The organism is Rhodococcus sp. 14-2470-1b (assembly GCF_002259415.1).
In the GTDB taxonomy this organism is placed as follows: domain Bacteria; phylum Actinomycetota; class Actinomycetes; order Mycobacteriales; family Mycobacteriaceae; genus Rhodococcoides.
Map to the genome: position 1 here is coordinate 1 of NZ_NPFY01000003.1, position 82,764 is coordinate 82,764.

81 protein-coding genes and 1 pseudogene are annotated in these 82,764 nt (G+C 65.2%); 18 read left to right on the forward strand and 64 right to left on the reverse strand.

Translation table 11 applies throughout. From position 1 onward, the window contains the following. Positions 1–202: pseudogene (locus CH293_RS01225) on the forward strand (cytochrome ubiquinol oxidase subunit I); the annotation flags it as partial. A gap of 29 nt (positions 203–231) precedes the next feature. Here CH293_RS01225 and CH293_RS01230 read toward each other — a convergent pair. Beyond that, entirely contained in the window at positions 232–1,533 is a 1,302-nt protein-coding gene (locus tag CH293_RS01230) for an ATP-binding protein (RefSeq protein WP_255122651.1), read from the reverse strand. A 170-nt stretch (positions 1,534–1,703) separates the two neighbouring features. Between CH293_RS01230 and CH293_RS01235 the strand changes: the two genes are divergently transcribed. Further along, positions 1,704–2,657 carry a HAMP domain-containing protein gene (locus CH293_RS01235; RefSeq protein WP_094719126.1) on the forward strand — a complete coding sequence of 318 codons (954 nt, stop codon included), beginning with the start codon at positions 1,704–1,706 and terminating at the stop codon, positions 2,655–2,657. Between the two features lie 9 nt (positions 2,658–2,666). Here the strand turns inward: CH293_RS01235 and CH293_RS01240 are convergent, their stop codons facing one another. Together CH293_RS01240 and CH293_RS01245 are read right to left on the reverse strand one after the other, a co-directional pair. After that, positions 2,667–3,164: a metallophosphoesterase gene (locus CH293_RS01240; RefSeq protein WP_094719127.1), complete on the reverse strand. Its 498-nt coding sequence runs from the start codon at positions 3,162–3,164 to the stop codon at positions 2,667–2,669. 67 nt (positions 3,165–3,231) lie between these two features. Further along, complete coding sequence (locus CH293_RS01245) at positions 3,232–6,519, reverse strand: error-prone DNA polymerase (protein WP_217900734.1); 3,288 nt, start codon at positions 6,517–6,519, stop codon at positions 3,232–3,234. Between the two features lie 171 nt (positions 6,520–6,690). Between CH293_RS01245 and CH293_RS01250 the strand changes: the two genes are divergently transcribed. Continuing rightward, entirely contained in the window at positions 6,691–8,820 is a 2,130-nt protein-coding gene (locus CH293_RS01250) for an MMPL family transporter (RefSeq protein ID WP_037108861.1), read from the forward strand. 93 nt (positions 8,821–8,913) lie between these two features. Further along, positions 8,914–10,914, forward strand: coding sequence for an SDR family oxidoreductase (locus CH293_RS01255; RefSeq protein WP_094719129.1), 2,001 nt, complete (start codon positions 8,914–8,916; stop codon positions 10,912–10,914). Positions 10,915–10,929: 15 nt separating this feature from the next. Here the strand turns inward: CH293_RS01255 and CH293_RS01260 are convergent, their stop codons facing one another. Genes CH293_RS01260 through CH293_RS01270 form a run of 3 tightly spaced genes read right to left on the reverse strand, consistent with a single transcriptional unit; the run spans position 10,930 to position 13,871 of the window. Then, a complete protein-coding gene (locus CH293_RS01260) occupies positions 10,930–11,439 on the reverse strand; it encodes a hypothetical protein (RefSeq protein WP_037108866.1) in 510 nt (169 codons plus the stop codon). Positions 11,440–11,466: 27 nt separating this feature from the next. Further along, complete coding sequence (locus tag CH293_RS01265) at positions 11,467–13,020, reverse strand: DNA polymerase Y family protein (RefSeq protein ID WP_037108869.1); 1,554 nt, start codon at positions 13,018–13,020, stop codon at positions 11,467–11,469. Between the two features lie 47 nt (positions 13,021–13,067). Continuing rightward, positions 13,068–13,871: a hypothetical protein gene (locus CH293_RS01270; protein WP_255122660.1), complete on the reverse strand. Its 804-nt coding sequence runs from the start codon at positions 13,869–13,871 to the stop codon at positions 13,068–13,070. Between the two features lie 332 nt (positions 13,872–14,203). Here CH293_RS01270 and CH293_RS01280 point away from each other — a divergent pair, with 332 nt between their 5' ends. Continuing rightward, positions 14,204–15,418 (forward strand): serine/threonine-protein kinase, encoded by a 1,215-nt coding sequence (locus CH293_RS01280; RefSeq protein WP_241483720.1) that lies wholly within the window; start codon positions 14,204–14,206, stop codon positions 15,416–15,418. 63 nt (positions 15,419–15,481) lie between these two features. Here CH293_RS01280 and CH293_RS28440 read toward each other — a convergent pair whose 3' ends face one another. From CH293_RS28440 to CH293_RS01305, 5 genes are all read right to left on the reverse strand, one after another. Continuing rightward, positions 15,482–15,934 (reverse strand): helix-turn-helix transcriptional regulator, encoded by a 453-nt coding sequence (locus tag CH293_RS28440; RefSeq protein WP_094719131.1) that lies wholly within the window; start codon positions 15,932–15,934, stop codon positions 15,482–15,484. Beyond that, positions 15,931–16,617, reverse strand: coding sequence for a hypothetical protein (locus CH293_RS01290; protein ID WP_094719132.1), 687 nt, complete (start codon positions 16,615–16,617; stop codon positions 15,931–15,933). The genes CH293_RS28440 and CH293_RS01290 overlap by 4 nt, the downstream gene beginning before the upstream one ends. A 68-nt stretch (positions 16,618–16,685) precedes the next feature. Further along, a complete protein-coding gene (locus CH293_RS01295; protein ID WP_019663621.1) occupies positions 16,686–17,333 on the reverse strand; it encodes a response regulator transcription factor in 648 nt (215 codons plus the stop codon). Continuing rightward, a complete protein-coding gene (locus tag CH293_RS01300) occupies positions 17,330–18,649 on the reverse strand; it encodes an ATP-binding protein (RefSeq protein ID WP_037108880.1) in 1,320 nt (439 codons plus the stop codon). Before CH293_RS01300 ends, CH293_RS01295 begins: the two co-directional genes overlap by 4 nt. Positions 18,650–18,720: 71 nt before the next feature. After that, positions 18,721–19,512 (reverse strand): NADPH-dependent F420 reductase, encoded by a 792-nt coding sequence (locus CH293_RS01305; protein WP_255122652.1) that lies wholly within the window; start codon positions 19,510–19,512, stop codon positions 18,721–18,723. 14 nt (positions 19,513–19,526) lie between these two features. Here CH293_RS01305 and CH293_RS01310 point away from each other — a divergent pair, with 14 nt between their 5' ends. Continuing rightward, a complete protein-coding gene (locus CH293_RS01310) occupies positions 19,527–20,963 on the forward strand; it encodes a PspC domain-containing protein (RefSeq protein WP_094719133.1) in 1,437 nt (478 codons plus the stop codon). Beyond that, positions 20,956–21,204, forward strand: a complete 249-nt coding sequence (locus CH293_RS01315) for a hypothetical protein (RefSeq protein WP_019663617.1) — start codon at positions 20,956–20,958, stop codon at positions 21,202–21,204. The genes CH293_RS01310 and CH293_RS01315 overlap by 8 nt, the downstream gene beginning before the upstream one ends. A 7-nt stretch (positions 21,205–21,211) precedes the next feature. Here CH293_RS01315 and guaA read toward each other — a convergent pair whose 3' ends face one another. From guaA to guaB, 4 genes are all read right to left on the reverse strand, one after another. Further along, positions 21,212–22,801, reverse strand: a complete 1,590-nt coding sequence (gene guaA, locus CH293_RS01320) for a glutamine-hydrolyzing GMP synthase (RefSeq protein ID WP_020111133.1) — start codon at positions 22,799–22,801, stop codon at positions 21,212–21,214. Positions 22,802–22,849: 48 nt separating this feature from the next. Beyond that, positions 22,850–24,607 carry a GMC oxidoreductase gene (locus CH293_RS01325; RefSeq protein WP_037108889.1) on the reverse strand — a complete coding sequence of 586 codons (1,758 nt, stop codon included), beginning with the start codon at positions 24,605–24,607 and terminating at the stop codon, positions 22,850–22,852. A 409-nt stretch (positions 24,608–25,016) separates the two neighbouring features. Further along, a complete protein-coding gene (locus tag CH293_RS01330; RefSeq protein ID WP_019663614.1) occupies positions 25,017–26,156 on the reverse strand; it encodes a GuaB3 family IMP dehydrogenase-related protein in 1,140 nt (379 codons plus the stop codon). A 53-nt stretch (positions 26,157–26,209) separates the two neighbouring features. Then, positions 26,210–27,733, reverse strand: coding sequence for an IMP dehydrogenase (guaB, locus tag CH293_RS01335; RefSeq protein WP_170945130.1), 1,524 nt, complete (start codon positions 27,731–27,733; stop codon positions 26,210–26,212). 337 nt (positions 27,734–28,070) lie between these two features. On the opposite strand from guaB, the gene CH293_RS01340 reads away from it, so the two are divergent. Beyond that, positions 28,071–28,475 (forward strand): DUF5319 domain-containing protein, encoded by a 405-nt coding sequence (locus CH293_RS01340; protein ID WP_026347520.1) that lies wholly within the window; start codon positions 28,071–28,073, stop codon positions 28,473–28,475. A 79-nt stretch (positions 28,476–28,554) separates the two neighbouring features. Here CH293_RS01340 and CH293_RS01345 read toward each other — a convergent pair whose 3' ends face one another. The 3 genes from CH293_RS01345 to CH293_RS01355 all read right to left on the reverse strand — a co-directional run bounded on the left by CH293_RS01345 (position 28,555) and on the right by CH293_RS01355 (position 31,071). Next, positions 28,555–29,547 (reverse strand): anti-sigma-D factor RsdA, encoded by a 993-nt coding sequence (locus CH293_RS01345; RefSeq protein ID WP_037110376.1) that lies wholly within the window; start codon positions 29,545–29,547, stop codon positions 28,555–28,557. Beyond that, positions 29,540–30,118 (reverse strand): sigma-70 family RNA polymerase sigma factor, encoded by a 579-nt coding sequence (locus tag CH293_RS01350; RefSeq protein WP_019663610.1) that lies wholly within the window; start codon positions 30,116–30,118, stop codon positions 29,540–29,542. Before CH293_RS01350 ends, CH293_RS01345 begins: the two co-directional genes overlap by 8 nt. 122 nt (positions 30,119–30,240) lie before the next feature. Then, a complete protein-coding gene (locus CH293_RS01355) occupies positions 30,241–31,071 on the reverse strand; it encodes a hypothetical protein (RefSeq protein ID WP_094719134.1) in 831 nt (276 codons plus the stop codon). 682 nt (positions 31,072–31,753) lie between these two features. On the opposite strand from CH293_RS01355, the gene CH293_RS01360 reads away from it, so the two are divergent. Further along, entirely contained in the window at positions 31,754–32,047 is a 294-nt protein-coding gene (locus tag CH293_RS01360; RefSeq protein ID WP_026347518.1) for a WhiB family transcriptional regulator, read from the forward strand. A 73-nt stretch (positions 32,048–32,120) separates the two neighbouring features. Here CH293_RS01360 and groL read toward each other — a convergent pair whose 3' ends face one another. Together groL and groES are read right to left on the reverse strand one after the other, a co-directional pair. Further along, entirely contained in the window at positions 32,121–33,734 is a 1,614-nt protein-coding gene (gene groL, locus CH293_RS01365; protein WP_094653295.1) for a chaperonin GroEL, read from the reverse strand. Between the two features lie 98 nt (positions 33,735–33,832). Continuing rightward, positions 33,833–34,132, reverse strand: a complete 300-nt coding sequence (groES, locus tag CH293_RS01370; protein WP_008718149.1) for a co-chaperone GroES — start codon at positions 34,130–34,132, stop codon at positions 33,833–33,835. Between the two features lie 441 nt (positions 34,133–34,573). Between groES and CH293_RS01375 the strand changes: the two genes are divergently transcribed. Further along, complete coding sequence (locus CH293_RS01375; protein ID WP_094719135.1) at positions 34,574–36,163, forward strand: Hsp70 family protein; 1,590 nt, start codon at positions 34,574–34,576, stop codon at positions 36,161–36,163. A gap of 12 nt (positions 36,164–36,175) precedes the next feature. Here CH293_RS01375 and tsaD read toward each other — a convergent pair whose 3' ends face one another. The 8 genes from tsaD to glmS are packed head-to-tail and all read right to left on the reverse strand — an operon-like array spanning position 36,176 to position 44,538. Further along, positions 36,176–37,219, reverse strand: coding sequence for a tRNA (adenosine(37)-N6)-threonylcarbamoyltransferase complex transferase subunit TsaD (gene tsaD / locus CH293_RS01380; protein ID WP_037110385.1), 1,044 nt, complete (start codon positions 37,217–37,219; stop codon positions 36,176–36,178). Further along, a complete protein-coding gene (gene rimI / locus CH293_RS01385) occupies positions 37,216–37,692 on the reverse strand; it encodes a ribosomal protein S18-alanine N-acetyltransferase (protein WP_094653296.1) in 477 nt (158 codons plus the stop codon). The genes tsaD and rimI overlap by 4 nt, the downstream gene beginning before the upstream one ends. Continuing rightward, positions 37,689–38,351 carry a tRNA (adenosine(37)-N6)-threonylcarbamoyltransferase complex dimerization subunit type 1 TsaB gene (gene tsaB / locus CH293_RS01390; RefSeq protein WP_037106822.1) on the reverse strand — a complete coding sequence of 221 codons (663 nt, stop codon included), beginning with the start codon at positions 38,349–38,351 and terminating at the stop codon, positions 37,689–37,691. The genes rimI and tsaB overlap by 4 nt, the downstream gene beginning before the upstream one ends. Before the next feature lie 33 nt (positions 38,352–38,384). After that, positions 38,385–38,858 carry a tRNA (adenosine(37)-N6)-threonylcarbamoyltransferase complex ATPase subunit type 1 TsaE gene (tsaE, locus tag CH293_RS01395; protein WP_176459868.1) on the reverse strand — a complete coding sequence of 158 codons (474 nt, stop codon included), beginning with the start codon at positions 38,856–38,858 and terminating at the stop codon, positions 38,385–38,387. Positions 38,859–38,892: 34 nt separating this feature from the next. Continuing rightward, positions 38,893–39,873, reverse strand: coding sequence for an alpha/beta fold hydrolase (locus CH293_RS01400; RefSeq protein ID WP_241483660.1), 981 nt, complete (start codon positions 39,871–39,873; stop codon positions 38,893–38,895). A 56-nt stretch (positions 39,874–39,929) separates the two neighbouring features. Next, the gene (gene alr / locus CH293_RS01405) at positions 39,930–41,225 is read right to left on the reverse strand and encodes an alanine racemase (protein ID WP_094719137.1); all 1,296 of its coding nucleotides are present in this window, start codon (positions 41,223–41,225) and stop codon (positions 39,930–39,932) included. Beyond that, entirely contained in the window at positions 41,218–42,657 is a 1,440-nt protein-coding gene (locus tag CH293_RS01410) for an NAD(P)H-hydrate dehydratase (protein WP_094719138.1), read from the reverse strand. Before CH293_RS01410 ends, alr begins: the two co-directional genes overlap by 8 nt. An 18-nt stretch (positions 42,658–42,675) precedes the next feature. Next, positions 42,676–44,538: a glutamine--fructose-6-phosphate transaminase (isomerizing) gene (gene glmS / locus CH293_RS01415; protein WP_094719139.1), complete on the reverse strand. Its 1,863-nt coding sequence runs from the start codon at positions 44,536–44,538 to the stop codon at positions 42,676–42,678. Positions 44,539–44,642: 104 nt separating this feature from the next. Here glmS and CH293_RS01420 point away from each other — a divergent pair, with 104 nt between their 5' ends. Next, positions 44,643–45,497 (forward strand): dienelactone hydrolase family protein, encoded by an 855-nt coding sequence (locus tag CH293_RS01420; RefSeq protein ID WP_094719140.1) that lies wholly within the window; start codon positions 44,643–44,645, stop codon positions 45,495–45,497. 24 nt (positions 45,498–45,521) lie between these two features. Here the strand turns inward: CH293_RS01420 and CH293_RS01425 are convergent, their stop codons facing one another. The 3 genes from CH293_RS01425 to CH293_RS01435 form a co-directional block, all read right to left on the reverse strand. Then, positions 45,522–45,869 (reverse strand): hypothetical protein, encoded by a 348-nt coding sequence (locus tag CH293_RS01425; RefSeq protein ID WP_094719141.1) that lies wholly within the window; start codon positions 45,867–45,869, stop codon positions 45,522–45,524. A gap of 61 nt (positions 45,870–45,930) precedes the next feature. Then, positions 45,931–47,790 carry a hypothetical protein gene (locus CH293_RS01430; RefSeq protein ID WP_255122653.1) on the reverse strand — a complete coding sequence of 620 codons (1,860 nt, stop codon included), beginning with the start codon at positions 47,788–47,790 and terminating at the stop codon, positions 45,931–45,933. Next, the gene (locus CH293_RS01435; protein WP_255122654.1) at positions 47,787–48,089 is read right to left on the reverse strand and encodes a hypothetical protein; all 303 of its coding nucleotides are present in this window, start codon (positions 48,087–48,089) and stop codon (positions 47,787–47,789) included. Before CH293_RS01435 ends, CH293_RS01430 begins: the two co-directional genes overlap by 4 nt. Before the next feature lie 186 nt (positions 48,090–48,275). Between CH293_RS01435 and CH293_RS01440 the strand changes: the two genes are divergently transcribed. Beyond that, a complete protein-coding gene (locus CH293_RS01440) occupies positions 48,276–49,316 on the forward strand; it encodes an LLM class F420-dependent oxidoreductase (protein WP_020111143.1) in 1,041 nt (346 codons plus the stop codon). A 7-nt stretch (positions 49,317–49,323) separates the two neighbouring features. On the opposite strand, the gene glmM is transcribed toward CH293_RS01440, so the two are convergent. From glmM to eccCa, 8 genes are all read right to left on the reverse strand, one after another. After that, positions 49,324–50,661 (reverse strand): phosphoglucosamine mutase, encoded by a 1,338-nt coding sequence (gene glmM / locus CH293_RS01445; protein WP_094719144.1) that lies wholly within the window; start codon positions 50,659–50,661, stop codon positions 49,324–49,326. Between the two features lie 144 nt (positions 50,662–50,805). After that, positions 50,806–51,342, reverse strand: coding sequence for a 30S ribosomal protein S9 (gene rpsI / locus CH293_RS01450; protein ID WP_094719145.1), 537 nt, complete (start codon positions 51,340–51,342; stop codon positions 50,806–50,808). Next, positions 51,339–51,782, reverse strand: a complete 444-nt coding sequence (gene rplM / locus CH293_RS01455) for a 50S ribosomal protein L13 (RefSeq protein ID WP_019663590.1) — start codon at positions 51,780–51,782, stop codon at positions 51,339–51,341. Before rplM ends, rpsI begins: the two co-directional genes overlap by 4 nt. A 192-nt stretch (positions 51,783–51,974) precedes the next feature. Further along, complete coding sequence (locus tag CH293_RS01460; protein WP_094719146.1) at positions 51,975–52,319, reverse strand: TraR/DksA C4-type zinc finger protein; 345 nt, start codon at positions 52,317–52,319, stop codon at positions 51,975–51,977. Between the two features lie 118 nt (positions 52,320–52,437). After that, positions 52,438–52,731 (reverse strand): WXG100 family type VII secretion target, encoded by a 294-nt coding sequence (locus CH293_RS01465; RefSeq protein ID WP_019663588.1) that lies wholly within the window; start codon positions 52,729–52,731, stop codon positions 52,438–52,440. Positions 52,732–52,810: 79 nt separating this feature from the next. Next, complete coding sequence (locus CH293_RS01470; protein WP_255122655.1) at positions 52,811–53,119, reverse strand: WXG100 family type VII secretion target; 309 nt, start codon at positions 53,117–53,119, stop codon at positions 52,811–52,813. Positions 53,120–53,283: 164 nt separating this feature from the next. After that, positions 53,284–55,104 (reverse strand): type VII secretion-associated protein, encoded by a 1,821-nt coding sequence (locus tag CH293_RS01475; protein ID WP_255122656.1) that lies wholly within the window; start codon positions 55,102–55,104, stop codon positions 53,284–53,286. Continuing rightward, entirely contained in the window at positions 55,101–59,120 is a 4,020-nt protein-coding gene (eccCa, locus tag CH293_RS01480; RefSeq protein WP_176459866.1) for a type VII secretion protein EccCa, read from the reverse strand. The genes CH293_RS01475 and eccCa overlap by 4 nt, the downstream gene beginning before the upstream one ends. Before the next feature lie 218 nt (positions 59,121–59,338). Between eccCa and CH293_RS01485 the strand changes: the two genes are divergently transcribed. From CH293_RS01485 to mycP, 3 genes are all read left to right on the forward strand, one after another. Continuing rightward, on the forward strand, positions 59,339–60,373 hold the full coding sequence (locus CH293_RS01485) for an LLM class flavin-dependent oxidoreductase (protein ID WP_037108901.1): 1,035 nt from the start codon (positions 59,339–59,341) through the stop codon (positions 60,371–60,373). Between the two features lie 125 nt (positions 60,374–60,498). Continuing rightward, the gene (eccD, locus tag CH293_RS01490) at positions 60,499–62,046 is read left to right on the forward strand and encodes a type VII secretion integral membrane protein EccD (protein WP_255122657.1); all 1,548 of its coding nucleotides are present in this window, start codon (positions 60,499–60,501) and stop codon (positions 62,044–62,046) included. Beyond that, on the forward strand, positions 62,004–63,500 hold the full coding sequence (gene mycP, locus CH293_RS01495) for a type VII secretion-associated serine protease mycosin (protein ID WP_094719150.1): 1,497 nt from the start codon (positions 62,004–62,006) through the stop codon (positions 63,498–63,500). The genes eccD and mycP overlap by 43 nt, the downstream gene beginning before the upstream one ends. Here the strand turns inward: mycP and eccB are convergent. Next, positions 63,449–64,900, reverse strand: a complete 1,452-nt coding sequence (gene eccB, locus CH293_RS01500; RefSeq protein WP_094719151.1) for a type VII secretion protein EccB — start codon at positions 64,898–64,900, stop codon at positions 63,449–63,451. The genes mycP and eccB overlap by 52 nt on opposite strands. A 212-nt stretch (positions 64,901–65,112) precedes the next feature. On the opposite strand from eccB, the gene eccE reads away from it, so the two are divergent. Continuing rightward, positions 65,113–66,789 (forward strand): type VII secretion protein EccE, encoded by a 1,677-nt coding sequence (eccE, locus tag CH293_RS01505; RefSeq protein WP_255122658.1) that lies wholly within the window; start codon positions 65,113–65,115, stop codon positions 66,787–66,789. Positions 66,790–66,796: 7 nt separating this feature from the next. Here eccE and CH293_RS01510 read toward each other — a convergent pair whose 3' ends face one another. The 9 genes from CH293_RS01510 to infA all read right to left on the reverse strand — a co-directional run bounded on the left by CH293_RS01510 (position 66,797) and on the right by infA (position 72,128). Further along, positions 66,797–67,363: an NADPH-dependent FMN reductase gene (locus CH293_RS01510; protein WP_094719153.1), complete on the reverse strand. Its 567-nt coding sequence runs from the start codon at positions 67,361–67,363 to the stop codon at positions 66,797–66,799. A 23-nt stretch (positions 67,364–67,386) separates the two neighbouring features. Then, complete coding sequence (truA, locus tag CH293_RS01515; protein ID WP_094719154.1) at positions 67,387–68,274, reverse strand: tRNA pseudouridine(38-40) synthase TruA; 888 nt, start codon at positions 68,272–68,274, stop codon at positions 67,387–67,389. A 6-nt stretch (positions 68,275–68,280) separates the two neighbouring features. Continuing rightward, complete coding sequence (gene rplQ / locus CH293_RS01520) at positions 68,281–68,889, reverse strand: 50S ribosomal protein L17 (RefSeq protein WP_094719155.1); 609 nt, start codon at positions 68,887–68,889, stop codon at positions 68,281–68,283. Positions 68,890–68,924: 35 nt separating this feature from the next. After that, a complete protein-coding gene (locus CH293_RS01525; RefSeq protein WP_019663576.1) occupies positions 68,925–69,989 on the reverse strand; it encodes a DNA-directed RNA polymerase subunit alpha in 1,065 nt (354 codons plus the stop codon). Positions 69,990–70,086: 97 nt separating this feature from the next. Further along, positions 70,087–70,692, reverse strand: coding sequence for a 30S ribosomal protein S4 (gene rpsD, locus CH293_RS01530; RefSeq protein ID WP_019663575.1), 606 nt, complete (start codon positions 70,690–70,692; stop codon positions 70,087–70,089). 20 nt (positions 70,693–70,712) lie between these two features. Beyond that, a complete protein-coding gene (gene rpsK / locus CH293_RS01535; RefSeq protein WP_019663574.1) occupies positions 70,713–71,126 on the reverse strand; it encodes a 30S ribosomal protein S11 in 414 nt (137 codons plus the stop codon). Next, on the reverse strand, positions 71,126–71,500 hold the full coding sequence (gene rpsM / locus CH293_RS01540; protein ID WP_019663573.1) for a 30S ribosomal protein S13: 375 nt from the start codon (positions 71,498–71,500) through the stop codon (positions 71,126–71,128). The genes rpsK and rpsM overlap by 1 nt, the downstream gene beginning before the upstream one ends. A gap of 200 nt (positions 71,501–71,700) precedes the next feature. Continuing rightward, positions 71,701–71,814, reverse strand: a complete 114-nt coding sequence (rpmJ, locus tag CH293_RS01545; protein ID WP_025347279.1) for a 50S ribosomal protein L36 — start codon at positions 71,812–71,814, stop codon at positions 71,701–71,703. Between the two features lie 92 nt (positions 71,815–71,906). Next, entirely contained in the window at positions 71,907–72,128 is a 222-nt protein-coding gene (infA, locus tag CH293_RS01550) for a translation initiation factor IF-1 (protein WP_005140011.1), read from the reverse strand. Between the two features lie 221 nt (positions 72,129–72,349). Here infA and dtd point away from each other — a divergent pair, with 221 nt between their 5' ends. Next, positions 72,350–72,787 (forward strand): D-aminoacyl-tRNA deacylase, encoded by a 438-nt coding sequence (gene dtd / locus CH293_RS01555; RefSeq protein ID WP_037108925.1) that lies wholly within the window; start codon positions 72,350–72,352, stop codon positions 72,785–72,787. A gap of 49 nt (positions 72,788–72,836) precedes the next feature. On the opposite strand, the gene map is transcribed toward dtd, so the two are convergent. The 15 genes from map to rplN all read right to left on the reverse strand — a co-directional run bounded on the left by map (position 72,837) and on the right by rplN (position 81,963). After that, positions 72,837–73,634, reverse strand: a complete 798-nt coding sequence (gene map / locus CH293_RS01560; protein ID WP_037108927.1) for a type I methionyl aminopeptidase — start codon at positions 73,632–73,634, stop codon at positions 72,837–72,839. Beyond that, positions 73,634–74,188, reverse strand: a complete 555-nt coding sequence (locus CH293_RS01565) for an adenylate kinase (RefSeq protein WP_037108929.1) — start codon at positions 74,186–74,188, stop codon at positions 73,634–73,636. The genes map and CH293_RS01565 overlap by 1 nt, the downstream gene beginning before the upstream one ends. Next, positions 74,185–75,507 (reverse strand): preprotein translocase subunit SecY, encoded by a 1,323-nt coding sequence (secY, locus tag CH293_RS01570; RefSeq protein ID WP_094719156.1) that lies wholly within the window; start codon positions 75,505–75,507, stop codon positions 74,185–74,187. The genes CH293_RS01565 and secY overlap by 4 nt, the downstream gene beginning before the upstream one ends. A gap of 130 nt (positions 75,508–75,637) precedes the next feature. Continuing rightward, positions 75,638–75,763: a hypothetical protein gene (locus tag CH293_RS28445; RefSeq protein ID WP_255032762.1), complete on the reverse strand. Its 126-nt coding sequence runs from the start codon at positions 75,761–75,763 to the stop codon at positions 75,638–75,640. A 41-nt stretch (positions 75,764–75,804) separates the two neighbouring features. After that, positions 75,805–76,248: a 50S ribosomal protein L15 gene (gene rplO, locus CH293_RS01575; RefSeq protein WP_019663566.1), complete on the reverse strand. Its 444-nt coding sequence runs from the start codon at positions 76,246–76,248 to the stop codon at positions 75,805–75,807. Positions 76,249–76,250: 2 nt separating this feature from the next. Next, positions 76,251–76,430: a 50S ribosomal protein L30 gene (gene rpmD, locus CH293_RS01580; RefSeq protein WP_019663565.1), complete on the reverse strand. Its 180-nt coding sequence runs from the start codon at positions 76,428–76,430 to the stop codon at positions 76,251–76,253. Continuing rightward, a complete protein-coding gene (gene rpsE / locus CH293_RS01585; protein WP_037108938.1) occupies positions 76,430–77,092 on the reverse strand; it encodes a 30S ribosomal protein S5 in 663 nt (220 codons plus the stop codon). The genes rpmD and rpsE overlap by 1 nt, the downstream gene beginning before the upstream one ends. Before the next feature lie 34 nt (positions 77,093–77,126). After that, positions 77,127–77,540, reverse strand: a complete 414-nt coding sequence (rplR, locus tag CH293_RS01590; RefSeq protein ID WP_020111156.1) for a 50S ribosomal protein L18 — start codon at positions 77,538–77,540, stop codon at positions 77,127–77,129. Position 77,541: 1 nt separating this feature from the next. Further along, a complete protein-coding gene (rplF, locus tag CH293_RS01595) occupies positions 77,542–78,081 on the reverse strand; it encodes a 50S ribosomal protein L6 (RefSeq protein ID WP_037108941.1) in 540 nt (179 codons plus the stop codon). Between the two features lie 14 nt (positions 78,082–78,095). Further along, the gene (rpsH, locus tag CH293_RS01600; protein WP_019663561.1) at positions 78,096–78,494 is read right to left on the reverse strand and encodes a 30S ribosomal protein S8; all 399 of its coding nucleotides are present in this window, start codon (positions 78,492–78,494) and stop codon (positions 78,096–78,098) included. Between the two features lie 330 nt (positions 78,495–78,824). Further along, entirely contained in the window at positions 78,825–80,291 is a 1,467-nt protein-coding gene (locus tag CH293_RS01605; protein WP_094719157.1) for an APC family permease, read from the reverse strand. 230 nt (positions 80,292–80,521) lie between these two features. Further along, a complete protein-coding gene (locus CH293_RS01610) occupies positions 80,522–80,707 on the reverse strand; it encodes a type Z 30S ribosomal protein S14 (RefSeq protein ID WP_019663559.1) in 186 nt (61 codons plus the stop codon). Positions 80,708–80,711: 4 nt separating this feature from the next. Then, positions 80,712–81,275: a 50S ribosomal protein L5 gene (gene rplE / locus CH293_RS01615; RefSeq protein WP_019663558.1), complete on the reverse strand. Its 564-nt coding sequence runs from the start codon at positions 81,273–81,275 to the stop codon at positions 80,712–80,714. Position 81,276: 1 nt separating this feature from the next. After that, positions 81,277–81,594, reverse strand: a complete 318-nt coding sequence (gene rplX / locus CH293_RS01620) for a 50S ribosomal protein L24 (RefSeq protein ID WP_019663557.1) — start codon at positions 81,592–81,594, stop codon at positions 81,277–81,279. Next, positions 81,595–81,963: a 50S ribosomal protein L14 gene (gene rplN, locus CH293_RS01625; protein ID WP_008718280.1), complete on the reverse strand. Its 369-nt coding sequence runs from the start codon at positions 81,961–81,963 to the stop codon at positions 81,595–81,597. Between the two features lie 248 nt (positions 81,964–82,211). On the opposite strand from rplN, the gene CH293_RS01630 reads away from it, so the two are divergent. Next, on the forward strand, positions 82,212–82,764 hold a 553-nt coding region (locus CH293_RS01630; RefSeq protein WP_255122659.1), incomplete at its 3' end, for a TerD family protein.

An 82,764-nucleotide genomic window follows, 5' to 3' on the forward strand; every position in this document is an offset into this window, starting at 1 on the left:
GCCGCGGCACAACTTCACCGAACTGCCCCGGATCCGTTCGGAGCGTCCCGCGTTCGAACTGCACTACCCGCACATGGTCGAACGCCTCCGCGCCGAAGCCCACGTCGGACCAGGTGCCCACGGCGGACACACCACCGAAGTCCTCGAGAAGGCGCGTCGAGAACCACTGGCCACCGGCGACGACGAGCATTCGGGCGACTGAACCGGCAGCGCCGAATCACAGGTGCCGAATCACAGGTACTGCCCCGTCAATTCGGCTGCGCGCCAGCGTCCGTCGGCGATAGTGCGGAGCAGTACCTGTGTCGTCACTGCAGTTCCGTGCTCCAACACTGCGCGTCGCACCGTTTCTCGCACGTCCGCCCCGGAGACCGCAGAAGCGAAGGACCGCGCCACGGTATGGCAGTCCACAGCGTCGGCGCCGGGTATCGACGTCAGTATCCGACGCAGGATCTCGGCTGTCGCGGCGGTGTCCGGGTAGTCGATCTCGATGATCGCATCGAACCGAGCCGATCGCGTTGCGGCGGAATCGAGAGGCTTCGGATCGTTGGTCGACGCGATGGTCAGAACGTCGTCGTACTGCCGGGTGCCGTCGAGGACGGTCAGAAATTCCGCCAACAGCTCGTTCCGACCGCCGCTTCCCCTCGTGCCGATGATCAGATCGAGATCCTCGAGGATGACGACGGTGCGTCCGAGATATCTGGTCTCCTCGTAGATGGACCTCAGCGCACGAGATCCAGCGAGGGCGTCGACGATGATGACGGTGGCGTCTCCCATCAGCTCCCCGGCCACGACACGGCTGACGGCACTCTTGCCCACACCGGGAGGACCGGTCAGAAGCACTCCTCGGCTGGTTCCCAGGCCGAGCTGACGCATCAGGTCGGCGCGAGTGGTCACTGCCGCGATATTGGTGTCCAGTTCGTTCCACACTTCAGCAGGCAACACCAGATTCGAGCGGTCCTGACGGGGTAGGTCGACGATCGCCAGGCCGAGTACAGGTTTCGCGGTCGCCTGAAGAACACGTCCTCGGAAAAAGTTTCGAGGACCGCGCGCTGCGGTCATCGTCTGCGCGAGCAGTGCCCTGCCCGCCTCGGCGTCGACCGTGCGGGTGTAGATGCGAAGCTCGAATTGGTCGTTCATGAACGACGCTTCCCTCAGGCACACCACGACGTCGATCGGTGCGAACGAGCCACCGACGAAGAACACGGCAAGTTCCTTGGGCAGCGAAACCGACGTGCCGTCGATTTCCGTTCGCTCCCACGTCGGAGGACACGAATCCTCTGCGGGACCGACCGGAGGATTCCATGTCGACATGTCGTCCGCGAGGATCGCAGCCACTGCCGGACGCGTGGAGACCGTGAGGAGTTCGGTGGCGCAGACGACGTCGCCGCTCGACACTCCCAGTGAGGTCGAGACGAATGCGTCTGCCGTAGTAGCCGAGCGCGAGGCGCCGAGGAGCAGGTGTGCAATCGCGGCGACGGTGCGACGGACGGATTCCGGTTCACCGGACAGGCTTTCGTGCACTTCTGATGTCATGTGGGAGTCACGATTCTTTCACCACGCCGAGTACGTGGACTACTCCGCGTGCGCGAAGATCGCCAGAGTACTACATCGACAACACGGTCGCCCAGCCCATTTCCACGCGTCACCGACCGAGTAATCCCGTTTCTCAGAACGCTCTCAGCAGTCACGGTCATACTCGTGCAGTGATCCCCCGCGCAGCCCATCGCCCCACAGCGTTGACGCTGCACGGCCGTATCCGTGTTCTCACGATCAGTGTTGCGGCTCTCGCCGTCGCGGTCAGTGCGCTCGCCATCTACGTCGTCGCGGACCAGGCTCTTCGTGATCAGCTCGGTGACCGAGTGTCTCGCAACGCCAAAGCACTCATCACCGGAGCACAGTTGGGCGTCCCGCCGAACGCGTACGGTTTCGGCGTCAGCAGCCCCGACGGTCCGGCGATCAAAGTAGCTCTGGTCTCGTCGACCGGGGAACTCGTCACGTTCAACACCGAGTCCAAGCCGTTCACGAACTCGGCGGGTGTGCTCGACGCCCAGGAGCAGGCTGTCGTCGACGGGACGGCGCCTGATTCCCTCCGCGAGGTGCGCGGATACATGGTCGCGGCCGAGCGGACGACCACCGGCGAAACCGTCATGGTCGCCGAGTCACTCGAGTCCAACGATCCGCTGCTGGGGAAGTTGACGCTCGCTCTCGTGATGATCGGAGCATTCTTGGTCGCCCTGGCCGGAATCGCCGGTTCTGCTGTGGCTCGAACAGGGCTGAGACCGGTCAAACGTCTGCGCAACGCCACCGAGCAGGTGGCGCGCACCGGCGACTTGGAACCCATCGTCGTCAGCGGAGACGACGAACTCGCGTCGCTGGCCACCAGCTACAACGAGATGCTCGCCGCGCTCACCGTCTCCGGCCGCCGGCAGAACAAGCTCGTCACCGACGCCGGCGAGGAGTTGATGGAACCGTTGCAGACATTGCGAGCGAAGATCGACACCGTGATGGCACTGGACTCGGACGACCCGCCCGCGCTGTCCCCCGAGGAGCAGGACGAGCTTCGCGCGGGTGTCATGACCGACATGGACGTGATCATTCGGCTGGTCCACGATCTGGTCGATCAGGCCCGCGTCCAGTCGGAGGCGTCGCACTCCTGATCGACGCCGCTACCGTTCGATTCGATGCAGTCGAACGTTTCCGAGCGTCGAATCCTCGATGTCGGCGGTCATGTACGTACAGAACGGTTGCCGACGGCGGTCCGTGGGAGATCCTGGATTGAGCAGGCGCAGCCCGTTGTCGGCCGTGGTGTCCCATGGAATGTGACTGTGCCCGAACACGAGTACATCCGTGTCGGGATAGGCCGCCGCCATGCGTTTCTCACGTCCAGCGGCCTGACCTGTCTCGTGGACGACGGTGAGTCGGACGCCGTCGAATGTGACGTCTGCCCGCTCGGGCATGCGTGCGCGTAGGTCTTCGCCGTCGTTGTTCCCCCAGCATGCGATCAGCCGTGTCGACGCGGCCTTCAGCGCGTCGAACAGGTCGACCTCGACCCAGTCGCCGGCGTGGACGACGACATCCGCATCTCGGACGGCATCCCAGACTTGCTGGGGCAGAGCCCTCGCCCGCTTCGGCACATGAGTGTCTGCCAGCAACAGAAGTTTCACGCACTCCAGTGTGCACGCTCGGCGGTCGCGGGCGGGGAATCGTTATCGGACGATGCACGGTGGGTGTTCACCGGAAGTCCCTCGACTTGGATTGCACCCGCAGATCCAGAAGCTGCAGATGATCCGCCACCACGGTGGCTGCCCCTTCGGCGTTCTGTACCTTGCCTCGGATCAGCAATGCAGGAGCGGTGAGCGCAAGCTTTCGATACTTCGCCCACAGTCCGACCGAACACACGACATTGACCATTCCGGTCTCGTCCTCCAGATTGACGAACGTGACTCCACCCGCTGTCGCAGGCCGTTGCCGATGCGTCACCGCTCCCCCGACGAGTACCCGGTCCCCATCGGGAATTGCCAACAGCCGATGCGCCGGAACCACCCCGAGGCGGTCGAGTCGATCTCGAAAGAACTGAGTGGGATACGAATTCGGCGATACCCCCGTTGCCCATACGTCCGCGGACGCCAGATCGAGATCGCTCATACCGGGAAGCACTGGCGCGTGGGTCGATGCCCCGAGACCGGGAAGCAGATGCGGACGCTCCCCTGCCGCAGCGCCGGCAGCCCACAATGCTTGACGACGAGTGGTCCCGAAACAGCCGAGAGCGCCTGCTGTCGCCAATGATTCGGCCTGGGCGGTGGACAGCTCCACCCGTCCGGTCAGATCGAGGAACGAGGTGTACGGGCCACCCAGTACCCGAGCTTCGACGATCTTCTCCGCGAGCGCCTGACCGATGTGGCGAACATCGGCCAGACCCATACGAATTTCGAGTCCACCACCGCACAAGTCCGCGTACCAGGAACTGGCGTTGACATCCGGTCCGTGCACCTGGACACCGTGACGCCGTGCATCGGCGACCAACGATTGAGGGGAGTAGAAGCCCATCGGCTGTGCCCGCAGCAGTCCCGCGCAGAACGCTGCCGGATGGTGCAGTTTGAACCACGACGAATAGAACACGAGCGATGCGAAACTCTGCGAATGACTCTCGGGAAAACCGAAGTTGGCGAAGGCGGACAGTTTCTCGTAGATACGATCGGCAGCATCCCCGACGATTCCGTGCAGCTCACGCATACCGTCGTAGAACTTTCCGCGCAGTTCGTTCATGCGTTCCGGGGACCGTTTGGAACCCATGGCTCGGCGGAGTTGATCGGCATCCGCAGCACTGAAACCCGCGACATCGATCGCCATCTGCATGAGCTGTTCCTGGAACAGCGGAACTCCGAGCGTCCGATCCAGAGCCTTCTTCAACGACGGATGATCGAACGTGACCGGTTCGAGCCCGTTGCGGCGCTTGATGTACGGGTGAACGGATCCACCCTGAATGGGCCCCGGCCTGATCAGTGCCACTTCCACGACCAAGTCGTAGAACTCACTCGGCTTCAGGCGAGGCAACGTCGCCATCTGCGCGCGCGACTCCACCTGGAACACGCCGATGGAATCCGCTCGCTGCAGCATGTCGTAGACAGCCTTCTCGCTCAGGTCGATGTCCGCGAGGTCGATCCGGATGCCTTTGTGCTCGTCGATCAGATCGATCATGTAATGCAAGGCCGACAACATCCCGAGTCCCAGCATGTCGAACTTGACCAAACCCACCGCAGCGCAATCGTCCTTGTCCCACTGGAGAACACTGCGGTCGGCCATCGTCGCCCATTCCACCGGACACACGTCCGCAATGGGGCGATCGCAGATCACCATGCCGCCCGAGTGAATACCGAGATGACGCGGAAATCCTTCGATCTGCCGCGCCAGATCCAGTACCGGAGCAGGTATGTCGCTTCCCTCCTGATCACCGATGTTGGACCAACGGGTGACCTGCTTGCTCCACGCATCCTGTTGCCCCTGAGAGAATCCCAGCGCGCGAGCCATGTCACGCACCGAGGATTTACCTCGGTAGGTGATCACGTTCGCGACCTGCGCGGCGTACGTGCGCCCGTACTTGGAGTAGACATGCTGAATCGCTTCCTCACGCCTGTCCGATTCGATGTCGACGTCGATATCCGGCGGCCCGTCCCGCTCGGGTGCGAGGAATCGCTCGAAGAGCAGCTTGTTGGCAACAGGGTCCACGTTGGTGATGCCGATGGCATAACAGACAGCGGAGTTGGCTGCCGAACCTCGCCCCTGGCACAGAATGTCGTTGTCCTTGCAGAATTTCACGATGTCATGGACGACGAGAAAGTACCCGGGAAAACCCAACCGCTCGATGATGTCCAGTTCGTACTCGATCTGAGCGTGCGCCGCAGGATGTTCCGTCGGCGAGCCGTACCTGAGGCGCGCACCACGCAGCGCGAGATCACGCAGGTGACTGATCTCGGTATGTCCGGGAGGCACGTCGAACGGCGGAAGCTTCGGCGCGATCAAGTGAAGATCGAACGCGCACTCGCGACCGAGCCGGGCTGCGGCGTCGACCACACCGGGATGATGACGGAACAGCGCAGCCATCTCCGCACCGGACCGAAGATGGGTACCACCGGTCGGTGCAAGCCATCCCGACGCCTCGTCCAAGCTGCTTCTGGCGCGCACCGCAGCCATCGCCATGGCAAGACGACGGTTCTCCGGCGTCGCGTAATGGGCCGCTGTCGTGGCGATCACCGGAAGGCGAAAGCGGGCGGCGGCGTCGAACAGCGCGTCGTTGCGCTCGTCGTCCTCCGGCAATCCGTGATGAGTGAGCTCGACGGTGACACGGTCGGCACCGAATCTGTCGACCAGGTCCCGCACGGCAACATCCATCGCGTCCCGCCCGCCGTCGTGCAGGGCGCGCCGCACGTGCCCCTTTCTGCACCCGGTGAGGATCTGCCAATGCCCACCCGCGGCATCGGACAACGCGTCGAAGTCGTATCGAGGCTTTCCCTTGACGCCACCGGCCAGATGCGCCGCCGCGATCTCCCTCGACAATCTGCGATACCCCTCCTGGCCGCGAGCGAGCACCAGAAGATGCGTACCGTCCGGGTCGAGCTCACCTGCCCGCGACTTGTCCGTTCCCAACGACAGTTCGGCACCGAAGACAGTCCCCACACCCAGCGCCTTGGCGGCCTCGGCGAACCTCACGACCCCGTAGAGACCGTCGTGATCGGTGAGGGCGATCGACTCCAGCCCGAGCCTCGCGGCCTCCTCCACCATCGTTTCCGGCTGGCTCGCCCCGTCGAGGAAACTGAACGCGGAATGCGCATGCAACTCCGCATACGGAGTTCCAGTCACGGGTGCCGAAGTGACCGACCCTTCGTACGCCGCACGTTTACGCGACCAGGCAGGGCTGTCACCGCCGTCGCCGACGATCTCGGGCTTGTCCGGCCGCGCAGGACGCCCCGACAGCACCCTCTCCATCTCCGACCACGTCGGTGGACCATCGTTCCAGCCCATGACCATCCCCTCGTTCATCGAGAACTCGAACAGCACGTCCGAACAGAGGGGAAGACACCGTTCGAACGTGTGTTCTATTAGAGCGCACGACACCGACAGAAATCAACGTGTCGTCTCCAGCCACTAGGCTCGCTCTGCGATCGCATGTAACTAGAGAGCTGGAGTGAGAACGTGACACGTTGGGCTTCGTTCGTCGTTTCCCGTAAACGCTGGGTGCTCACCATCGCCATCGTGGCGGTGGCCCTCAGCGGGGTATGGGGAATCGGCGTGTTCTCCAAGCTCAGCGAAGGCGGCTTCATCGACCCGGGAAGCGAGGCCGCCGAAGTCAGCACACTCGTCGCCGGTCTCGGGCAACCGACACCGGACATCGTCGCCATCTACACCGCACCCGAAGGCAAGACGATCGACGACATCGCACCCGACGTCACAGCCGTGCTCGACGAGTTCCAGAACGAATACTCCGTCGAGAACGTCACGTCCTATTGGACGGCGAACGCCGCAGCCAAGCAGTTCCTTCTGTCGAACGACGGCACCAAGGCGCTCGCCACCGTCACTCTCGGCCCCGACTCGGGCGTCACGTTCTCGACGTTCGGTGACCTGCCGCCGAAGCTCGTCGTTCCCGGTGTGACTTCGCAATTCGCCGGCGGATCGGTGGTGGGAGTATCTTTCAGCACCACGCTGCAGAGCGACCTCGTGCGATCCGAGGCGATCGCGATCCCCATCACCCTGGTGCTGTTGATCTTCATCTTCGGTGGCGTGGTCGCGGCCGCGGTGCCGGTGTTCGTGGGCATCCTCAGCGTCATCAGCGCTTTGGCAATTCTGCGTGTACTGACGGTGGTCACCGAGGTCAGCTCGTTCTCCATCAACGTCGCCTCACTTCTCGGACTCGGCCTGGCCATCGACTACGGACTGTTCATCGTCAGTAGATTTCGAGAGGAGATGCGCGCAGGCGTCGACCCGCAGAACGCCGCAGTTCGCACCGTGCTGACCGCAGGCCGAACCATCGTCTTCTCGGGGCTGCTGCTGATCTGCGCATTCGCGGGAATGCTGGTGTTTCCGCAACCGGTCGTCAAATCACTCGGATTCGGGGCCATGGCCGCCGTCGCCAGCGCGGCAATCCTGTCGCTGACGGCTGTTCCCGCCCTGCTCGCGATACTCGGTCATCGCATCAACTCGCTCACCTGGAGCCGAAGCGCATCCGACCGCGGCGACGCGCGCGCACAGAAATTCTGGGGAGCCGTCGTCACCCGGGTGATGCGCACCCCCGGAATCGTCGCCGTCGTCATCGTCGCCGCACTACTCGTACTGTCCGCACCGATCCTCAAGGTCACGCTGGGAGAAGTCGACTACACCGCACTGCCTCAGAACGATCCGGCCCGCGTCGCCGTCGAGACACTGAACTCGGAATTCCCCACCACAGGCGAAGGCGCGACAGTAGTTCTCCGCGGCACCGATGGACAGAAACCCCAGGGCGCCCCGATCGCGGACATCACCCGCCAAGCAGAAGCCGTCGACGGAATTGCCCGGGTCCAGTTCACCGGCTCCGCGGACGACTTCGTCGTCGTCCAAGCAACATTCAGCGAACCCAGCGAAGGCAAGAGCGAAGTCGAATCGACCAGTGACGCCGTCGCTTCCCTACGTCAGATGACACCGCCGGACGGCACCGAGATCCTCGTCGGAGGCTCGAGAGCTCTCGTCGACGACGGCAACGCAGCGATCGCCAAGTGGCTGCCGGCGATGATCGCGATCATGGTCATCTCGACGCTCATCCTGTTGTTCCTCGCCTTCGGCTCGATCGTCCTCCCCATCAAAGCGGTCCTGATGGCAGGGCTGAGCCTCGGAGCCACCTTCGGTGTGCTGACCTGGGTCTTCCAGGAAGGACACGGCGCCGAACTGCTCGGCGTCACCCCGGCACCACTCGAAGCGACATTCGTCGTCCTCATCCTCGCCGTCGTCTTCGGCCTGTCCACCGACTACGAGGTCTTCCTGATGTCCCGAATGGTAGAAGCCAGAGCCGGCGGCGCCACAACGGAAGAAGCAGTGACCGTCGGCGCACAACGAACAGGACGCATCGTCACCGCCGCTGCCCTCATCCTCATCGTCGTCACCGGAGCATTCACCATCTCCGATCTGTCGATCATGAGATTCCTCGGCGTCGGAATGATCCTCGCCTTGATCGTCGACGCCACCATCATCAGAATGCTGCTCGTCCCGTCGCTGGTGAAACTGATGGGGGAAGTCAACTGGTGGGCGCCGGCATGGATGAAGAAAGTGCACGACAAAGTCGGTATCGGTCACTGACCTCGCCCGCATCCCTGTCTTCGTGGACCGAACGTGACGTTCGGTCCGAAAGCAAGGGTGGCCGAGGAACTTACTATGAAGTAAGTTCGGGGGATGGCGAAGTACATCGTTACCGGCGGTACGGGTTTTCTCGGGCAGAATGTGCTGCCCCTGATACTGAAGCGCGACGTGTCTGCGGAGGTGCATGTTCTGGTTCGGCAACAGTCGGTTGCCAAGCTCGAACAGCAGGTGGCCGGGCTGCCCGGTAACGACAGGGTTCATCCGCTCGTGGGAGACCTCACCGAACCGGGACTCGGGGTGAAGGAGGTGCCGTCGGATGTCGATCACATCGTTCATCTCGGCGCTGTCTACGACCTGACCGCCGGCGACGAGCAGTCCGGGGCGAATGTGGACGGCACTCGGGCCGTGGTCGATCTGGCGATGGCGACGGGGGCGAGGCTGCACCACGTGTCGTCCATCGCCATTGCCGGTGACCATGTGGGGACGTTCAGCGAGAACGATTTCGACAAGGGACAGGGATTCCCGACGGCGTATCACCGGACCAAGTTCGAGGCGGAGGCGATCGTCCGCGATTCGGCTACCGATTGGCGCGTGTACAGGCCGTCCGCGGTTGTCGGCCATTCCGAGACCGGCGCGATCGACAAGATCGACGGGCCGTACTTCTTCTTTCCGTTCTTCGCCGAACTTGCCAAGTTGCCGTCGATCCTGCCTGTCACGGTGCCTGATATCGGTGCGACCAATCTGGTACCGGTGGACTACGTTGCCACTGCCATCGTCGACCTGATCGTGCGGAACCCTCTGGGTCAGAGGGTGTTCCACCTCGTCAACCCCGAGCCTCAGTCGATGGTCGAGGTGTATTCCGCGTTCGGCGCGGCCGCGGGTTCGACGGCCAAGGTCGTGGGGATACCGGGGGCGGTTGCTGCTCCTGTCGTCTCGCCGCGGACGAAGATGGTCAAGAACGGTCGCGACGCCGTGCTCACACGGTTCGGTGTTCCACCCGTCATGCTCGATCATCTGACGCTGCCGACGGTGTTCACGTCCACTGCCACCCAGGCTGCGTTGAACGGACTCGTTCCGCCGCCGTTGAAGTCCTATGCCGACAAGCTGTGGACGCATTGGCAGAGCAACCTCGACCCGGACCGCGCGCGCAAGCAGGATCCGCGCGGACCGCTGGTCGGCCGTCACATCGTCATCACCGGGGGTTCCTCCGGAATCGGACAGGCGAGTGCCGTGTCCGCAGCCCGCAAGGGCGCAACGGTTCTTCTACTGGCGCGCGGCGCCGAGCAGCTGGAAAGCGTTGTCGCGGACATCCGTTCCTCCGGCGGGGATGCGTACGGGTATCCCTGCGACGTCACGGACACCGAGTCGGTGGAGCAGACGGTCAAGGCCATTCTCGGTGAGCACGGGCACGTGGACATGCTCGTCAACAACGCCGGGCGATCCATCCGGCGTTCGCTCTACCGATCGACGGACAGGCTGCACGATTACGAAAGAACGATGGCCGTCAACTACTTCGGCGCCGTCCGACTCGTGTTGGCGCTACTTCCGCACATGCGTGAGCGCCGCTTCGGTCATGTCGTGAACGTCAGTAGCGCAGCAGTGCAGGGCCACACACCACGTTTCTCCGCGTACGTGGCGAGCAAGGCCGCTCTCGACGCGTTCTCCGACGTCGCTGCGGCCGAAACGCTGTCCGACGGAATAACGTTCACGACCATTCATATGCCGCTCGTCGCGACGCCGATGATCACACCCACCGGCGACAAGAACGTCGGCCCGGTGGTATCACCGGAGAAAGCCGCGGCAATGGTGATCAGGGCGTTGACCGACAAGCCGAAGCGCATCGACACCCCTCTCGGCACTCTCGGCCAGTTCGGCAGCATCTTCACGCCGAAGGGCAAGGACCGGACGATGCATCAGTTCTACCGGCGGTTCCCCGATTCGGCTGCTGCCAAAGGTGAAGTGACGGAGGGCAAGGGCGAATCTCAGCCGACCCCCATACCTCCGACCTCGACATACGACGCGTCCAGCGCATCGGCGCGGGTCGGCAAGCTGGCGAGGCGACTCGGGAGGCTGGTCCCCGGAGCCAACTGGTGACGAAGCCGGTGCCGATCACCTGCGTATCGAGCGCACCAGCACCGAACCGAAGCCGGCGGTCAGATACCCCAGAGAGCCCAGCGCCAGAGTCCATTTGGCGATACTGACGGCTGAGGTGGCTCGCACGACCGAATCGGTGATGTGCTCGGGCCGATCCAGCAGGTGCAGGCCGACGATGTTCTCGACGTAGTCTCCTGCTGCCGAGAGAACAGGAGCGAGCGCAAGCGCACGTGCGGTGGCGGGTGGTATCGGCGTCAGCTCACCCAACCGCTCGGCACCGGCACGAAGGGCGACGGCGTAGATCGCAGGATGGACGAAATCCGGGTAATAGTGGCTTCGAAAACGCGCGGTCTCTCGAACGTCCATTTTCTCGAGAATCGCTCGATATCGTCGTGCCGACCACGCCGTCTGCACTTCGAGGACGCGGGGCCCGGCCGGACCGAGCAGCCGAACGATATTCGCTTGCGAGACAACGAAAAGCGCTGCACTGGCAATCAAGGGAACATCTCGTTTCGACAGTCTCATGCACTGATGGTAGATCCTCATGCAGGATCATTCGTAGATCCCTTCCACTCGCCACCCGTCGTCGCCGTAGAGAAGCAGCAGGGCACGGGTCTCCTCGAACAGCACCTGAACGCGCGCGCCCTGTGTACCTACGGTGGGATCCCACCAGCGTTCGTCGATCGGCCATGGTCCGGCCCACCCTCGTAGTGGCCACGCCTTGCTCCCCCACCGCAGTGTGACCGGGCGGGTGTCGAAACTTCCGCGCAGGCCGACGTGCACGTCGTTGCCGTTCGCGTCCTCCAGCGTCACCCGAGGAGACGTGTCCATCACTGCTGCCGGTGCGGGCGCGGGGAGCCTGCCGGGCCACGGAGCAGCCGGATCCGACAGGGGGACCAACTCGTCGCCCAGACTGCGCAGAGTCACTCGGTCGCCGGGGCCACGCCCCCCGCTCAGCACGCCGATCTTCACCGAGTCGCCGCCGAGAAGTCCCTGCACACGGACCAAGGCACGTCTGGCGCGTTCCTCCTCGTCGCCGACGCTTCCCCAGAGGCCGAGTTGGAGCTCACCGGCCGCGACCACCTCGACCGGTTCCAATCGCAGCATCGTGATGCCCGACGTCGGTTTGGCGACGCTACGCCCGGTGAGCCAGCCGTCGAGTTGCCACCGCACGCGGTCTGCGGTTCCTTCCGGGGTCAGCGGCTCGGCGCATCGCCATGTTCGCGAGAGGTTCTCGCCGTTGCCGGTCGATGCATGGACGAGGAGCCGAGTGCAGGCAACGGCAGCGGCCGCCAATTTCGTGTGCAGTTTCTCCGCCATTCCCCTGCCCGCGAAGGCCGCTGCGTCCACGCGATCGATCGGCGGATCGCACTGGTATTCCACGTTCAGGTCCGGTGGCAGGGCGCGAGCCGACGGTGGACGCTCCGCCTCACCCCTCGCGCTCCGATGGGCGAGCACGGCGTCGGTCCCGAAACGGGACGCCACATCACCGGGAGTGAGGGCTGCGAAATCACCGACGGTGCGCAGACCCAGACGTCGGAGGAGATCGATCAGGTCTTCCCTGCCCGCCGCGGCCAGACTGGGTTCTGCCGCCAGTTCCGATACCGGCAGCGGCGCGAGATAACGAGCCCCACCGCCCCGGGGAACGATCACGGCATGCCTGGCTGCGATAACCGCCGTCGACAACTCGTCGGCGATCCCTATCTGACATTCGACGCCGGCCGCGGCCGCCTGATCGATCAACCGCTCGGCTGCGTTGTGCTCGGATCCGAAGTACCTGCTGACGCCTCGGGCGCCGAGGATCAGCAACCCCGGCCGCAGTACCTCCACACCCGGCGCAACCATGTCGACGGCTGCGGCAACCGGCTCGAACATCCGGCCGTCTCGATCCGAATCAGCCGTCACCACATGCACATCGGGACAGCGAGCCTGGGCCTCACGTTTGCGCAGGCCCCGCCGTACACCGTGTGCGCGGGCAGGTGCCGAACATGCGATCACACGATTGGCGGACACCACCGCCACCGGGCTGGTCGCCGGAAGATCGGCGACGGCAGCAGCCGCGACCGCGGGCCAGTCCGGGCACCACAGCGCCAGCACCCGGCTCATGCCTGTGCCCGATTCATGTCTGCGCCCGATTCATGTCTGCGCCCGATTCATGCCAGCACCGCCACTCTGTCGGCACCGACGGACGCAACGGACGGGACCTCGAACCACTCGACGCGTCCGCGCTCGGAACGTAGGTCGAATCGAGTGGAACGAGTGCGCATCGCCTTCCCCTGCGCGCGTACTTCCAGCCGGAGACCACGAAGCCGCCCACGGCCTGCACCGTCTCCGGTTCCGACACCGTCGACGCCGGCCACGGACGCATCGAGCCTCAGGTCCACCCCGTCCCAGTGCCCGTCCGTCACCAGAAGCGAAGCACCCTTGCTTCGAGCGCGTGCAACGACGGCACGTGCTCGCGACGGCGGCACCGACCTACCACCGAGACCGAGCACGACCAGGTCCACTCCGTCGAGCAGGATCGCGGCCACTTCCACCGGGTCCTCTCCCGGATCGGGAACCATGGCCAGTCTGTGCAACTGCGCTCCCATCTCGGACGCTGCGAGCAACCCGAAGCGCGGTTGACCGACCACTGCCACGTGACCGCCTGCAGCCGTGACCGACGCGACCATGCCGAGCATCAGAGAACCCGCGCCGGACACTGCGGTCACCGACCCTCGAACCAGGCCTCCGTGAGGGAGGACAGCCGCAAGCGCCTCCGGGACACTCAACACCTCTTTTGCAGGTGCGCGTGTGCTTTTCTGCTGTTCGAGGCGGTTGTCGGGCGCCGATGGCTCGGCCGACACAGGGGCACTCGACCGTGAAACCGAGGGACGGGCGACCGAGCGTGTTTCGCCCTTGGACGGCACAGCGGCCATGCGGCGCCGAAGATGTTCCACCCTCTCCGGCAACGACATGCTCTCCAGCGCAACACTGCCGTCATGAACAACACTGCCGTCATGAACAACACCGCCGTCATGAGCAACACTGTTGTCGCGGGAGATATCGTGCCGAGAGTCGGCGGAAACAGACATGCTTACCTCCCCATGGGTGATGGAATCGTGGAACTCGGCCCGCTTCCGAAGACGATGGGGAAGTCCCGTCTTCGAACAGACTTTCGAACACCCTCAAGTTAAGCCGTTCCGGCGACCTCCGTCAAGGCAGCGCCGAACCGGCTGGTGACGGCCGGGGCGGCGCGTCACGCCGGACGTCGCGGGCAGCGATGCTCGCTGTCAACTAACCTGTGGGCGTGACCGAGCAGCAACGCACCGCACGGGTCGTCGGACCCGATTATCTCCTCGCCGGCAGATACCGCCTCGCCTACAAGCTCGGCGGTGGCGGAATGGGTGCCGTGTGGCTTGCGCAGGACACGCTGATGGGAAGAAAAGTTGCCGTCAAACAGGTCACCTCGACGATCGATCTGAGCGAGAAGGCCGCGCGCGAAGTCCGCAATCGCGCCATGCGTGAGGGCCGGATCGCCGCGCGGCTGTCCAGCCCACATGCCATCGCCATGCACGACGTCGCGATCGAGGACGGAGAACCGTGGCTCGTCATGGAGTACATGCCGTCACGGTCGCTGGCGCAGGCACTGAACATCGCCGAGACGCTGCCACCGTACGAGGTAGCGCAGGTGGGCGCCCAAGTTGCCGACGCGCTCACCGAGGCACACGAGGCGGGTATCGTCCACCGCGACATCAAACCGGGCAACATCCTCATCGCTGACCGTGGCCGGACGCTCGGGATCGTCAAGATCAGCGACTTCGGGATCTCGCGTGCGAAAGGTGATGTGGAGGAGTCGGATTCGAGCGTCATCACCGGCACTCCCGCCTACTTCGCTCCCGAGGTCGCACGCGGACAGGATCCGACCGAGGCAAGCGACGTCTTCTCCCTCGGCGCGACGCTGTACACCGCGATCGAGGGCAGACCGCCGTTCGACATCGACGAGGACTCCATCGCACTGCTGCACCGAGTCGCTCGCGGCCAGATCATCTCGCCCAGCAGATCAGGAGATCTCACTCCGGCGTTGCTGCACATGCTCGAGCCGGACCCGTCTCGCAGGCCGACCATGGCACAGGCCAGAGACGAGATCATCCGGAGCGCGGTCAGCAGCAAAGGATCCATTGCGTCGCTTCGCGGTGTTCCACTCACCACATCGGACGGCGTCGTACCGGGGTGGGCACACCGATCCACGCCCGTCGCGGAAACCCGTCGCCCCTCACGCGAATTCGGCAACACCGTCGCGGGGCTTCCCGCAGTGCGCTCGACCGGCCTGTCGGACACCACACCCAAGCCCTACTCCCCGCCCCCGTTCGACGTGCCCAAGAAGAAGAATTCGTTGGACAAGGTGCTCGATGCAGTCGACGACGCCGTGGGAGACAAGGTCGACATCCCACCTGCGGTGATTCTGGGTGTGGGAGTGGCTGTCGTCCTACTGTTTGTCGTGCTGCTGATCGCCCTCCTCTGAATCTCCGTCCAGGAATACGAAGAACTGCGCAAGAACGCTCGGCGAATGACCGAGGCCGGAGAGCTATCGGCTCTCGAACACGGCAATGGCGATCTGCACTCGGTTGGTGCATCCGAGCTTGGCCAGCACTCTCGACACGTAGGTCTTGACGGTGGCGACGCTCATGAAGAGCGTTCCACTGATCTCGGCATTCGACAGTCCCTGCGCCACCGCGATTGCCACTTCACGTTCCCGATCGGTCAGCACCGATGCCACGGTGTAGATCGCCACCAACTCCGCGCCGCCCGCAGCGTCGGAGAACACCGTCAAGGCTGCGAGAACGAGCGCGATACCGACCGGCCGGCGCTGACGCCACCACAGCAAAGCAGTCGCGACGGCTCCGATCGCAATCGCGGTCGCCACACGCAAGTCCGAGAAATCGGCGGCGGTCACCCCGTCGAAGACAACCATTGCTGCGATGAACAGCGAGAACGTCATTGCGCCGAGATCGCCGGTACGCCGACGCGACACGGTCATCCGCGCACCAGCGGTCGCCAGTACTGCGTGCTCTTGCGTTCACGAACAACGATTCCCAACCGGTCCAGCGCCTCACGTAGCTCGGACGCATCCTCGCGAGACTTCTTCTGCAACGCCATTTCTCGGGCGCGCATCACGGCGTCGACCTCGGCGGGAAGCGTCGGCGATCCCGGAATCCAACGCTGATACAGGCTTTCGTACGGATCGCCCTCCACGAAGGAGTAGCCGTGTTCGACGAACGCACGCTCCACCGCGGGTTCCTTCTCCTCGATCGGTGCGCGAACGACCTGACGCGACGCCGCGTCGAGGACGACGAGTTCCTTGCCGTCGACGAACACCGTCGACGCATCGGCCCGAGCGACCGACGTCGTCCTGCCCTCCTCGGTCAGACGCAAGCCCGACGCGGAGACGACGACGCGGAGACTGTCGTGAAATGCGAAGGCGACGAACACAGCTCCCAGTGCGACACCGATCCCGGTGGTCAGATACTGCACCCACCAGTGCGACCACGAAGCAACGAACTCGAACACCCCCTGGAACGGGATCCACTTCTGCGACGCTGCCCACGGCGCCCAGCGTGGGAGAAAGAATCCCACGGCGCCACCGACTGCGGGCGCGACCACCGCCAGAAACACTCGGTCGGCGGCGGGAAGCCACAGCACCGATTCGCTCTCGTCCTTCATGCCTGCGACGCTAATGGCACCGACGGTCGATCCGACAGTCTCCGAAAGTCTATTCGTGCACCCAGCCGTCAATCGATCCGACGCTTGTGTGCCCACCTGGTCAGGGCATTGCGGTTGGATTGCTGAGTCTTCCGCAGCACGTTCGACGCGTGGGTCTCGACGGTCTTGACAGAGATGAACAGATCCTCCGCGATCTCTCGATACGTGTAACCGCGCGCCAACAACCTCAACACTTCGAGTTCGCGCGGTGTCAGCGAATCCAGCTCCGGATCCAGCGGCGGCTCCGGAACGGCCGAATTGCCGGTGAAGGAGTCGAGAACGAACCCGGCGAGTCGAGGCGAGAACACCGCGTCCCCGCCTGCCACCCGCCGCACGCCGTCGGCCAGTTCGGCTCCTGAAATGGTCTTGGTGACGTAGCCGCGTGCGCCGGCTCGGATCACGGCGATGACGTCCTCGGCGGCGTCGGACACCGACAACGCCAGACACACCGGACCGGACGATATCCGTCCCAGTACCGCCACACCACCGCCGTCGGGCATGTGTACGTCCAACAGGACCACGTCGGGCTTGGTCGAGTCGATTCCCGCTACCGCGTCGGCAACCCCGCCTGCCTCGCCGACCACCTCGATATCGCCTTCGCGCGCCAGTTCGGCTCTGACTCCGGAGCGGAACACTGCATGGTCGTCGACGAGAAAGACACGGAAGGTGTCGGTCACCGGGGCTGCTCCTGCGGTAGTGGTTGTTCGGACGTCTGTGACTCGGGGGATGGGATGTTGTCGGCAACGTGAATCTGCCTGTCGGGAGCCCAGTCCTGCCGGGGCATCAGGATGCGCACTTCGGTTCCTCTGCCCACGGTGGAGCGTACCGACACCTGACCACCTCGACGTTCGATTCTGCCGTGGATGGATTTGGCGAGTCCTTGCCGATCCGTCGGCACCAGGTTCTCGTCGAAACCGCTGCCGCGATCGCGCACGAAGACCGTCACCTTGTCCGCCTCGGTCTCGGCGAAGAGGTCGATGTTGGTCTCGCCGGAGTGCTTGGCAGCGTTGACGAGCGCTTCCCGCGTCGCGCCGAGCAGCGCGGTGAAGTGCTCACGAGGAAGACCGGAGTCGGAGTTCTCGGCCGAGAGCTGCACGTCCCCGACGGTGATCGGCCGAACCGTGACGCCGTGCTGATCCTCGACCTCGCCTGCGATGGTCTTCAGTGCCTCGGACAGGGACGAATGATCGGTGTCCCCGCCCTCGAACAGCCACTTCCGCAGCTCTCGCTCCTGCCCACGGGCCAGACGCATCACTTCCTGCGGCTGATCCGACTGCTTCTGGATGAGCGCCAGCGTCTGAAGCACGGAATCGTGCAGATGGGAGGCGATCTCCTCGCGCTCGTCGTTACGAATCCGAGCCGACCGCTCGGCGTTCAAGGTGCGCCACAGACGCAACCAGACCGGGACCGTCAGCAGACCGGCCCCGACCAGCGTCACGATGACCGCGAGCAACGAGGACCTGATCGACGCGATGTCCACCCTGGCCAGCACGACGACGCAGAGTCCGAGGATGATCAACGTCGCGCCGCCGACGACGCGAGCCCAGCTGAGGACGGTCGGCTTCTTCGGCATCCCGAGCAGAGACCGCGGACCTTCGGAATCGAACTCCCGCCAGACGAGCGCCGCACCGACGATCACCACGACGATGGGAACGAGCACGGACGCCGCAGTGCCGTTCAGCAACCATGCCAGACCGGCGGCGAGCCCGAGACCGAGCGCCGCGAGACCCAGTGCTCGCTGGCGCTCGGCCGAACTCGGCCGTTCCATGTCATCGCCTGCCGGGGTGAACACCCACAGCAACCCATAGGCGAAGATTCCGGCGCCCGCCATGACTGCGAGCAACGCAAAAGCGACTCGGACCTTGAAGACGTCGACGCCCAGATGATCGGAGAGTCCACCTGCGACGCCGCCCACGATCCGCCCGCCGCCGCGCCGGTAGTACTTCACCGGCTCGGCGCCCGGGGACGAGGACGCAGTATCGACAGGGAGCACGTCATCGATCCTGGCACGAATCGAGCCGCACCCGCATCAGGGAGTCCCCTGATTTCCGCATCGGACCGATGTCAGGACGGAATCGCGCGCCACTCCTCGGTTCTGTCGGTGGTCGCCTCGGCAAGAGCCTTCTTCGTGGCGTCGGCGTCGTAGTCCTTGCCGTACACCGGCGTGCCAGGCTGCTGACGCCACGATTCTTCGAGCGTCCCGGCGTCCACCGGCTCGAATCCCAGAGCGTCGACGATGTCGAAGACGAGCTTCTTGCCCGGCCCGTCGGCACCCGCGACGGGAAGCGCAATTCTCGTCCGGGTCGATGCAACGTCGGTTCCAGCGGAAACGCCCTTCTCGAGCAGATGCTTCCACCAGATCCCGTTGAACACCTTGAACACATCCGACGATCGGTCACCGAAATGCTCGGCAACCCAGACGCTTTCGGGCTTGCCGTTCTCGATGTCGGCGATCAGGCCGTCGCGCTGCTGCGGGTAGTAGTTGTTGGTCTCGATGATCGGCGCGCCCGGCTTGGCCGCATCGAGGATGTCCGACGCCAGATCCGGGGTGTTCTTCTGCGGGATGCTCACGATGACGAGATCGGCGTCGGTGGCTGCGTCCTTGCTCCAGACTGCCTGGGCGCCGGTGTCGGCAGCCAACTCGGCCAACGTCTCCGGTGCACGCGAATTCGACACGCGTACCTCGTGTCCGAGTTCGGCCAGCTTGCGGGTCAGAGTGCCGCCGATGAGCCCGGCCCCGATGATTCCGATCTTCACGCGTTTCTCCTTCGTGATTCGAATGGTCGTTCTCGAAGTAGCAAGCCATGGGGTCCCGAGAACATTCCTGCAACTCGCGTGTGGAGGTAGGGAAAACATCAGGGCGATCCCCGATGGTCTCCGTGCACCCGACGGGCCACGATGGTTTCATGAGCAACTTGGCCGTCTCCGAACAGCTACAGCAGATGTGGCGTACGCGCCCGTATCGGTTGCCACAGCGTGGCCATGTCGCGGGTGTCGCCGCCGGCATCGGCTACCGCTACGGCGTCGATCCCGTCCTCGTTCGTGTCGCGCTCGTCGTCGGCACCATCTTCGGCGGAGCAGGGATTGTCCTGTACCTCGCCGCCTGGCTGCTCTTCAGCAAGGCAGGAGATGCAGCCTCTCCCGCCGAGTCGCTGATGGGCAGAGGCACCAGCTCGGAGTCCAACACCAAGATCGTCGTCCTGATCGTGGCGCTGATCATCGCGGTCTCCACCCTGGGTCCCGTCGGTGTCGGATTGGGCGGATCCGGCGCCATCAGCATGGTTGCGCTGCTCGCCGGACTGTGGCTACTGCACCAGAGGCAGCCGCAACCACCCGAGTTCCTGCCCGGCGGTGCACAGGTCTACGCGCAACAGGATTTCCCGATCTCGTTCAACACGCCGTACACCCCGGCGCCGTGGGCAGGTGCCAACTACCGCCCGCCCAACTATCGACCCGCGGGCTACACACCACCCGCGTACTCGCCGTACACGACACTGCCCACGACTTACATTCCGTCCACACCCCCACCCACCGACCGGTCGACGGGTTCCGAGGTGAACCTGAACAAATCCGAGTCCGCCGCAGCGGTGCCGGCCCAGCCGACGACGGACACGACCACCGGCCCGACACCACCGTCGTGGGATCCGTTGGGCGTCGCCCCCTTCGCCTGGGACCTACCCGAACCGACGACTGTTCACCGTCCGGCGTCGACCACTCCGAAGAAGCGGCGCTCACGGTGGACGTCGAGTTTCATCGGGTTGGCCCTGCTCGCCGCAGCCGTCACCGGCGGCATCGCGGCGGCAACGGGGTCGGAGTGGCTCTCCCCCGCACGCATCGGGGCCGTAGCTCTCGGTGTCCTCGCCGTCGGACTGATCCTCGGCGCATTCCTACGCAAGGGGTACGGCCTGCTGGTCGTCGCATTCCCTGTACTCGGTTTCGTGATCCTCGCATCCATCGTGGGACCGGTGAACTTCGACGACGCAACCAGCGGGTCGGTCGATGCACGGCCGACGACGGTCGCGCAACTCCAACCGTCGTACAGCATCGCCGGCGGTGACCTCCAACTCGACTTGCGCGGCCTCGCCCTCACCGACAACCGAACTGTCGCAATCGATGTCACCGGAGGAAACGCGACCATCTGGGTACCGTCGACGATGACCATCGACCCGACCTGCGTGGCAGTCATGGGATCGGCTGCCTGCGGATCCGGTGGCCTGCAGCGCGGCACCGACGCGGCCGAGGACGCCCCTTTTCTCACCATCGACGGAGACGTCCGTCTCGGAAACTTGGAGATCATCCATGAATAGCAGCGAGTACGGAGACAGTGACACCGACACGGCCGAAGAACGAAACGCGCGCACCCGACCCTCGGCGTTGCTGTTTCTCTCCGGACTCGTGGCCCTGCTGGTCAGCGTCAGCGCTCTGATAGGGCCGTCGGCCCTCGAGTCCCTCGGCAACGTTCAGTTCCGCTGGGTGTTCGTCGTCGCGGCGATCGTCGTCGGACTGGCTCTTCTCCTCGCCCCAGGCCGGGGCGGGAAGAAGAACTAGAGAATTCTCACTCCCACTCGATGGTGCCCGGCGGCTTGCTCGTCACGTCGAGAACGACTCGGTTGACCTCCGGAACCTCGTTGGTCACCCGGGTCGAAATGGTTTCCAACACCTCGTACGGCAACCTCGTCCAGTCCGCCGTCATCGCATCCTCGCTCGATACCGGGCGCAAGACGATGGGATGGCCGTACGTCCGGCCGTCACCCTGAACGCCGACGCTGCGCACATCCGCGAGCAGGACCACGGGGCACTGCCAGATCTGCTGATCCAAGCCCGCCGCGGTCAGTTCCTCACGGACGATCGAATCGGCCTGACGCAACGTGGCCAATCGGTCTCGCGTGATCTCGCCGACGATGCGAATGGCCAGACCGGGCCCGGGGAAGGGCTGGCGGCCGACGATTTCCTCGGGGAGACCCAACTCGCGGCCCACTGCCCGGACCTCGTCCTTGAACAGGGTACGGAGAGGCTCGACGAGGTCGAACTGCAAATCGTCCGGCAGACCGCCGACGTTGTGGTGGCTCTTGATGTTGGCGGTACCGGATCCCCCGCCGGACTCGACCACGTCCGGGTACAGCGTGCCCTGCACCAGGAACTGAACCTCCGCACCCTGAGCAGCGTTGTCACCCAACACCTCAGCGACAGCACCCTCGAAGCTACGAATGAACTCGCGGCCGATGATCTTGCGCTTCTCCTCGGGGTCGGAGACGCCGTCGAGGGCACCGAGGAACGTGTCGACCGCATCGACGGTGACCAGCTTGGCGCCGGTCGACGCGACGAAGTCCTGCTGGACCTGCTCACGCTCGCCCTCTCGCAGCAGACCGTGGTCGACGAACACACACGTCAGACGGTCACCGATCGCACGCTGCACCAAGGTTGCCGCAACCGCGGAATCCACACCCCCGGACAGTCCGCAGATGGCGTGACCGTCCGGCCCGACCTGCTCCTGGATCTGCTCGATCAACGCGTCAGCGATGTTGGCCGCCGTCCACTCCGCCTTGATGCCGGCTGTCTCGTGCAGGAACCGACCGAGGACCTGCTGACCGTGAGGCGAATGCAGAACCTCGGGGTGGTACTGGACGCCGGCGAGCCTGCGCTCGGCGTTCTCGAACGCAGCCACGGGAGCACCAGCGCTCGTCGCCGTAACCGTGAACCCTTCCGGAGCCTCCGTCACGGCATCACCGTGACTCATCCACACCGGCTGCGTCGCAGGAAGACCGTCGTGCAGCACACCGCCGTCGACGGACAGCTGCGTACGGCCGTACTCACGCGTTCCCGTGTGTGCAACGGTCCCGCCGAGGGCCTGCGCCATCGCCTGGAACCCGTAGCAGATACCGAAGACCGGAAGGTCGAGATCGAACACCTTCGCGTCGAGAGCAGGTGCGCCCTCGGCGTACACACTCGACGGCCCCCCGGACAGAACGAGTGCAACCGGGTTCTTGGCGGCGATCTCCTCGACGGTCGCGGTATGCGAGATCACCTCGGAATACACGTTCGCCTCACGCACACGACGCGCGATGAGCTGGGCGTACTGGGCACCGAAGTCGACTACGAGAACGGGCCGAGGCAAGGCGGGATCAGGCTGCTGCGATGCGGTCACCGGGTCAGTCTAGTGGCGCGCGACAGGCCGGTTCCACGCAGCATCTTCTTACGCGGCACCCGTGGTGGCGGGCTTCGGAGAGCGGATCTCGACGATGGGCAGACGCAACGCTGCGGGCGCCGACACCGGAACCACAGGAGCATTGGGAGCGATCGGCTCGATCCGCTCGTAGGCGAGACCCTGACGCGGCCGCAGATCCTGCTCACCCTTGTTGGGCCACAGCGCCGCTGCACGCTCTGCCTGAGCACTGATGGTCAGCGACGGGTTCACGCCGAGGTTGGCCGACACGGACGACCCGTCGACGACGAACATCGTCGGGTACCCGTGGACGCGGTGATACGGGTCGATGACGCCGTGCTCGGCGTCGGATGCGATGGCGCAGCCACCGAGGAAGTGAGCGGTCAACGGGATGTTGAACAGCTCACCCCACGTTCCACCTGCGACCCCCCCGATCTTCTTCGCGATACGCCGGGTCGCGTCGTTGCCCTCGGGGATCCACGTCGGGTTCGGTTCGCCGTGTCCCTGCTTGCTGGACACCTTGCGACCGAACAGCCCACGCTTGGTGAAGGTGGTGATCGAGTTGTCGAGGTTCTGCATCACGAGCGCGATGATGGTGCGCTCGCTCCAGTTCTTGGTGTTCACCACACGCAGGAAGTCGAGCGGATGAGCCAGCAGCGCGAAGACGAACTTGAGCCATCGAGGAATGCGCCCACCCCCGTCGGTCATCAGCGTCTGCAACAGGCCCATCGCGTTGGAACCCTTGCCGTAGCGGCACGGTTCGATGTGGGTGTTCGACGACGGGTGGAACGAGGACGTGATCGCCACTCCCCTGGTCAGATCCATTTCCGGGTCGACCTTCAACTTGGCGGCACCGACGATGGATTCGGAGTTGGTACGCGTCAATTCACCGAGCTTGTCCGACAGACGCGGCAATGCGCCGGTGTCCTTCATCTTGTGCAGCAGATTCTGCGTACCCCACGTGCCTGCGGCCAGAACGACGTGCGACGCGGTGTAGGTCTTGGGGTGCTTGCGAACCCACGCGCCGGTTCGCTCGGTGGCGACGTCCCACGTGCCGTCGGGCAGAGCACGAAGATTTGTCACCGTCGTCATCGGGACGATCTCGGCTCCGGCGCGCTCGGCAAGGGCGAGGTAGTTCTTCAGCAGTGTGTTCTTGGCGCCGTGTCGACACCCGGTCATGCACTCACCGCATTCGATGCACCCGGTGCGCTCGGGTCCGACGCCGCCGAAATACGGGTCGCCGACCTTCTTGCCCGGCTCGTCGCCGAAGAACACGCCGACAGGAGTCTGAATGAACGTGTCTCCGACGCCCATGTCCTCGGCGACGGACTTCATGACCTCGTCGGCGGGAGTCATGTGCGGGTTACGAACGACCCCGAGCATGCGCGTCGCCTGGTCGTAGAACGGACCGAGCTCGCTACTCCAGTCGGTGATGTGCGCCCACTGCTTGTCCTTGAAGAACGGCTCCGGCGGCTGGTACAGCGTGTTCGCGTAGTTCAGCGAACCGCCGCCCACGCCTGCACCGGCCAGAATGAGGCAGTCACGCAGCAGGTGGACACGCTGGATGCCGTAGCACCCGAGCTTGGGCGCCCACAGGAACCGCTTCAGGTCCCAGCTCGTCTTGGCGAAATCCTTGTCCTCGTAGCGCCGTCCGGCCTCAAGGATGCCGACCTTGTAGCCCTTCTCCACCAAGCGCAGCGCCGTGACGCTTCCGCCGAAACCGGACCCGACGATCAGAACGTCGTAATCGGTCGTGCGAGCCTGTGTCCCAGCTGTCCGTGTCTCCACTGTTGACCTCCGCGCCTCGTGCGTTTACTCAGCCAGCTCCGCGCCCCGTGCACCCACTCGATGTGACTGCGAACACACTGTAGATGACAACAGCGGCGAACTGACAACAACCCTGTGACAGTTGACACAAGCCACTGTAGCTGTAACTCCAAGTATCACCAACTGAGGTAAGGCTCACCCCGCGCTGCCCCAGGTGACCGAACGTCACGTTCGCTCGCTCTCGGCCCCCGAACGCGCGGCTTTCAGCCCACGCGCGCACTGCAACCCGCGCACTCGCTGCAACCCGCGCTCCCGGCCCCAGGTGACCGAACGTCACGTTCGCTCCCCACCCGGCACTCGTTGCCCCTGCGAACGACGAAGCGCGCACCCCGATTCGGGGTGCGCGCTGTCGAACGTGGGACAGGGAGGGTCAGGCGCGGACGTTCAGGCCGACTTTCTGGAATTCCTTGAGATCCGAGTAACCCGACTTCGCCATGGACCTCCGCAGACCTCCGACGAGGTTGATCGAACCGTAGGGCTCGCTCGACGGCCCGTGCAGAACCTGGTCGAGGCTCGGGCGCTCACCGGCTGCGACGGGCAGGAGCGCGCCGCGCGGCATCGACGGGTGCGCCGCCGCGGAGGGCCAGTACCAACCGCCACCGGGCGCCTCGGCTGCCGCCGCGAGAGGAGCACCGAGCACGGCGGCGTCCGCACCGCACGCGATTGCCTTGGCCAGGCCGCCGGACGTGGTGATGTCGCCGTCGGCGATGACGTGAACATAGCGGCCGCCGGTCTCGTCGAGGTAGTCCCGACGAGCTGCCGCGGCGTCCGCGATGGCCGTTGCCATGGGTACACCGATGCCGAGAACTTCACCGGTGGTGGTGCCTCCCTCGACCGACCCGTAGCCGACGATGACTCCGGCAGCGCCGGTGCGCATCAGATGCAACGCGGTGCGGTGATCGCTGACGCCACCGGCGATGACCGGTACGTCGAGCTCGGCGATGAACGTCTTGAGGTTCAGCGGCTCCTCGTCACCGTGCGCCACGTGCTCCGCGGAGATGATGGTGCCCTGGATGACAAGCAGATCGATACCGGCTGCGACCAGCGCGGGCGTCAGGTTCTTCGCACTCTGCGGGCTGACGCGGACCGCGACGGTGACGCCGGCCGCGCGGACCTGCGCGACAGCGGCTGCGAGGAGATCCGGTTGCAGCGGTGCTGCGTGCAGCTTCTGCAGGAAGGCGACGGGAGCGTCGGCGTCGAAGTCGTTCTCGGCGATCGCGACCAGCTCGTCGAGCTTGGCCTGGACGTCCGTGTGGCGAGCCCACAACCCCTCGCCGTTGATGACCCCGAGGCCACCCTGCTTGCCGAGCTCGATCGCGAATTCCGGCGACACCAAAGCGTCGGTCGGATGAGCCAGGACCGGAATGTCGAATCGGTAGGCGTCGAGCTGCCAGGCCGTGGACACCTCCTTCGACGACCGAGTACGGCGCGAGGGCACGATGTCGATGTCGTCGAGCTGGTAGGTGCGACGGGCTTCTCTGCCCATGCCGATTTCAACGAGGTCGCGCACGCGCGCCCCTTTCCCTAGGAGTTCGTCTTGAGTTCAGGCCGATGCGAGCGAAGTCAGCGCACGGTGTAGTTGGGCGCTTCCGCGGTCATCGTGATGTCGTGCGGGTGGCTTTCCTTCAGTCCGGCAGCGGTGATCTGCACGAACTGCGCCTCCTGCAGTTCCTCGATGGAGTTGGACCCGGTGTAACCCATCGCGGCACGGAGACCACCGGTCAGCTGATGGATGACCTGAGACAACGGTCCGCGGTACGGGACCCGGCCTTCGATGCCTTCGGGGACGAGCTTGTCCTCGGCGAGGACGTCGTCCTGGAAGTAGCGGTCCTTGGAGAACGACTTGGCCGCTCCGCGTCCCTGCATCGCCCCGAGCGAACCCATGCCGCGGTAGCTCTTGAACTGCTTGCCACCGACGAGAATCAACTCGCCCGGCGACTCGGCCGTACCGGCCAGCAACGAGCCGAGCATGGCCGTCGACGCGCCCGCAGCCAACGCCTTGGCGATGTCGCCGGAGAACTGGAGACCACCGTCGGCGATGACCGGAACACCGTGCGCCTTGCACGCGGCGACCGCCTCGAGGATCGCGGTGATCTGCGGGGCGCCGACGCCTGCGACGACGCGGGTGGTGCAGATCGAGCCTGGACCGACGCCGACCTTGACCGCGTCCGCGCCTGCCTCGACGAGTGCCAATGCGCCCGCGCGGGTCGCGATGTTGCCGCCGACGACCTGGACGCGTTCTCCTACTTCGGCTTTCAGCTTGCTGACCATCTCGAGCACCGACGAGTTGTGTCCGTGCGCGGTGTCGACGATGAGCACGTCGACACCGGCGTCGGTGAGCGCCATGGAACGCGACCACGCGTCCTGCCCGACGCCTACTGCTGCTCCGACCAGCAGGCGGCCGTCCCTGTCCTTGGTGGCGAGGGGGTGCTGCTCCGTCTTGACGAAGTCCTTGACCGTGATCAGACCGGTGAGAGCGCCCTGTCCGTCGACGATGGGGAGTTTCTCGATCTTGTGCCGACGGAGGAGACCCAGGGCCGCCTCGGCGGTGACGCCTTCGCGGGCGGTGATGAGCGGTGCCTTGGTCATGACGTCGGCGACGCGGCGGTTCTGGTCGACCTCGAACCGCATGTCACGGTTGGTGATGATGCCGACGAGGGCACCCGTCTCGTCCGTCACCGGTAGACCCGAGATGCGGAACCGTGCGCACATCGCGTCGACCTCGGCGAGTGTGTCGGTGGGCTTGCAGGTGACCGGGTCGGTGACCATGCCTGCCTCGGACCGCTTGACGGTTTCCACCTGGGACGCCTGATCCTGCAGGGACAGGTTGCGATGCAGGACGCCCATGCCACCCGCACGGGCCATGGCGATGGCCATGCGCGCCTCGGTGACGGTGTCCATCGCGGAACTGACCAGTGGGACGCGCAGACGGATCTCGCGGGTGAGTTGACTGGAGGTGTCCACGGCGCTGGGAATCAGGTCCGACGCAGCGGGCAACAGCAGAACATCGTCGAAGGTCAAACCGAGCATGGCGACCTTGTTGGGGTCGTCGCCACCGGTACGGACGTGGGCTCCGGAACTACTCATGCGGATCTGGCCCTCCCTAGAGCCTGTGTGCCCTTCTCGCAGCGCGCGGGCGGTGCACCGGAGAAGACGGCGTGTTCGAAAGCGGATGGAGACAGTGCGGACGAAAAGACATGGAGACAGTGCGGACGAAATGACATCGACGCGTACGCTCGCTCAGCGCCTGCACACATGGTATCGGCTCCGCCGTTCGCTCGTGAACGCGCACCGGACGGCGCCGTTCGAGCAGGTCGACCACACCCCGGCAGCGGCCGAGCGGCCGCCCGGTGGACCTCGTCGTGCGTCGACACGAAGCGTGAACGGCTGGCGCAGACCCACCAGTCCTGCGTACCGTGGAGGCGTGCGCGATCAACTGCCTCCAGGTTTACCGCCGGATCCCTTCGCCGGTGACCCCGCCGACCCCTCGGCCGCCCTCGATGCAATCGAGCCCGGCCAGCCTCTGGACCCCCAGGAGCGGCTCGCCGTCGAGGAAGACCTCGCCGATCTCGCGGTGTACGAGGCACTCCTCGGACACCGCGGTATTCGCGGACTCGTGGTCTGCTGCGAGGACTGCCAGCAGGATCACTACCACGACTGGGACATGCTGCGAGCCAACCTTCTCCAACTCCTGGTCGACGGCACTGTTCGTCCCCACGAGCCTGCGTACGACCCTGTTCCCGATGCGTACGTCACATGGGACTACTGCCGCGGATACGCGGACGCGTCCATGAACGACGCTCTACACGGCGACGGTTTCGAGAACTAGTCACCCGAACATACGACTGATGCCCTACACGATTTTCGTGTAGGGCATCAGTCGTATGCGGTGCAGGGCCGGAGGGCGATCAGCCTCCGTTGGTGTCCAGCGTGTCGATCCGGGGAGCAGATGTACCGTCACTCGAACCGCTTGCCGTAGCCGTCGTCTCACCGGTCTGATTCAGAATCGTCGGCCCGGGAGGCGTCGTGGTGACTGCAGGCGGCTCGGTCGTCGGGAGAACCGGATCGCTGGTAGTAGGAACCTGCGACGGATCGACCGTGCCGGAGACCGGCGGCGGCAGCGGATCGGTGGTGACCGGAACCGTGCCCAACTCGGGTGCACTCTCCACCGGCGCCGGCAACGTCGGATCGACCGGTAGCGGTACCAGCGGAGGAATCGTCGGGATGATCGTCTGCAGTTGCTCGATCAACCGCTGCAGCCAGATCTCCAGATCCGTGCGCTGCGCATCGTCGGTGACAGCACCGGCTGCACCCGACGCACCGTCGAGCAGCGCCTGCGCACCTTCGACGTCGCCTGCCGCGATCAGTTGTTCTGCCTGCTCCAGCTTCGACGTCGTGTCGATCTGCGCGACGGTCGAATCTGCTTGCTGCGAGAACACCACGGACTTGACGCTCCACAACGCGTCGCCCGGGGAAGAGTTGTAGGAGAAGACGACCAGGCCGCCCATCACCAGCGCGATCGCGGCCGCGGCGCCCGCTACCGGGCGGAGCAGACGTTGGCGTCCGCGGCTCGACGCCTTCCGGCGTAGCCCCGTCGCGGCAATCTCTTGATCGACGGCTGCCGCCACTTCGTCGAGGTCGGGACCTGCCGGGAGCGCGGGGTGGACGATTTCTGCTCGCCAGTTGGCAAGGAGCAGAGCGAGCTGGTACTCGTCCGCGTCGTCCGTCGCGATCGGTCCGTCACCACGGATCGCCTCGATGAATTCCTCGTCTCGGCGTACCGCTGCGATGTCCACCGGACTCGAACCCACGAGGGTGCTGTCGAGAGAATCCTCGGACGGCGTGACACCGTCCGGGCGGCCGATACGGGGAATGCCATCACGGCCGTTGTTCCTAGCCATACATTTCACCCGCTTTCACAACTTCGTTCTTCAGTTTCGCGATGGCTCGGTGTTGAGCCACGCGGATGGCACCTGCGGTACTACCCACTGCCGCTGCTGTCTCCTCGGCCGACAGTCCGACGACGAGTCGGAGCACCAGAATCTCTCGGTGCTTGGCGGGCAAGGTGTCCAGCAGGGCGGTCATCTGTCTACTCGACTCGGAATCCAGAGCACGCTGCTCCGGTCCGTGTTCCGTGGACACGACATCTGGTACTTCGGCGGCCGGGTCCGATTTGTTACGGGAGGCGCTTCGATGTGCGTCGGCGACCTTGTGGGCGGCAATGCCGTAGACGAATGCCATGAACGGTCGGCCCTGGTCCTGATAACGCGGCAGGGCGGTCATGACTGCCAAGCAGACCTCCTGAGCCACGTCGTCCGCCGAGAGCTGACCACGCTCGGCGGAGCCCACACGTGCGCGGCAATACCGCACCACGAGCGGACGGATGATTTCCAGAACTCGGGAGAGTGCGGCTCGCTCGCCCTGCGCTGCGGCAGCGACGAAGGAGTCCAACTCCTCACCCGTGTTGTTCATCGCTCAAGGATTCCCCGCGTTACAGTGACGCCGCCGCATCTCGACAGCGCTTCCACCCGAAGTGGAACCTAGTAAGGATAGCGACCTACACCCCGCTCTATCGAACCACTCGGTCCGTGACTTCACACTGACGTGAACCGACCACCGCGCCGAGCCAGCTCCATCTCGCACTCCCGCGCGACCGACCGCGCGGGAGCTCCTCCCCCGACGCCGCTCCACAACATCGCTGCCGCCCAGCGCAACGGTAGGAGTCCGTGCACCTCGCAGGCATCGAGCACACGCTGCGCGCCGTCACCACTTCGTGACAGATCTCCCACGGAGCTGTAGGCGGCCGCCAACACGAGGTCGGTCTTGACGGTGTGGCGTAACGAATCGATCTCGTCGGCACGCCCGCGCGCGTCGAGCGCGTATCGGACCGCGTCGGGCCCTCTTCCCGAGAACATTGCGAGTTCCGCGCGGACCCACCCGAGCCTCAGGTGTTGACGCCACAGCACGTCCTTGCGCCCATCTCGCGCCATCATGTGCTCGCATCGAGCCAGCAGCGCGTCCGCGGTGCCGAATCTGCCTACGCCGAGGGCGTCCGCGGCGAGGCCGACGAGAGCATCCGCTCGCGCCCGAACGACAGCGGGATCATCGCCGGTCTCACCCGACGGAGATCTGCGCTCGTCGAGCCCGACCGCGGCGATCGCCGTCCCGTCCACCCGCGCTGCTGCACCGTGCGCTCCCATCTGTCGTATCCAGGATGCGCGAGTCGAGTGCATCTGCGACCGCAGAGAAGGAGGAACAGGGCCGGACATCACGGCCGCATCGAGCTCGGCCGACGCGGCGAGGTACCTACCCTGTCCACCGAGCGCGACGGCGCGGTTCCATCGCCCGCGGACGGTCGATGCCGCGGGCAACGGCCACATACCGGGTTCGGTGCCCCAGGCAGCGCGGTGAAGCCGATCGTCCATGGTGTCGACGCTACGACCGGTAGTGGAGACTGCGAGCGCCAGGCTCGGCCTTTCGTCGGTTCTCCGTCGAACGGATGGTTACTCGGGGCCGACCCGTGCCCTTCGCCGACTATCTTCGAAATAGCCGAGACACATTCTCGTTTGTTTCACGGAATTAACATGCGCTCTGAGGGTGCAATTGATGAGCAATTTCTGACGAGAATGTAGCCGCGAGGTTAATCGCGGGATTCGGAGCGCGCGGACGGCGGTTGCTCGCGACATGATCGGGTCGTTCGAATCCAGCAGAGGAATCCCGGGATCCTCCTGTCGATACGACCACGGACCTGCTGGCCGGCGTCCTGCACTTGCGTCCGACACCGAATCCGTTCGCTTGCCGTTCATCCCGCGATCGAGGTCTTTGCAACGAATCGACCCATGCAATTGTGTCGAAGTAAATGTCGCCCGCGTTAACTTCTCGAGATACGAGTATGCACCTCGCCACGACGGTGGCCTATTGACTCGATTTCATTGCCCCGAATAACGTTGGCGTTGTTCACGACATCCGCGATTGGAGTATCTCGCGGAACGAGTTCACCACAAGTTCGGCGCCGCCGCCGGACGAAACCACGAATTCGCATTTCTTCTGTCTTCCACAGGAGCGTCGCCGCATCCGTTGCGGCGAGCAGACACCCTAGGAGTTCTCATGCCGCAGCCGAATCACCTCCCTGGGCCCAATGCAGATATCTGGGATTGGCAGATGCACGGTTTGTGCCGTGGCGTCGACTCGTCGATGTTCTTCCATCCGGACGGCGAACGCGGCCGAGCACGTGCTCAGCGTGAGATGCGTGCCAAGGAGATGTGCCGAACCTGCCCGGTTCTCGCACAGTGCAGGTCCCACGCGCTCAGCGTCTCGGAACCCTATGGAATCTGGGGCGGAATGTCCGAGACCGAGCGGGAGATGTACGCACGCCACAACCGTCGTCGAATCGCGGTTTAGCAGGACCGACACGAGAAGCGGGGCCTTTCCTTGGAAGGAAAGGCCCCGCTTCTCGTCCTGCGAGTTACCGAAATCAGTGACTGTGGCCGTGTCCGGCCGCAGGCTCCTCCTCGTCGGCAGGCTTCTCGACGACGGCGCTCTCCGTCGTGAGAATCATCCGCGCAACGGACGCCGCGTTGACGACCGCAGAACGCGTCACCTTGACCGGATCCACGACACCGTCGGCGAGCAGGTCGCCGTAGGTCAGAGTCGCGGCGTTGAAGCCGTGGCCCTTGTCGAGTGCCGCGACCTTGCTGACCACGACGGATCCGTCGATGCCCGCGTTGGTGGCGATCCAGAACAGCGGCGCGTTCAGTGCAGTACGTACGACTGCGACACCGGTTGCTTCGTCGCCCGTCAGGCCCAGGTTGTCCTCGAGCGACAATGCGGCCTGTGTCAGTGCCGAACCGCCTCCGGGGACGATGCCCTCTTCGACAGCAGCCTTGGCTGCGTTCACGGCATCGTCGACGCGGAACTTGCGTTCCTTGAGCTCGGTCTCGGTTGCCGCTCCGACCTTGATGACAGCAACTCCGCCGGACAGCTTCGCCAGACGCTCTTCGAGCTTCTCGCGGTCCCACTCGGAATCGGTCGCTTCGATTTCGCGACGCAACTGGGCGACGCGGGTGTCGATGTCCGCCTGCGTGCCTGCGCCGTCGACGATCGTCGTGTCGTCCTTGGTGACGACCACTCGGCGAGCAGATCCGAGCAATTCGAGGCCGGCTTCCTTCAGGCTGAGGCCGACATCGGCGGTGATGACCGTACCTGCCGTCACGACGGCCAGGTCGTCGAGGAACGCCTTGCGGCGGTCACCGAAGAACGGCGCCTTGACTGCCACTGCCTTGATTGTCTTGCGGATCGAGTTCACGACGAGTGTGGACAGAACTTCGCCCTCGGTGTCCTCGGCGATGATCAGCAACGGCTTGCCGCTCTCGGCAACCTTCTCCAGCAGAGGTAGGAAGTCGGGGAGCGACGTGATCTTCTCACGGTGCAGCAGCACGTAGGCGTCCTCCAGCACTGCCTGCTGCGCATCGACGTCGGTGACGAAATACGGCGACAGGTAGCCCTTGTCGAAGCGGACACCTTCGGTGACCGACAGCTCGGTGTCCAGCGTCGAGGACTCCTCGACGGTGACGACGCCGTCGGCGCCGACGCGGGTGAGTGCCTCACCCACGAGCTCGCCGATCTCCGGGTCACGCGAGGACACCGTGGCGACCTGCGCGATGGCTTCCTTGCCCTCGACGGGTGTAGCCGCCGCGAGCAGTGCCTCGGCAACCTTGTCGGCAGCCTTGGCGATACCGGAACCGAGTGCGATCGGGTTGGCGCCTGCCGCGATGTTCTTCAGGCCTCCGCGCACGAGTGCCTGCGCCAACACGGTGGCCGTGGTGGTGCCGTCGCCCGCAACGTCGTTGGTCTTGGTGGCGACACTCTTGACGAGCTGCGCACCCAGGTTCTCGAACGGATCTTCCAGATCGATCTCGCGTGCGATGGAGACGCCGTCGTTGGTGACCGTGGGGCCACCGAATGCCTTGGCGAGCACCACGTGTCGTCCGCGCGGTCCGAGCGTCACCTTGACGGCGTCGGCCAACTTGTCGACGCCACGCTCGAGAGCCCGGCGGGCTTCCTCGTTGAATTGGATTTGCTTTGCCATGTTTCGGTATTACTCCTTCGAGTCAGTGAACTCGATTGAACGCACTCCGCCCCGGGACCGAATCGAAATCGGGTACCGGGGCGGGAAGCGTTTACGGCCTACTTGGCGATGACAGCCAGCACGTCACGTGCCGACAGGATCAGGTACTCCTCGCCGGCGTACTTGATCTCGGTGCCGCCGTACTTGCTGTAGATGACGGTGTCGCCTTCTTTGACGTCGACCGGGATCCGGTTGCCCTTCTCGGTGACACGGCCTTCGCCGACAGCGACGACGGTGCCTTCCTGAGGCTTCTCCTTGGCTGTGTCGGGGATGACCAGACCGGAGGCGGTCGTCGTCTCGGCCTCGTTGGCCTGGACGAGGATCTTGTCCTCGAGCGGCTTGATTTTCACGCTCGCCACGTTGAGCCCTCCATTGTTATGGGGTACGCGTCCGGGGTCGGATCCCCGGACTGCTGTGTTTGTACTGCACGTTCACTGCTCTGCACTTGATCCCGTCGTCGCGGGTTCCGGGACTTCGCGCATCGCTGTCTAGCACTCTATACACGCGAGTGCCAGCACTCAACCCCTATGGGTGCAAGGCCGTCAGCGAGCCGTACGCCTGCAGCGAAACCCCCGTCGACCACGGCACTTACCCGCCCCTGTGAGCGGAAATGCAGGCCGTGGCAAACATTTGTACGCACGTGCGGGGCCCAGCAGCGCACCCGACGCCCAGGCGGTGCCGCGTTTCACATTCGCACGGGAGCTTCTGTAACGTTAAGATAACGAGACTCCGATATGTCCACCGGACGTACGAAGCGAACGCGGGGTACAGCACAGGACCGACAGGGCGGGAGGTGGACGGTGAGAACTGCCATCGGCGTATCCACCGGCACCGAGGTCGTCTGCGCCGCTCTGATCATCGAAGAGGACAACGGTTCCCGCACGGTCGAGTACCGCACCGTATCCGCCGACAGTGAGGTCAACACCGATGTCGGTGACCTCGTCGCGTCGGCCATCGATGTCGTCCTGGCCCTTGCTCCGCCGCCCGACGGCGTCGGGGCTCACGCGGGTGAGCGGGTTCGTCCGGAGGTCATCGCGGTCACCCATCGCACCGAGGACCACGCCGCATCCATCAGGTCGGCGTGCGGACGCTCCACCCACGCCATCGTTCTCGTACCCGAGACTGCCGCCGCGCATGCATTTCTCGACGATGCGGGCTCGATCGCGCGTTACCGGACGGTGACCGTCGTCGATGTCGGCGCCACCGGGACCACCGTGTCGGTCATCGACACAGCTTCCGGTGAGGTCCGCCATGCAGAACGCACGTCGCAATTCGGTGGTGACCTCGCGGATCGGCTGGAGTGGGATCTGCTCGAGCGCGGTGGAAGCGACGACGGCCGGGACGAGTACGAGACCGCGCTGCGCCCGCACGTGGTGAAAGTCGGGCACTTCGCACGCCGAGTCGCGGCGTCGGCGGGTTTCGATGCGGAGGCAGTGGTACTCATCGGCGGAGGGGCCCGCATCCCGTCCATCCGCGCCGTTCTCGGTTCGGTACTGGATCTTCCGGTGATCCTTCCGTCCGATCCGGACACCGTCCTCGCGCAGGGCGCGGCCTTGCTTGCATTGCACGGGGCCCCCGGGCGTTTTCCTACCGTCGCCGACGGCAGAGGTTCGGGCGCGCGCTCGTTCGGCCGCTACGGCAGTGCGCTCGCTGGGGCCTTGCTCGTCGGCGGAATCGTGTTGGCGTACGGCATCCAGACTCTCACCCCCAGCAACGATTCCGGAGTTTCACCCGCGGGTTCGGCCGGAACGACGTCCGAGGACGTCGAGGCCGTGAACGTTCCCGCCGGAGACGACAACCCGATCGGCGCGCCGTCGACCAGCACCCGCGGCTCCTCGGCCGCGCCCAGCACCGGTTTTCCTCGACCGCCTGTCGTCGACTCGACGGAGTACACGTCGGGCAGCACCACCCGACCATCGACGACGCCGTCGTTGCGTCCGGCTCCCGATCTCCCGGTCATTCCGTGGCCGGCCAGCCCACCGGAGCAGCCGACGACCCGGCCCGCGCCGCAGTCTCCTACATCACCGCCCGGCGGCGGAGTGGACTCACCTCCGACCGACGACCCGGGCGAGACGGTGACCACCCCGCCGGTGACGACCCCTCCGGTGACGACCCCGCCGGTGACGTCGCCGGAGCCGCCCACCTCGGCACCGGGCGGGTCCACCGAGCTCAGCCCTCCTCCGTCGACTCCGGGGAGTATCCCGACCACCGACGTCAACGGAACACCGACGACCCCAGGGTTGAGCCCTCCCACGACGGTATGGTCGCCTCCGCCGAGCGCAGGAGCTTCGGACGTGGACACGGTGCAACCGACGCCGTCGAACGCGCCGACCACGTCGTCGACCACACCATCGGAACCGGCAGGCGGAGCGACCACGCCGACTGCGTGACCGAACAGTTCGCTACCGGGCAGCGGTGATCTGGCTGGTGGACACCGGCAGTCCCGGATCGGTGGCTGCTCGCAGATCCGACGGCTCGGCTCCTCTCGCGATCAGGTGGGCTCCGAGCGCCGCGATCATGACACCGTTGTCGGTGCACAGCCGCGGTCGTGGAATCCTGAGCGTCAAACCTGCTTGCTCACATCGTGATTCGATGAGCGATCGAATACGAGAGTTGGCCGTGGCGCCACCGCCGAGGACGATGGTGTCGACACCGACGTCGGTCGCTGCGCGCACGGCCTTCATCGTCAACACATCGGCGACCGACTCCTGGAACGAGGCGGCGACATCGGCGACGGGAACGACGTCTCCCGCTCGCTGCCTGGCTTCGACGAACCGTGCCACGGCCGTCTTGACTCCGGAGAACGAGAAGTCGTAGCGGGCATCGCGTGGTCCGGTCATGCCCCGAGGGAACGCAATGGCGGTTGGGTCCCCTTGTCGCGCAGCATCGTCCAGCGCCGGACCACCCGGGTAGCCCAGTCCCAACAGTCTGGCCACCTTGTCGAACGCCTCCCCTGCCGCGTCGTCGACCGTCGTCCCCAACTCGACGATGGGCTCGCCCAGATCGTTCACGTGCAAAAGATGTGTGTGGCCACCGGAGACCAGAAGCGCCACGCAGGACGGCATCGGCCCGTGTTCGAGCGTGTCGACGGCGACATGTCCACCGAGATGATTCACCGCGTAGAACGGCACACCCCAGGCAGCCGCATACGCTTTCGCTGCGGCGACTCCCACCAGAAGCGCTCCGGCGAGGCCGGGTCCGATGGTCACGGCCACCGCGTCCGGTCGATCCAGGTCCGCCGCGGCGAGCGCGCGCCGCATCGTCGGAACGATTGCTTCCAGATGGGCGCGGGACGCCACCTCTGGGACGACGCCGCCGTAGCGTGCGTGCTCGTCGACACTGGAGGCGACCTCGTCGGCGAGCAGCTCGCACACTCCCGAGTCTCGCCAGCGAACGATGCCGACTCCCGTTTCGTCACACGAGCTTTCGATACCCATCACGTTCATGCGGTTGCACCTGCCCTCGGATCGGGCCGTTGCATCGTGTAAGCATCTGCGCCACTCGGTTGGTAATAGTTGCGGCGGGTGCCGACCACCACGAAGCCTTCTCGGACGTACAGTTCGATCGCGGGCGTATTGTCGGTGCGCACCTCGAGGAACACCGAACCGCCGTGAGCGTTCGCTTCGCTCAGCAGTCGGTCCATGAGCGCGCCTCCGATTCCGCGGCGGTGCGCAATCGGGTCGACACCGATGGTGTGAACCTCGGACTCGGCCGAGGTACCGTGCCCGAGCAACGCGATTCCGGCGTATCCCAGAAGCTCTCCGTCTTCTCGCGCCGCGAAGTAACGATTGTGCGGCGCAGCGAGTTCGGAAAGAAACGCTTGTTCGGTCCACGGATCGTCGCCCGGAAACAGGATGCCCTCGAGCTCAGCGCACCGCGGCGCATCCGCCGGGTCCATCGGGGTGATGTCGACGCTCATCGGCCTGCTGCCTTGGCGGCCTCGCGCTCGGCGATCGTCTTGGCATCAGGCCTGCGCAAGTACAGCGGGATCAACGACTCGGGGGTGATTCCCGACGTCAAACCGTCGGCCGCCGTCATGACCAGACCCGCGGGTGTGGGCGACTCGGCTTCTGCCGCAGGGAGATCGAACAATCCGACGTGCCCCGCAGACCCGGCGATCATGGTCGCGTCACCGGGGTCGACCAGGGCAGGGGCACCCACGTCCGGGCCCGACACTCGCACGCCGGCTCGGTACCGCGCCGAATAGACTTCGCGGCGGCGTGCGTCGGTGACCACGAGCAACTCGGCTACGGTGTCGACCTGCACCGCGATGGCATCGAGACTGCACACTCCGTGCACCGGGACGCCGAGTGCGTCACCGAATGCCGCGCCGGTTGCCATTCCGACGCGCAGGCCGGTGAACGGACCAGGACCGACGCCCACGACGACGGCATCGAGATCTGCAGGCGTCAGGTCGGCCTCGGCGAGGCATTCGAGGATGTTGGGCGTCAACACCTCCGCGTGCAATCTGGCATCGACGACGACTCGGGCTGCGAGGGTGTGCGCGACACCGCCCTCGAATCGGACGACACCGGAGGTCACAGCGGGCGTGGAGGTATCGACGGCGAGAACGAGCACGGTATCTCAGAGTACCCGCACGAGCACGGCCGGTCAGTGCTGGGCGATCCGTCGCACCTGTACACGACGAGTGTCGGACTCCGGATCACGACGGATGCGCACGGAGATGTGGGAATCGACCAACTTCTCCACCAACCCCTCGCCCCACTCGACGACGACCACGGCGTCCGCGAGGTCGGAATCGAGGTCGAGCGCATCCAACTCGTCGAGCGCGGATTCGCCCGTCATCCCCAGTCGATACGCGTCGACGTGAACCAACGTCACCGGATCGAGGCCCTCGCCCCGCCGGCCCGGTCGATGCTCGCGAGCGATGACGAACGTCGGTGAGCTGACACGTCCCTGGACGCCGAGACCCGCCGCGATGCCGCGTGTCATCGCGGTCTTGCCCGCACCGAGGGGGCCGTCGAGCACAACGAGGTCACCGGCCGTCAGGTGCCGGGCGAGTTGCTGCCCGAACGCTTCGGTGTCGGTTGCCGTCTCGAGAAGTCGCTCGGTGCCGTCGAACATGTCCGTGCCGGTGTCCGCTCTCGGGTCCGTGAGGTCAGACAATGCCCCTCCTGCCGGATCGACGCTGGGCCCTCAGCTCCATGGCGCGGGTACCGAGCCGCACCAGCGCGGCGTTCACCTTGTCCGGGAATTCCAGCTGAACGAGGTGGCCGGCCTGACGAATCCGCACCATCTCGGCTTCCGGAAGTGCATCGGCGAGCGCAACCGAACTGTCGAACGGAATGATCCAATCGTCGTCGCCGCACACGACCGTCGTCGGAACGCGCAGAAGCTCGGCGAGTGCATCGCTCTCGTCGTGCAATTCCAGCGTCTCGAGAAAGTTCACGATGGTCACGACGGAGGTGTCGTCGATCATCTTCTGCGAGAACTCGACCAGCCGCGGACTCACCCGCGTTCCGTAGGACGCCGCACGCAGTACCGGTGCGATGAGCGTCTTCGCCGCGCCGCGGCCGAACTGGACAACACCGGGAGAGGTGCGTACGGCCAGTCGGAACGCGTCGACCACCGGGTTGTCGAGGCTGCGACCGAGCCCTGTCTCCGCCAGGCCTGCCGCCGTCGTCGAGATCAATCCGACCCCGACGACCCGCTCTCGTACCAATTCGGGTCTCTGCCTGGTCATGGACAGGACGGTCATTCCACCCATCGAATGCCCGATCAGCATCAGGTGTCCTCGCGGCGCGACGGCGCGGATGACCGCGTCGAGATCGAGGCCGAGCTGGGCGATCGTGCAGCTCTCCGGCGTCGGGATCCCGGACTTACCGTGTCCTCGCTGGTCGTAGAACACCATGCGCACCTTCGAGCCCCACTCCTGCTCGAGCGCCTGACGCTGGAAGTGCCACGACGCCATCCGCAGGCAGTACCCGTGCACGAACACTGCGGTGATGGGCGCGTCGGTGGGCCCGACTTCCCGCACGGCCAGCGGAACCCCGTCGTCGGCGATGACGATCGACCCTCGGTCGGCGTCCATCAGCTCGAGGTTCTCGCCTGCGAGCGGGTCCTTGTTGGACCTCAGCAAGGTTTCGCGTAACGCGATCCCGACACTGCCGAAGATCCCGAAGCTCTCGGCCAGTTTCACCGAGCAACCTCCTCGGTCGTGTCTGCGTCGCGTCGATCGGTCGACGCCGATTCGGACTCGACATAGCGTCTGCGTGCCCGTCCACCGATCCCGGTGACCACCTCGTAGTGAATCGTGTCCAGTACGTCGGCCCACTCCTGCGCGACGGGGCCGTCGTTGTCGCCGGAGCCGAACAGCACCGCCGTGTCGCCCTCGACGACGGATCCGCCGTCGGGTCCGAGATTCACGACGAACTGGTCCATACAGACTCGACCGACCGACGGATACCGTCTGCCGTTTATGGTGACGTCGAATCGACCGCTGAGTGAGCGTCGTACACCGTCCGCATAGCCCATCGGTATCAGGGCGACGACGGTGTCCTCGGGTGACGTCCATGTGTGACCGTAGGACACGCTGTCTCCGGCACGCACCTTCTTGATCAGCGCTACCTGCGCGGACACTGTCATCGCGGGGATCAGGCCGAACTGGCCCAGTTCGGGGATCGGCGAGAGTCCGTACATCGCAATTCCCGGCCTGACCATGTCGAAGCGGAGATCGTGCCTGGTCACGGTTGCGGCGGAGTTCGCCAGGTGCACGATCTCGGGTCGCACACCGGCCGCTGCAGCCCTGACGACGCTTTCCTGCAGCACCATCGCCTGCTGGTCGTTCAACGGATGCCCGGGCTCGTCGGCGCACGCCAGGTGCGAGAACATGCCGCGAAAGTGGACGGACCCCTCGGCGACCGCGCCGCCGAGGACGGTGAATACCTCGTCGAGCCCCTGGGGTTCGATCCCGTTGCGGTTGAGTCCGGTGTCCACCTTGAGCGTGACTGCCGCCGTGGTACCGACACGGCGTGCGGCGTCGACGACCGAGTCGAGCTGAGCGCGCGAGGACACTCCGATGCCGATCCCGGCCGTCAGCGCGGGCGCGAAATCGGTGTCCGAACGGTGCAGCCAGGACAGGATGGGCGCCGTGATTCCGGCATCACGCAGTGCGATGCCCTCTCCCACCGTCGTGACGCCCAGCTCGGAGGCACCCGCCGCGAGTGCGGTTCGAGCCACCTGCACGGCACCGTGGTTGTATCCGTCGGCCTTCACCACAACCATCGTTGCGGCGTTCTCTGCGTGTTCGCGAAGCACACGGACGTTGTGTGTGATTGCTGCGAGGTCGATCGTCACCGACCCGCCCGCGCCGGTGTCCGCTCCCTCGGCATCCACCGTTGACGCACTCACGTTGTCCACAGCACCCGATAGTGCCACCACTGCGCGGCGATCGTGCATCGGGTCCGTGGAGATCTGTGAACGATCACGCACGTCCTGTGACCGAACGAACAGTTCGGATTGCGTCCGACACTGCCCCCAGCAGCGGACTCGCGGAGATCGGAGCGGCGAACTCGCCGCCGCGGCCGTGCGCCGCCGTCGCGGCGGCCAAAGCATGGACTCGCGCCGCGCATGCTGCCGCGGTGACCGTGTCCAGTCCGGATGCCATGAGGGCACCCAGAATCCCGGCCAGCACGTCACCCGAGCCCGCCGTCGACGCGGCCGATCCTCCGGCGTCACTCACTACAACCGCACCGTCGGGCCCCGCGATCACGGTTGCGCGACCTTTGAGGAGAACACTCACACCCCACGTCGCCGCGAGTTCCCGCACGGCAGAGACCCGATCGGAGCCGGGAGCCGCACCGGTCAGACGCTCGAACTCACCGGCATGCGGGGTCAGCAGCGTCGGCGCGGCGCGTCCGCGGACCAGCTCCGGCGACGACGACAGGATCGTGAGAGCGTCGGCATCGACGACGACGGGCAGTTCGGACGCGAGGACGTGCGACAGTACGTCACGGGACGAGGTATCGGTGCCGAATCCTGGGCCGACTACCCAGCACTGAACACGCCCAGCCTCCTCCACCCCGGTTGCCGCGACGACTTCCGGATAATGCGACACCACCTCCGCCGCAGCGCTTCCGACGTATCTGACCATCCCGGACGTCGCAGCGACCGCGGCACCGGAGCACAGGATCGCAGCGCCCGGATACTGCGCACTTCCCGCGATGACCCCGACGACTCCCTGCGTGTACTTGTCGTCGGTCGCGGTGGGAATCGGCCATCGAGCACCGACGTCGGCCGGCTCGAATGCCCGAAGGTACGGTGGCCCGAGTTTCAGGCCCAGTTCGACGACGTCGACTCTGCCGCAGTACGGGGCGGCCAACACGTGAACCGGCTTGCGCGCACCGAACGCCACCGTCACGTCGGCTCGGACGGCCGGGCCGTCCACAGCACCGGTCGTCGGATCGACTCCGCTCGGAATGTCGGCCGCCACTATCGGTGCCGACACGCGCGAGACCACGTCGGCGGCCTCGGGCCGCAGCGGTCCACGACCGGAGATCCCCACCACGGCGTCGACGACGATGTCCGGCCGACCGGGGGAATCCACGATCCGCCCGCCCGCGCGGCGGAACGCGGCGAGACCGGCTTCGTGCGTGCGCTCCGGGCTGAGCAGCACAGCGCTGACAGCCACGCCCCGACGTCGCAGCATCGCACCCGCCCAGAGCCCGTCGCCGCCGTTGTCCCCCGATCCGACGAGCACACACACGTCACGCCCGACTATCCCGGAAGTCCTGCTGCGCAGTTCCGCAGCGACTACCCCGGCCAGTCCGTGCGCGGCGCGCCGCATGAGTGCGCCGTCGGGCAGTGATTGCATCAGCGGACGCTCGGCGTCACGAACCTGGTCGGGTGTGTAGTAGCTGCGCACGATGGCTTCCTGCCGGATCTATTCGACGGTCACGGACTTCGCGAGGTTCCGAGGTTTGTCGACGTCGTATCCGCGAGCCTGCGCCACCTCGGCTGCGAACACCTGCAGCGGAACCGTCGAGAGCAACGGTTGCAGCAGAGTCGGAGCGGCGGGGATCTCGATGAGATGGTCTGCAAAGGGCCTGACTGCCTCGTCCCCTTCCTCTGCGATGACAACGGTGAGCGCACCGCGAGCCTGGACCTCGCGGATGTTGGACAGCAGTTTCGAGTGCAGCACCGCCCGGCCTTTCGGCGACGGCATCACGACGATGACCGGCACGCCGTCCTCGATCAGTGCAATGGGTCCGTGCTTGAGTTCACCCGCGGCGAATCCCTCTGCGTGCATGTAGGCCAGCTCTTTGAGCTTCAGCGCACCCTCGAGTGCCACGGGATATCCGACGTGACGACCGAGGAACAGGATCGTCGGTGTGTGGGCGAGCTCGCGCGCGAGCACCCGTATGGGCTCCACGGTGTCGAGCACTCGCTGCACCAGCTCCGGCATCGATTCGAGGTCGGCGTACTCGCGAGCGACCTCGTCGGGGTACTTGGTCCCGCGGGCCTGGGCGAGCGCGAGTCCGACGACGTAGTTCGCGGTGATCTGCGCGAGGAAGGCCTTGGTCGAGGCCACTCCGATCTCGGGTCCGGTCCGGGTGTAGACGACCGCGTCGGCCTCGCGAGGAATCTGCGATCCGTTCGTGTTGCAGACAGCCAGCACCCTGGCGTTCTGCTCCTTCGCGTGCCGGACCGCTTCCAACGTGTCCGCAGTCTCGCCGGACTGGGAGATGGCCACCACCAGCGTCGACCTGTCCAGAACCGGATCGCGGTACCGGAACTCGCTCGCCAGTTCCACCTCGACCGGCAACCTCGTCCAATGCTCGATCGCGTATTTGGCCAACAGGCCGGAGTGGTACGAGCTTCCGCAGGCGACCACGAACACCTTGTCGACGTCGCGCAGCTCCTGATCGGACAATCGCTGCTCGTCGAGCACGATCCGACGATTCTCGAAATGACCGAGCAACGTGTCCGCGACAGCAGCGGGCTGCTCCTGGATCTCCTTGAGCATGAAGTAGTCGTAGCCGCCCTTCTCGGCGGCTGCGAGATCCCAGTCGATGTGGAAGGGCCGACCCTCTGCAGGGCTTCCGTCGAAATCGGTGATCGTGTAGCCCTCGGCGGTGATGACGACCACCTGGTCCTGACCGAGCTCCACCGCGTCACGCGTGTGCTCGATGAACGCCGCGACATCCGATCCGAGGAACGTCTCACCCTTGCCGACACCGACGACGAGAGGAGTGGAACGGCGAGCAGCGACGATGGTGTCCGGGTGGTCGGAATGCGTGAAGACCAAGGTGAAGGCACCTTCGAGCCGACGCAGGACCGTCTTGGCGCTCTCGACGAAGTCACCCGCCGTGGGGCCACTTGCGTATGCCGCCGCGACGAGGTGCACCGCCACCTCGGTATCGGTGTCACTGGAGAACTCGACGCCGCTGGACTCCAACTCGGCCCGCAGGGGACCGAAGTTCTCGATGATGCCGTTGTGCACGACCGACACCGAGCCGCTCACGTCGCGGTGCGGATGCGCGTTCCGGTCCGTCGGTCGCCCGTGCGTTGCCCATCGCGTGTGGCCCATGCCCGTCGTTCCGACGAACTTCTCCGCACCGACCTCGTCGAGCTCCGCTTCGAGGTTGGCGAGACGACCGGCCTTGCGTTCGACTGCGGTGTTGCCGTTTCCGTCCAGAATGGCGATGCCTGCAGAGTCGTAGCCCCGGTACTCCATGCGCCTGAGCGCCTCGACGACAACACCCAACGCCGGGCGGTGGCCGACATATCCCACGATTCCACACATGGTGGTTCAGGGTACCCGCCGCCGGAGCCCGATCAGCGTGGCGCGTCGCTCCTTCTCTGCCCCATAGCCACGCCGTTCCGCTCCGATCCGATAGCGTTGCCGCTGTGCCGACATCGAAGAAGCTCGCCGCCCAGCTCGGGAAACGTGGTCCCCACCCAGTGCTCCGCGGCAACCTCGCCTTGGCGGGCCAGCCCGGCGTCGTGTTCACCCCGGCCACGGGCTACAACCTGCCTGCGGTGGCGTTCGGCCACGGCTGGCTGTTGAGTGCCGAACGGTACGCGGACACACTGAAGCACCTGGCGTCGTGGGGCATCGTCGCCGCCGCTCCGGACACCGAGCGCGGACCGGTTCCGTCACACCGCGGACTGGCTGCCGACCTCGCCACAACCCTCGACATCGTCACCGGAGTGCGGCTCGGAACCGGAGACATCAGCGTCCACCCGGACAAACTCGCCGTGGCCGGCCACGGCATGGGCGCCAGTATCGCGGTACTCACCGCTGCGGCGCGATCGGACGTCAAGGCCGTCGCTGCTCTGTACCCGGCGCCGTCGGCACCGAGCGCCGAGGACGCCGCCGCGACGCTCGACATCCCGAGCATCGTCCTCGGTGACGCAGCCCTGGCCGACTCGTTGAACGACAACACCGTGTCCCTCGCGGGCGCACTGCGCGCCCCCACGACGTTCCGGCGTCTGGACAAGGCGTCGTCCGACGGAATCGTCGAGGGCCGGCGACTGCTGAGCCCCCTCGGAGTCGGCGGGACGGAGAAGTCGACCGTCCGAACCACCCGCGCTCTCCTGACCGCGTTCCTGTTGTTCCACCTCACCGGCGAAGAGAAGTACGCCGAACTCGCCGGAGCTGGTGAGCTGAAAGGAACGCGAGTCATCGATCCGCACGCACCGGTTCAGGATCAGCCGAAGCCCAACCCCTTGACCGCAATTCGCGGCGTGATCGGCCGCTGAACTCGCTGCCGAACCGCGGCCGGGTCAGACCAACCAGCTCTTGGTCTCCGCCTGGTGCGGATCTTCCTGGCCGTCCTGGCCGTCCTGGCCGTCGCTGCGGTCCTGCTCGATCACCGGCCGGACGGTTCGGTCGTGCTGGGCTGGTGTCAGGAACGACGCTGTGCGGTACTCGTCCTCCTCCCACGACGCGGGCCGATGTACGTCCGACCACGGCGCGGGCCGATGCACGTCGGACCACGGCGAGCGCTCTGTATCCGCCGCCGAGACGGGACCCGACTCTGCGTCACGCGTCAGGACACGTCTGACGAGGTCCTCGTATCCTCGGCCCGCGGCCTCGATCGATTCCGCACATTCCAGCGATGCGCGGTCCATTCGTTCCCTCCACCACCGACCCGAATCCCCGGAGGGCTGATTCATGACGGATCCGCCTGGCTCATAGCGGGCCCGCCTGGGTCAGACGAGCACCGGAACCGGCCGGTGCGGGTGCGGGCATGTCCGGCTCAGGAACAGCCGGTGGTTCGGCGGTCGGCGGTTCTGCTGTCGGTAGCTCTGCCGTCGGTAGCTCTGCCGTCGGTAGCTCTGCCGCGGGAACCTCCGGTTCAGGCGCCTGCTCGGGTCCGGACGCGATGGGTTCCGTTGGGAGCGCAGGGGACTCCGGTGCGGGAGCTGGGGGCGACGGTGCGGGAGCGGGGGGCTCCGGACTTGTCGTGCACTCGACGATCGGAAGGCCGAACGGTCCTGGCTTCAGTTCGAATCGACGATTCTCCCCGTCGGGAGTCCCGAGCTGCAATGCCACATTCCCATTGTGTGCCAACGACAATCGGGCACTGTGCCCGTCGAACGCAGCCTCGACATGTCCGCGTTCGGCGTCGCCGTCTGCAACGGGTGGCGGCGTGACGAACGGTCCGGGAACGGATGGGGAGACCGGATGATTCTGTGCGACGGCTTGGTCCGGCCGTTCGTCGGGCCGATTCCGCTCTGTAGTGTCGGCTGGGTCGCCCGCATCGGACGGCCCCGGACTGCGCGGTGCGTCGTTCGATTCCGCTGGCGGCACCAGGTTTTCACCGACGCCGTCAGGTGAGCTCAGACGATCGAGGAGAGCCTCGATTGCCGCTTCGGTATGTTCGACCATCTCGGCGCCGGAGCGCTCGATGGCGGCGATGATGTCCTTGCCGCTCGGAACCTCACCGAGCAGCGACTCGAGTCCTGCGCGTATCTCCGACGGGTCGATGCGGCGCTCACCGAGGGTGGCGGGATCGCCAAGAAATGCTGAGTTGCCGGGGATGACCGGAGCCGATTGCGGTTGGGTATCGACGACGTTCGGCCCGAACTCCGGCACCCGTGCCGGTGGGACCATCCCGTCGCGCCCAGAATAGGCAGGGTTCTGTGGGGCAGGAGGCAGTATGTCCGTGCCCCCTCCCCCGCCTGCTCGTCGGTTCGTGCCGTCGGAACCCCACGTGGGCTGCGGGGCAGACGGGAACGGCTCGAACCGAACGGCCTCGGCGACCAGCGCCACGGTCGTCAGGTGATCCCGCACTGCCTGATCGATGGATGAGCAGATGTCCGTGAAGGTTCGGCACGCAGCGGACACGATGGGAACGAGAACCGTGCGCAGCCACTCGTCGCACACGTCCCGAGCGTTCTGCATCAGCTTCCGTGGTGCGGAGTCGGCAGACAGAGGTCCGTTGGTTGCAGGCCACTCGAACACCGGGAGCGTGTCCGCCAGGGCATCCGCTGCCTGTTTCGCGCGATCCAGCGACGTCGGGTCTGCCAGGTCCACCGTCGCGACGGTCTCGATACGCTCGACGGTCTCCACCAGCTTGCCGTCGATCGCTCCCCACTCGGACGCGACGGTCGGATCGAACCGGGCCGTCTCCGACGCCTTCTGCTCCACCGCTCCGCGAATCCTCTCGGCGGCCTGACCGAGCACCTGCGCCAGCTGTTCGGTCGCGAGCACACGCTGGTCGGCCAACGTGGTGTCCGAAGCGATGTCGGCCACCGCGGACTCGGCAGCGGAGCCGACCCAGGCCTGCACGAGGTCGTCGGCGAGTGCCCCTTGCTTGTCGAGCTCTCGCCGAGCCGACACGACGCCGTCGCCGAGCAGCCGCGCGTCCTCGGACAGCACTGCCAGGTCGAGCCCACGTTGTTCGTCGTACCGCGCACACAGGGCCGGGTACGTCCACGCTGAGTCGGGAGTGAGCCGGTGCAGGATCGGCAGGTATCTCTCGAAATAGAGCAGGCCAACGGCTCCCGCGTCGAGGATTTCGTCGACACTGCGTCCGGTGGGGCTCACCGCGAGCCTTCCGGGGTCGCGATCGCCCACGACGTGCGGGCGTCCGCGGCCTGGTAGGCGGCGAGGACGGCACGCAGGGACACCGCGTTGTCCTTGACGGCTTCACCCCACCGCCGGATCCCCGCCTCCACGCCGTCGTAGCCTGCGGCGATTCGCAGCCCGACGTCGCCGTAGTTGCGACCGGCCGCCGCTGGCCCCAACCCTAGTTTCGCCGCCACCAGAGCGACATCCGCCACCGCCTGCGAGGACGCGTCCAACTCCGCCGCCACCCGACCGACCTTCTCGATGTCGATTTCCATACTCGGACGTTCCCCCATGTCGACGACCCGCTCGGCACCAGTTCGGTGCTCCTTCTCTGTTCGACGCAGCCCGAGAACATTCGGTTCCACCGTGCCCAGGTATCGTCCGATAACAAGAACCCGCCGGGTCACAACGAGCCAGCGGAAAGACTCGACATCGGATAGCACCTACCTGCGAGGAGTCCCATGCACATCGGAACCATGTTGAATTATTCGGGCGGGTTCAACGAGACCGTCGCGGAGGTCGCGGAGCTCGAGAAGGCCGGAGTCGACATCATCTTCGTCCCCGAGGCGTACTCGTTCGACGCCGTCAGCCAACTCGGGTTCCTCGCCGCCAAGACATCGACAATCAAGATCGCGTCGGGCATCTTCCAGATCTACACTCGCACGCCGTCGCTGACGGCCATGACCGCAGCCGGCTTGGACTACGTCTCCGACGGCCGGTTCGTGCTCGGCCTCGGTGCCTCCGGACCTCAGGTGGTCGAGGGATTCCACGGCGTCAAATACGACGCGCCAATCGCTCGGACCAGGGAAGTGATCGACATCTGCCGCCAGGTGTGGCGCCGCGAGAAGGTCGAACATCAGGGCAAGTACTACCAGATCCCCCTTCCCGCCGAGAAGGGCACCGGTCTCGGAAAGCCACTCAAGCTGATCAATCACCCTGTGCGCGAACGCATCCCCGTGGTCATTGCCGCATTGGGACCCAAGAACGTGGAGTTGACGGCCGAAATCGCCGAAGGCTGGCAGCCGATTTTCTACTTCCCCGAGAAGGCAGAGCAGGTCTGGGGTGACGCCCTGGCCGCAGGCAAGGCCAAGCGCGATCCGTCGCTCGGCGACCTGCAGGTGTTCGCGAGCCCGACGCTCGCCATCGGTGACGACGCCGAAAAGTTCCTGCCCTGGGTGAAGCCGCATCTCGCCCTCTACATCGGCGGAATGGGCGCGAAGGGCAAGAACTTCTACAACGACTTGGCGCAGCGATACGGCTACGAGGCCGAGGCCGAGAAGATCCAGGACCTCTACCTCGCGGGAAAGAAGGAGGAGGCCGCGGCGGCCGTGCCCGACGAGCTGGTCCGCGCCGTCAACCTGATCGGTCCCGAAAGCTACGTCAAGGAGCGTGTCGCGGCGTTCGCCGAAGCCGGGGTCACCACGCTGAACGTGGCGCCACTTGCCGAGAACACCGCCGGCCGCGTCGCGCAACTGACGAAGCTACGGGAACTGACGGCCTGACCACCGGTCAGACCTGGCCGACCCGGCTCGCCAGATCCTCGGCGAGCCGGTTCGCCAGATCCACCTCGGCAGCTTCCACCATCACCCGCACCAGCTGCTCGGTTCCACTGGGGCGCAGCAGGACTCGCCCGGAATCACCCAGGATCCGTTCCGCCTCGGACACCGCATCCAGAACAGCCGGGGCCGACGCGACAGCGCGCTTGTCCGACACCTTCACGTTGATCAGCACCTGAGGAAGCGTCGTCATCACCGACGCCAGGTCGGCCAAGGAACGTCCGGTCTCGGCCATCCGCCCCATCACCAGCAATGCCGTCAGAACTCCGTCGCCGGTGGTACCGAACGACGGAATCACCACGTGGCCGCTCTGTTCGCCACCGAGCGAGAATCCGCCCGATCGCAGCTCCTCGAGAACGTACCGGTCACCGACCGCGGTGGTACGGACCGAGATCCCTGCCTCGCGCATCGCGATGTGCAGGCCCAGGTTGCTCATCACGGTGGCGACCAGCGTGTCGTCGGTGAGGACGCCCGCGTCCTTGAGGCCGACGGCAAGGACGGCCATGATCGCGTCGCCGTCGACGATCGCACCCGACGAGTCGACGGCGAGGCACCGATCGGCGTCGCCGTCGTGTGCGATTCCCAGGTCGGCGCCGTGCTCCACGACAGCCTTCTGCAGGTCCTCCATGTGAGTCGATCCGCACCCGTCGTTGATGTTCAGACCGTCGGGGTCGGCGTTGATGGCGATCACGTCGGCACCTGCCTGCGCATAGATCGCGGGTGCAACCACCGAGGCCGCCCCGTGCGCACAGTCGACGACAACGGTCAGCCCGTCGAGACGATGAGTCGACGCACGTCCGACGTGCGCGATGTACCGACCCGCGGCGTCCGACGATACGCGGACGCGGCCGATACCCGGCCCCGTCGGCGCGGCGCCCTGCAGGTCGCCTGCGATGTGCGCTTCGATTCGATCCTCGACATCGTCGTCGAGCTTGTGGCCGCCCGCAGCGAAGATCTTGATTCCGTTGTCCGGCATGGGATTGTGCGACGCCGAGATCATCACACCGAGTGCGGCACCGAGGTCTGCGGTGAGGAATGCGACTGCGGGCGTGGGAAGAACCCCGACGTCGACGACGTCCACTCCGGACGCCGTGAGCCCGGCAGTGACTGCAGCGGTGAGCATTTCACCGCTCGCACGAGGATCACGTCCTACCACCGCGACGGGAGTCGTACCCGGCGAGCTGGGCGCGAGAACAGCGGCCGCAGCCTTGGCCACCTTCAACGCCAACTCGGGGGTAAGCAGGTCGTTCGCCAGCCCCCGTACTCCGTCGGTACCGAACAGTCGAGTCATGCGGGCATGTCCCCCTTCGCCGAAACGAGCATGCGGTCGCTCCGCAGGCTCCGCTCGAATGTAGAACTGTCGAACAAACGCCGCGAGGGCAGGCATCCGATACTTCGTGGACGCCTGCCCTCGCGGGTAGAACTGTGCGGCGCGTCAGCGCTTGGAGTACTGCGACGCCTTACGTGCCTTCTTCAGGCCGTACTTCTTACGCTCGACTGCACGAGCATCACGCGTGAGGAAGCCGGCAGCCTTCAGCGGCGGGCGATCCTCGGGGGTGACCTCGATCAGGGCGCGAGAGATGGCCAGACGCAGCGCGCCTGCCTGTCCGGACGGTCCGCCACCGTGCAGCAGTGCAACGATGTCGAAGGACTCCGCGCGATCGACGAGCACCAGCGGAGCCTTGATGAGCTGCTGGTGAACCTTGTTCGGGAAGTAGTCCTCGAGGCTGCGGCCGTTGAGCTTGAATCCGCCGGTGCCCGGAGCGAACCGGACCCGAGCGACAGCTTCCTTACGACGGCCGACGGTCTGAACCGGGCGATCGAACAGGATGGGCGCGGGAGCCGCGGCAGCTGCCTCGATCTCCTCGGCGACCTCGGGCTCTTCCACGGAGACGAACTCGTCCGCGGCGATCTCCACTGCCTCTTCTGGGATTTCCTGCGACGTCACGTCATTTCCCTCCGGCGCCGTCACTGGGACACCTGCTTGATCTCGAACGGAACGGGCTGCTGAGCTGCGTGCGGGTGGTTCGGTCCCGCGTACACCTTGAGCTTGCCCGCGATTGCATTACCGAGCTTGTTCTTGGGGATCATGCCTTTGACGGCCTTCTCCACGAGACGGTCGGGGTTGTTCTCCAACACCTGACGAGTCGAACGCGACTTCAGTCCGCCCGGGTGGCCGGAGTGGTGGTGGTGGAACTTGCCGTCGAGCTTGTTACCACTGATGGCAACCTTCTCGGCGTTGACGATGATGACGAAATCGCCACCGTCGACGTTGGGTGCGTAGGTCGGCTTGTGCTTGCCGCGCAGCAGAGTCGCGGCCTGGACGGCAAGGCGTCCGAGCACGACGTCCGTGGCGTCGATCACATGCCAAGTCCGGGTGGTGTCCCCGGCCTTCGGGCTGTATGTAGACACGTAAAAGTCCTGTCTTCATGATGTCGCTGCTGGCCAAGACGTATTGATGACCTCGGCGGCCAGTTGAGACCCGAGATCAAGGAGTCGACCGCGCAGCATTGTGCGCGGCGTTCCCATACACGCCAACGAAGGACGATACCGGCTGCGTGGCCCCCAGGTCAAAACGCCCGACGACCAGGAGGCGCGCCCGACTCACCGTGCACGGACACACCGGATACAACGGCGGGCCGCGGGGAGTGCGTCCAGACGCGCGTCGGCGATGCTTTCTCCGCACCGTTCGCAGGTCCCGTAGGTGCCGGACGCCACGCGTTCCGTGGCTGCATCGAGTTCGCGCAACTCCAGTTCCGCATCGCGGGCCAGCGACGCGACCGTTGCACGCTCGAACGCGATGGTCGAACCCTCCGGGTCGTGTTCGTCGTCGTCGGTGGACCACCGTGAGCCCTCGACGATCGCGGCGAACTGAGACCGCAGCGACGCCAGCCGAGCAGCGACGACCGACCTGGCCTCCTCGATCCTCCTGCCCAGCTGATCCGTCATGCGGTCCAGTGAACATCGCGCGGCGTCCGATGGAAACCCCGGCGTCACCGACAGTCCGGCGCACACGCAATTCGGCCCCGAAGTCGCGAGGACGTCGGGGCCGAATGGACGACGAAGATCAGGAGAAGCGCGCGCGGTTGGCCGCTTCCTGCTCCTGCATCCGCTGGTTGCCGGAGTTCACCGCGCCGATCAGGCTCTGCAGAACGCCGTTGAGTTCGGCCTGCGCAGCGTTCCACTCGTTCTGCTTGACCTGGTACTGATCGGAGTCTGCACCCTGCCACGTCGCGACGAGCGGCTGGATGGACGACTTGACGTCGTCGAGCTTCTCGTTGAGCTGCGACCACTTGGTGGTCATACCGCCGGCCAGATCGCCGATCGCACCGAAGTTGTACTTGATTTCACCGCTGGTCATCGTTTCCTCGCATTCGTGTCCATCGACTTCAGGCCGACGAGTTGATTGGTCCGTACGTTCGAGAGCCGAGCGCGAGCGATCAGAGGTTCAAGCTGCTCGCGACGGAGTTGAGCTGAGACGTGTTGTCCTGCTCCGACTGGTCGTACTGCACACCACTGGTCTTGATCGACTCCCCGATGCCGGACAGAGCGTTTTCCAGCCTGTTGGCGCTGGAATCCCAGTTGGTCATGACCTGGGCGAATGTCGTCGATGCCGAACCCTGCCAGATGCCGGACGCCGCGTGGTTCACATCGCCGCGCAGCGCGGACAGCAGATCGTGAATTTCGCCTCGCAGGCCGTCGACCTTTGCAGACACTGCGAGCATGGTCTGAATATCGGTTTGTGCCATGTCGACCCCTTCGTGTTCATCGGTGTCGAGCACCCTGGTGAATGCTCGGTCGAGGCACCGGTTCGCCATGGCGTACCAGCAGATCTCCCCCTACATCTGATTGGACGCACCCGGTCGGTGGTTCGGTTCCATCGGATCCGAAGAATCTTCGAACCGGTCGCGAATTACCGAGCCGGTGAAACGGACAGGCTCGACACCGCCCGCGCACAGTCGTCGATCAACGCGTCCGCGAAACCCGCTGAACTCTGGCATCCGATGCTGACCTGCAGCCCGCCGTCGACGAAGACGTGCCACTGCACCGTCGACCCGTCAGGCGGATTCTCCACGTACGAGATTCCCACTCGCTCACCGAAATCCGTCGCGGCGGTGAAATCCACGATCGACCCGTCGTCGCTGCGTGCGTCGAGTTGTCGCTGCAGATCCTCGGCCACCGAATCCAACGATGCACCCGGTGTCAGTTCCGTCGACGAGAGGACGATCCGCCGCTCGGGAAAGTCCGGCGGTATCAACAGAAGTCGCGTCTGCTCGCTGCGCGTCGTCCAGGTCGCAGGCCCGGCGATACTGGCTCTCCCGAACTCCGACCGTGAGACCGGCTCCGGCGTCGACTCGGGCGTCGATTGCTCGGTGGCCCGAGCCGTCGATCCGGCTACCGGCGGCTCGGATGTCGGGGCCGCAGCCGGGATCGGTTCGGCGGAAGCAGGCTGGGCGGAAGCAGGCTGCGCGGAAGCAGGCTGCGCGGATGCAGGCTGGGCGGGGGGCGCAGGTTTTTCCAACCGGAACACGAAGAACACCAACCCGCCGAGAAGGAAGACGAGAGCCAGCGCGCCGAGAGCCAGCGCGGGAACACGGCGCGTCGGAGGCGGCGGCGCGGTCGCCTCGTTCAACCACGCCGCGGCTCGGCCCGACGGCACCGGCGGGTTCACCGTGGGATCCGATCGAAGGTCACCGGTCCCCACCTCCCCGCGCACCCCCGCCGCGTAGATGTCTGCTGCGAACGGACTGGCCCAGTCGTGGGCGCCCACGGCCGGCTCGTAGTCCGAGCCCGCGTCTGCCGAACGGTACGAATCCCCTGGTGCGTCGCCCGGATCCGACAGTCCGACGGCGGACGCCATCGATCGAACGACAGTCAGCCCCGTCGCACGGTGCATCCGGTACGCGTGCAGGTCGTCCGACGCTGCCTCGCCGACACCGGGTCCGGTGAGCCCAGGCAGAATGGGTTCGTCTCCTGTCGTCGCGAGGACGAACACGTCGACTCGTCCACGCCTGGGTTCAGCCGCGACGAGAGCAGACACGCGATCGAGAACGGACCGGCTCGCGGTGGCGTCTACATCGATGTCTCTGCTTCCCACTGCGTCCCAACGCACATCCCGAACGTAACCGTGTGGCTGCCCGTGCACCCCCGCCTCGTCTCGCCGCCGATCGAGACCGATGACGACCGAGCTCAGGTCGTCGATCTCGACGACCACGGCATACTCGGGGGCACGCTCTCCGAGCGATCGAACGACCGCCGTCGCGGAGTCGAGCACCGTGACCTCGCCGGCCGAGGAACGGACGGCTCGCCGTACCACGTCGCGGCGGACGTCACCCCACGCCGACGGACACGCGATCTCGAGCAGGTCCACGTGACCCACGACGCCGGATCGTGCGAGTGCGTCGCCCACGATTCCGCCGAACACGCGAGCGGTGGAAACTACGGTCGATCCGACGAGCAGCGCGTCGTCGTCGACGAACGACCACGGTCGCCGCTCGGTCTCGGAGACGACCCCCGCGTGCTCGGCTGCCGCGTCCTGCAGATCGGAACGCAGGAAGAGCAGGGTGCCCGCGTCCATCGTCAACGCGATGTCGAACCTGCTGCACCGCACTCCGCCCGCAGAACTCACCAGCACGGACACACAATCCTCACCCAGGTGAACCGCGGCGTAGGTTCCAGCGGACTCGGCTCGCTGCACACTCAGGCCGGGCACACTCAGGCCGGGCACAGTCATGCCGGGGACCAGGCCAGTTGCACGAGCGACTGTCCACGCCGGTCCACCAACATCCCCCGCCCCGGCGGCATCGGCGACGGCTTGACCGTTCCGACGAGGTTGCCCTCGTCGCGAGATCCGCTCATCACCAATCCCGGTGACACGAGATCGCGTATCCGTGAGATCACCGGGTCGTACATCGTCCGCGAGGCTCCACCGGACCGCCGCGCGACGACGAGGTGCAGGCCGATGTCTCGGGCGTGCGGAAGGTATTCCGTCAACGGCGTCAGGGGATTTCCCGACGCGGTGGCCACGAGATCGTAATCGTCGACGATCACGAAGATTTCCGGCCCGGTCCACCACGACCGTTCGCGAAGTTGCTGTGACGTGACGTCCGGGCCTGGCATGCGTTCGGCCAGTTTTGACGCCAACTCGGTCATCATCGTGTTCAGAACCGGCTGCGACGCGGCGTATCCGGCCAGATGATCGGTGTCCACCAGTCCGAGCATCGTCCGTCGATAGTCCGCGAAGATGATCTTGACTTGCTGGGGCGTGTTCGCTTCCACGAGTGAGGAGCTGATGGACTTCAGCAACGACGTCTTTCCGCATTCGGTGTCTCCGAACACGAGGAAGTGGGCTTGCTCGGCGAAGTCGATCGCGACGGGTTTCAGTTCGGCCTCGTCGATGCCGAGCGGAACCCACAGCTCCGCGACCTCGCCGCGCGCCCGCGGCCATCGACCGACCAGTACCCGCCTGAGGTCCGCGAGGGGCAAGCTGTCCGGAAGCATGCGTACGGCAGGAGCGGCTCTGTCACCGTATCGAGCCGAAACACTGCGCAGCGCAGCGGTGATCCCTGCGCCCAAATCCGTGGTCGACGACGCACCGTCGAGGCGCGGTAGGCCGATCAGCAGGTGCAGCCCGTCCTTCGTGATTCCACGGCCGGGCCTGTTCTCCGGCACCCTGGCCGCCTTGACCCGTCCGAACTCCGAGTCCGATGCGTCACCGAGACGGAGCTCGATTCGAGTACCGATCAGGTCCTTCGTCGCGGGTCGGATCTCGGCCCACCGCGTCGCGGTGACGACGAGATGGACGCCGTACGACAACCCCTGCGCGGCGACGGCGGCGAGCTGTTGCTCCAGTGGCTCGAAATCCGTTCTGATGCTTCCCCACCCGTCGATGACCAGAAACACGTCTCCGAACGAATCCTCGGGGTCGACGGGGTGCTCGGTCCGTCGGCGTCTGAATTCGGCCATCGAATCGATACCCCGTTGGCGAAACAGACGCTCACGGCGACTGATCACCGACGTCACCTCCGCGACCGTGCGACGAACGCGATCGACGTCGAGCCTGCTCGCCGTCGAGCCCACATGAGGGAGGTCGATCAAAGCGTTGAGGGTTCCCCCACCGAAGTCGAGGCAGTAGAACTGAACTTGCTCCGGGGTGTGCGTCGAAGCCATGGACATGATCAGAGTGCGTACCGCGGTCGACTTTCCGGTTTGCGGACCACCGACGATCGCCAGATGCCCCTGTGCCCCGGACAGGTCGACCTGCAGGAGGTCTCGGCGCTGATCGAACGGCCTGTCGACGATGCCGATCGGTGCCCGCAGCGTCGCCGGTCGCTGTGCGAGCGCCGCCGGATCCGCGGCTCCGACCAGGCTGTCGAGCGCGGGCGACCGGTCGAGCGGAGGGAGCCAGACATCGTGGGCCGGGTTACCGTGCCCGCGAACACGTTCGACGACGACGTCCAGAACCGTACGTGCGTCCTGAGCGTCGTCCACGCTCCTGGCGCCGTCCGCCTGGAGGTCCGCGGTGTCGACGGGGTGCGTTTGCTCCAGCTCGCGCGTCCGGTCGCCGGGGGAAACCGGTACGGGGAACGCACCGAACAGCTTCGGAACGATGTCGACGTCCGAACGTCCGGTCACCTGACGTGCCGTGCGCGGACGAACGTACGGACCCGACACGTAGGACGCCGCGAACCGCATGATCTCGGCAGAGTCGCACTTGAGATACCCCGCGCCGGGTTGCGCCGGCAAATGGTACGCGTCGGGAACCCCCAGGACCGTCCGAGACTCGTTCGCCGAGAACGTCTTCAATCCGATCCGGTACGACAAGTGGCTGTCCAGCCCGCGAAGCTTGCCTTCTTCGAGTCGCTGGCTGGCCAGCAACAGGTGCATGTGCAGCGATCGACCGAGACGTCCGATGGCGACGAAGAGGTCGGCGAATTCCGGCTGCTGACTGAGCAATTCCGAGAATTCGTCGACGACGATGAACAGTGCGGGCATCGGCGCCAGGGCCGCGCCGGACGACCGAGCTTTCTCGTAGTCCGTGACGTTGGCGAAGTTACCGGCGTCTCGGAGGAGTTCCTGACGGCGGTTCATCTCACCGGCCAGCGCATCCTTCATCCGGTCCACTAGCGCCAGGTCGTCGGACAAGTTGGTGATCACGGCGGCCACGTGCGGCGCGTCCTCGAGCCCGGCGAACGTCGCGCCACCCTTGAAGTCGACGAGGACCAGGTTCAACTGATCCGGGGAGTGGGTAGCCACCAACCCCAGGACCAACGTCCGCAGAAATTCCGATTTTCCCGATCCCGTCGCACCGATGCACAGTCCGTGCGGACCCATGCCGTTCTCCGCGGATTCCTTCAGGTCGATCTCGACCGCGCTCCCGTCGGGCGCGACGCCTATCGGCACTCGCAGCCGGTCGCGGCCACGTCTCGGCGTCCACACACGCATCGGATCGAGGTCACCGACATCGGAGATCGCGAGCAGTCGGTTCCATGTCGATATCGACTCACCCTCGTCGACGGTGACGTCGCTGTGCCGAGCTGACGTCGTACGAAAGGGGGACAGCCGGCGCGCCACCGTTTCCGCTGCTGCGACACTCAGCATGTCCGCCTGCCCGAAAACCTCGACGCCGGGTCCGCTGACCGCACCCACTGTTCCGTTCTCGGTGACGAGCCGCAGCCCTCGACTGGACGCGAGCGACGTCGCGAATCCGGAGAGATCCAGCACCGTGACCGCCTCCAGCCCGGTTCGTGTCACGTCGGTGCCACTGTTGTCCAGCAGTCCCCCGTCGACGACGATCACGATGTGCGCCACACCCGATGTCGCCGGGGCTCCACGCGTGAACTTGTTCCGCAGCGAAAGCTGTTCGCCCAGCGCACCTTCGAGTTCCAGGAACGAGCCGTAGATCATCCGAGCGCTGCCGACCCCGTCTTCGAGAAGCTCGTGCTGGGCGTGCGGAAGCCACTTGATCCAATCCCAGTGCATCACCGTGTCCGGCCCGCACACCACTGCGATCCGCACCTGATCCGGGTCGTGGAAAGAGCACAGTGACGCGACCATCGCACGCACCGTCGCTCGGGCAGCGGCGCGGTCTCCGGTGAGCGAGATCGCCGCGAATCCGCGCAGCGACACTGCCGTCGGCAGATCGTTCACGACCGAATGCGCACGCACGAAGCGTCGAAGGGATACCGCCGACACCGGCTCCAGTTCCTCGACCGGGCCGGTTTCCGGTGGCACGAGCCGGGTGGCCAATCTCTGCGCGCCGCGGCCGATCCGCACGTGAACGAAATCCGGGTCCGCGGTGCGGCGTTCCCACATTCGGTGAGTTCCGGCGAACGACCAGAGGACGGAAGGATCGGGGTGTGACCACTCGAGGGCTGTACGCTGCGCGTCGGCCGTGACGCGCACGTCCTTGCGCAACTGGTCCAGGTAACGCAGGTAATCCTTGCGATCCTCGTTCGCCTCGGCGGTCCGCGCGCCGCCGCCTTTTCCTCCGCCCGCGACCATCCCCAGCATCGATACGAGCATCATTGCCGGAAACATCAGCATCATCGGGTTCGCAGCCATGCCCGAGGTGAACATCAATGCGACCATGCCTACCATCGCCGCCACCATGACCACGGGCATGAGCTTCATCAACAGATTTCCGGGGACGATCCGAGGAATTTCCGGTGGCGCCTGCAGCGTCACCTCGCCACCCGGCGTTCTCGGCACCGGACGACGGGCACCACGAACGAAACGAACCGTACTCACGCTGCTGCCCCCACCGTCTCGCGCTGTCCCCCGACACCGAGGCCGCGCTCGTTCCCAGGCGAGAGCGACTCCGGCCCGAAGGCTAACGCATGCGCGCACCGTGAGCCAGCCCTCGCCTCGGGCTTCGGAATAGCCCGCATCCCTCGTCGGTTGTGTTCACGAGGAGCGCCCGGTCGCTCTCGAACACGATATTTCTCGTCGAAAGGCTGGCATCGAGCATGTCCTCTTCCCCGTCGCAACCGTTCTCTGTACCGTTGTCGATCCTCGATCTGGCACACATAGGTCCAGGTGAAAGCGTCAGGGACAGTTTCGATGCGAGCGTCGAACTCGCCCGACACGCGGAGAAGTGGGGTTACCGGCGAATCTGGTACGCCGAGCACCACAACATGAGCACCATCGCGTCGTCGGCGACGAGTGTGCTGATCGGTCACGTCGCCGCCAACACATCCACCATCCGGCTCGGATCGGGCGGAGTGATGTTGCCCAACCACGCACCGCTGACGATCGCCGAGCAGTTCGGCACCCTGGCCACGCTGCACCCGGGACGCATCGATCTGGGTCTCGGCCGAGCACCGGGTAGCGACCAGCAGACAATGCGCGCGATGCGCCGAGACCCGTCGTCGGCGGACCGATTCCCGCAGGAAGTTCAGGAACTTCAGGGGTTCCTCTCCGACAATTCCCTCGTGCCGGGCGTGGTGGCCACGCCAGGCGCAGGCACGGGAGTGCCGCTGTACATTCTGGGGTCGTCGTTGTTCGGCGCGCAGCTCGCGGCCGCCCTCGGTCTTCCGTTCGCTTTCGCATCGCACTTCGCACCCGATGCGCTCGAGCAGGCCGTATCGATCTATCGCCGTGAGTTCCGCCCGTCGGACCAGCTGGACGCCCCCTATGTCATCGCGGGTGTGAACGTGATCGCGGCCGACACCGAAGCCGATGCGCAGCAACAGTTCCTCGCCACCAAACGCAGTAGGGTCAGCTTGCTGCTCGGCCGTGGGCGAACCTTCACCGACGAGGAAGCGGACATGCTTCTCGACGCGCCGCAGGGCCGACAGATCATGCAGATGACCAAGTATTCGGCGGTGGGAACACCGGCAACGGTCCGGGATTACCTCGATCGGTTCGTGCGCCACGCCGACGCCGACGAGTTGATCGTGGCGTCCGGAGTCGTCGACCGGGCATCGTGGCTGCGGTCCTACGAACTCCTCGCCGAAGCGACCGGTCTGCGGAGTGAGGAACACGCAACCAGCGCAGTCTGATCGAACCGTCCTGCATATCGCCCGCAGGCACCGGTTCCGAGTATCGTGGGCCACGCTGGTTGCCAGGGGGGCACGAGCGGAGTGACTGTGCGCGACGGGGGAACATCAGTGACGAGGGACGAGCAGTGACGGGGGATGTTTCGCAGGCCGTGAACGGACACGGTGCGCGGTTGCAGCCGAACTCGGTGGAACCGAGCACCAGGAACGACACGCGGGGTCGAGGCGCTGCAGCGCCGCTCGATCTGTGTCGATTGACCGTGCTCGCCAAGTCCGCACAGGTGGACATGGCTCTACCCACCGACGTGCCGATCTCGTTGTTGATTCCGGGCATCGTCGACATCGTCGATTCGCGTGCGTCAGCCGGCAACGACAGGCACGGCCGGGACTGGGTGCTGTCCAAAGTCGGGATGCCGCCGATCTCGGGCACTGCAACCCTCAACGAGGCGTCCGTCCGCGACGGCGAACTACTGGTTCTCGGTACCGCCGACGCCCCGGCGCTGCCGCCCCTGCACGACGATCTGATGTTCGCGGTGGCGTCCGTCGACAGCACGGGGGGTGGCTCGAGGGACGGCCTGTGGACAGCCGCCACCGCGCGGCGAGTGGGTTTCGTGACAAGTGCATCGGCGGTGTTGCTCGCCTGCATCGCCGCGATGCTTCCACTGCTGCAACTCGGCGGCCGCGTCGACGCCGGTCAGGTCGACGCCCGAAGCGTCACTGCAGCCGTGGCCGCGGCGACGGCTGCCGTGCTGATGATCGTTGCGGGAACCGTCGTCGGGAGATTCTATCGGGGCGACAGCACCGGTGTTTTTCTGTCCGCATGCGCGCTTCCACTTATGTTCGTGGCCGGATCTCGTTTCGTTCCCGGAGAATTCGGGGCACCGCACCTGGTGCTCGGCGGGGCTCTCGTCGGCGCCTCCGCCGTTCTTGCACTGCGTATCGGCGGCCATGGGTCCGCAGTGTTCACCGCGGCGAGTGCCGCGGCAGTCACCGTGTGTGCAGGCGCAACGGTGTCGATGTTCACCGATCTTCCGGTGAGCACCATCGGAGCGGGGACCACCGTCGTTGCGTTGGCCGGCTTGGCGGCCGCACCTCGTGTGTCGATGATGCAGGCAGGACTTCCACTACCGCCTGTACCGACGGCAGGTGCTCCGCTCGACGACGCAGGCGACGAAGACCCCACCAGTGCGGCCGAACTCGCCGATCGGGCGCGGCGAGCCCGTAGTCACCTGACCGGTCTCGTGTGTGCCGGCGGCGCGGCGGCCACGGGTGGCGCACTTCTGGCTGCGCTCGGATCGAGCGACGCCATCTATCGGCCGGGCGTGTCCCTTGCACTCGCGACGGCCTTGCTCCTGTTGTTGCGCGGGCGAACCTTCGCGCAGGTGAACCATGCGCTCCCTCTCGTCCTCGGCGGTGCTTCGATCCTTCTGGCCTTGGTTGCGGCCGTCGTGTTCACGCCGGCCGTGTCCGATTCGGACACGATTCAGCTGGCAGCCTTCGTCGCATGCGTCGCTGTGGCGCTCGTAGCGCTGTTCTTCGGTTCATCGGTGCCCACCAGGGAGTACTCCCCCGTCCTTCGGCGCACTGCAGAGCTGGTCGAGTACGCGGTGATCGCCACCGTGATCCCACTCGCGTGCTGGGTGTGTGGCCTGTACACGGCCATGCGCGCGCTGTGACGGTCCGATCGAGTCGGCGCGCCCAGGCACGAACACTGGCGGTGCCGATTGCTGCCGCGGTGATGGCGGCGACCATCGGAGCCGGTGTCGCGAGCGCGGACCGACCCGTCGTCGATCCGGGACTGCTGCCCGAACCGGGGCCTGCCGCCCCGCTCGATCCTACCGAGCAACGAAACGCTTGTGTACCGGTCTCCGAAATTGCCGACGGCAGTGCGATTCCCGCGGAACTGCAGGCACTGGACTTCGGGTCCGTGTGGCCGATTACCCGAGGCGCCGGGCAGGTCGTCGCCGTCATCGACACGGGCGTCTCACCGCACCCGAGACTGCCGGGACTGCGGCCGGGAGGCGACTACGTCCACAGGGGCGACGGACTGTCCGATTGCGACGCCCACGGAACTCTCGTTGCTGGTCTGATCGCCGCGTCTCAGGTGGAGGGCAGCGGCTTCGCCGGTGGCGCTCCGGAAGCTCAGATACTGTCGATCCGCCAGTCGAGCAACGCCTTTCGCGTCGTCCGGGAAGGCGGTGAGCCCGACACCGAGGATCCCGCTGCCGCGAACGCATCGGGCTACGGCAATGTGATGACGATGGCGATGGCCGTACGCACTGCCGCGGACCTCGGCGCGACCGTCATCAACATCTCCGAGGTCGCGTGCGTACCGGGCGGTACAGGTCCCGTCGACGGCCCCTTGGGCGCCGCGATCGAGTACGCCGTCACTGTCAAGGACGTCGTTGTGGTCGCTGCCGCAGGCAACACCGGAGGCGGCGGGTCCGCGTGCGCCACGCAGAACCCCCTTCCCGACCCGACCGATCCGTTCGCCGATCAATGGGATCGCGTCGCCACCGTCGCGACACCGGCATGGTTCGACGATCAGGTTCTCACCGTCGGGTCGGTGAACCCCGATGGATCACCGGCAGCGTTCACCCTCGCGGGCCCGTGGGTCGACGTCGCGGCCCCGGGCACGGCGATGACGTCTCTGTCGCCGACGGGGACAGGACTCGCCGGCGGCACCATCGACAATCAGGGTGGTGTGACTCCGATCCAAGGGACGAGTTTCTCGGCTCCCCTGGTCGCCGCGGTTGCCGCATTGATCAGGGCGCACCGGCCCGACCTTCGGGCCGCCCAGGTGATCGAACGCATCGAGGCGACAGCGCACGCACCCGCCGAGGGCTGGAATCCTCTCGTCGGTCACGGCGTCGTCGATCCGCTGGCCGCGGTTACCGGACAGGTACGCACCGACTCTGCGCAATTCCCTGCCTCGCCGGTCGACATCGCCGCGCCACTCGTGCCGGAGCCGCCCGACACCCGGCCGCGGACGGTGGCTCTGACCGGCGCGGCGGCGGTCGGTGTCGTCCTCGTTCTGGGTCTCGGATTGTCACTGCCTCTGCGGCGCCGAGTCCTCCCTCATTCGGACGGAAGCAGGGCTGCGTCCGGATCTGGTCCGACACCGTCGTGAGCGGTCAAGGCTGCGTCTCGACTCAAAGCCGGCCCCACGCCGAGCAATTCGACTATCTGCCAGGGTGCGGACGCAGCCGCTCCGAAGCCCAGTGCCTTCGCCGCGTCCGCATCCGCGACCCCGTACCGCACGCCGGTGTCGGCCACGAAGAAGTATCCGTCTCGTCGCACGCTCGTCGGCGAGATCCCCGTGGTCTGCACGAAACCTCCGCTACCCGGCTGCACGAACACTTCGTCGGCCGCAGGTCCCCCACCGTCGGCCTGCGCCAACGCAACGGGTCGAGCAGAGTCCGGCAGCGGAAGCACTCTGCCCGAGGAGAATTCGAGACGTGCGGTGGGGCCGCCGTCGGGCGCGTCCTGTGGGAGCCAGGCCACGCAGCCCACCGGCTCGGACTCTCGGTCGACGATCGACGGACGGGACCGCGGAAAAGTCTTCACCGCGAGCGAGTCGGCCGACGGTGCATCGCTGAGTGCGTCGGGAGTCAACGAGTCGATCTCCGGACTCCCCTGCGAGTCGGCGAACGTGATCAGCTGCGCGGTGGCAACGCTGACCTCCTGAATCCCCTCGGAGAGGACCACGTAGTAACGATCCTCGGTGTCGACCACTTTCACCACCGAGCCGACGGTCTTCCCCGCAAGCGAGTAGGCGGGTAACTCGCCCGCCCGCGGAATCAGCGGCGGTGCGATCGGAGGAACCACGGGCACGGTGTTGGCCAGTGCCTCGCTGACTCCGGATGGCATGGTGTTCTCGAGCCCGAGCGCTCGAACGACCGACCTGTCGTTCAGATCGATCGCGGCGCGTACACCGTCGTAGACGAGAAAGACCCCGTCTCCGGTCTCCCACAGGAAAGCCTGGGTGTCCTGCAATTGTTCGATGCCGTCACCGCGTCGGGGATCGCCTGCGATCACGGTCGTGCCCGCCACGGACCCCGCCCCGCCAACGGTGTCGCAGACGCTCCACGCGACCGACGTACCGTCGACGTCGTACGGCAGCGACGACGGCGCACCGGGTATGCCCACCAACGCCCCTCGCGGCCTGTTCGCGAGCTCGCTGTCCTTGACGATCGTCGGATCGTCCGCCTGCCCGACGACGAGGCGTGCCGACGCGAGATTCAGCACGGGATGGAAGGTTTCGTCGACGCGGACGAACATCGCGCCGGATTCCTTGCCGACGACGATCGCCGAGTCGCCGATCTTGTCCTGGGGCCGCAGCAGAGCGAGCGCTGCGCACCCGGCAAGTCCGATGCACGCGATCACGAGACCGACTGCGAGTGCACGGGATTGAGAGCGCATGGGGTCGTGCAGCATTCGCACGTCCCGCCGAACCAATGCGTGTTCCATTCGGCGGACGAGGAATCTGTATCCGCCGACCTGCCATTTCGTTGTCGGCGTCGCCGCCACGGTGCCCCCTACCGTTTCCTCGGACCCGACTCACCCTCGGGTCCGTCCCCGGCGCACACCCTACTACCCACCCGGCCACGACCGCCGTCGACGACGGCTAGGGGACGGCGAGCACGAGGTTTCAACATCGTTGCGCACAGCGTAGAGTCGCCGCTGAGCCGCGATGGGGGTCCGGCTCGTCACACGGACAGCCTTCGGGGGAGGATTTCATGATGGCCGCGCTACCGGGGCGCCGTCGCCCGACCCCGGCCCGTTCGTCGGTATTTCGAGCACCGACCCTGCGTCGAGCTCTGGGAGTCGAAGTATTCGCGGTCCTGATCTGCCTCTCGGCAGTTGTTGCCGAGCTTCCGCCCCTCACCGTCGTGCTGTGTGCACTGCCGTTCGCGCTGCTTCCGTTCGTCGTCGTGGGCGGACGCCCCCTCCTCGACTGGGGGTTCACGTCGGCTCGATATCTGGCGGGGACCGTCCCCTCGACAGGCGTCACCACGGAGTACATCGACGGCGACGGAACCGCCGTCGGAGTGCACCGGCGAGGGAGCATGGTCTCGTGTGTGTTGGAACTTCTCCCGACACCTGGAGCCACCACCAGGCTCGGACGGTCGACCGCCGTGACCGACTCTGCGTTCGACCTCGGCGACCTCACTGAATCGCTTGTCCAACACGACATTTCGCTGAGCCGAATCGACATCGTTTCGCACGGGTCGAGAACGGCACCGGGATCACCTGCGACGGACGTGTACGAGAACCTGATCGGCCCGCTCCCCGCCGTCTCTGCTCGGTCGGTATGGGTCACCGTGACGCTGGACGAGCGGAAGAACCGTGACGCAGTCGACGCTCGTGGCGGCGGCCGCGACGGTGTGGACCGGACGATCACGATCGCTACCCGGCGGGTTGCGCGGGCGTTGGAGGCCGGTCGCGTACGTACTCGGACGCTCACACGCTCGGAGATTCACGCCGCCACCTCACGCATGTGCCGCGGGACGTCGTTCGAATCCCTCACCCAGCGTTGGTCGTTCGCTCCTCTGCCGGGGGTGATCAGGACCGGTTTCGGGATCGATTGCCGAGGGCTGGACACCGAAACTCTCGAAGATCTGTGGTCGGTGCCCGCGTCCACGTCGACCGTCGTCCTCCGAATGCAGCCGAGTTCGGGTGTCGGCGGGGTGTTGCTCTCCGGATCCTGCGGATTCGTCACCAGGTCGGCAGTCCCGACGCCGTCCATTCCGCGTCCGGTGTCGATGCGTGGTCGCCAACGGGAAGCCCTGCTCACGTCACTGCCACTCGCGATCACCGCCCGCGGGTACGCCGATCCCGTCAGATCCATCGACCACGATCACGCAGCACAGCTCCGGTTGCCGACGTCGGGATGCGGGCAACTACTCGGTTCGGACGCATCCGGCCACGGAGTCGCGGCGCGGATCCATGGCACGGACATCGGATCGGTTCACGTCGCCGGCGAGCTGTATCTTGCCCAGCAGCTGGTCTTCAGGGCTGTTGCCACGGGTGCACGAATTCTGATTCGTACCGACCGACCCCACGCGTGGGGTCCGCTCGTCGACTCGCTTGCAACCCCCGAGCGGTTGAGAATCGACGGAGGCCCGCACCGAACCGGTACACGGGTGGATCTGGTGGTGCACGACTTCTCCGACACGATGAGCACACCGGGTCAGGTCCGCAACGACGGCGTCACCGTGCTGACACTCACCGAGCAGATTTCACGAACACCGATGCCGGACCCGACGGTGTCCATACACCAGCCGGGCGCAGCCGGTGATCGCATCCGGGTTCGAACGTCCACGAGCGAGGCGGAACTGGTCCTGGTCACCGTCCCGCAGGAAACCGCGTTCATCGGCCGACCGAGAAGTCTGCGGCGCTCGAACTCGGCCTACTGACCGGCTCCTAGGAATGCGGATACGGGTCGACAGCGCCTCGAGCCGCTGCAGCCGACGCCCACCACCACAGCTGATCGAGCATTCGGTTCGCTGAATCCAACTCCGGTCCGGTCTCAGGAATCCGATTGCCGCCGAAGATCTTTCGCGCACGCGCGAATCCGACACTGTCTCGCACCGTCACCATGTGCAGTTCGGTTGCAACCGAACGCAACTGCTCCACCGCTCGCACTCCCCCGGACATGCCACCGTAGGACACGAACCCGATCGGCTTGCCTCGCCATTCGTATTTCAACGTGTCGAGTGCGGTCTTCACCGACGCGGGATAACCGTGGTTGTATTCGGGCGTCACGACGACGACCGCGGCGGCCGACGAGATCGACTCGGCCAGTCTCTCAGCCCCCGCCGACGGCGACAGATCCGGCCGCAGCTCCAATTCCAGCAGATCGAGCAGCGACACGGAGAACTCCGCCCGCTTCCCGGCCACATCCACGAACCACTGGGCCACCGACGGCCCCAACCGCTGCGGCCTGACGCTCCCGACGATCACCGCGAGTTCGACGCGACCACTGCTCATCGGTCGAGCCTAACGGCGACCGGTCAGCAACAGAATCCGGAGGCCGGAATCTCCGGACGGACTTCGCGGGTTGCTGCATTGCGTTCGGCGAGTTCCTCGTCCCGTGGATAGTCGACACCCACCAAGGAAAGACCGTGTGCCGGAGCGACCGTCACCGCGCTGGACCTCGAGCGGGTCTCGAGCAATGACGCCGTCCACTCCGGACTTCGTCGTCCCTCCCCCACCGCCTGCAGAGCGCCCACCAAGCTCCTGACCATCGACCAACAGAACGCGTCCGCGCTCACGTAAGCCGTGACGTGGTCGCCGTCCCGCTGCCAGTCGAACCGTTGAAGCTCACGGACCGTGGTTGCACCCTCGCGGCGCTTGCAGAATGCGGCGAAATCGTGGAGCCCGACGAGCCTCGCCGACGCGTCGCGCATCGCGTCGAGGTCGATCTCCCGCGGCCACGACACGATCGCTCGACGGGCCAACGGGTCGACTCCGTAGCGTGCCACGCTGAATCGGTACTCGTAATGCCGCCGCAGCGCCGAGAAGCGTGCGTCGAAATCCTTGCTGACCGTCGTCAATGCCGTGACACGCACGTCGGTCGGTAGGAACCTGGCCATTCGTCGTATCAGCCGATCCGGTTCGTCGACGCCACCGACCACGTCGGCGTGCGCGACCTGTCCACGTGCGTGGACGCCCGCATCGGTGCGGCCGGCGACGGTCAATTCGACGGGCTGACGTAACACTGTCGAGAAGGCTTCCTCGAGAACACCGCACACCGTACGGATCCCTGGCTGACGTGCCCAGCCGGAGAAGTCGGTTCCGTCGTAGGAGATGTCGAGGCGCAGTCTCTGGGACGCCGAAAAAGCGGACCCGCCGTTCCCGGTGGGAACGACGGGTCCGCTTGCGCTGAACTCCGAGACCAAAGTGGACTAGTCCTTCTTGCCCTGGTCTTCGGTGGACACAGCTTCGGCGTCGGACGCGTCCGACGCATGAGCGTCCTTGTCCTCGATGCCCTCGACGACGGCCTCGGCGTTCTCGACCTGAGCGTCGGTCGCGTCGGCTTCGACAGCCTCGACGACGTTCTGCTCGTCCGACTCTGCAGCGGCGGGAGCCTCTGCAGCAGCCGGCGCGGTCTGCGACGCCTTCACGCGACGAGCGCGATCGGCCTCGTTGGACACCGTCTGCTCGTTGACGAGCTCGATGATGGCCATCGGTGCATTGTCGCCCTTGCGGGGGACGGTCTTGATGATGCGTGTGTAGCCACCGTCGCGATCGGCGAAGAACGGCCCGATCTCGGCGAAGAGCTTGTGCACGACATCTTTGTTGTTGATCGTCTTGAGAACCTCACGACGATGAGCGAGATCACCCTTCTTGGCGTGGGTGACAAGCTTCTCGGCGTGCGGACGAAGGCGCTTGGCCTTCGACTCGGTGGTGGTGATGCGGCCGTGCTCGAAGAGTGCCGTCGCCAGGTTGGCCAGGATGGCCTTCTGGTGCGACGCCGACCCGCCGAGACGGCGGCCCTTGGTGGGCTTGGGCATGATGAATCTCCTAGTAAGAGCTCAAAGCGAGCTGATTACAGCTGTTCTGTCTCGGCGTAGTCCTGCTCGGCGCCTTCGCTGTCCGCGAAGGATCCAGCATCGGTGTCGCTCCACGTTCCCGTGGTGGCGTCGTATCCGGGCACGGTGGTCGGATCGAAGGACGCGGGGCTGTCCTTGAGCGAGAGGCCGAGCGAGTGCAGCTTGACCTTCACCTCGTCGATGGACTTCTGTCCGAAGTTACGGATGTCCAGCAGATCGGACTCGGTACGGCCAACCAGCTCGCCGACGGTGTGAACACCCTCGCGCTTGAGGCAGTTGTAGGAACGGACGGTGAGGTCCAGATCCTCGATGGGGAGTCCGAAGGAAGCGATGTGGTCGGCCTCGGCAGGCGAGGGTCCGATCTCGATTCCTTCTGCTTCGACGTTCAGCTCACGGGCGAGGCCGAAGAGCTCAACCAGGGTCTTGCCCGCCGAAGCGAGCGCGTCCCGCGCGGTGATGGAGTTCTTGGTCTCCACGTCGAGAACGAGCCGATCGAAGTCGGTGCGCTGTTCGACGCGAGTGGCCTCCACCTTGTAGGTGACCTTGAGCACGGGCGAGTAGATCGAGTCGACCGGAATACGGCCGATCTCTGCGCCCGAAGCCTTGTTCTGAACGGCGGGGACGTAACCGCGACCGCGCTCTACGACGAGCTCGATCTCCAGCTTGCCCTTGTCGTTCAAGGTCGCGATGTGCAGATCCGGGTTGTTCACCGTGACGCCGGCCGGGGGAACGATGTCGCCTGCGGTGACAGAGCCGGGGCCCTGCTTGCGGACGTACATGGTGACCGGCTCGTCCTCTTCGGAGCTCACGACGAGACCCTTGAGGTTCAGGATGATGTCGGTGACATCTTCCTTGACTCCGGGGACAGTGGTGAACTCGTGAAGAACGCCGTCGATACGGATGCTGGTGACAGCAGCGCCGGGGATCGACGACAGCAGGGTACGGCGGAGCGAGTTGCCGAGGGTGTAACCGAAGCCAGGCTCGAGCGGCTCGATGACGAATTTCGAGCGGTTGTCGGCGATGACCTCTTCGGTCAACGTCGGGCGCTGTGAAATGAGCATTGTGTGTTCCTCCTGTACGGACGTCCGCTATTTGACGTCCACGTATGGAGGCGAGAACGCCTGCGGGTATCGGTGACACCCGCAGGCGTTCTGCGCCTTACTTCGAGTAGTACTCGACGATGAGCTGCTCCTGGAGCGGCACATCGATCTGTGCGCGCTCCGGTACCCGGTGAACCAGGATGCGAAGGCGGTTGGGAACGACCTGCAGCCACGGGGCAACCGGACGATCGCCGTAGCTCTCGCGTGCAACCTGGATCGGGAGAGTCTGTGCGGACTTCTCGCGGACATCGATGATGTCGTACTGCGAGACGCGGTAGCTGGGGATGTCCACTCGCTGGTTGTTGACCAGGAAGTGTCCGTGCGTGACCAGCTGGCGTGCCTGACGACGCGTGCGAGCGAGGCCCGCACGGTAAATGACGTTGTCGAGTCGCGTCTCGAGGATCGTCAACAGGTTCTCACCGGTCTTGCCGGGGCGCTTGTTGGCTTCCTTGTAGTAGAGACGGAACTGCTTCTCCATGACGCCGTAGGTGAAGCGTGCCTTCTGCTTCTCCTGCAGCTGGAGCAGGTACTCGCTCTCCTTGATCCGCGCGCGACCGTGCTGGCCGGGCGGGTAGGGGCGACGCTCGAACGCCTGGTCGCCTCCGACGAGGTCGACGCGCAGACGACGCGACTTGCGGGTAGCGGGACCGGTATAACGTGCCATTTTCTAAACCTTCCTTCCCGCTAGACCCGACGCCGCTTGGGCGGACGGCAGCCGTTGTGCGGCTGAGGGGTGACATCGGAGATGGTGCCGACCTCCAGGCCAGCAGCCTGGAGCGAACGGATAGCGGTCTCACGGCCGGAGCCGGGACCCTTGACGAACACGTCGACCTTCTTGACGCCGTGCTCCTGCGCCTTGCGGGCAGCGTTCTCGGCTGCGAGCTGCGCGGCGAACGGAGTCGACTTACGCGAGCCCTTGAAGCCCACATGTCCCGACGACGCCCACGAGATGACGTTGCCTGCCGGGTCGGTGATCGACACGATCGTGTTGTTGAACGTGCTCTTGATGTGCGCAGATCCGTGCGGGACGTTCTTCTTGTCCCTGCGACGCGTCTTCTGCGTCTTCTTCGGGCCTGTACCGCGTGCTTTAGGGGGCATTACTTCGCCTTCTTCTTGCCGGCAATGGTGCGCTTGGGGCCCTTACGGGTGCGCGCATTGGTCTTGGTGCGCTGTCCACGTACGGGCAGACCACGACGGTGGCGAAGGCCCTGGTAGCAGCCGATTTCGATCTTGCGACGGATGTCGGCCTGCACCTCGCGGCGCAGGTCGCCCTCGACCTTGAGGGACTCCTCGATGTACTCGCGGAGCTTGGTCAGATCTTCGTCGGACAGATCCTTCGAGCGCAGATCCGGGCTCACGCCGGTTGCGTCGAGGATCTCCTTCGAGCGGGTACGGCCGACGCCGTAGATGTAAGTCAGTGCGATCTCCATGCGCTTTTCGCGCGGCAGATCCACACCTGCGAGACGTGCCATGTGGCAATCCTTTTCATGTCCGGAGGTCTGCTCCCAGTCCGTCCCCTGTGCCTCTGTACTGCCGAGAACCTTGCGGCTCTCCAAAACTCAGTGGGGCCCCGGCCTCCGTGCCGGGGGTGTGCCGCAACGCGAATGTTGCGGTTGGTGCTGGGAGGTCTTCTTCTAGCTATGTGCCAAGCAGAAACGCGAATGCTCGGTGGTTATCCCTGACGCTGCTTGTGACGCAGGTTGTCGCAGATGACCATGACTCGCCCGTTACGACGAATCACCTTGCACTTCTCGCAGATCTTCTTGACGCTCGGCTGAACCTTCACGTCGTTGATCTCCTGTGTGTAGCCCTCGCGCACCGCACAGCGGTACGTCGCGAGCATGGTTCTCTCCGACCGGACCTGGCCGGAGAAGCTTGTTACTTGTAGCGGTAAACGATGCGTCCACGCGTGAGGTCGTACGGAGAGAGCTCCACTACGACGCGATCCTCGGGGAGGATGCGAATGTAGTGCTGGCGCATCTTTCCACTGATGTGTGCGAGCACCTTGTGGCCGTTCTCGAGCTCAATGCGAAACATCGCATTGGGCAAGGGTTCGACTACCCGGCCCTCGACCTCGATGGCACCGTCTTTCTTAGCCATATCCTCCGCGTCCCTGGCTTTACACCTGGTTGATTGCATCTGTTTTGCGTTACCGTGATGCTCACTGGCCACCGACCGAAGTTCGGGGAATGAACCGGTCGAACAACCGCCGGCTTGCGCAGGCATGCGAACAACCGGAACGCAGAGCGCACCGCCGACCTATGCTACCGGCAAAGTCGCACCAGGCCAAATGACGTGATCATCCGTGGCAAGCTCGGTTGATGCGCGCAGTCATTCAACGGGTGTCGGAAGCATCCGTCACGGTGGGGAACGACGTGGTCGGCTCTCTGACACCGGCCGACGGGGTCCAGGGCCTGGTCGTCCTCGTCGGCGTCACGCACTCCGACGACGCACACGTCGCCGACGCGGTGGCGGACAAGATATGGCGGATGCGAATACTCGACGGTGAGAAGTCAGCAGCCGACGAATTCGCGCCGATCCTGGTGATCAGCCAATTCACGCTCTACGCCAACACGGCAAAAGGACGCCGACCGTCGTGGAATCAGGCTGCGCCTGGTTCGGTTGCCGAACCACTGGTCGATCGTGTCGTACATCGACTGCGTGACCTCGGCGCCACCGTCGAGACCGGACGATTCGGGGCGCACATGAAAGTGTCGCTGGTCAACGACGGACCGGTGACCATCACCCTCGAACTGTAACTACTCGCGCGTCGAAGTACTCGCGCGTCGAAGTACTCCGCCTTGTGTGTTACTCCGGCCGCAAGGTCAGAATGCGGGGCCCGTCCTCGGTGACGGCGACGGTGTGCTCCCAGTGAGCGGCGCGGGAGCCGTCGGTGGTGACGACAGTCCATTCGTCGTCGAGAATCTCCGTCTCGTACGTACCGAGCGTCAGCATCGGTTCGATCGCGAGAGTCGACCCGACCACGAGTTCGGGGCCTTTGCCCGGAGCGCCTTCGTTGGCCAGAAACGGTTCCATGTGCATCTCGCGGCCGATGCCGTGGCCACCGTAGCCGTCGACAATTCCGTATTTGCGGCCGTGCGACTCCTCGGCCGCATGCGTTCCGTTCTCGATGGCGTGCGAGACGTCGGTGAGCCGGTTACCCGGCAGCATCGCAGCGATGCCTGCCTCCATCGACAACCTCGTGGCCTCGCTGAGCAACTGGTCGGCTTCGATTATGTCGCCGACGCCGAACGTCCAGGCGGAATCACCGTGCCAGCCGTCGAGAATTGCGCCGCAGTCGATCGAGATCAGATCGCCGGTGACGAGGACATCTGCCGCGGAGGGGATTCCGTGAACCACACGGTCGTTCACCGACGAGCAGATGCTGCCGGTGAACCCGTGGTAACCCAGGAAGGACGGAACTGCGCCCGCGTCACGGATGACAGCTTCCGCGACGCGGTCCAGCTCCAACGTCGAGACACCTGGCTTGGCCGCGTCGCGCACGGCAACCAGCGCGGCGCCTACTACGGCGCCGGCCGCAGCCATGGCGTCGAGTTCGCCGGGGCTGCGGAACGGCACTACCTTGCGCTTACGACCGAACGCCATTACTTGTCGTTGCCCTCGATCGCTTTCAGCGCACGAGCGCTGACTTCCTCGACGTCCCCGATCGCGTCGACGGTCACGATCTGGTTCGTGTAGTAGTCCAGCAACGGTGCGGTCTCGTCGCGGTAGACCTTGAGGCGATTGCGGATGACGTCTTCCTTGTCGTCCTCGCGTCCGCGAGCAAGCATGCGCTCGACCACGACGTCCTCGTCCACGACGAAGGACAGAACGGCGTCGAGCTCGGCGCCGAGATCGGAGAGAATTCCGACCAGCGCTTCCGCCTGGCCGACGGAGCGAGGGAAACCGTCGAGCAGGAACCCGTTCACGGCGTCCGGCTCTGCGAGGCGGCTGCGGACCATGTCGACGGTCAGCTCGCTCGGCACGAGATCACCGGCGTCGAGGTACTTCTTCGCTTCGATTCCCAGTGGGGTCTTCTCACCGATGTTGGCGCGAAACAGATCGCCGGTCGAGATGTGGGGAACACCCAGCTTCTCCGACAGGACTGCTGCTTGGGTGCCTTTGCCTGCACCGGGAGGACCAAGAAGAACGAGTCTCACTTGAGGAACCCTTCGTAGTTACGCTGCATCAACTGACTTTCGATCTGCTTCACGGTATCGAGGCCGACGCTGACCATGATCAGCACGGCGGTGCCACCGAACGGCAGGTTCTGCGCGCCGCCGGAGCTTCCGATGTCGAGGAACAGGTTGGGCAGCACGGCGATGGTGCCCAGGTAGATAGCGCCCGGCAGGGTGATGCGGCTGAGGACGTAATTCAGATAATCGGCGGTCGGCCTGCCCGGACGGATTCCGGGGATGAAGCCTCCGAACTTCTTCATCTCGTCGGCACGTTCTTCTGGGTTGAAGGTGATGGCGACGTAGAAATATGTGAAGAAGACGATGAGGCCGAAGTAGATGGCGATGTAGACCGGGTTCGCCGGATTCACCAGATACTCGTTGATGATTCGCTGCCACCAACTGGGGTCCACGGCGGTGCTTGCGGACGTGAGCTGGGCGATCAAGTTCGGTAGGTACAGAAGCGAGGACGCGAAGATCACCGGGATGACGCCGGCCTGGTTGACCTTCAGCGGCAGGTACGTCGACGAGCTGCCGTACATCTTCCGGCCCACCATGCGCTTGGCGTACTGGACGGGAATTCGGCGCTGACCCTGCTCGACGAACACCACGCCGGCGATGATGAGGAACGCAGCGACGCAGACGAGCGCGAAGACCAGGCCGCCGCGGCTGTCGAGGATGGACTTTCCCTCGGACGGGATGCGAGATGCGATGCCGGCGAAGATGAGGAGCGACATACCGTTGCCGACACCACGTTCGGTGATGACTTCACCGAACCACATCACCACGGCCGCACCTGCGGTCATGACGAGAACGATGATGACCAGACCGAAGATCGACTGATCGGCGATGATGTCCTGCTGGCATCCCTGAAGGAGCTGTCCGCGTGAGGCGAGAGCGACGAGGCCGGTCGCCTGCAGGATCGCGAGTGCGATCGACAGGTAACGCGTGTACTGCGTCATCTTCGCCTGGCCGGACTGGCCCTCCTTGCGGAGTTGCTCGAACTTAGGGATGACGACCGTCAGGAGCTGAACGATGATGCTGGCCGTGATGTACGGCATGATGCCGATCGCGAACACCGACAGCTGCAGCAGCGCACCGCCGGAGAAAAGGTTGATGAGCGAGTAGATGCCCGCTTGGTCGCCACCGGAGACCTGGTCGATGCAGGCTCGGACGTTGGCGTAATCCACACCCGGGGACGGAAGCGTAGCGCCGAAGCGGTACAGGGCGACCAGACCGAGTGTGAAAAGGATCTTCCGTCTCAGGTCAGGGGTCCTGAGGGCCGACACGAAGGCGGAAAGCAAAGATCCTCCTGGCACGACTGCGATGGCATCGAAACATGCATCGAGCCACCAGGCTCTAGGCTGTTCGATCTTGGACTGCGCACGACATGGGTCGTCCGCATGAAACGCATGTTCACGTAACTCTAGAACTCTAACAGTGCGCGGCGATCCGCCGGACGGACAGTCCACGGACGACCCGAACGGTCGGCCGGCGACCTGCCGCACTGGCAGCGATGGCCGCAGCGTGCCCCTCGAAAAGGGTTGCCGCTGCGGCCATCGTCACACTGTGTGCTCACTCGACCTGAGTCGACTCAGCGGCTATACCTCGGTTGCAGAACCGCCGGCAGCGGCGATCTTTTCCTTGGCGGAACCGGTGAACTTGTTGACGGAGATGTCGACCTTGACGGTCAGCTTGCCGTCGCCCAAAACCTTGACGGGCTCGTTCTTGCGGACTGCGCCCTTGGCGATCAGGTCAGCGATGCTGATCTGGCCACCCTCGGGGAACAGGCGCTCGATGTCGCGAAGGTTCACGACCTGGAACTCGACACGGTTCGGGTTGGTGAAGCCCTTGAGCTTCGGGAGACGCATGTGAAGGGGCATCTGGCCGCCCTCGAAGCGTGCCGGCACGTTCTTGCGTGCACCGGTTCCCTTGGTACCGCGACCTGCGGTCTTGCCACGCTTGCCACCTTCACCACGGCCGACGCGAATCTTCGCCGACTTGGATCCGGGTGCGGGGCGCAGGTGGTGCAGTTTGATGGTCATGGTTAGACCTCCTCAACTGTTACGAGGTGGCGCACCACGTTGACCAGTCCGCGAGTCTGCGGGGTGTCTTCGCGGACGACGGACTGGCGGATGCCTTTGAGTCCGAGGGTCCGCAGGCTGTCCCGCTGGTTCGACTTCTGGCCGATGGTGCTCTTGATCTGAGTGACCTTCAGCTGTGCCATTACTTCACCGCTCCTGCCTGTGCACGCGCACGCAGCATTCCGGCAGGTGCAACCTCTTCGAGGGTGAGGCCACGGCGAGCCGCGACTTCCTCGGGACGCTGCAGTTCCTTGAGGGCTGCGACGGTGGCGTGAACGACGTTGATGGCGTTGTCGCTACCGAGCGACTTCGACAACACGTCGTGGATGCCTGCGCACTCCAGCACGGCGCGAACAGCACCACCGGCGATGACACCGGTACCGGCGCTGGCCGGGCGGAGCATGACGACGCCTGCTGCTGCCTCACCCTGGACGGGGTGCGTGATGGTGCCGCCGATCATCGGGACGCGGAAGAAGCTCTTGCGGGCCTCTTCGACACCCTTCTGAATGGCTGCGGGAACTTCCTTGGCCTTGCCGTAGCCGACGCCGACCAAGCCGTTGCCGTCTCCGACGATGACGAGGGCGGTGAAGCTGAAGCGACGACCACCCTTGACGACCTTGGAGACGCGGTTGATCGCGACTACGCGCTCGATGAAGTTCGACTTCTCGGCAGCGTTTCCGCCACGCGAGTTGTCACGGCGGTCGCGTCCACCACGGTTGTCGCCGCGGTTGTCGCCACCACTGTTGGGTCCACTGTTCTGTCCGGCGGGGCCATTTCCGCCGTCACGCCGTTGACGTCCCGGCATCAGGCTGTCCTTCCGTTGTCAGTTGCAGTCATCATCAGAATGCCAACCCGCCTTCGCGAGCGGCATCGGCCAGAGCCGCGATGCGGCCGCTGTAGCTGTTGCCGCCACGGTCGAAGACGACCGCGTCGATTCCAGCTGCCTTGGCGCGGCTGGCGATGAGCTCGCCGACCTTTGCGCTCTGTGCCTTCTTGTCTCCGTCGAGCGCACGCACGTCGGCTTCGATCGTCGATGCGGAAGCCAGCGTGTGGCCTGCCAGATCGTCGACGAGCTGAACGTGGATGTGGCGCGAAGAGCGGTTGACGACCAAGCGAGGACGCTCGGGCGTTCCGGAGATCTTCTTGCGGAGACGGAAGTGGCGACGCGCCTTCGAGAGGCGACGCTTCGTCGAGATGTCCGTGCCGCGAGGCGTGCGGTCGACCTTCGCCTTGTCTGCTGTTTGCTGGCTCATATCACTTACCCGTCTTTCCGACCTTGCGGCGGATAACTTCACCCTCGTAGCGGATGCCCTTGCCCTTGTACGGGTCCGGACGCCGCAGACGACGAATGTTGGCAGCGATCTGGCCGACTGCCTGCTTGTCGATACCGGTGATGGTGAAACGCGTGGGCGACTCGACCGTGAAGGTGATGCCTTCCGGCGCCTCGATCAGCACAGGGTGGCTGTATCCGAGTGCGAATTCGAGGTCTCTGCCCTTCAGCACCGTTCGGTAACCGACGCCGTGAATCTCCATCTTGGTGGTGTAACCGTTGGTGACACCGGTGATGAGGTTCGCGACCAGGGTGCGCGAGAGACCGTGCAGTGCACGGCTACGACGCTCGTCGTCGGGGCGGGTCACGGCAATGCTGCCGTCATCCGCGCGTGCGATCTGGATGGGCTCGGCGATCGTCAGGCTCAGGGCGCCCTTGGGGCCCTTGACCGCGACGTTCTGGCCGTCGATCGTGATGTCGACGCCCGCGGGGACCGTGACCGGCAATTTTCCAATACGTGACATGGTGGTGGCCTCCCCTACCAGACGTAGGCGAGGACTTCTCCGCCCACACCCTGCTTGGCCGCCTGACGCTCTGTGAGCAGACCGGTGGACGTGGAGATGATCGCCACGCCCAGGCCGCCGAGAACCTTGGGCAGATTGGTGGATTTTGCGTATACGCGAAGACCAGGCTTCGAGATACGACGCACGCCTGCGAGGCTGCGCTCACGGCTGGGCCCGTACTTCAGATCGACGATGAGGGTCTTGCCGACCTCGGCGTCTTCGGTGCGGAAATCAGCGATGTAGCCCTCACGCTTCAGGATGTCGGCGATGTTCGCCTTCAGCTTCGAGTGGGGAAGCTTCACCTGGTCGTGGTACGCCGAGTTGGCGTTGCGCAGACGGGTCAAGAAGTCTGCAATTGGATCGGTCATCGTCATGGTGTGACCTGTGCACCTTTCTCGCAGCGGTTCCCATGCAACACGTGCGAGCTGGTGCCCCCTGGGTTGGCGAACAACCCGGGCCTGGCTCGTCACATCGTGGGCCTACAACGAAGTGAACATGTCCTGACCGACTGTTGCCGGTCAGGGGTTGCGCTCCAAGCAATGCATCGCTGCACTGCCAGGTGTTTCGAGCTTCCGCGTGGTGATGCCGCGTGCGAAGAACTCGAGGTTGCGTCTGTATTGCAAGGACTCGTGTGCAGGCACGACGAAGCCCGGGCAACCGCACTAGTGTAGGCAACCGGTGGGCAAACTCCAAATCGTTCGTACTCAGTCCTGATCCAGCCTGTCGACGTCGATGCGCGGCGCACCCTGCCCCGTTGCTCGGTTGACGATGTAGGTGACCGCCCACAGGACGACGCCGAGCAGGAGCATGGCACCGGCGATCTTGTACTGAATCATCTGCGAATCGGTTCGAGCCCACGGTCCCACCAGGAACAGACACAGCACTGCTCCCGCGACCGGCACCCAGAACGGCGCACGGAAGAACGTCTTGTCCGCCCGTTGCTTCAGCACCAGGCAGGCGACGTTCACCACGGCGAAGACACCGAGCAGCAGCAAGCCGGTGGTTCCCGACAGTGCGCTGACCACCGAATTACCGGACAACCGATTGACCACGACAATCAGCACCACCGCGAGCAGCGTGGTGAAAAGGATTGCGGTCCAGGGTGACCGGCGTTTCGGAAGCACCGCTCCGAGCGCCGTCGGCAGGACTCGCTGACGGGCGAGACCGTAAACGCATCTGCTGGCCATCAACATGTTGATGAGTGCAGTATTGGCCACGGCGAAGACCGTCATGTACGGGAAGATCTCGTCGATGGGGAGACTCGGCGCGCCGACGCGCACCACGTGCAACAGAATTCCTTCACTTCCCGAGTCGTAGTTCAGCGGTAGAACGGCGATGACCGCGACAACGACCAACACGTAGATCAGGCAGGCGATTCCGAGACCGGACAACATCATCTTCGGAAAGATCTTCTGCGGCTCTTTCGTCTCCTCGACCATGTTCACGGAATCCTCGAAACCGACCATGGCGAAGAACGCGATCGTCGTGGCGACCGTCACCGCGAGAAACATGCCTTTCTCGTTCTGGTCCTCGAACACCACGAGGTTGGCGATATCGCCCTCGGCACTCCCCCGGCCCACCGCGACGAATCCGATCACGATGACAATTGCCAGCGCGGCCATTTCGATACCCGTCAGCACAACGTTGAATTTCACGGATTCGCCGACGCCTCTGAGGTTGATCGCAGCGAGAAAACCCATGAACAACAGTGCGACGACGAGTTGAGCCGTCGAGCCTGTCGGGATGTCGAACCAACCGAGTCCGTCTGTGGTGCTGAATGTTTCGTGTAGCCCGGCGAGCAAATTGCCTGCCACGACGTTCGACGATGTGGCCGCGCTGGTGATGCCCGAACAGATCACGGCGAAAGCCACGATGAATGTCGCGAAATGAATTCCGAAAGCTTTGTGGGTGTACAGAGCCGCGCCCGCGGCCTGCGGGTATTTCGTCACCAGTTCCAGGTAGGAAAAGGCTGTGAGTGTCGCGACGACGAATGCGAGCACGAACGGTACCCACGCGATACCACCGACGTTGGAGATCATGTCGCCCGTGACGGCGTACACACCTGCACCGAGGATGTCGCCGACGATGAACAGGAGCAGTAGCCCTGGCCCGAGGACGCGTTTCAGTTCGCCTTGTTCTTCTTGCGCTTCGTCGTGCTTCAGTGTTGCCATGGCGAACCTCCGAAAGCGTCGGTTCGGTTCACGATAGACCTGCAGGCGGGGTCTGGATACTCGAAACGTCCACCCGTTGCAGCCGGGTCGATCGACTTCGATAGTGCAGGCAGAGGGCGCACACGAAAAACGGGCGTGGGTTCCTTTCGGAACCCACGCCCGTCAGCGTGATGCGTCAGCGTGGTAACTACGCGAGGCCCTGAGACATTGCCGTTTTCAGGGCCTCGAGGTCACCAGGAGCTCTTGTGAACGCCGGGGAGTTCTCCGCGGTGCGCCATTTCGCGAACGCAGATACGGCACAGGCCGAACTTGCGGAACACGGAGTGGGGACGGCCGCAGCGGTTGCAACGCGTGTAACCACGCACTGCGAACTTCGGCTTCTTGTTGGCCTTGTTGACCAATGCCTTCTTCGCCATGGACTCAGTTCTCCTTGAACGGGAAGCCGAGGTGCTTGAGCAGCGCGCGGCCTTCTTCGTTGTTGGTTGCGGTGGTCACCACGGTGATGTCCATGCCGCGCGGACGATCGATCTTGTCCACGTCGATCTCGTGGAACATCGACTGCTCGTTGAGGCCGAACGTGTAGTTGCCGTTGCCGTCGAACTGCGTGCCGGAAAGGCCGCGGAAGTCCCTGATTCGGGGAAGGGCAATGGAGGTCAGGCGGTCAAGGAACTCCCACATGCGGTCGCCGCGAAGCGTGACGCGGGCACCGATGGGCATTCCTTCGCGGAGCTTGAACTGTGCGATGGACTTGCGGGCCTTGCGGATCTCCGGCTTCTGGCCGGTGATCGCTGCCAGGTCGGCAACTGCACCGTTGATCAGCTTCGCGTCGCGGGCGGCGTCGCCGACACCCATGTTGACGACGACCTTGACGACACCGGGGATCTGCATGACGTTGTCGTATGCGAACTCGGTGTTCAGGGCGTCCTTGATCTCGGCGCGGTAGCGCGCCTTCAGCCGGGGCTGCGTGTTCTCAGTGGTAGTCATCTCAGATGTCCTTCCCGTTCTTCCGGGAAACACGAACGCGCTTGCCGGTCTCTTCGTCGGTCCGGTAGCCCACGCGAGTGGGGTTTCCGTCCGAGTCGATGACTGCAACGTTCGATACGTGGATCGGGGCTTCCTGCGTGACGATTCCGCCCGAGGATGCGCCACGCTGGTTCGCGGAAACCGCGGTGTGCTTCTTGATCCGGTTCACGCCCTCGACGAGGACCTTGGAGTCAGCGGGGTAAGCCTGAATGACCTTGCCCTTGGCGCCCTTGTCCTTGCCGGCGATCACGAGAACGGTGTCGCCCTTGTGCACCTTCATTTACAGCACCTCCGGGGCGAGCGAGACGATCTTCATGAACTTCTTCTCACGCAGCTCGCGGCCGACCGGGCCGAAGATGCGGGTTCCGCGAGGATCGTTGTCCGGCTTGATCAGCACGGCAGCGTTCTCGTCGAAGCGGATGTACGAACCGTCCGGGCGACGACGCTCCTTGACGGTACGGACGATGACCGCCTTGACGACCTCGCCCTTCTTGATGTTTCCACCGGGGATGGCGTCCTTCACCGTAGCTACGATGATGTCGCCGATTCCGGCGTAGCGACGTGACGAGCCACCGAGAACGCGGATGCAAAGGATTTCCTTCGCGCCCGTGTTATCAGCAACGCGTACTCGCGACTCCTGCTGAATCACAAACTTCTCCTAGACCTGGATGTGCATACGTGCCGGATTTCCGTCCCGACACGCGCGGTCGGCTACCGCGGAGCGGGCGCACGAAGACACACCGCTGCCACAGGCAACCGGTCAAGTGTAGGGGACGCACCGGATCGATTCCAAATCGCGGCTGGTCGACACCTACGCATCCCTCACATCTCCGGGTTACCCGACGCATGGCGGACTGCGCCTGTGGACCGCGCCGCACGTCGTGCACACTGGAGCACGTGAAGACCCTCGCCCGCGGGGAGAATTGCCCCGCTCCCTCTGGGACGTTGACTGTCACGCTCCGGACTTCGGCTGCAGTCGACGTGTCGGCACTTCTGCTCGGCGCAGGTGGCAAAGTGCGCTCGGACGACGACCTGATCTTCTACAACCAGCCTTCCGGCCCAGGAGTGCAGTACCACCGAGACCCGAGCGGCCACCGGATCACCGTCGACCCCGAACGAATCCCCGCAGCTGTCGAGACAGTGGCCATCACTGCCTCTCTCGACGGCACCGGTGCACCGACGTTCGCTGCCTCCGGGCCCGTCGAGACGAGTGTCGACGACTCCACCGGGACCACCGTCGTCATGTATCCGGCCGACGCATTGGGCGCCGAGAATGCACTCGTCTGTCTCGAGATCTACCGACGCGGTGACGCCTGGAAGATCCGTGCCGTGGGGCAGGGCTTTTCCGACGGTTTGGCCGGTGTAGCGACCGCGTTCGGGATCACCATCGACGACGACAAAAGTCCGACGGCCGACACCCCGAGTCCCGAACCCACCCCGAGTCCGACCC

Excerpts from the sequence above, each read along its gene's own strand:
- rplQ (WP_094719155.1), bottom strand. The coding sequence starts at position 68,889 with ATGCCCAAGCCCACCAAGGGCCGCCGTCTCGGCGGGTCGGCGTCGCAC.
- rpsM (WP_019663573.1), bottom strand. The coding sequence starts at position 71,500 with ATGGCACGTCTCGCAGGTGTGGATCTGCCGCGCGAAAAGCGCATGGAG.
- CH293_RS01460 (WP_094719146.1), bottom strand. The coding sequence starts at position 52,319 with ATGACGGATCAGCTGGGCAGGAGGATCGAGGAGGCCAGGTCGGTCGTC.
- rplX (WP_019663557.1), bottom strand. The coding sequence starts at position 81,594 with ATGAAGGTGCACAAGGGCGACACCGTTCTCGTGATCGCCGGCAAGGAC.
- CH293_RS01255 (WP_094719129.1), top strand. The coding sequence starts at position 8,914 with ATGGCGAAGTACATCGTTACCGGCGGTACGGGTTTTCTCGGGCAGAAT.
- CH293_RS01510 (WP_094719153.1), bottom strand. The coding sequence starts at position 67,363 with ATGAGCAGTGGTCGCGTCGAACTCGCGGTGATCGTCGGGAGCGTCAGG.
- rpsD (WP_019663575.1), bottom strand. The coding sequence starts at position 70,692 with ATGGCACGTTATACCGGTCCCGCTACCCGCAAGTCGCGTCGTCTGCGC.
- CH293_RS01465 (WP_019663588.1), bottom strand. The coding sequence starts at position 52,731 with ATGACCAGCGGTGAAATCAAGTACAACTTCGGTGCGATCGGCGATCTG.
- CH293_RS01435 (WP_255122654.1), bottom strand. The coding sequence starts at position 48,089 with ATGGAAATCGACATCGAGAAGGTCGGTCGGGTGGCGGCGGAGTTGGAC.
- CH293_RS01355 (WP_094719134.1), bottom strand. The coding sequence starts at position 31,071 with ATGGACGATCGGCTTCACCGCGCTGCCTGGGGCACCGAACCCGGTATG.
- CH293_RS01610 (WP_019663559.1), bottom strand. The coding sequence starts at position 80,707 with ATGGCGAAGAAGGCATTGGTCAACAAGGCCAACAAGAAGCCGAAGTTC.
- CH293_RS01485 (WP_037108901.1), top strand. The coding sequence starts at position 59,339 with ATGTCCTCTTCCCCGTCGCAACCGTTCTCTGTACCGTTGTCGATCCTC.
- CH293_RS01605 (WP_094719157.1), bottom strand. The coding sequence starts at position 80,291 with ATGGCAACACTGAAGCACGACGAAGCGCAAGAAGAACAAGGCGAACTG.
- CH293_RS01305 (WP_255122652.1), bottom strand. The coding sequence starts at position 19,512 with ATGTTTTCCCTACCTCCACACGCGAGTTGCAGGAATGTTCTCGGGACC.
- guaB (WP_170945130.1), bottom strand. The coding sequence starts at position 27,733 with ATGAGTAGTTCCGGAGCCCACGTCCGTACCGGTGGCGACGACCCCAAC.
- rpsK (WP_019663574.1), bottom strand. The coding sequence starts at position 71,126 with ATGCCCCCTAAAGCACGCGGTACAGGCCCGAAGAAGACGCAGAAGACG.
- CH293_RS01345 (WP_037110376.1), bottom strand. The coding sequence starts at position 29,547 with ATGGCTAGGAACAACGGCCGTGATGGCATTCCCCGTATCGGCCGCCCG.
- CH293_RS01525 (WP_019663576.1), bottom strand. The coding sequence starts at position 69,989 with ATGCTCATTTCACAGCGCCCGACGTTGACCGAAGAGGTCATCGCCGAC.
- dtd (WP_037108925.1), top strand. The coding sequence starts at position 72,350 with ATGCGCGCAGTCATTCAACGGGTGTCGGAAGCATCCGTCACGGTGGGG.
- tsaE (WP_176459868.1), bottom strand. The coding sequence starts at position 38,858 with ATGTTCGACGGCACCGAGCGACTTCTCGAGACGGCAACCGACACCGAA.
- CH293_RS28445 (WP_255032762.1), bottom strand. The coding sequence starts at position 75,763 with ATGGCCGCAGCGGCAACCCTTTTCGAGGGGCACGCTGCGGCCATCGCT.
- rplO (WP_019663566.1), bottom strand. The coding sequence starts at position 76,248 with ATGACCATCAAACTGCACCACCTGCGCCCCGCACCCGGATCCAAGTCG.
- CH293_RS01270 (WP_255122660.1), bottom strand. The coding sequence starts at position 13,871 with ATGTCGTTGCCGGAGAGGGTGGAACATCTTCGGCGCCGCATGGCCGCT.
- CH293_RS01230 (WP_255122651.1), bottom strand. The coding sequence starts at position 1,533 with ATGACATCAGAAGTGCACGAAAGCCTGTCCGGTGAACCGGAATCCGTC.
- glmM (WP_094719144.1), bottom strand. The coding sequence starts at position 50,661 with ATGACTCGACTGTTCGGTACCGACGGAGTACGGGGGCTGGCGAACGAC.
- CH293_RS01315 (WP_019663617.1), top strand. The coding sequence starts at position 20,956 with ATGAATAGCAGCGAGTACGGAGACAGTGACACCGACACGGCCGAAGAA.
- rplE (WP_019663558.1), bottom strand. The coding sequence starts at position 81,275 with ATGACTACCACTGAGAACACGCAGCCCCGGCTGAAGGCGCGCTACCGC.
- CH293_RS28440 (WP_094719131.1), bottom strand. The coding sequence starts at position 15,934 with ATGACCGTGTCGCGTCGGCGTACCGGCGATCTCGGCGCAATGACGTTC.
- CH293_RS01350 (WP_019663610.1), bottom strand. The coding sequence starts at position 30,118 with ATGAACAACACGGGTGAGGAGTTGGACTCCTTCGTCGCTGCCGCAGCG.
- rplF (WP_037108941.1), bottom strand. The coding sequence starts at position 78,081 with ATGTCACGTATTGGAAAATTGCCGGTCACGGTCCCCGCGGGCGTCGAC.
- tsaD (WP_037110385.1), bottom strand. The coding sequence starts at position 37,219 with ATGAACGTGATGGGTATCGAAAGCTCGTGTGACGAAACGGGAGTCGGC.
- CH293_RS01470 (WP_255122655.1), bottom strand. The coding sequence starts at position 53,119 with ATGGCACAAACCGATATTCAGACCATGCTCGCAGTGTCTGCAAAGGTC.
- glmS (WP_094719139.1), bottom strand. The coding sequence starts at position 44,538 with ATGTGTGGAATCGTGGGATATGTCGGCCACCGCCCGGCGTTGGGTGTT.
- CH293_RS01245 (WP_217900734.1), bottom strand. The coding sequence starts at position 6,519 with ATGGGCTGGAACGATGGTCCACCGACGTGGTCGGAGATGGAGAGGGTG.
- CH293_RS01260 (WP_037108866.1), bottom strand. The coding sequence starts at position 11,439 with ATGAGACTGTCGAAACGAGATGTTCCCTTGATTGCCAGTGCAGCGCTT.
- map (WP_037108927.1), bottom strand. The coding sequence starts at position 73,634 with ATGGCGTTCGGTCGTAAGCGCAAGGTAGTGCCGTTCCGCAGCCCCGGC.
- CH293_RS01290 (WP_094719132.1), bottom strand. The coding sequence starts at position 16,617 with ATGAAGGACGAGAGCGAATCGGTGCTGTGGCTTCCCGCCGCCGACCGA.
- infA (WP_005140011.1), bottom strand. The coding sequence starts at position 72,128 with ATGGCTAAGAAAGACGGTGCCATCGAGGTCGAGGGCCGGGTAGTCGAA.
- eccE (WP_255122658.1), top strand. The coding sequence starts at position 65,113 with ATGGCCGCGCTACCGGGGCGCCGTCGCCCGACCCCGGCCCGTTCGTCG.
- groL (WP_094653295.1), bottom strand. The coding sequence starts at position 33,734 with ATGGCAAAGCAAATCCAATTCAACGAGGAAGCCCGCCGGGCTCTCGAG.
- rimI (WP_094653296.1), bottom strand. The coding sequence starts at position 37,692 with ATGAGCGTCGACATCACCCCGATGGACCCGGCGGATGCGCCGCGGTGC.
- CH293_RS01265 (WP_037108869.1), bottom strand. The coding sequence starts at position 13,020 with ATGAGCCGGGTGCTGGCGCTGTGGTGCCCGGACTGGCCCGCGGTCGCG.
- rplR (WP_020111156.1), bottom strand. The coding sequence starts at position 77,540 with ATGAGCCAGCAAACAGCAGACAAGGCGAAGGTCGACCGCACGCCTCGC.
- rpsE (WP_037108938.1), bottom strand. The coding sequence starts at position 77,092 with ATGCCGGGACGTCAACGGCGTGACGGCGGAAATGGCCCCGCCGGACAG.
- CH293_RS01310 (WP_094719133.1), top strand. The coding sequence starts at position 19,527 with ATGGTCTCCGTGCACCCGACGGGCCACGATGGTTTCATGAGCAACTTG.
- CH293_RS01475 (WP_255122656.1), bottom strand. The coding sequence starts at position 55,104 with ATGACTGTGCCCGGCCTGAGTGTGCCCGGCCTGAGTGTGCAGCGAGCC.
- CH293_RS01425 (WP_094719141.1), bottom strand. The coding sequence starts at position 45,869 with ATGGACCGCGCATCGCTGGAATGTGCGGAATCGATCGAGGCCGCGGGC.
- CH293_RS01440 (WP_020111143.1), top strand. The coding sequence starts at position 48,276 with ATGCACATCGGAACCATGTTGAATTATTCGGGCGGGTTCAACGAGACC.
- CH293_RS01360 (WP_026347518.1), top strand. The coding sequence starts at position 31,754 with ATGCCGCAGCCGAATCACCTCCCTGGGCCCAATGCAGATATCTGGGAT.
- rpmD (WP_019663565.1), bottom strand. The coding sequence starts at position 76,430 with ATGGCACAGCTGAAGGTCACTCAGATCAAGAGCACCATCGGCCAGAAG.
- rpsH (WP_019663561.1), bottom strand. The coding sequence starts at position 78,494 with ATGACGATGACCGATCCAATTGCAGACTTCTTGACCCGTCTGCGCAAC.